Consider the following 114,913-nt stretch of genomic DNA (forward strand, 5'->3'; position numbering starts at 1 on the left):
GCAGGCCGATATCCGCATCTGCGAGCCCGGCGACAGCTTCGCCGAATGCCTGATCCACGCCGACGAAACCTATCGCTACGGCGCGCAAGCGATGGATCATGCCGTGCTGGCGCGCTTCCACATCGCTGAGGTCCGGCTGTTGCTGGAGGAGCGGCCGCGGATCGGCAAGGCGATCATGCGCAGCCTGTCACTGCATCTGATCTCGACAATGGAATGCCTGGCAAGCGACCGCATGCAGACCGCGCCGCAGCGCGTGGCGCATTATCTGCTGACCCACTGCGCCGAGAACGGTGCGGCCGCTTCGCTGCGGCTGCCCTTTCCGAAAAATCTGCTTGCCCGCAAGCTTGGCCTCGCACCGGAGGCGCTCTCGCGCGCCTTCTCGACGCTGAAGACGAAAGGTGTCACGGTGCGCGGCCGAGCGATCGCCATCAGCGACGTCAACCTGCTGCGGCAGGTCTGATCGTCACAGCATGAAGGCCGAAAAGCGTGAGCGGTTTTCGGACGACATCATGCCCTAATTCTTTGATTTTGATCCGGATGATTTTAGGCCGATCCGGCCTAAAATCATCCGGATCTAAGCATGTCGCGCAAAAGTGTGCAGCGGTTTTGCGACAACGACATGCGTAAAAACAAAGACCTAAAGCGCACGAAGCGAATCTGAAAGATCGCGACGCGCTTTAGAGACCGCCCTGCTCCCTGAGGAAGCTGACGATCGAGCTGACGCCGTCGCCGCGCTTCATGTCGGAGAAGACGAAGGGGCGCGAAGCGCGCATCCGCGTCGCATCCCGGTCCATCACTTCGAGATCGGCGCCGACATAAGGCGCCAGATCCTTCTTGTTGATGACGAGCAGGTCCGACCGGGTGATGCCAGGCCCGCCCTTGCGCGGGATTTCCTCGCCCTGGCAAACGGAGATGACATAGATGGTGATATCGGCAAGATCGGGCGAAAAGGTCGCCGCCAGATTGTCACCGCCGGACTCTATGAAGACGACGTCGAGATCGGGGATCCGCTGGTTGAGGCCGGCAATCGCCTGCAAATTGATCGTCGCATCCTCGCGAATGGCGGTATGCGGACAGCCGCCGGTTTCGACGCCGACGATGCGGTCTGAAGGCAATGCCTGCATCCGCACCAGCGCCTCGGCATCCTCTGTCGTGTAGATATCGTTGGTGACGACGGCGACGGAATAGTCGTCGCGCATCGCCTTGCAGAGCTTTTCGGTCAGCGCCGTCTTGCCCGAGCCGACCGGCCCGCCGATGCCGACACGCAAAGGTCCGTTTCTTGATTTCATGTGCCTTACTCCAATCGAACCCCGATGATAGCGAAGCCGCCCGCCCGCGCCACCGTCAAATGACGCAGCCACAGCGATAATTTCGGACAATCACGAACGGAACAGCCGCGTCGCCTGCGTCTCGTGGCGCAGGCTGGCAATATCGGCCTGCACCGTCGCCGAACCCAGATCGTCGAGCGTCGAGGCTGCCGCCCGCCGGGCAACCTCCGCGATACGGTCTTCCAGACCGGCAAGAACGGCGACGCCATCCCTTTGCCCGGCGACACCAAGGCGGATGCCTGATGAAACCGCTTGTGAGACATAGGCATGCAGGAAGGCGGCGAGCACCTTCTCGGGCCTTATCCCATGGGCGCCCGTCACCGCCCCGACTGCAATGGGATAGGCGACCCTATCAGGTAGCCGCTCGAACACCTCGTCCGGCCAGGCCCGCGCCGCTGCGACGAAAGCCTCACCGAGCAACATCGTTTCCTGATGCCGCTCGCGTGATCCGGCCAGCGCCTCGGCGAGTGCAGCGACTTCGGCAAGGCATGCGGCTTCTGCCTGTTGCCTGTGGCTTTCGGCCAGAAGCACCGCATCGTTCCAGGCCGAACCATTGCCGACCAGCGCGCCGATCCAGGCCCCAAGCGAGGTCGCATCCGTAACGAGCCCGTCGGCCACCGCCCGCTCCAGCCCGCCCGAATAGGCAAAGCTGCCGATCGGAAAGGCCGGCGAGAGCCATGCCGTCAGGCGCAGCAATGCCTGCAGCTCGCGATCCCTGGTCATCAAGACTCAGTCGTGCTTGTGGTCATGATCATGACCACGATCGTGGCGGTGCTCATGCTCATGCTCGTAGCCATGTTAGTGATCATGGTCATGGCCGTGATCATGCCCGTGGTCATGATTGTGATCATGATTGTGATCGTGATCATGCCCATGCGAATGCCCGCCTTGGGAATGATAGGCCCCGCGCGCCGGCTGGAACGGCTCGTCGATCTCGAGAACGACGGCGCCGAGGCCCTGCAGCATGGCGCGGATGACATGGTCGCGGAGGATGACGATGCGGTCTTCCTCGATCTGCGCGGCAAGATGCCGGTTGCCAAGATGCCAGGCGAGCTCGACCAGATGGGTGCGGTCGCGACCGCGGATTTCGAAGAGTTTCTCGTCGGCGGCGAGGATCTCGATCAGTTCGCCGTCGTCGCGCACCAGCAGGTCGCCATTGGCGAAAAGCACCGGATCCTTGAGATCGAGCATGACCATTTCGCCATTTTCCAGATGCAGCAGCTTACGGCGCAGATGACGCAGATCATGCGGCAGCTTGACCTGGGCGATCGGGTGGGAGGAAGGGGTTCCGGCGGGAAGATAGGAGGTGACGCGCTGCATGACATGTCCGTTTTTCTGAGAGGACGACCATGCAAAATAGCTCTTCCCGATGCAAGCACCAATGGCCTTTCGTCCGGCTTCGGCTTTTATATTCCGTAAGCCTGCATCACGTTGTCGCTCTCAGGGCTTCTGTTCTCGCCATCGACGCCGTTCTCGACGAGCCCGTGCCAGGCGTGATGAAGACCTTCCCGTTCGTGTACGACGCGATTGCGCCCGAGCGCCTTGGCGAGATAGAGCGCCCGGTCGGCGGAGGCATAGACCGCCTGCTTGTTGCGCTCGGCGACGAGATCGGCAACGCCGCCGGAAACGGTGATGCGGATATCGTGCCCCTCGGCCTTGATGGCTCCGCCGGCGATCCGGGCTCGGACACCTTCAATACGCTCCATCCGTGCCTCCAGCGGCTCGCCGGATACGATGATGCCGAACTCCTCCCCACCCAGCCGTGCGACGACGGACATATCATCGAAGGCGGATGTGAGCATGGCTGAAACGGCGATGATGACGGCATCGCCGCAACCGTGGCCGAAGCGATCATTGATCGCCTTGAAACGGTCGACGTCGAAAATCACTAAGGACGCGTTGCCATCGGCACTCTCAAGCGCCTCGGTAAAAGCACGCCGGTTGAGCAGCCCGGAAAGCGTATCCGTGCGGCTGAGCTTTTCGAATTCCGCGCGCGAGAGCGCGAGGTCGCGCATGGCAAAGCCGGCAAACAGCGACAGCATGCCGGAAACCGTACCGCCGATCAGCCAGGAAAAGATCGCGCTGAAGCCGATTGCATGGGCGAGCGTCACCGGCAGCAGCCCGAGAAGATCGAGCGACGGCATCGTCAATGCGATAATGACTCCCGAGAGAATAACGGCAAGAAAAGCCATCTTCAGGGCGAAGACGTAGACGTTCTTGCGGTATTGAAGATCGCCAAAATCGGCCTGCAGCGAAATCCAGTTTCTCATGAGAATCAACCTTCCTGCTCGGCGTTTCCAGGCATTGATAAGAGCCCAATTGCTGCGGGTGTCTTAATTGACTCGTTAAAATTCGAACGGTTTCGGACGTTTCGGTGGACAGAATTTTTCTAGCAGGGGATGCAGCTTTCCAATCCCTGAATCGAACAGTGCGGAGAGACAGTTAAACATTTGATATAAAAGGAGTTTATCAGGATTCACGATACATATGTTCCAGAATGGCTTAGCCGGGGAAAATACTGGTTTTCCCACCGATTTATACAACCAGATGGAGAGCGCTGCTCACAATTCACTTTAAGGGCGGGTTGGGCCGACGCCGCCTCAATTGTAGACAGCAACAGACAATCGCAATGCTTGTGGAAGCGGGTTCCATAAGCCGGTTCGGAGCCCGGCCGAGCGCAGGGCAGCGGCAGTCCAGGTGTTGCAGCCGAAGAGGGCGTTGAAGTATCCCCTGGCCTCGAAGAACCGATCGATCTCGCCGTATCCTGCATCCGGAATCGGCACCACCGCGCCCGCATCGCGGACGAAGCTCTGCGAGATAAAATCGCGCAGCTGCGCCAATTGATCGTCGCGGACATCGAATGCCGTCACAGTGGGCTGCGGCTCGGTGATAGGACCGGCAAGGTCCAGATGCAGCACCGCACGGTCGATCGTTAGAGCGCGCAACACCGGCAGCGGCTTCAGCTCCGCCCATGTGGGAGTTTCCAGATAGAAGGCACGACCGCCCCAGCCGATAATGAGCCACTCCGCATTCGGATGGCCGAGCGGAAAACCGGTATCGTCGAGGAAGGAAAAGGCAGCCCGCGTTTCCGCGTCGAGCGGAATGGCAATATCGGTATGGATCGGTCCTGACAGCAGCAGAATCCGATGCGCCAGCGCCGCAGATGACGCCTTGACCGGCGCAATCAGCGGCCGGGGAATGAAGGTCCCGCAGGCCGCCAAAAGCACAAGCAGAAATACGATCCGCGACAACCAGCGGATGCCTGTCCTCATCGCAGCCGTCCGCTGCATATCGGACGTGGGCCTAGAACAGGAAATAGCGCTGCGCCATCGGCAGCACCGTCGCCGGCTCGCAAGTGAGCAGCTCACCGTTCGCCCTGACCTCATAGGTCTCCGGATCGACCTCGATCTCGGGTGTCAGGTCGTTGTGGATCATCGATGCCTTGGAGATGCCGCCGCGCGTATTCTTCACCGCGACCAGTTCCTTGGCGACGCCGAGCCGGCCCTTCAGGCCGGCATCGAGCGACGCCTGGCTGACGAAGGTGACGGAGGAATTGGTGAGGCTCTTGCCGTAGGAGGCAAACATCGGCCGGTAGTGAACCGGCTGCGGCGTCGGGATCGAAGCGTTCGGATCGCCCATCGGCGCGGCCGCGATCGAGCCCCCGAGCAGCACCATATCGGGCTTCACCCCGAAGAAGGCCGGGTTCCACAGCACGAGGTCGGCACGTTTGCCGACTTCGACCGAGCCGATCTCACGGCTGAGGCCATGGGCGATCGCCGGGTTGATCGTGTATTTGGCGATATAGCGGCGGACGCGGAAATTGTCGTTGTCGCCCTTTTCCTCCTTCAGCCGGCCGCGCTGACGTTTCATCTTATCGGCCGTCTGCCAGGTGCGGATCGCCACTTCGCCGACACGGCCCATGGCTTGGCTGTCGGAGGAGATGATCGAGAAGGCGCCGATATCGTGCAGGATGTCTTCGGCAGCGATCGTTTCCTTGCGGATACGGCTTTCGGCAAAGGCGATGTCTTCGGGGATCGACGGCGACAGATGGTGGCAGACCATCAGCATGTCGAGATGCTCGGCAATCGTATTGACCGTATAGGGCCGTGTTGGATTGGTCGACGAGGGGATGACGTTCGGCTGGCCACAGATCTTGATGATGTCAGGCGCATGCCCGCCGCCGGCCCCTTCCGTGTGGAAGGCATGGATGGTGCGGCCCTTGATGGCGCCGATCGTATCCTCGACGAAGCCGCTTTCGTTCAGCGTATCGGTGTGGATCATCACCTGCACGTCGTATTCGTCGGCAACCGACAGGCAGCAGTCGATAGCGCCTGGCGTCGTGCCCCAATCCTCGTGCAGCTTCAGCGAGGTGGCGCCGGCCAGCACCATTTCGGTCAGCGCCCCCGGCAGCGAGGCATTGCCCTTGCCGGCAAAGGCAAGGTTCATCGGAAAGGCGTCGGCCGCCTCGATCATGCGCGCGAGATGCCAGGGACCGGGCGTGCAGGTGGTGGCAAGCGTGCCGTGCGCCGGTCCCGTGCCGCCGCCGAGCATGCAGGTCATGCCGCTCATCAGCGCTTCCTCGATCTGCTGCGGCGCGATGAAATGGATATGGCTGTCCATGCCGCCAGCGGTGACGATCTTGCCTTCGGCGGCGATCGCCTCCGTGCCGGGACCGACGATGATATTGACACCCGGCTGCATGTCGGGATTACCGGCCTTGCCGATCGCGACGATACGTCCGTCCTTGAGGCCGATATCGGCCTTGTAGATGCCTGAATGATCAACGATCACCGCATTGGTGATGACCGTATCCACTGCGCCATCCGCCCGCGTCACCTGGCTCTGGCCCATGCCGTCACGGATCACCTTGCCGCCGCCGAACTTCACCTCCTCGCCATAGGTGGTGAAATCCTTCTCGATCTCGATGAAGAGCTCCGTATCGGCAAGGCGCACCTTGTCGCCGGTGGTCGGTCCAAACATGCCGGCATAGGCGGCGCGCGAGATCTTGTAGGGCATCTATCAGGCTCCTTGGGAGGAAGAGACGAGTGTTTCTCCGCCGAGCCGCTTGAGGCGGCCAGCGGCAATATAGCTATCGACAAGCTGTCGTTCGGCCGCAAATGGGTGCCATTCCCAGCCGGAGTGGCCGAAGCCGGCAAGCGTCACCTCGGCCTCGGCATATGTGTTCAAAACCTCGGCAATGACGATCATACCGCTGCTCGGCACGACATAGGACGAAGGAGCAAAGGCCGAAAGCGAGGCATCGACGGCTTCGTGAACCGTCTTGCCGATGACGACGTGCCTTTTGCCGGTATCGGCGCAGAAGACACTGAATTCATCCGTATAGTCGTCGCAGAAATCGTCGAGATCAGGATGCGAGACGGCAAGCGGCGCCCGCATCGCGGCGAATTTTTCCGGGTCGCGCACGCTCCAGATTTCGCCAGCCGACACGACGCCCGGATGGGCGCGCCACTCACGCGAACCGAGCATCGCCTTTGCCGGCCTGCCGGTGTTACAGACCGCGACGGCATCGGTGCGGCTGCCGCCGGCCCCGTAGGAGCGGCAATCATTGAAGCGAATGACGATATCGGCGGCATCGATGATGCCAGCCCCGCCTTCCTCAATGTCGCCATTGCCGACGATCATGATTTTCCTGATCACCCTAGTTGCTCATCGTGTCTTCGAGCTCTTTCAGCTCTTTCGTGCGTTTGTCCGTAATGTTGGCGAGACAACCGGCGACCAGCATCGGCTCCATCGTGCCGCCACGCGCCTGAAAGCCAAAGGCGTCGCATTCGGCATCGCGATAATCGATCCAGGCGCGCTGTGCCTTAACCAGCGCCTGCTCCGCGCCCTTCATATCGCTATCCAGGTCCTTGTCGATCGCTGCTAGGACGGCGCGGGTCTTCTTGTATTGCGCATTCAAAGCTTTGTCGGCGGCCTCATGGCGCGCCGCCTCGCAGCCAGTCATGTCCGATTGCGTCTTGGGGTTGTTGCAATCGATATCCTCAGCAGAGGCAGCACCTGCCGTCAGCAGCATCGCCGCCCCGACGAGGCAGATATTCAAGCGCATGCATTCCTCCAGCCTATTGTTCTTAAAGCTTGCCCATCACCAGCTGGCGGAAGCCATAAACCTCGCGCTTGCCGGAAAGCGGGATCAGCGTCACCGAGCGCGTCTGCCCCGGTTCGAAGCGCACCGCCGTCCCCGCCGGGATATCAAGCCGCTTGCCATGCGCCGCCGCGCGATCAAAGGAAAGCCCGGCATTGGTCTCGGCGAAATGATAGTGGCTGCCGACCTGCACCGGCCGATCGCCCGTATTGGAAACCTCCAGCGTCACCGTCGGCGCGCCGGCATTCAGTTCGATGTCGCCGCTTGCGGCAATGATTTCGCCTGGAATCATTTCGTCCTCCTTAAGCCGCCTTGGGCGCGCAGCCCTCGGCTTTCAGCACACGCTTCGTCGACGCAGGATTTTTGGCAAGCATCGCCGCCGGCCGAATAGGCCTCGCGACGAGATTACCGCCGCAGTTCGGGCAGACACCCTTCAACACACCGTCCACGCAATCGGCGCAGAAGGTACATTCATAGGTGCAGATCCGTGCCTCAGTGCTATCAGGCGGCAGATCCTTGTCGCAGCATTCGCAATTGGGCCTGAGCTCCAGCATTCCTATCTCCTCAACGGATCGGCTCGTGCACGGTAACGAGCTTGGTGCCATCCGGAAACGTTGCCTCCACCTGCACGTCGTGGATCATCTCTGCAATCCCCTCCATCACCTGGTCGCGGCCGATCACATGGGCGCCGGCTTCCATCAGCTCGGCAACCGGGCGGCCGTCGCGGGCGCCTTCGACGACGAAGTCGCTGATCAGCGCGATCGCTTCGGGATAGTTCAGCTTGACGCCGCGCTCCAGCCGCCGCCGCGCCACCATCGCCGCCATGGAAATCAACAGCTTGTCTTTTTCTCTCGGAGTGAGGTTCATCGCTTGTCCATCTGCTTCATGCCTAGAACAGGATGATCCTGTTCTACATTAAAGAGTTAGAGCATGATGTCGTCCGAAAACCGCTCACACTTTTCGGCATCATGCTCTAGGTTCATAGATTCCAGACTTTCGGCACAGGCGCGCCGTTGCGCAAGGCCGAAATGACCGGGATCAGGATTTTTCTGAGCGAGAAGCCGTCGGCTGCTGCAAGGCGGACGACGAGCTTGTCGTTCCAGGCGCTTGCCCCGCCCATCGGCCCTTCGACGAGCGGCCGCACCTTGCCGAGATAGGCTTCGGCCAAAGGCCCGGCATAAAGCAGCGTCGCAAAAGCCACCTGCCCGCCGAGCACGGCCTGGCGCGCGGCAAGGGCCGCTACGCCGTCGGACAGCCGCAGTTCTTCGGCATGGATCAACCGCCCCGAGCGGCGGATGCGCCAGCGGTCGCGGAAAAGTCCCGTCTCCATCATTTCGCCCATCGCCTTGCGGCCAAGCAGCACGGCTTCGACGGCGAGAAATTCGGCATTCTCGTCGAGATCGACATCCAACCGGCGCGACAGCGAGGCGCGGTCGAAAAGGATCGTCTCCTGAGGCAGCCAGTCAACGCGGGCGCGGGCGCCGACCTCGATGCTGGTCGAAACCTCTGCCGTGCCGGCCGAAGCCTTGTAGATCTTCTCGCAGGCTTGGGTGGTGACGTCGACGCGCGTACCGGCACCGGCAACGACGCTCCAGGACATGCGGTCACCGCCTGTCAAACCGCCTGATGTATTGATGATGACGGCTTCCATGGAGGCATCGAAGGTATCGGGCAGGCGGATCTTCGCGGCCCCCTCCTGATAGAGTTCACGGATGCGCGTGCGGCCATCGAACAGCTTTGCCGCCAGATGCCCGCGCCCTTCCGCTCTTTGCAGTCTCGTGCCTGCCGCCGCAATCGTCATATCGTCCCTTTCGGTCGCGCTATCGGTTTTCATTCAAGCGCGCGGATAGCGGAAAGCAAGCAATTCCCATGCCGTCCCGAGCAGACCTTTGGCGGCAGCGGACGGTTTTCCAGACGCCGTGCTCCTTGCTGCTAAAAGCGGCATCTGCCGGTCAGACAGTCAGATGGCGGCGGGCCTCTGGCGTATCCAGCGTCTCGGCAAGCCCTTCATGCACGATTTCGCCGCGGTCCATGATGTAGACATAGTCAGCAAGCTCGCGGCAGAAATCGAGATACTGCTCGACGAGCAGGATCGCCATGCCTGTGGAGTCGCGCAGATAGCGGATCGCCCGGCCGATATCCTTGATGATTGACGGCTGGATGCCCTCGGTTGGCTCGTCGAGCACGAGAATCCTAGGCCGCGTCACCATGGCGCGCCCGATCGCCAATTGCTGCTGCTGCCCGCCGGAAAGATCGCCGCCGCGACGTGACAACATCGACTTCAGCACCGGGAAGAGACTGAAGATGTCATCGGGGATGTTGCGGTCGCGGCGGCCAAGCGGAGCAAAGCCGGTTTCGAGATTTTCCTTGACGGTCAGCAGCGGGAAGATTTCGCGCCCCTGCGGCACATAACCGATGCCCTGCTTGGCGCGGGCAAAGGGCGGCAGGCCGTTGAGCCTGGTGTCGTTGAAGGTGACGGTGCCCGCCGACAGCGGATGCTGGCCGGTAACGGCGCGCAGAAGAGAACTCTTCCCCACGCCGTTACGCCCCAGCACGCAGGTGATCTTACCCATCTCGGCCTTGATCGAGATGCCGCGCAGCGCCTGAGCGGCGCCATAATGCAGGTTTGCGTTTTCAACTGTCAGCATGATGCGACATCCTTGTTTGCCGTGCCGGCGGTGCGACCACCCTCTTCTCCTTCGCGGGGAGAAGTGCCGAGCGCAGCGAGGCGATGAGGGGGTGAGGAGCAACAGCGACGAACGCGTTGAGCGAAGGCGAGAGGTTATCAGCGGCGTGCCGTGCAGGCCCCTCATCCGACCCTTCACGCCACCTTCTCCCCGCTGGAGCGAAGAGGGAATATGTCGCTCCCCTTTCAGACCAATCCAGAAACATCGACCGCATCATCACCGCCCCAGATAGTTCTCGATCACCTTCGGATCCGAACTCACGAAGTCGATCGATCCTTCCGCCAGCACCGAGCCTTCCGCGAGGCAGGTCACCTTGACGCCGAGGTCACGGATGAAGCCCATGTCATGTTCGACGACGACAACCGACCGGGTTTTGGCGATATCCTTAAGCAGGATCGCGGTTTCAGCCGTCTCTGCATCGGTCATGCCGGCCACCGGTTCGTCGACGAGCAGGAGCTTCGGCTCCTGCGCCAGCAGCATGCCGATCTCCAGCCACTGCTTCTGCCCGTGCGAGAGATTGGCGGCGAATTCGTCGCGGCGATGCGTCAGCCGCACCGTTTCGAGGATCTCCTCGATGCGCGCCTTGTCCTCGCCCGAAAGCCGGTAGAGCAGCGTCGAGAACACACCACGACGTCGGTTCAGCGCCAGCTCCAGATTGTCCCACACCGTATGGCTTTCGAAGACTGTCGGCTTCTGAAACTTGCGGCCGATGCCGAGCTGAGCGATATCGGCTTCATCCTTCTTGGTGAGATCGATAGTACCGTTGAAGAACACCTCACCCTCATCGGGCCGGGTCTTGCCGGTGATGATATCCATCATCGTCGTCTTGCCGGCCCCGTTCGGGCCGATAATGGCGCGGAGTTCACCGGGCTCGATGACGATCGACAGCGAGTTCAGCGCCTTGAAGCCGTCGAAGGAAACCGACACGCCGTTGAGATAAAGCACGCTGGTGGGTTTGACGTCGGGGATCATGGCGCTCACTCCGCTGCCTGGATTTTCGGCTCGATACCGTCTTCCTCAGCCGCCGGTGGTGCCGCCTTGGAGACAGGCTTCCGCTTGCCGAGATATTGCGAAATCGTGCCGACGACGCCCTTCGGCAGGAACAACGTGACGGCGACGAAGAGACCGCCCAGTGCAAACAGCCAGACCTCCGGGAAGAGGCCCGTGAAGATCGTCTTGCCGCCGTTGACGAGGATCGCGCCGATGATCGGCCCGATCAGCGTCGCCCGCCCGCCGACCGCGGTCCATATGACGACTTCGATCGAATTGGCAGGTGCGAATTCGCCTGGATTGATGATGCCCACCTGCGGCACGTAGAGCGCGCCGGCAATGCCCGCCATCATCGCCGAGACGACGAAGGTGAAAAGCTTGAAATGCTCGACGCGGTAGCCGAGGAAGCGCGTGCGGCTTTCGGCATCGCGCACGCCGACCAGCACCTTGCCGAACTTCGAGCGTACGATCGCCGAGGCGATCATCAGCGATAGAGCGAGGAAAATCGCGGTTGCGGCAAAGAGGGCTGCACGCGTGCCGTCAGCCTGTACATTGAAACCGATAATGTCCTTGAAATCAGTAAGGCCGTTATTGCCGCCGAAGCCCATGTCGTTGCGGAAGAAGGCCAGCAGCAGCGCGTAGGTCATCGCCTGGGTGATGATCGAGAGATAGACGCCGTTGACGCGTGAGCGGAAGGCAAACCAGCCGAAGACGAAGGCGAGCAGGCCGGGTACGACGAGCACCATCAGCGCAGCAAACCAGAAATGGTTGAAGCCGTACCAGAACCAAGGCAGATCCTTCCAGTTCAGGAACACCATGAAGTCAGGCAGAACAGGATCTCCGTAGCTGCCGCGCGTGCCGATCTGGCGCATCAGATACATGCCCATCGCATAGCCGCCGAGCGCAAAGAAGGCACCGTGGCCGAGGGAGAGGATGCCGCAGAAGCCCCAGACGAGGTCGAGCGCCAGCGCCAGCAGCGCATAGGTCAGATACTTGCCGAACAGCGACATGATATAAGTCGGCACGTGCAGCGGATTGGTCGGCCCCGTCATCAGGTTCAGGACCGGCACGAGGATCGCGACCAGAAGCAGGAGGGCGATGGCAATGACGATCTTGCGATCGAGTGATCGGAGAAGGAAGGCCGTAATCATGCTTCCACCGCCCTTCCTTTGAGTGCGAAGAGCCCGCGGGGACGCTTCTGGATGAAGAGAATGATAAGGACGAGCACCAGGATCTTGCCGAGCACGGCGCCGGCAAAGGGCTCGAGGAACTTGTTGACGACGCCGAGCGAGAGTGCACCGACCAGCGTACCCCAGAGATTGCCGACACCGCCGAAGACGACGACCATGAAGCTGTCGATGATGTAGGATTGACCGAGGTTCGGCGAGACGTTGTCAATCTGGCTGAGCGCCACGCCGGCGATGCCGGCAATGCCCGAGCCGAGCGCGAAGGTGAAGGCATCGACCCAACCGGTGCGGATGCCCATCGACGACGCCATGCGGCGGTTCTGCGTAACGGCGCGCATCTGCAGGCCGAAGGCGGACCGCTTGAGCAGCAGGAGCAGCGCCACAAAGACCACCATCGAAAAGACGATGATCCACAGTCGGTTCCAGGTGATGGAGAGCCCGCCGAGATCGAAGACGCCGGACATCCAGGTCGGATTGCGGACCTCGCGGTTGGTCGGGCCGAAGATGCTGCGCACCGCCTGCTGCAGGATCAGCGACACGCCCCAGGTGGCGAGCAGCGTTTCCAGCGGCCGACCGTAGAGATAGCGGATGACGGCGCGCTCGATCAACAGACCGACGAAGCCGGTAAAGACGAAGGCCGCAGGCACAGCAAAGGCCAGCGAATAATCGGCAAGTTCAGGAAAGGCGGAGGTTATGTATTCCTGCACGACATAGGTCGTATAGGCACCGATCATCACCATTTCGCCATGCGCCATGTTGATGACGCCCATGACGCCAAAGGTGATGGCAAGGCCGATCGCGGCAAGCAGCAGTACCGAGCCGAGAGACAATCCGTACCAGATGTTCTGGACGATATCCCACAGCGCCAGGCTGCGATTGATGGAACTGATATCCGCCTGGATCGCCGGCTTCAGATCTTCAGGCGCGGTTTCGAGTGTGGTCGTGAGGATGGTCAGCGCATCGCGATTGCCGCGCGCTGCGATCGTATCGATCGCAGCCTTCTTGTCTTCGACGCTCGCATCGGTCTTGAGCAGCAGCACTGCGCGCGCCGCTTCCATCGTAGTCTTGATCTCAGCGTCCTTTTCGGCCGCAAGCGCCGAGTTCAGCAGGTCGAGATTGGCGGGATCGGCATCTTTCAGAAGGCCCTGCGCCGCGGCAAGCCGCGCGGAACGGTCCGGGCTCATCAGCGTCAACTGGCTGGTGGCGGCGCTGATGACGCCGCGAAGCGCATTGTTGATCTTGACCTTCGTCATCAGATCCGGATCGACATCGGCAGCGGCTTCGCCGGTGATCGGATCGGAATAGGTCGGTTCGTCATCGGTACCGCCCTGAAGGAGAACCGGGCCGCCATCGGAATTGACGTAGAGACGGCCGTCGCTCAACTGTTGTAGGATCTGGCTGACATGCTGGTCCTTGGAAGCGACCAGCGCCTTGATGGCCGCTTCTCGTTCCGGGAAGTCACCGACGCCGAGCGCGTCGATAAGCACGTGGATATCGTCCTGGGCCTGGACTTCGCTCGAGATTATCACGCCCGAAAATGTCAGGCCCGAAAATGTCAGGCAAACCGTGATGAGGAAAATCTTTATGGCGCGATACATCGGCTTTCTCGCCCTTGATAGTGTTGGCCTCGCGGCGCAATCGCTGGGACGGAGCTTCCGCCCGGGATCAAACCCGGACGGAATCCTTCAGGCAATCATCGGATCGGGGTCGTACTCAGGAGCCCTTGCCACCGCACTTGCCCGTAGCAACGTTGAAGTTGCCGCAGGACATCGGCTTGCGCCAATCGGAGATCAGGTCCTTGGAATCAGGCAGGAAGTCTGACCATTCGTCGCCGACGACGGCAGGTGTCTGCTGGACGATTTCGAACTGGCCGTCGGCCTGGATTTCACCGATCAACACCGGTTTGGTGATGTGGTGGTTCGGCATGACGGTGGCATAACCGCCGGAGAGGTTCGGAACGCTGACGCCGATGATAGTATCGAGAACCTTGTCGGTGTCGGTCGTGCCGGCAGCCTGGACGGCCTTAACCCATGCGTTGAAGCCGATATAGGCGGCTTCCATCGGGTCGTTCGTCACGCGCTTGTCGTTCTTGGTGAACGCGTGCCAGTCCTTGATGAACTTCTTGTTGGCAGGGCTTTCGACCGACTCGAAGTAGTTCCAGGCAGCGAGATGGCCGACGAGCGGCTTGGTGTCGAGACCGGCAAGCTCTTCTTCGCCGACCGAGAAGGCGACGACGGGGATGTCGGTTGCCTTGATGCCCTTGTTACCGAGTTCCTTGTAGAAGGGAACGTTGGCATCGCCGTTGATCGTCGAGACGACGGCGGTCTTCTTGCCGGCCGAACCGAATTCCTTGATCTTGGAAACTTCGGTCTGCCAGTCGGAGAAGCCGAACGGCGTGTAGTTGGTCAGGATGTCTTCTTTCGGAATACCCTTCGAAATCAGATATGCCTCGAGAATCTTGTTGGTCGTGCGCGGATAAACGTAGTCCGTACCTTCGAGAACGAAGCGCTTGACGCCTTCTTTTTCCATCAGGTAGTCGACAGCAGGAATGGCCTGCTGGTTCGGAGCAGCACCGGTGTAGAAGATGTTGCGCGAGGACTCTTCGCCTTCATACTGGACCGGGTAGAAGAGGATCGAGTTGGTCTCTTCGAAAACCGGCAGAACGGACTTGCGCGACGAGGACGTCCAGCAACCGAAGACGGCGGCAACCTTGTCCTTCTGGATCAACTCACGTGCCTTTTCGGCAAACAGCGGCCAGTCGGAAGCCGGGTCGACGACGACGGCCTCAAGCTTCTTGCCGAGAAGGCCGCCCTTCTTGTTCTGCTCGTCGATGAGCATCAGCATGGCGTCCTTGAGCGTGGTCTCGGAGATGGCCATGGTGCCGGAAAGCGAGTGCAGAATGCCGACCTTGATCGTGTCGTCGGCGGCAACAGCACCGCTGAAGGCAGCCGAGGCCGCCATGACGGCGCCGAGTGCAGCGCCAGTAATAGTAGTTCTGAGATTCATCTGGTTGAGCCCCTCTTCTTGTTCCGCAACAGGCCGGAAACGGAGATTAACTGTTGCTTAAGGGACTATCGGGCGCTGCAACGCAAAAACACATACGCAAAATGACGTAGGCGCGGGGGTCAAACAGGCAGACCAGGGAAGGAAGGGCATCCCCGTGGCCGGAGATGCCCTGTCTCGATACCGGAATTTATCCGTCGATCGTCAAAGTGACTGATGTCGGGCCGTAGGAGAGGCTCGCCTTGTGGCCGGAAACCGTGAACTTGCCGAAGGTGCCAGTCACTGCACTCGCCTTCAGGATTTCGATCTTCGTTCCGGGCGTTGGGGCATAGCCATCGGCAAGTGTCACTTCGAGGTCGCCGGCCAGCACTGCCTTGCCTTCGACAACCAGCGTGCCAGCGCCGTTTTCGCCGAGCGCCGGCTTCGTCGTGGCATTGGCGACCTGCTGATAGTCACCGCTCACGGTCAAAGGCTTGTCGGCCGCCAGAACGAGCGAGCCGCCATTGACCATCAACCCGCCACGACCGAAGGCCGACGGCGACACGGCCACCAGCGCGCCCTCTTCAAGCACGGTGCCGCCGGCATAGCTGTTGGCGCCCGACAGCCCGAGGATGCCGTTGCCGCGCTTCACCAGCCCTCCCTTGCCGGTGATGTCGTTCCGCCAGGAGTCGATCGAATTGAACCCGCCCTTTGCCGCGTCCATCGTCACGGTCACGTCCTGTTCGAACGCAGCGTAACCATCGGCGGCGGCAAACAGGTTGAGACGGCCGTAACCTTCCGCATCGTCGAGGAGCGGGTAGCCGGAGGCGATCTCGGTCGACTTCAGCACGTCGCGGCGCTGCTCGCCGTCCAGATAGGGCAGGCGTGTTTCGAGAAGTGCTTCGGCACCCTGCGGCACGCGAGCCGGCTGATCGGTCGCATGGATCGTCGGCAGGCCGTAGCTCAGGCGCTGCAGCACGTAAGCGCGATTGGCGTCATGATCGGCGAAACGATCTGTAGCCAGCGGTGCTGCATGGGCCGCGACCTCGAGCGCGCCCGCATCCGCAACGCCTGACTTGGCGACGAGCCATGACTGCGCCTGGCTGTAAGCATCCCTCTTCAGCGCCGCATTGTCGGCCTTGTTCAGATTGTAGACGACCGTGGCGGTGCCGAGCATCCGGCCGCCCATCACGTCGAGAGGAGAATGCATGCCGGCGAGGATGCGGTCTTCACCCAGCTCGCTGGCGCGCGTGATCATTTCCTGAAAGCGCTGCGGCACGAGATAGGCCATGGAAAGCGCATCCCGCCAGGCTTCCGCCGTATGCCCGCTCGGGAAACCGCCGTCCTCGACCGGCTTGCCGCTCTTGGCGGGCTCCAGCGTCGGGACGACCGACACATTCTGGCTCCAGCGGTAGGGACGGCCATATTTGAAATAACGTTTTGCCGGCTCCGTCGAGCCGTCACCGCTTGCGGCGTTGATGAAGTCGATTGCAAGGCCCATGTCGGGATTGGCATCGGTCTTGTTTTCCGCGTCCGGCTTGCTGCCGGCGCCGCGATTGTTGCCCTTGTCGTCATATTTGACCGTTGTCGCGTCGGTCGCCACCTCGGTGATCGTGGTGGTCTGCTTCGAACCGGCCTTCCAGGCATCCGTCAGCGGACCAAGGCCGTCGACGATGCTGGCATTCTTGCCGCGCCGATCGTCGAGATAGGCAGCCACCGCCTGATCGGCCGTCCGCGCCCGCGTCGCATTGACGACATAGGCAATGTTGGCGTCATGGACGGCCTGGTTGACGATGTGGCCGTCGGTCTTGCTGGCGGGAATGCCGTCCCAATCCGTCTTGGCGACAGCCGGGCAATTGTCCTTGGCCGGGGCTTCGACACCCGCATCGACGAAAGGCGTGCGCGGTGTCCAGATTTCGAGGAAGCCGGAGAGAAGGTGAACCGCAGCGTTGGTGTCGACCGTCGAGAAGCAGGCGTCACCGCGCTTGTTGGTGTTTCCGGCCTGCGCATAGGGAGCTTTCGCCGCCGTGGCCTGCTCGGCGCTGGCAAGCGATGGCACGATAGAAAGCAGGCAAACGAGGGCAGTGCTCAGGCGGCAAAGGCTTAAAGCAGACATGGTGATACCCGAAATGGTTGAACGAACGCCGGGAGAGTTAGAGTTCTTATGTGACAGATCAATTGCAAAAATATTGCCATTCTGTGAACCAGTTGGCGTCCGCCTCTTGCCTTTCCCATCCATCCCGCCAAAACTGGCTGGAAGACGATGAGCCCAACCAGATTGCCGGAAAGAGGGCATGACAGCGCGCCAACGCATCATTCCGGTGAGACGCGAATACAATCGCTGGGTCGCCAACCAGACGCTGGAAGACTATGCGCTGCGCTTCACCGCAAAGAGCGCCCGGCATTTCTCCTCGCAGCGCATCTCGCAGACGGCGATCGGCGCGATCTCCTTCCTGGCGCTGGAGGCGATCGGCGGCGCGATCACCCTCTCCTACGGCACCACCAACGCCTTTTACGCCATCATCGTCGCCTCGATCGCCATGCTGGCGATCGGCCTGCCGATCAGCCGCTACGCCATCCGCCACGGCGTCGACATCGATCTTCTGACGCGCGGCGCGGGCTTCGGCTACATCGGCTCAACCATCACCTCGCTGATCTATGCAAGCTTCACCTTCATGCTGTTTGCGATCGAGGCTTCGATCATGTCCGGGGCGCTGGAGCTCACCCTCGGCATCCCACTCTGGATCGGCTACATCATCAGCGCCGTCATGGTGATCCCGCTGGTAACGCACGGCGTGCGGCTGATCAGCAAGTTCCAGCTGATGACCCAGCCCTTCTGGATCGTGCTGAATATCCTGCCCTTCATCTTCATCGCCTTGCTGGACTGGGAAAAGTTCGATCTCTGGCGCGCCTTTGCCGGCATTCGCCATGCCTCCGGCCCGCCCGGCACCATCGCCGAATTCGATCTGGTGGAGTTCGGCGCTGCTTCTGCCGTCATCCTGGCGCTGATGTCGCAGATCGGCGAACAGGCCGATTTCCTGCGCTTCCTGCCGCCGGACCCGCAGCGCAAGTGGCGCCATCGCCTGGCCATCTTTCTCGCCGGGCCCGGCTGGGTCATCATCGGCGCGCCGAAGCTGCTTGCCGGTTCATTCCTGGTCGTGCTGACCTTCACCTCAGGCGTCCCCCTCGATCGCGCCGCCGACCCGGCGCAGATGTATCTGACAGCCTTCGGCTACATGGTCCCCTGGCACAATGCCGCGCTGCTATTGATGGCCGCTTTCGTCGTCGTCTCGCAGCTGAAGATCAACGTGATGAACGCCTATGCCGGCTCGCTCGCCTGGTCGAACTTCTTCTCGCGGCTGACCCATAGCCATCCCGGCCGTGTCATCTGGCTGGTCTTCAACGTCGCGATCGCCCTGCTTTTGATGGAACTCGGCATCTACCGGCTGCTGGAGGAAACGCTCGGCATCTTCTCGATCATCGCCATGGCCTGGCTCTGCACGATTTCCGCCGATCTCTTCATCAACAAGCCGCTGGGGTTGGCTCCTCCCGGCATCGAGTTCAAGCGCGCCCACCTCTACGACATCAACCCGGTCGGCCTCGGCGCCATGACGCTGTCGGCGACGGTGTCGCTGACTGCCCATTTCGGCGCCTTCGGCGAAATCGCCGCCTCGCTCGCCCCCTACATCACCCTCGTCATCGCCCTGATCGCCTCGCCTGTCATCGCCTGGGCGACGAAAGGCAAATTCTATCTCGCCCGCAAGCCGCGCCAGAGCTGGAAGAACCTGACGAGCATTACCTGCTCGGTCTGCGAACACCCGTTCGAGCCGGAGGACATGGCCTGGTGCCCGGCCTATGCCGCGCCGATCTGCTCGCTCTGCTGCTCGCTCGACAGCCGCTGCCACGACATGTGCAAGCCGGCTGCCCGTTTCAACGCGCAGGTCGGCACCGTCGCCAAGGCGCTGCTGCCTGAAGCCATTCTGGGGAAGCTGACGACGCGCCTTGGCCGCTACGGCATCGCCGTCGTGCTCGCATTGACCGCCATCGGCGCGATCCTGGCGATGATCGCCCATCAGGTCGCCTCCGCCTCACCCGCGACGGGTGAGGTCGTCAACCGCACCATCCTCATCGTCTTCTTCGTCTTCTCGGTGATCTCGGGCGTTGTCTGCTGGTTCTATGTGCTCGCCCATGACAGCCGCGTCGTTGCCGAGGAGGAATCCTCGCGCCAGAACACGCTGCTGCTCAAGGAAATCGCCGCCCACAAGAAGACCGACGCCGCCTTGCAGAACGCCAAGGAGACGGCCGAGGCCGCCAACCGTGCCAAGAGCCGCTATGTCGTCGGGCTCAGCCATGAATTACGCACGCCGCTGAACGCCGTGCTCGGCTACGCCCAGATCCTCGAACGCGACGAGACCATTCCGGCGCCGCGCCAATCCTCGATCAAGGTCATCCGCCGCAGCGCCGAACACCTCTCCGGGCTAATCGACGGCCTGCTCGATATTTCCAAGATCGAGGCCGGCCGCCTGCAGGTCTATTCCAACGAGATCAATATTCAGGATTTCCTCGACCAGATCGTCGATATGTTCCGCCCGCAGGCGCAGGCAAAGGGGCTCGCCTTCGTCCATGAGCGATCGCCGGCCTTGCCGCAATTCGTCCGCACCGACGAAAAGCGCCTGCGCCAGATCCTGGTCAACCTGCTCTCCAATGCCATCAAGTTCACCGACGAAGGCAGCGTCACCTTCGATGTCGGCTACCGCAGCCAGGTGGCGACCTTCACCGTCGCCGATACCGGCCGCGGCATCACGGAAAAAGACCTGCCCCGCATCTACGAACCCTTCCAGCGCGGCGAGGCCGAAAGCGTGCGGCCAATGCCGGGGCTTGGCCTCGGCCTCACCATCACCCGGCTTTTGACCAATACGCTCGGTGGCGAGATTTCGGTTTCGAGCGTGAAGGACGAAGGCTCGACCTTCCGCGTGCGGCTGATGCTGTCCGCCGTCATGCGCGCCGTGGCCGCCGCGCCGCAGGAAAAGCGCATTGTCGGTTACGACGGTCCGCGCCGCACGGTCGTGGTCGTCGACGATAACGAGGACCACCGCGAGATGATGCGCGAAATCCTGGCGCCGCTCGATTTCATCGTGCTGACGGCGGCAGGCGGCGGCGAATGCCTGACGCTGATCGAGGGCATCATACCGGACCTCTTCCTCGTCGATATCCTGATGCCCGGCATGAACGGCTGGCAGCTCGTCTCGCGTCTGCGCGAGGCCGGTCAGACGGCGCCAGTGCTGATGCTTTCGGCCAATATCGGTGATGCGGCGGTTCTCAGCGACAGCGACGACAGCCACAACGATGCGATCGGCAAGCCGGTCGACATCCGCCAGCTGCGCGACAAGCTCGCCCTGCATCTCGGCCTGACATGGATCTTTGCCGATGCCGCGCCAGCCGTTCCTGTTAAGATCGAAGCGCCGATGCTGAGCCCAGGTGCTGCCCATGTGCAGGAATTGCTGCGGCTCGGCGAGATCGGCTATATCAGAGGTATCGAAGCCAAGCTTTCCGACCTTGCCAAGGTGGAGGCAAATCAGCCATTCACAGAGGAACTTCGCACCTATGTCGCCGCCTTCGATCTCGCCGGCTTCATGACCTTCCTGCACAACTTCGACGAAAAGGTGGAATCCATTGGCTGAGCCGGCCCTCCCCCGCGACATCGTTCTGCTCGTCGACGACTCGGCCGAAGCACTCGGCTTCTTGACCGACGCACTCGAACAATCCGGCTTCTCCGTGCTGATCGCCACGTCGGGCACGGCCGCACTTGGTATCGTCGAGCGCATCACGCCCGATATCATCCTGCTCGACGCGGTAATGCCCGCCATGGACGGCTTCGAGACCTGCCGCCGGCTGAAGGCGAATGCCGCGGTGGCGCAGGTGCCCGTCATCTTCATGACCGGCCTGACCGAGACCGAGCATGTCGTGCACGCGCTGGAGTCCGGCGGCGTCGATTATCTCAGCAAGCCGATCAACATCGATGAACTGCGCGCCCGCATCCGTGTCCATCTGCGCAACGCTCGCTCGGCCCAAAGCGCTCGCATCGCGCTGGACGCGGCCGGCCGTCATCTGCTGGCAGTCAAGGGTGACGGCGCCATCCACTGGTCAACGCCACAAGCCACACGGCTGGTCAATGCCGCCATGGGCAGCGACGACGGCATGGAAATCGTCGTCCACCATATCGCCGGCTGGATGCGCGACCGCGTCGCCGCGGTACGCGACGGCATCATCTCCGTTGCCCATGCCGGCCAAGCGGCGCTGCAGCTCGCCTTCCTCGGCGCAATCGGCCCTGACGAATATCTCTTCCGCCTCACTGCCGCCAATCAGCGCAGCGACGACGCGGTGCTGCGCCAGCGCTTTTCGCTCACCCAGCGCGAATCCGAAGTGCTGCTCTGGATTGCCAAGGGCAAGGCCAACCGCGACATCGGCGAAATATTGGGACTGTCGGCGCGGACGGTGAACAAGCACCTCGAACAGATTTATGTGAAGCTCGGCGTCGAGAACCGCGCATCAGCCGCCGTGAAGGCCACGCATGTGCTGCACGAGATGTGAGATGGCGTTGGCGGCTGGTCGCTAAACCACCCGATCCGGCACATCCCTGCCCTCGAAAAACGCCGTCACGTTGTCGACCACCTTCATGCCCATGGCGGTCCGCGTCTCTTCAGTGGCGCTGCCGAGATGCGGCAGCACCATGACGTTCTCCATCCGCCGCAGCGTCTCCGGCACATCAGGTTCCGCCTCGTAGACGTCAAGCCCGGCGCCGCGGATCGTGCCCGCCTTCAGCGCTGCAATCAGCGCCGCCTCATCCACCACGTCGCCACGCGCCGTATTGATGAGAAAGGCGCCCGGCTTCATCGCCGCAAGCCGCGCCGCATTCATCAGGTGCCGGTTCTCTGCTCCACCGGGGCAATGCAGCGAGACGAAATCGGCCACCGCCAGCACCGCCTCCATCGTCGGCAACTGCCGCGCGCCGTAACGCGCCGCCTCCGCCGGATCGATCGGTGAACGGTTGAAGAACACCACATCCATGCCGAAGCCGTAATGGCAGCGTTGCGCGAAGGCCTTGCCGATTCGGCCGAAACCGATGATGCCGACCGTCTTCCCGGTCACCTTGGTGCCGACCATATGCGTCGGGCACCAGCCCTTCCATTCGCCAGCGCGTAGCTGCCGCTCGCCCTCACCGCCGCGCCGGGCAACGGAGAGCAGCAGCAACATGGCGATATCGGCCGTGCAGTCGGTCAGCACGCCCGGCGTGTTCGTGACCGCAATGCCTCTCTCCTTGGCAGCTGCAATATCGATGTGATTGTAGCCGACGCCGAAATTGCCAAGGATCTTGGTGACAACGGGCAGGCCGTCGAAGACAGCGGCGGGCAACCGATCGGAAACCGTCGGCAATACGGCATCATAAGTCGAGAGCGCCAGCCTTAGCTCGTTTTCACCGAGCGGAATATCGTCAGGATTGAACGTCACGTCGAAACGTTCGGCAAGGACGGCTTCCACCGTGGCTGGCCAGCGTCGGGTGACGAGAATGCGGGGTTTGGACATGGACGGTTCCGCTCAACGCTTCAAAACGATGCCAAGAGTTAGACCAGCCAGGCGAAAATTGAAACGTCCGCAAAAAGAAAGAAGCCCGGTCGGAACCGGGCTTCGATAATCATGTCCCATAAAGGGGAGCGAGGCTTACATGCCCTGCGGGAAGTAGCTGTACTTGCCGTCCGGACCCTTCTTCCATTCGTACATGATGTAGCCAGGAATCTTCGGGTCGCCCTTTTCGTCAAACGAAATGTCGCCGAGAACGGTCGGGAACGGACCCTTTTCCTTCATGGCCTTGGCAACGGCCTCAGGATCCAGCGAACCAGCAGCCTTGGCGGCTCCAGCGATCGTCTGCATCGCAGCGTAGGAATAGAGCGTGTAGGCTTCCGGATTGAAACCAGCGGCCTTGAACTTTTCGACGAGTTCCTTGTTCGCAGGGTTCGCCGTCGGATCGGGGCCGAAGGTGTTCAGCGTACCGGCGACAGCGTCGCCAGCGATCGAGGCCAGTTCGTTCGAAACGATACCGTCGCCCGAAACCAGCGTCGCCTTCAGGCCCTGGTCAGCCGCCTGGCGGATGATGAGACCGGCTTCGGTGTGCAGACCACCCCAATAGATGATCGAGACGCCGGCTTCCTTCATCTTGGCGATGAGGGCCGAGAAGTCCTTGTCGCCGACATTGATGCCTTCGTATATGACTTCCGTCACGCCGGCGGCGTTCATAGCCTTCTTGGTCTCGTCGGCAAGGCCCTGACCGTACGGGGTCTTGTCGTGAACGACAGCGATCTTGGCGTCCTTGAAGTGATCGGCAAGATATTTGCCGGCGATGGCACCCTGCTGGTCGTCGCGGCCGCAGGTGCGGAACGTGTTCCAGAGGCCCCGTTCCGTGAAGGTCGGGTTCGTCGCAGCCGGGGTGATTTCGAGGATGCCGTTTTCGGCATAGACTTCCGAAGCCGGGATCGAAACGCCCGAGTTGAAGTGGCCGATGACGAACTTGACGCCGTCAGCAGCGAACTTGTTGGCGACCGAAATGCCCTGCTTCGGGTCGGAGACGTCGTCGCCGAGTTCGATCTTGATCTGCTCGCCGTTGATGCCGCCAGCCGCGTTGATGTCGGCGGCTGCCTGTTCAGCACCCTTCTGGAGCTGAGCGCCGAACGCGGCGTTCGGGCCAGTCAGCGGACCAGCGACAGCGATGAGGACGTCGGCCCAAGCGTTGCCGCTGAAGGCGACCATCGCCGTCAGAGCCACTGCCGACAGAAGAGACTTCTTCATATTATTACTCCCAATTTTTGGGCGGGTTCCGGTCCAAGGCCCAGCGCACTACCCACCATTGACTGCGCCAGGAAAGCTGTTCCACTCGGAAGGCAATTCATGCCTAGTTTCAACGGACTGTCAATGTTTGTCCTTCCACGAAAACGCGGAAGTCTTTTCGTACAGCCAGTAATAGTTGTTAACCATCTGATTGGTGCGGCGGTAGCGGAAGCCGGCCGTCGAGAACACCAGCAGTGTCACGAAGTCGAGGATATAGTAGAAGGCGTTGAGCATCGGACCATTGAACAGGGCATGATGCAGGAACTGCATCGCCCAGGCGAGCAGGAATGTATAGACGATGACCAACGGATAGTCGGCCCAGCCTTCGGCAACCGCTTTGCCGGCGCGCCAGGCCGTCCAGAAGCCTAAGAGCAAGACGATGACACGGATCGCCACAAGGGGGCCGGCATCCGCTTCGAAGAAAAGTCCCTGCATGTCAAACTCTCCTTTCGACCTAGTGTCTTCCGCCTTCGAGATAGGCGGCGCGGACCTCGGGATTGGCAAGAAGCTCCTTGCCGGAGCCGCTCATCGTCACCTTGCCGTTCACCATCACGTAGGCGCGGTGAGAAAGCCTGAGGGCGGCGAACGCGTTCTGCTCGACGAGGAAAACGGTCAGCCCCTCCGCCTCGTTGAGCTTCTTGATCGCCTCGAAGATGCCCTTGACGATCAGCGGCGCAAGACCGAGCGAGGGTTCGTCGAGAAGCAGCAGCTTCGGGCGCGCCATCAGCGCGCGGCCGATCGACAGCATCTGCTGCTCACCGCCCGAAAGTGTTCCGCCCCGCTGGGCGTGACGTTCCTTGAGACGCGGGAAGAGCGTGAAGATCTTCTCGACGTCTTCGGCGAAGTGTTTCAGATTGTCGAGGCCTGCCCCCATCTGAAGATTTTCCAGAACCGTCATGCGCGGGAAGATGCGGCGGCCTTCTGGCGACTGCGCAATGCGTAGACGGGCGATTTCATGCGTCGGCATGCGGGTGATGTCGCGGCCCTCGAAGACCACCGAACCGGTGCGGGCCTGCGGGCTGCCGCAGATCGTCATCATCAATGTCGACTTGCCGGCGCCATTGGCGCCGATCAGGCTGACGATCTCGCCCTTGTTGACGTGGACATCGACGCCGGCCAGCGCACGGATATTGCCATAATAGGTTTCGACGCTGTTGACCTGAAGGAGCGGTTGACCGGTCATTACTTCATCGCCCATCAGTTTGCGCCTCCTTCGAGCTGCTCGACGGCTGCGATCACCTCTTCCACTTCTTCATCCTCGACACCGAGATAGGCCGCGATGACCCTCGGATCGTTCTTCACGTGATCCGGGGTGCCATCGGAAATCTTCTGACCATATTCGAGGACGACGACGTGGTCGGAGATTTCCATGACCACCGACATGTCGTGCTCGATCAGCAGGATCGACGTTCCTGTTTCGGCACGAATGCTCTTCAGCAGTGCGTTGAGCGTTGCCGATTCCCGTGGGTTGAGGCCGGCAGCGGGTTCATCCAGGCAGAGCAGCTCCGGACCGGTGCACATGGCGCGGGCAATTTCGAGACGCCGCTGGGCGCCGTAGGGCAAATCGCCGGCGGGGTCGTCGGCGCGGTCGATCAGATCGGCCTTCTCAAGCCAGAAACGGGCAAGCTCGATCGCCCCGGCCGCTTCCCGCTTATAGGGGCCGACACCGATAAGGCCGAGGATCGTATAACCCGATGCCTTCATCAGCTTGTTGTGCTGGGCAACCAACAGGTTTTCGAGAACGGTCAGGCCGGAGAACAGCCGGATGTTCTGGAAGGTACGCGCGACCTTGGCTTCCCTGGTGATGCGAAAGTCCGGCAGGCGCTCCAGCAGATATTGCTTGCCGCTCTTCTGGTTGAACGTGATCATGCCCATCGTCGGCTTGTAGAAGCCGGTGATGCAGTTGAAGACGGTGGTCTTGCCGGCGCCGTTCGGCCCGATCAGCGCGGTGATATCGCCGCGCTTGGCTTCGAAGGAGAAGTCGTTGATGGCCATCAGGCCGCCGAACTTCATCGACAGGTGTTCGACCTTGAGAAGAGTGTCGTCAGACATCGTGTTCGTTACGGGGCTCATCAACCATGGCCCTCCTTGATGAAGCTTCCGGATATCGCCTTGCGCTCTCTGAGGAAGGCTGTCGGCTCACGCGAGCCGACGAAGCCGCGCGGCTTGAACAACATGACGACGACCATGGCGAGGCCGAAGATCAACATGCGGTAGAGTTCCGGCGTAAAATCGGGTCCGAAGATGAGTTTTAGGAAGTCCATGCTGCGCAACAACTCAGTGCCGCCGACCATGACGATGGCAGCGATCGCGATGCCGGTCAACGAGCCCATGCCGCCGAGAACGACGATAGCGAGAATGACGGCCGATTCCAGGAAGACGAAGGATTCCGGCGAAACGAAGCCCTGGCGGGCGGCGAAGAACGAGCCGGCGAAACCGGCAAACATCGCGCCCGTCGCAAAGGCGGTGAGTTTGGTCGTCACCGTATTGATACCGAGCGAACGGCAGGCGATCTCGTCTTCGCGCAAGGCTTCCCAGGCGCGTCCGATCGGCATGCGGCGCAGCCGGATGGTGACATAGGCCGTCAGCATGCAGAGCGCCAGGATCAGGTAAAAGAGGAAGATCTTGTAATAGGCCGAGGAGATCGGCAGGTGAAAGAGCTTGGCAAAGCCGCCGGCCGTCGCATCGAAGGGAATGCCGAAGAGTGTTGCCTTCGGGATGCTCGAGATACCGAAGGTACCCTTCGTCACTTCAGTCCAGTTGATGAGGACGAGACGAATGATTTCACCGAAGGCAAGCGTCACGATGGCCAGGTAATCGCCACGCAGGCGCAGCACCGGAAAGCCGAGAATGACGCCCCAGAGTGCCGCGAAGATGCCCGAAAGCGGCAGCAGCACCCAGAAGGACAGGCCGAAATAGCTCGAAAGCAGCGCGTAGGAATAAGCGCCAACAGCATAGAAGGCGACATAGCCGAGGTCGAGCAGGCCAGCGAGGCCGACGACGATGTTCAGCCCCCAGGCGAGCATCACATAGATCAGGATCTGGATGCCGAAATTGTCGACATATGTCAGCGAGCCCTGAGGGCCTTTGATCGCCACCACCACCATGGGATAAAGCAGCAGCGCGATCAGCGCGATCTTCAGGAAATGCCGGTGGAAGAAGCTCTTCTCGGTTGAGATGTCGAGTTCGCCCTGTCTCGCCTTCGCCAGCTTGCGGCTGTCGAGATGCGGCCTCAGGAAAACCACCGTGGCGAAGCGGCCGATGGCGGCGACCGCGACGAAGATCGCAAGCAGGCCCCAGCGTTGGACAATGATCAGCTCGTTGCTGATGTTCTGGTCGGTCTTGAGGCCGACATAGAGAACGAACATGCCGAACGACAGGACAGCGGCGAAAAGAGCTTCGGTAAGGCCTTTGCGGACAAGTCCGGCATCGGGCTTGCCTGCAGAATTTTCAATGTTTGCCATGACGTTATACCTTCTCGACTTCCGGCCGCCCGAGGATGCCGGTCGGCTTGAAGATCAACACGAAAGCCAGGATCGCAAAGGTCGCGACGTCTTTGTAGGCGATGGTGAAGTATGCCGACCACAGCGACTCGATAAGGCCGATAAGGAGGCCGCCGAAGACGGCGCCGGGTAACGAACCGATACCGCCGAGAACGGCTGCCGTGAAGGCCTTCACACCAGGCGTGAAGCCGTCGTTAAACGAGGCGACGCCATAATACATCAGGTACATCGTGCCGGCGACGGCTGCGAGTGCCGCACCCATAACGAAAGTGATCGAGATCGTCTGGTCGACGTTGACGCCGAGCAGCGCTGCCATCTTGCGATCCTGCTCAGTGGCACGCTGGGCACGGCCGAGTGCGGTACGATTGACGATGTACCAGAAGATCGTGAGCAGCACTGCCGTGATCACGATGATGATGATCTGTTTCAGCGACACCGAGATGTTGCCGAACTGGTAGACCGAGCTCACCATCGGCGGAATCGGCTTGTTGCGTGGACCCTGCGTCACCTGGATGAAGTTGGACAGCGTGATCGACATGCCGATCGCGGTAATCAGCGGCGCCAGGCGGAAGGAACCGCGCAGGGGACGGTATGCGACGCGCTCAATCGTCCAGTTCCACAAACTCGTCATCAACATCGCGACGACAAGCATCGCCAGCAGCAAAACTGCCACCGGGAGACCTGCGAAGATGGATGTGAGGACGAGGAAGACGATAAGAGCGGCGAAACCACCGAGCATGAAGATGTCGCCATGGGCGAAATTGATCATGCCGATAATGCCGTAAACCATCGTATAGCCAATAGCCACAAGGCCATAGATGGATCCAAGCGTCAGCCCATTTAAGAGCTGCTGGACGAAATACTCCATATGTCATTTTCCCCTGGATGCGAGCGAAACATGCTGCATCTCTTTTTGGTTCTTCAGTTCTCCGTTTCAGAGAACCTCATAGGCCGAATGCATAGCGGTTTCGTTGGAAATGTGAAGACAAAAAGGATTTACTCCGACAGATTCTTGTCAGAACAGGCCTAAATGGCGCGTTTTGAACCAAAATCCACAGAAAAACGGCAGAGCAGGGCCTATTTTTAGCCAGAAACTGCCACTGGGTTAACCGTCCGGAGATATCGTCGTCGATTTCCTGCCTCGCTTGCTGCGTAAGCTATTCCACAGAATTGGAAGATGGAGCAAATTCAGACCCCAAGGCAGCCTCTTTGACGAATGCCATTTCAAAAGGAATGCCCCATCTTCGTCTGACAAGGCCGAAAACTTATGGTAGCATCATCAAGCTGTGTATTGAGGGATGCAGAGCATGACGGGGAACACCATATAACTTAAGTATCTGGTTCTAATAGGGATGGTTTGCGGACGAGCGACAGCGGGGTGCTCGCCGCGTGGCGAACGGCTAAAGGACAATGCTAAGGACATTTGAAAGGGCGGCGCTCGAAGCCGGCAAGGCCATCATCACGGTCCTGCGCGAAGGCTTCCCCGTCGCCATGAAGGCGGATGCAAGTCCGGTCACGGTCGCCGACGAGGAGGCCGAACGCATCATCCTCGCTCATCTCGCCAGAGATTATCCCGAAATACCCGTCGTGGCGGAAGAATCGGTCGCCGCCGGCAAGGTGCCCGACATTGCCGGCCGTGGCTTCTTTCTTGTCGACCCTCTCGACGGTACCCGCGAGTTCGTCGACGGACGGCAGGAATTCACCGTCAACATCGCCTATATCGAGAACGGTGCCCCGGTGGCGGGCATCGTCTACGCGCCAGCGCTCGGACTTGCCTTCTCGGGAGAACGCGACCACGCCGAACGGCTCGTCGTCGCGGACGATTTCACGGTTGGCGCACGCAGCACAATCACCGTGCGCGAACAGCCCGACGACAGGCTGGCGCTTGCAAGCCTTCGCCACAACAGCCCGGAGACCGGAAGCTTCCTCGCCGACCACGCGATCTTCAAATGCACCAATATCGGCTCCTCGCTGAAATTCTGCCTGCTGGCCGAAGGCAAGGCCGACGTCTATCCGCGCTTCACCCGCACGATGGAATGGGACACCGCGGCCGGCGATGCGGTGCTGCGCGCCGCCGGCGGTTCGACGGTGACGCTGGACGGAACGCCGCTGACCTACGGCAAGACGGGAATGGCGGCCGATTTCGACTTCGCCAACCCGAACTTCATCTCCTGGGGCGGCAGGAAACGCGTCCTGGAACCGGCGTGACCATCCTTAGGATCGTCGAATACCGGCAAGCGGCGCGCTTCTCTGCATCGTAACCATGAGCTCAGACCTGTCCCGACAATCCGCGACCGGCCCCAGGCATGCGCGCCCCAACTGAGCAAGCCGCCCCTCCTTAAAGCGTGTCCACGATCCCACTGCCAGCTGTGAAGTGATTCGCGTTATCGGGCCTCATTGAGCGATTCGGGCCTCGAATTCGTTACCCTGCATCTTTTCAAGACGCTGCCTGCCATCAATCCTGCCTTGATTTTGTCACATTTCGGCACTGCTTCGACAGTGATCGATATCTTCGTCAGAAAAATTTCGCCTCGTATTCCGTTAAGAAATACGCTTAAGAGACCCGGGTCACGTGTCGAAACGGCACGTTGCCAACCCCCGGTGAACCCCTGCCAAAGGCCTAGAAACTTTGACAAAATCCCAATTATTAACGAAATATCATGAGCTTGCCTCAACTTAACGCAAGTGCGAAAGATTTGTTGCGATGCGATATTTCTCTGGACACCATTACACAATTGTCGCATTTTTCCGTTTTAGTAGGGTTACCAAGACCTGAGTGCAGCCCTGGTGACAGGGTTAACCATTGATCGCCTATTGCCGCCGCGCCCCCTCGAAGACAACAGAGTACGATCCTTGAGCATCACAGAACTAAACAACAGCATTTCGACAGAATCCTTCCGGCCGAGCCGCCGCCAGCAGCCGAGCCTGAAGATCCAGACCCCTGTTATCCATAGCGATGCGCCGCAGGCGCCGTTGGTGGATCTGGTCCTGAAGCGGGCGTTCGACATTATGTCCTCGTTGAGCGCCCTCCTCGTCCTCGCCCCTTTCCTTCTGTTCGTCGCCCTGCTGATCAAACTCGACAGCCCGGGACCGGTGCTCTTCAAGCAGACCCGCTGGGGCAAGAACTGCAAGGCCATCAAGGTCTACAAGTTCCGTTCCATGCGCACCGACCTCTGCGACGTCTCCGGCATTGCCCAGACGGTGAAGAACGATCCGCGCGTTACCCGCATCGGCGCCATCCTGCGCCGCACGAATGTCGATGAGTTGCCGCAGCTGCTGAACGTGCTGCTGGGCCACATGTCGGTCGTTGGCCCGCGTTGCCATGCAATCGGCATGCGCGCCGGCGGCATGCTCTACGAAGAACTCGTACCGGAATACCATCAGCGCCATGCGATGCGTCCTGGCATGACGGGTCTTGCCCAGATGCGCGGCCTGCGCGGCCCGACCGATCGTCCGGCCAAGGCGCGTGCACGCATCGCCAGCGATCTCTACTACGTCGGGAATTTTTCGATCTTGATGGACATGCGCATCGTTTTCGGAACCGTCGTGTCGGAACTGACCCGCGGAAAAGGCTTCTAAGCTTTGTGAGAAACGGCCGGCTGCCTTGTGTATGTCGCCGAAAAGTGTGCAGCGGTTTTGGGAAACCGACGTGCTAAAACAAAGACCTAAAGCGCGATGCGACGCGCTTTAGAGCAGCCGGTACCGGAAGGCTCTGGCGACCGCCTGCATGCGGTTGACCGAATCGAGCTTGCGCATCGCGCTCTTCAGATAACCTGCCACCGTATGCGACGAGAGATCGAGAATGATCGCGATCTCGTCGCTGCTCTTGCCGGCCGCCGACCAGCGCAGGCATTCGATTTCGCGCCGGGTGAGCGTCTCCGACGGACCGTCTTCCAGGTTGCCATTGCGCGAAACCTTGTCCAGAAGCTCCATGCAGCCGTAAAGCAGCACCATCGCCTGCTCCCGCGTGGGCATAGGACAGTCGCCTGAGAAAGCGAAGATGTATTGTTTCAGGTCAGCGTCATGCAGCGCGAAGGCGAAGGTATTCTTCAGCCCGTGCATCTGAAAGAGCGTGTTGAGTCTGCGGTTTTCCTGATTGGCGGCGCTGCCCGCAAACGACCCCTCTTTGCAGAAGATCGGCACGATCGTCCGCTTCATCGCGGTCACCAGTCTGCTGCAATAGAAGAGATCGGCGGCCTCGTAAAAGCCGACAAGGCTTTGCGGCCAGTTGCTGATCAGCCGGTTTTCGATGAAAGCCGTACGGTCGCCCCGCGGGAAAACCGAGAGCAGATAAAAATCGAAGCCCGCAAGCTTCGCCATCTCCCCGAGCCGTTCCTTGCCGTCGTTAAACGAAACCCCGGCGCCACCGGCCTTGGAAGGCGAAAATGCAGCATCCTCAGCGCAGTCGTCGACTGCGCGCTCACGTCTTTTCATCTTCGTATCCTCGTATGGCCAGCTTCGGCTCGGCCTCGCTGCCGGCGGCGAGAAGCTCGCGCCGGAGCATCAGCAGAGACGGCCTTCTGCCCCGCATCCCGAGGACACGAAGCATCAAAAGCGCGAACTGGACTGATACAGCGGGAAGAACGGAGACGAAGTCTTGCGCTCATTCTCTTGTTGCAGCGCTTATAAGATCATCCCGGAAAATCAGCTAATCTTTATTCCGCATGGCTCCCATGCAGGCGCTACAAATTGACGTAGCGGCAAGCGGCTGCCCCAAATCCGCGGCTCGAGGGCATCTAAATTTGTTATCAAAGTCTTACGATGGGTTTAGGCAATTTTTAAATGTGGCAGGCTAGAGTGGGGTTCGTGGTCTTGCGTTGTGTAGAGAGTCCAATGACCGAAATGATACGTCCCCGAGTAAAATATGTCATCGGCCCCGATGGCAGCCCCCTGACGATCGCGGATCTTCCGCCGCCCAATACGCGGCGCTGGGTGATTCGCCGGAAGGCAGAGGTTGTCGCGGCTGTTCGCGGTGGCTTGTTGAGCTTGGAAGAGGCCTGCGAGCGTTATACGCTCACGGTTGAAGAATTCCTCTCCTGGCAGTCGTCGATCAACAGCCACGGTCTCGCCGGCCTGCGCACCACGCGCATTCAGCAATATCGTCACTGATCACCCGCCAGGCATCGACGACATCTATTTCGGGCCGGACGCATCTCCCATCAGGGAATGAAGAAGGCCCGAAATCATTGACGAGGCCGCGTAGCACCAGAGGCCTGGCTGCGTGAAGGCATCTGCCAGCCCCGTCGTCTTCGCCGCTGCAATGACGATCGCGACCAGCAGCACGTCCATCATCGACCACTTGGACAGATGCGGTACGACACGACGATAGAACAGGTTGCCGGCCCCACCGCCGGTGGCCGTCGCTTCTGCGGCGATCCCGATCATCTTCAGAGACGGGAGCAGGATCGAAACCAGTGCGACGATCGTCGCCAGCAGCCCGTCCCCGCCTTGCCAAAGCGAGACGATGATTTCGATGAGGGACGGCGTCTCGTCGAAGAAATACAGCGTCTCGAAATGGACCAGCGGTAACACGAGGCCGAGCGCCAGGAAGAACGGCGCCGCCACGAGAAGCACGGGGCGAATCATCGAGAGCGCCTTCATTGCCCTGAACCTCGTATCGATCCGATATTTTGCATGAACACTCCGTCTCGTATCTGTCTTGCCTCCACGGCTTGGCACGACCGCGCCGCCATGTCACGGTCCGCTACGACACTATCCGTTACGAGGAAAGACAATGGACATTCGAAACGAGGAAGGCGCCTCCGGCGGCCGGTATGCGGCCGAGGTCGAAGGGCACGAGGCGGAGATGACCTATTCGCGCACATCGCCGAAGCTCATCATCATCGATCACACGGCCGTTCCCGATGCGTTGCGCGGCAAAGGTGTGGGCCAGGCATTGGCGCTCCACGCCGTGGAAGCAGCCCGCACCGGCGGCTGGAAGATCATCCCGCTTTGCCCCTTCTTCAAGGCGCAGGCGCAACGCCATCCGGAATGGAAGGATGTCGTGAACTAGCGCATCGGCCCGAAAATCGGAATCGATTTTCGGAAAGCACGACGAGAGGATTGAAAGAGTTAGAGCGTCCTTTGCGCGTCCGAAAGGACGCACGGCGCTTTAATGCGCGTCGCTCAAAGACAGGCTGTGGCTTTGGGGCAGGCACATAAAAAAGGCATGACTCGCGTCGCGTGAATCACACTCGATGTGACCCGCTTTGGAGGTAGCTTCTTCAATCGCCTTCGGCGCGTGACAGCCTCGATTTCGGCGACAGCTGCGCCGAGGCGCTGACGCCGAGAGGCGAAAACACCAAAAGCCATGTATGACGGACAGCGCGCCCGTCATACATGGCTTCTCAGCGGCGATCCCAGGCGCCGAAACCGGCGCCCACCGTTTTTCTCTTACGCCCTTGCTCGGGCGCCGCTGTCACGCTCTTCCAACGCGGTCGCCCTTGCATATTCCGCCTGCATCTCCTCGAGCGCCATTTCCAGCGTCTCTTCCTGCGTCTTCAGTTCCTTGATCGAAACCTGCAGGTTATCGGCCCGCTGACGCGCGGCCTTGGCGAAGGTCGGATAAGCAAAGTGATTCGGGTCGGAAATACCGGACTTCTTTTCCTCGACGACAATCTGGCTCTCCAGATCCTTCGTCATCCGTTCGAATTCAGACATCATCATTTGCAATTGCTGCAACTGACGTCGTTTTTCGTTCACCTGAAATTCCTTCAGGCGAACGAGACTTTCTCGCGACTTCATACGCATTACTCCCGTGATGCGAGACCCCGGCTCTACTTGAAACCGCCCTGCGCGCCGCTTTGACACGGTTTGCTAAAAAATTTCCGGCGATATTAACAAATACCTACCGCTGGTAACCTTTCGTTTACGGGCATCGTTAATGATAGGCCCTATGATTTAAGGGTCGGTAAATGCCACGGCATGAAGTTCGAACCTTTTCATTGGCGAGTCGGATGAATCACTTAGCGCTGTTTCCTAATGTTAAAGTTGAGGAACGCCTTTTTGAGATTCCTATTGGAAAACAGAGAAATGGAAAAATTATTTAATAAATTCGATACTCCTTGCCAGAGTGAATTAGAATTTGTTAACCATTTCGTGGCAGCTTCCAAATCACGTAGCGTGTTCGGTATCGTGTAGGGGGCCAGACCACCTTTCGGCGGCGGTAAAGGGGATAATTATGCGGGTACTTCTAATCGAGGATGACAGCGCGACGGCGCAGAGCATCGAGTTGATGCTGAAATCAGAGAGTTTTAATGTTTATACCACCGATCTCGGTGAAGAAGGCGTCGATCTGGGCAAGCTGTATGATTATGACATCATCCTTCTCGATCTGAACCTGCCCGACATGTCCGGATATGAAGTGCTTCGCACTCTCCGGTTGTCCAAGGTCAAGACACCGATCCTCATCCTGTCGGGCATGGCCGGCATCGAAGACAAGGTTCGTGGCCTCGGCTTCGGCGCCGACGACTACATGACCAAACCGTTCCACAAGGACGAGCTCGTCGCCCGCATCCACGCCATCGTCCGCCGCTCCAAGGGCCATGCCCAGTCGGTCATCATGACCGGCGAGTTGATCGTCAACCTCGACGCCAAGACTGTCGAAGTCGGCGGCCAGCGCGTCCACCTGACGGGCAAGGAATATCAGATGCTGGAGCTGCTTTCGCTCCGCAAGGGCACCACCCTCACCAAGGAAATGTTCCTGAACCACCTTTACGGCGGCATGGACGAGCCGGAACTGAAGATCATCGACGTCTTCATCTGCAAGCTCCGCAAGAAGCTCGCCAACGCTGCCGGCGGCGCCAACTACATCGAGACCGTTTGGGGCCGTGGTTATGTTCTTCGCGAACCGGATGGGGCCGAATACGCCGAAACCGCCTGATTTTTTTCCGATCCCCCTTATCGGATAAACGAAGATCCCGCCTTTCCGGCGGGATTTTTCGTTTCTGCCCTGGACAAATAAGAAGCCACCCTGACGGAAGATTTCAGGCTGCATCGGCCTGATCCTCTGTGTCTCGTTCAAGAAAATAGAACGTGGCGACGGCCGAACGCACGTGCACTTTCGGCATGATGCTCGAGGGACACACCGATATGAGCGGAAGATCTGCGTCAGGCGGCGATCGCGCGGTTTCCGAAAACCGCAGTCAGGATCTTGCGATCGAACGGCTTCAGCAGGAAGTCGGTCGCACCGGCCCGTTTGCCCGCCATCAGCTTCTTCAGATCCGCCTCGACGACGCAGTAATAGATCTTGACCTCTTTGCCGCCGTCCATGGCGCGGATGGCGGCGATGAGGTCGAGGGCGCCTTCCATGCCGGAATCGACGATCAGATATTCCGGCAGCTCCGCCTGGCAGCGCTGCAGCGCCTCGCCGGCATTGGAGGCTTCGCTGACGAGAAAATCGAGTTCGGAGAGAATGCGCTTGCCAACCTTGCGGACGATGTCCGAATTATCGGTGATCATGAACCTTTGCATGGCCGCTCCTTTGCCCCCGCATTCGTCGCAGCAAGAGGCCTCTTACAACCCTGGAGAATAGGTCCATCAGGCTAACGAATCGTTACCGGACGGGCGCCGACGCGCGTCCGCGCTCCGAAATCAGGCTGCGGCGGCCACTGCCGTGAACACCAGTTCGTCTGCGCTGGCGCTGTGATCGAGCGTCATTCCGCACTCCTGTGCCAGAAGCACGGTGTAATAGGGCTGGATCGAGTGGGCGTCGATCGCCTCCTCGATAGTGCCAGTCGATATCTCGACGAATTTCGGCGGCAAGCGCATCAGTTTGCCTTTGGTCGTGAGCTTGAACCTGGCATCGAATTCGGGATTTTCGAGCGTTACCTCAAGTACGCCGCCGCGCGGAATGGCAGAATAGGCAACGAGGAAGAGGTTGAGCAGCAGCTTGACACGGTTCTTGGCGACGATGGCGCGCGGTCCGTTCCAGATCACCTCGGTCTTCTTCTCGGCGACGGCAAAATCCTTGGCAGCGCGTTCGGCCTCGCCGGTGTCGATCGAGGCGCCGACGGAGCCTGACGCACCAAAGGCGAGGCGTGCGAATTTCAGGCGGACGGACGCGTTGAGAGCGCTGGTACGGATCAGGTCCATCGCATCGGCGTCGGCGCCGCCCTCATCCAGGAGTTCCAGCCCGTTATTGATCGCGCCGACGGGCGAGATGACATCGTGGCAAACGCGGCTGCAAAGAAGCGCGGCCAGATCCGGGCCGGACAGGGTGAGATTGGGGTTCTTGGACATCATCGTCTCCTGAGGGGCGGCAATTTCATTGCGCCCGGAATATACTTCATCAAAATTGCGCGAAGTTTGCGATCGTACTCGATGCCATAATGACACCATATTTGGTAAACCGATTGTTAAGATCATCGGCGCAAAATGCACCAATCGCCGCGAGCGGTTGCCCGCTCCTAGCCAAACGACGAACGGATGACACAATGCGCCCTCGATTTCCGCACCGATTCATCGGCTTCTGCAGGTTGCTTTCGGCCCTCGTCTTCTCCTCGCTGATGGTTGCCGCACCGGCCGTTGCCCAGGACAACGGCCAGTACACGATGCAGGAAATCGTCGACGCCGGCCACTCCTTCTTCGGTTCCGCCAGCGGCGGACTTGCCAAGGTCGTCGAGAGTGCCTTCCAGAAATACGGCCTGCCGAACGGCTATATCCTCGGACAAGAAGGCGGCGGCGCCTTCATCGCTGGCCTTACCTATGGCGAAGGCCAGCTGAACACCAAGAACGCCGGCGAACATAATCTCTACTGGCAGGGACCCTCGCTCGGCCTCGATTACGGCGGCCAGGGCTCGCGCGTGATGATGCTGGTCTACGACCTGCCCTCCATCAACGGCATCTACGCCCGCTTCGGCGGCGTCAGCGGCTCGGCCTATGTGATCGCCGGCTTCGGCATGACGCTGCTCAAGAACAACGACGTGCTGGTCGTGCCGATCCGCACCGGCGTCGGTGCCCGCCTCGGCGTCAACGTCGGCTATCTCAAGATCACTCAGGCGCCGACCTGGAACCCCTTCTGAGGCCGCAAAGCCACCGGAATCTGCCGCCGTCCCAACCGGCGGCCTTGCCATGCGCGTCATGCCTGCTTAATCATCGCGGCTGACCCGTATCAACCTTCTTACCGATGGCCGCGCCGTGATCGAATATGCTCTCTTGTTCGGATTGGGCTTCCTGACCGCGGCCTTCCTCGTCTTTCTGGTCTCGCCCGCCGTTCACCGCCGCATTGTCTGGTATACCGAGAACCGGCTGAAAGCGACGATGCCGCTGAGCCCACAAGAGGTTCGCGCCCAGAAAGACATGGTGCGCGCGCTCTATGCCGCCGAAAACGCCCGCACCACCCAGGACCTTCTGCGTGAGCGCGAGAAATCCCTGTCGTTCCAGCTTCGCCACGACGCCCTCGCCGTCGACGCCGGCAGGCTTGCCGCCGAGATCGGCGATTTGCAGGCCCAGATCGGCGAGATGCATGTCGAGGCGGCCGACCAGCGCTCGCATCTACGCAAGGACGAGAACTATATCAGCCAGCTGAAGACCAACCTGCATATTGCCGAGCAGTCCGCTGCCAACAAGGAAAGCGAACTGGCGACGATCCGGACGCGCCTGAGCAAGCTTGGTGAACAGGCCGATGGGCTGAGGATCGACCTGGCCGCGCGCGAGACCGAGGCGGAGAGCCTGAAATTCCGCGTCAACGCGCTGCGCGACGAACGCGACACGCTGCGCCAGGACGTCAGCCTGCTGCAGAAGCGCGCCAAGGATGCCGAACAGAAACTGACGCAGCAGCAGCATATGGTGATCCGTCTGGAGGATAAGGCCGCGCGCGAGAGCGCTTCCGCCACCGAAAAGGAAACCCTGGTCGCGCGCCGCCAGCAGGAGATCGCCAAGTTGAAGGAGCAGTTGAAGGCCGCCAACGCCGAAATCCGCAAGGTCAACCGGGTCCTGCGCGACGCCGGCCTTGCCGGGATGGTGGCGGAGCTGCCGGCGGAAATGACGGCCGAAGACACCACCGCAGCCGAACTCGACACTGCCGTCGTCACGGCTGAGATCGGCGAAGATGTCCGCACGCGCAGTGCCGCCCTTGCCGAGCGCCTGCAAAAGGCAAAGGCCTCAACCGGGCGCGATGGCGCGATCCGCGAGGAGATCGCCTCGATCGCCGCCAATATGGTGGCGCTGACAGCACTCAACGAAGGTCCCTCCTCGCCGATCCGCACACTGCTGTTGGATGCTGGAGAAAAGAACCCGAACGATCGCGTCAGCCTTGCCGACAGGGCGGCCGCGATCATCGCCGATCCCCCGCGCTGACGCCTTAGGGCGGCGCGCCATCATTTTTGAATTGGCGCAGAACCCTGAAAATCGATTCCGATTTGAGAAGGCATGCGTTAGATCCGGCCCATCGCCGAGGCCATGGAAAACAGCGCGATCCCCGTCGCGGTCGCGGCGTTGAGGCTGTCGAGTTCCTCCGACTGTGGAATGCGCGCGCTCTGGAACCGCGCAAGCAGCGCCTCCGGCAGCCCCTCGCCCTCGGTCCCGACGACGAGCGCCATGCGCGTCGAGGCCGGAATGGCGCGGATATCGGTCTTGCCGTGAGGCGAAAGCGTCCAGATGGCAAAGCCCCGTTCGGCAAGCGCCAGGAGCACATCCAGCGCCTTACCGCCGCGACGGTGCGCAACGCTCAGCACCGAACCGACCGAGACACGCAGCGCCTTGCGGTAGAGTGGATCACAGGAGGTTTCGTCGAGCAGCACCGCATCCGCCCGGAAGGCAGCCGCATTGCGAAACATCGAGCCGGCATTGTCGTGATTGGAAATGCCACAACCGACGAGCACCAGCGCCTGCTCCGGCAGCGCGTCGAGAAGGGCCGCCTCCCCGCGATCCTCCCGCCGGCCGAGCGCGAGAACGCCGCGATGCAGATGGAAACCGACGACGCCATCGAGCACATCAGCCTCGGCGACATAGACCGGTACATCGGCCGGAAACCGCTCCAGGATGGGCAGGACGCCCTCGACGCGGTTGCGCAGCAGCAAGATCTTCTCGGCGAAAAAGCCGCGGCCTGCCGCATGCGCCTCGGCGAGCATGCGCAGCACGACGGTGCCTTCGGCAATGAAGCGCTTCTCTCGGCCCGTCAGGTCGCGCTCGCGAATATCGCGGAATTCGGCGACGCGCGGATCGTCGGCGCTGTCGATGTCGATCGGGGCGGCGACCATGCCGGCCTCAATTGCCCGCGACGGTGACGTCGGCGACGGTGCGACCGGTCCTGAGATCGTAAACCAGCGCCTTATTCTTGCCCTCGACCGTTTCGCCGAAGAACAGGATCTGCCCGGCCGAAAACGATGTGGACTGTACCTTGAAGCCGAGCGGCAGGGAAACAGTTGCCGCAAGCGGCGCATCCGAAGGCACGCCGGAGGCGGCAACAGTGGACGCCGTCTCCTTCGACTCGCTGTGCATCACCTTGTAGACAACTGCGCCGAAGACCGCCATAAGGCTCACGAACATGATGGCGCCGGAAACGATCTGCAGGCGGACCATCTTGCGCCGGACACTTTCCATCGCCGGATCAAGGGGCTTCTCTTCCTGGTCGTCTGGCTCGATTGCTGTCATCTGTGCGTCCCGTTCTAAAAAAATACGTCGGAGAAGAAGCGTCTTGAGCGACCCCTTTAAACAAGCCGCCGGCAATAGAAAAGTCCTGACCGCCGATGAAAGCGCCGAAGGCCGGCTTGACGCCTGGCTGACCGCGCAGGTCGGCGAGGAATTTTCGCGCAGCCGCATCAAGACGCTGATCAAGGACGGCCAGGTTTTTCTGCGCGGCCAACCCGTCACCGACCCGCAACGCAAGGTGCGCACCGGCGATAGTTTCGAGATCACGCTGCCCGAGCCGGAAGACCCGACGCCGCAGGGCGAGGACATCCCGCTTGATATCCTCCATGAGGACGACGACGTCATCGTCATCTCCAAGCCTTCCGGCCTCGTCGTCCATCCCGGTCCCGGCAACTGGACGGGCACGCTGGTCAACGCGCTGATCCACCATTGCAGCGATACGCTCTCCGGCATCGGCGGCGTGCGCCGCCCTGGCATCGTCCACCGTCTCGACAAGGACACGACAGGCGTTATGGTCGTCGCCAAGAACGACATTGCCCATCGCCACCTCTCGCTTCAATTTGCCGACCATGGCCGCACCATGCCGCTGGAGCGGGCCTACCAGGCAGTCGTCTGGGGCCGGCCTCGCACGCTGTCGGGCACAGTCGACGCGCCACTTGGCCGCGCCACCGGCGACCGCACGCGCCGCGCCGTCAAACGCCCCGACAGTCAGGACGCCGACGAGGCGATCACGCACTACCAGGTGATCGAGCGCTTTCATGAGAAGCCGGACGCGACCGCGTTCGCCTCGCTGGTCGAGTGCCGCCTCGAAACCGGCCGCACCCACCAGATCCGTGTCCACATGGCCCATATCGGCCATCCGCTGCTCGGCGATACGGTTTACGGCGCCGGCTTCAAGACCAAGGCCAATATTCTGCCCGAAGAGATCCGCAAGGTCGTCAACGGTTTCGGCCGCCAGGCACTGCATGCCTTCATGCTGCAATTCGAGCATCCCCGCACCGGCGAAATCATGCATTTCGAGGTGCCGCTGCCGGATGATATGGTCGAATTGGTCGAGGCGCTGCGGCGATAAAGGCGGCTCTGAATGCCCGTCTTCCAACTCACACCTGCGTGAGCGGCACCTTGAACCGCCGTTTCGCCACACTTATCTGTACATAGACTTAGTGCGGGCTCGCAGTAGAGCCGCACGTCCCGGTTCGCCTTTTTTAACGCGAGAACGCGTTTCCATCGGGAACCGGAATTCACTTTAGGAGGGTGCACTATGGCCCGAAATACCTTGCCGTCCATTACCGCCGGTGAAGCCGGTCTCAATCGTTACCTCGACGAAATCCGCAAGTTCCCGATGCTGGAGCCTCAGCAGGAATACATGCTCGCCAAGCGTTATGCCGAGCATGGTGACCGGGACGCCGCCCACAAGCTCGTCACCAGCCATCTTCGCCTCGTCGCGAAGATCGCAATGGGTTATCGCGGCTACGGCCTGCCGATCGGCGAAGTCGTCTCCGAAGGCAATGTCGGCCTGATGCAGGCCGTCAAGAAGTTCGATGCCGAGCGCGGCTTCCGCCTCGCCACCTATGCAATGTGGTGGATCAAGGCCTCGATTCAGGAATATATCCTGCGCTCGTGGTCGCTGGTGAAGATGGGCACGACCGCCAACCAGAAGCGCCTGTTCTTCAACCTGCGCCGGCTGAAGGGCCGCATCCAGGCGATCGATGACGGCGACCTGAAACCGGAGCACGTCTCGGAAATTGCCACCAAGCTGAACGTCTCGGAGGAGGAGGTCATTTCGATGAACCGCCGCCTCTCCGGCGACGCCTCGCTGAACGCGCCGATCAAGGCGGCCGAAGGTGATAGCGGCCAATGGCAGGATTGGCTGGTGGATGACCATGACAGCCAGGAAGACGTGCTGATCGAACAGGATGAGCTCGACACCCGCCGGCGCATGCTGGCGAAAGCGATGAGCGTGCTGAACGAGCGCGAACGCCGCATCTTCGAGGCTCGCCGTCTCGCCGAGGATCCAGTGACCCTGGAAGACCTTTCGACCGAATTCGACATCAGCCGCGAACGCGTGCGCCAGATCGAGGTCCGCGCCTTTGAAAAGGTGCAGGACGCGGTCCGCAAGGAAGCCCTGGAACGCGCCAAGGCCGTCCGCGTCGTCGAAGCCACGGCATAAGCCTGCCGCGCGATAAAATTGAAGAAGGCGGGCCTTGCGGCCCGCCTTTTCTTTTTCATTCACCTTTGTTCCGCAGTCTCAGCGCCACCCCAAAGATCCGGGAATGCTGGCGTTGCGGAAACCCTTACTGGCTCGTCGACACATCCCCGAGCGCGGTCCATTCCTTGATCGCGGTATTGAAGGCGTCTGTCCCCGTACCGCCCTTTTCCATCGTCAGCAGTGCGCGGCGACCGTTGCGGTAGGTGATCGGAATATCGATCCAGTTGCGGGTCGACATCAGGTCGAGATTGGCCTTGCGCGCATCAGGGTAATCGTTCAGCGCGATCATATGGAAATCGTCGGTGATCTTGGCCGGAACCGCAATCAGCGCGTCGCCGCGGTCCTGCTCCGTACGCTTCATCGAGATGCGCTGGACGCTGTCGATGCTGCCGCCTTCGAAATTCGGCGGCACCGAGAAGACGATCTCGACGAGATGGCTTGCCGGCAGCGACGGATCGGAATTGCGCTTGAAGGTGACGAGAGCCGAAAGATTGCGTTCGGGAACGGTGACGTTGCCCTGTACCGTCGCCTCCTGCCGGCCGTCCTGGCCGGCCTCGTGCTGCACGCTCCAGACGACCGATCCCTCGATCGCGGTCGGCGAACTCTGGCCGATGCGCTCCTCATAGAGGAACATCTTTTCCGACGAACCGACGGGTGGGGTCTGCTGCGGCGATGCCACCGGGCCGTTTGGCGTCCGCGTTTCGGCGGGGGCCACATCGCCCTGCGCGCTGGCAGGCGGCGTATCTGCTGCCGCGACATTCTGCTCGGCGACCGATTTTCCTTCCGCGGTCGGTGTTCCCGGCACAGTCGCCGGTCCACTGTCGACCTCGGTCCCATCGGTCAGCAGCCGTTGGGTGAATTTCGAATTGGCCGCAGCGCCGTCATTGTTCATTGACGCTACCTGCGGGTTCGGGTTCGGGTTCGGGTTCGGGTTCGGCTGCGCCGGCGTCGCTGGGGTATTCTGCGCTCCTGGTGTGGTCGGCTGGGCTGGCGTCACCGCGCCCGGCTGGGCAGGCGTCGCCGAGCCAGCCGGCGGTGTTGCCGCCTCGTTCCTGGTCGCCTGCGACGGTGCCGAGCTGACGAGCCCATCGACCATCGCCACCAGCGCCTCTCTGTTCATCCAGCCGGCATAGGCGCCGCCACCGATCAGGATGAGCGCGAAGATGAGCGTGATCACGGTACCGATGCCGAAGCGGCGACGCTTCGGCTCCATACGGAAACTCTTGCCTTGCAGCTTGGAGGCAACGATCTGATCGATATCCATCGACGGATTGGCGTCATCGTCATCAGCGGCGACCGAGCCGCGGCGGTCGTAGCCGCGCAGCGCCTTCGCCTCGCGCCAATCCTCGCTCGGCGCGGCGCTAGCAGGCGCCGGCTTGCCGTTGTGCACTTCCGCGAAGATATCGACATCGTCGAAATGAGAGGCAACCGGCGCCTTCTTATTGCTGCTGGCCTCGATCGGCGGCAGATCGTCGAAGGCGGCCGTCTCCCAGGAGAAACTTTCCTTGGCGGCCGGCATGACGGCCGCGGGGGCCGCATTTTCGAGGCTCGATATCACCTCTTCGAAGGTACGCGCCGAGGCATCCGCGGTGACCGGCGCCGCCTGCGAATATTGCCTGAGTTCCTCTTCCGCCCATTCGGTCTCCGCATCCTTGGGCGGCGGAGCCGGCGTTTCGGCAACGGGCTCGGCCCAGACCGGGTCGAAATGCGCCGCAGCATCGGCCTGCAACGGCTCCTCGCGGCTGTGCTCGACGAACTCCTGCGGACGATCGAAATCGGCGACCGGCTCCACCAGCCGGTTGGATGCATGGTCTATGCCGCGGGTGATTGGCTGCAACGGCTCGACGGGCTCGTAAGCCTCCTCGGCCTCCGGCTCCTCGCTGTCCACCGCCGCCGGCGCGGCCGCGATCTCGTCGGCTTCCAGGGGATGCTGCTCGTCGGCACGGTCTTCGTCGGCTTGCTCGCTGCGATGCGCAGCAGGCGGCTCCCCGCCGTCATGTTCGGTCGACACGTCTTCGGCAGCGACGTCGCGCGCCTCGCTAGCATGCCATTCCTCGGCCGGCGCTTCCTCCTCATGCGAGGGATGCCAGTATGTCTCGGCGGGAACGGATGTTTCCGGCGAAACCGCTGTCTCGGCGGCAACAGGGATTTCGGCGGGAACAGGTTCTTCCGCGGAAAGGGGCTCCTCGGCAGCGACCTCTTCCTCAGCTTCCTCTGGCGCCGCGGCTTCCACGTGATCGGGTTCGTCGGCGGCCTCGGCCGCCTGCGGTTCCGCATAGGCTTCGTCAACCGGCTCCTCGACAGCCGTCTCCGGCGCAGGCGCCGGTTCGCTTTCGTCGTGAAGCGTTTGCTCTTCCGCGGATTCCAGCGCGGTGACGGCGGCGACCGGCTCGTCGAGCGGCAGCGCCTCGGAGTGTTCGCCTTCCACCTCGCGGATGGCGGCCTCGAGCTTTTCGAGCTGGCGTTGCAGCATGGCTTCCGGCGGACGCGGCTTCATATTCTCGAGCTGCCGCTGCACTGCGCCGCGGGCACGTTCGTAGACTTTCACCCGCATCTCGGGGGTATTTTCAGCCAAGCCGTCAACGGCCCGCCGAATGACTGCAATAAAATCCGCCATCAGTACTTTCTCAAGAAGTCCGGTACCCTACCGAACCATCCTCCACAGTGACCCGTGAGCTTAATCCTCAAACGGATCGGTCACAAGTATCGTATCATCCCGCTCCGGGCTGGTGGACAGGAGCGCGACAGGCGCCCCGATCAGCTCTTCGACCTGGCGAACATATTTGATCGCCTGTGCCGGCAGATCCGCCCAACTGCGGGCGCCGACGGTCGATTCCTTCCAGCCTTCCAGCGTGATGTAGATCGGTTCGACCCTAGCTTGCGCTCCCTGGCTTGCCGGAAGATGATCAATCTGTTCGCCGTCGAGCATATAGCCAACGCAGATCTTCAATTCCTCGAGACCGTCGAGCACGTCGAGCTTGGTGAGCGCGATGCCCGTGATGCCATTGGTGGCAATCGATTGACGCACGAGTGCCGCGTCGAACCAGCCGCAGCGCCGCTTGCGTCCGGTCACCACACCGAACTCATGACCTTTTTCGCCAAGGAACTCACCGATCGCGTCCTTCAGCTCGGTCGGGAACGGGCCTTCGCCGACGCGCGTCGTATAGGCCTTGGTGATGCCGAGGATATAACCGAGCGAGCCGGGTCCCATGCCGGAACCAGCTGCCGCCTGGCCGGCCACCGTGTTCGAGGAGGTGACGAAGGGATAGGTGCCGTGATCGATGTCGAGCAGGCTGCCCTGCGCGCCTTCAAAAAGGATGCGGGAGCCCTTGCGACGCTCCTTGTCGAGGAAAAGCCAGACCGTATCACGGAAAGGCAGTACCCGATCTGCGATCGAGGTCAGTTCGTCCATGATCGCCTGGTGGCTGACTTCGGCGACACCCAAGCCGCGGCGAAGCGCGTTGTGATGCGTCAGAATACGGTCGACCTTGCCGGAAAGACTATCGAGATCGGCAAGATCCATGACGCGGATGGCGCGACGGCCGACCTTGTCTTCATAGGCCGGGCCGATGCCGCGGCGCGTCGTGCCGATCTTGGTGCCGCTGTTCGACGCTGCATCCTCGCGCATCGCGTCGAGCTCGCGGTGCAGCGACAGGATGAGCGTCGCATTGTCGGCGATACGCAGATTTTCGGGCGTGATCGTCACACCCTGACCGGCGAGCTTTTCGATCTCGGCGATCAGCGCATGCGGATCGACGACGACGCCGTTGCCGATCACCGCCATCTTGCCGGGGCGCACGACGCCGGACGGCAGCAGCGAGAGCTTGTAGCTGGTGCCGTCGATGACGAGCGTGTGGCCGGCATTGTGTCCGCCCTGAAAGCGCACGACAATATCTGCGCGCTCCGAAAGCCAGTCGACAATCTTGCCCTTGCCTTCGTCACCCCATTGCGAACCGACCACGACTACGTTCGTCATCCAACTCTTCCTGTTACCGGCGCGGAACCGCGCACCTGCTCAAACCCGCGCATCTATAAAGCTTTGTTTTTTGGAAAGCGACCCTGTTGTCACAGTAGATTGGGCTTTTTACGTGACAAATCAGCAGCCGACAGGCTATTTCCCCTCACAAAACGCCGCACGGCGATCGCGGAAAGACGGGAAGAACGCTCTTGCAAGCTACGGCCTATATCTGCCTCGTTATCGCCACCCTCTGCTGGGGCGGCAACTCCGTCGCCGGCAAACTCGCACTCGGGCATATCAGCCCGATGATGCTGACCTTCCTGCGCTGGTTCCTCGCCGTGGCGGTGATCGCTGTGATTTCAGTACCGCAATTGCGGAAGGACTGGCCGGTGGTCAGGAAGAACCTGCCGCTGCTCCTTTTCTACGGCGTCATCGGCTACACCCTTTTCAACGCCATGCTTTACTCGGCCGTGCAATATACGACGGCGATCAACGTCGCCATCGAGCAGGCCGGCATCCCGATGCTGATCTTCCTGCTGAATTTCATGTTCTTCCGTACCGGCATCTCGCTGGCGCAATGTCTCGGCTTCGGCATGACGCTGATCGGCGTCGCTTTGACCGCCGCGCATGGTGACCTCTCAACGCTGCTGCAACTAGGCCTCAACCGCGGCGACGGGCTGATGCTGATCGCCATTGCCGCCTATTCGGTCTACACCATCTTCCTGCGCTGGAAGCCGCCGCTCGACTGGCGCACGCTGATGGCGGTCCCGGCGCTCGGGGCCATGCTGACCTCGCTGCCGCTGCTCCTTTGGGAGGCCGGCCGCGGCGCTGCGCAGTGGCCGGACCAGGCCGGCTGGGTCATCACTCTCTACACGGCGATCTTCCCGTCGCTGGTGGCGCAGATCCTCTATATCAAGGGCGTCGTCGCAATCGGCGCCAACCGGGCCGGCCTCTTCATCAATCTCGTGCCGGTGTTCGGAACGCTGCTCTCCGTCGCCCTGATCGGGGAGAGGCTGCAGTCCTTCCATGTGATCGCGCTGGTGCTGACCTTGGGCGGCATCGCGATCGCTGAAAAGGGCCGGCCGAAAGCTTCAGCTACGACCGTGCCCGCCTCACCCATGGATTAGAGCCTAACCGAGCTCCAACGTTGTCACGCCGAAGACATGCTTCAGCGGGATGGCCGGCGCCGGCCCGCGATACATGCGCGTCGTCTCGAACACCGGTTGAAGGCCGAGGCCTTCGGCAAGCGCGACTGCCTCGTGGTTCGCCGTGGGAATGTCGATGAAGACCGCGGCCCCCTTCGCCTCCGGGATCAATTCGGCAAGCAACGCTGCGGCGCTATCGGCATCATTGGCAAAGAGCGGGCCGATCTTGTAGCCCTCGTAGCAGCGGCGGATCGTGCCGTAACCGCGGATCTTACCGCTCTTGCGCACCACCGCCGAACGGCGGCCCTTACGGCCGGTGCACCAGGAGGTGAGGAAGGCATCCCGCGGCTGCGGAAAGATCGCCGAATCATAGCGCTGCAGGCCTTCGAGACGTGAATCCAGCACCGACTGCGCGACAAGCGTCGAGACAGGCAAGGAGCTGGCGACGCCGCCGTAGCGAATGGTGGAATAGGCGGGTTCGAAGCCGGCCTTGCGGTAGTTGTCCTGCTGTGCGGCGACTCCGTCGAGACCGATCGTGCGGTCTCCCGCGCTGGCGATGCCCGCCTGCCAGATCGCCTTGCCGTAACCCTTGCCGCGGAAATCGGGATGGACGATGTAGAGGCCCAGGAAGGCGAAACTCTCGCCATATTTGACGACCGAGATCGAACCGACGGGGACTTCACCGATCGAGCCGACGAAAAATCCTGACGGATCGGCCTCAAGGAACGCAAGCGAATCGTCGAGGCCCGGGTTCCAGCCCTCCTGACGCGCCCATTCGAGCACGAGTTCCAGTTCGCCGGGCCGCATCGAACGAACGGCAAATTCCGAATTCATGCGACTTTCCTAGATTGATGTCCCGCAAGTCCATCCCGGCAATGGCAAAGCAATTGTCAGGTCCCAGTTCCCCGATTGCACCTGCGAATGATGGAGAGCCGCGCTCATGGACTTGACGACGCGTATAATCATTTTTTCGATGCAATGCAGAAAGCTACGTTTCCGGATTACCATGAAACAATGCCGTTGCAAGCTCAAGAAAATTACTTGCGCGCCAATTATCTTCCTGCCGATGCGAATAAAACGCCGCACCGAAAGATACCGCCTGCCAATTTGAAAGGCGAGGAAAGCATTTCGGCTGAAATCACTTCCGCGACGCGGCAAACGCGCTGTTGAAACCGGCGGCGACAACGGTCGCCCGCGGACGGATCACCGGCCGTTCAGCCGCCCATGGCGGTCTTCTGCTTTTCGCTCCCGCTCGTCATCGATGAGAAAAGACGGTCTGTCTCCGCCGCTGGTGCGGGATAACCGAACGCATAACCCTGCAGGCCGTCGCAGCCGAGCTGCGCCAGCACGACGGCATGCGCCTCGGTCTCGATGCCCTCGGCGATCACCTCGACATCGAGCGCCTTGGCGATTTCCACGATCGAACCCACCACGCGCCGCTGCTCGGCCGAGCTGACGACCTCGGTGACGAGCTGCCGGTCGATCTTCAACCGCTTCGGCCGCAGCTTGACGAGACCGATGAGCGAGGCATGGCCCGATCCGAAGTCGTCGATCTCGATGTCGATGCCCATCTGTTTGATATCGCCGATATGATCGAGCAATTTTTCGTCGCTATCGTCGAGGAAAATCGTCTCAACCAGCTCGAAGACGATCACGCCGGGCGGGATGTCGAGTTTCCTCAGCTTGTCGAGCAGCGCCGGATCGGCAAGCCGCGAGGCCGAGATATTGACAGCGATGCGCGGAACCGCAAGGCCGCGCAACAGCCAGAATAGCCGGTCTTCGAGAACGCTCTTGAGGATCGCCGCGTCGATCTCCGCCGCAAGTCCGTGCTCGTCGGCAATCTTCAGGAATACCCCTGGGGCCAGCACGCCCTTCTCGGGATGTTTCCAGCGCGCCAGCGCCTCAAAGCCGATGACTTCCCGCGTCCGGGCGTCGAGCTGCACCTGATAATAGGGAAGGATCTCGCCGCGCTCCAGCCCGAGCTTCAGCTCTTCGGCGAGGCGACGCTTGGAGCGCAGATCCTCTTGCAATTGCCGCGTGAAGAATTCGACGCGGTTCCGTCCGAGCTTCTTGGCCTGGTAGAGCGCCAGGTCGGATTCGGCCAGCATGTTGCGCGCCCGCCGATCACCGCTCCAGGAAACGCCGATCGAGGCGCCGGATTGCAGCATCTCCTGGCCGAAGCGGATTTTCTTCCGCAGCCGGCGCTGGACATCCTCAGTGATCAGCTTCAGCTCAGTGAGATCTGTGAAATTGACCAGTACGATGACGAATTCATCACCGCCGACGCGGGCGACCATGCCATTTGCAGGAATGGCAGTGGTGATGCGAAGGGCTGCGGCCCTGAGCACGGCGTCGCCTGCCGCATGACCGTGGCTGTCGTTGATCTGCTTGAACTGGTCGAGGTCGAGATGCAGGACCGCGAGTGTCGTGATGCTCTTGTCGGCCGGCAGCTCCGAAAGCCGCTTGTCGAGAAGGCGCCGGTTCGGCAAGCCGGTGAGATAGTCGTGATCGGCGACATGCTCGATGCGGGCATTGCTTTCCTCCAGCGCCAGCGCCCTCGCCTCGGCCACCACCTTTTGCCGCGCCAGCTCCGCGTTGAGCTTTACGTCGGCAGTCACATCCCATTCGGCGCCGATGAAGGAGGGCAGACCCTCCGCATCGACGTAGAAATGCGCGCGCGAGCGCAAATGGCGGATTTCGCCGCTCGGCAGCACGATGCGGAATTGTGAGTTATAGGCGCCGCGCGTCGCGATCGCCTGCTCGAAATCGCGTTCGGCCCGCTCACGATCATCGGGATGGATGGCATTCGACCAGAGCGAAGCCGGCACCAGCCGGCAGGTCTCGCCGGTCTCGTAGAGACGATGCATCTGCGCATCCCACAGGATCCCGTCCTGCTCGATGCTGTGCTCCCAGACACCGATCCGGGATGCATCGAGAGCAAGTTCCAGCCGACGCAGAAGATCCTGAAACTCTCGTTCGGATCGTGTGGCTTTGTTCTCTGGCAACGCGGTCCCAGCCTTAGAAGCTTGTCTAACAGCAATATGGTCTCAAGCCGGCATTAATGAAGCCTTGTCCTAGTGACCGAACTAGTGACTAGGTGAACTGTTCGTTACGACTTCCCCTTTTGGATCAAGGGGCTTGCAGTCTTTAACAACTCAAGATCAGTGATTGTGCCGCGGCGGGTTTTTCGCAATCCGACGAAATTCCGTCGCCCCCTCCAGCACCGCGCCGTCCGACAATTGCGTCACCGAGCGGCGGTAGATCTGCTGCCACGGCGTCGCATCCGCCGGCACCGGCGGGATGCCGTCGCCCTTGCGCCGTTCGATCTCGGCATCATCGACCAGCATGTCGCAGCGCCCGTGGTTGAAGTCGATGCGGATGATATCCCCGGTACGAAGCCAGGCGAGGCCGCCGCCGGCGGCACTTTCCGGCGAGGCGTTGAGGATCGAGGGACTGTCGGCCGTGCCCGATTGGCGGCCGTCGCCGATCGTCGGCAGGCTGCGGATGCCGCGCTTCAGGAGATGATCCGGCGGTTGCATATTGACGACCTCAGCCGAACCAGGCCAGCCGATCGGCCCGGCGCCCCGGATAACAAGGATGGTGTTTTCGTCGATGCCGAGTTCAGCATCGTTGATGCGCTTGTGATAGTCCTCGGAACCGTCGAAAACCACCGCTTTGCCCTTGAAGACGCCCTCGTGCCCGGGCTCCTCAAGATAGCGCCGGCGGAAATCCTCCGAGACCACACTCATCTTCATGATCGCGAAATCGAAGAGATTGCCTTTGAGAACGAGGAAGCCCGCCCGCTCCTTCAGCGGCTCAGCGAACGGCCTGATGACCTCGCGGTCGCGCGCTTCCTTGCCCTGTAGGTTCTCGGCCATCGTCCTGCCCGTCACCGTACGACAGTCGCCGTCGAGCTTTCCGGCCTGCAGCAGTTCCCACATGATCGCCGGCGTACCGCCGGCGCGATGGAAGCGCTCGCCGAGATAGGCGCCGGCCGGCTGGACATTGGCCAGCAGCGGGATATCGAAACCATGCACCTGCCAATCGTCGGGATGGAGTTCGACGCCGGCGTGCTTCGCCATCGCGGCCAGGTGCGGCTGCGCGTTGGTCGAGCCGCCGATCGCCGAATTGGTGCGGATCGCATTGAGGAAAGCCTCGCGCGTCAGGATATCCGACGGCTTCAGATCCTCGAATACGATCTCGACGGCGCGCCGCCCGGTACGGTAGGCCATCTGGCCGCGTTCGCGGTAAGCAGCCGGAATGGCGCCGCAGCCGGTCAGCGAAAGGCCGAGCGCCTCGGCCAGCGCATTCATCGTCGAAGCAGTGCCCATCGTATTGCAGTGGCCGACGGAAGGCGCAGAATCGAGCGCCGCTTGAAGAAACTCTTCCCGATCGATCTCGCCTGCCGCATATTTCCGCCGCATCCGCCAGATCACCGTGCCGGAGCCCGCCAGCTCTCCCTCGTGCCAGCCGTCAAGCATCGGCCCGCCGGAGAGCACGATCGCCGGAATATCAACCGTCGAAGCAGCCATGATCGCCGACGGCGTGGTCTTGTCGCAGCCGGTGGTCAGCACGACACCGTCGAGCGGATAACCGTAGAGGATTTCGACGAGGCCGAGATAGGCGAGATTGCGGTCCAGTGCCGCCGTCGGGCGCTTGCAGTTCTCGAAGATCGGATGCGTCGGAAACTCGATCGGAATGCCGCCGGCATCGCGAATGCCGTCGCGCACGCGCTTGGCAAGCTCGACATGCACCCTGTTGCAGGGCGTAAGATCGCTGCCGCTCTGCGCAATCCCGATGATCGGCTTGCCGGAGCGCAGCTCTTCCGGCGTGATGCCGTAATTCATGAAGCGCTCGAGATAGAGCGCTGCCATGTCGATATGATCGGGATTGTCGAACCAGTCCTGCGAACGCAGGCGCTGCTTCGGCGAATGGCTGTCCGTCACTTCTTTCCTCCCGGCCGGGCATTCTTTTCTTCGAGATGGAGGAGCAGGGCGCTGTGATCCTTTTCACCATTGCCGTTGGCGACGAATTCGCTGAATTCGGCGTGCACCGCCGCCGTCAGCGGCAGCGTCAACGACAGGGTCTTGGCCGCCTCCATGGCGGCGTTCAGATCCTTCAGCTGATTGCTGGACGAACCGCCTGGAGTAAACTGCCGTTCGACCATGCGCCTGCCGTGCAGTTCCAGGATACGGCTCTCGGCAAAGCCGCCGCGAATGGCGTCTCGAAAGGCCGCCGGCGAGCCGCCGCCCGCTTCGATCAGCATCATCGCTTCGGCGACGGCGCCGATCGTCACCGCGACGATCTGCTGGTTGGCGAGCTTGGCAAGCTGGCCTGCCCCGCTTGGGCCGACGCGGGTCACCCGCCCCATCGGGGCAAAGACATCCGCAAGCCGGTCGATCACGTCCTTGTCGCCGCCCGCCATGATCGCGAGCGTACCGGCTTCCGCCCCGACGACGCCGCCTGATACCGGCGCATCGACGTGATCGACGCCGCGTTCGGCAAGCCTCGCCGAATGGTTACGGGCGAAATGCGGGGCAATCGAACTCATGTCGATGACGGTAACGCCAGGCGTTATCGCATCGGCCGCTCCACGGTCGAACAACACGTCCTTCACCGCCTCGGCGTTGGTCAGCATGGTGATGACGACATCGGCCTCTGAAACGGCATCCGCCGGTGTTTCCGCGCGGACCGCGCCATCTCCAGCAAGCGCCTCGGCCTTGCCGGGATCGCGATTCCAGACGGTGACGGCAAAACCCGCGCCTAGCAGCCGGCGAGCCATCGGCGCTCCCATCAGGCCGGTGCCGAGAAAGGCGATCCGCCTGCCCTCATCACCTTTTCTCGAACCTGTCATTCAGTCCTCCCAACTGTTGTCCGTCTTTGATAGTCCCCTCGCCCACCGTTGCAAACCGTTTTGACGGACGTAACGCATTTTTGTGGTGTGTCCTTAGATGCGGATGATGTCGTCCCAAAAACCGCGCACAGTTTTCGGCATCATGCTCTGAAAACGATACGGGCGAGAACCGGAGTTCCCGCCCGATTTACTCGACAAAGGAAGGTTGAATTCCGTTTATTCCGCCGCGAGCCGGATGACCTCCGCCTCTTCTTCCTTGTGTTCGTCCGGCTTGTGCTGGACGAGCGGACGGTTGCCCGTCAGCCGCCGCAGCAGCACGTAGAAGACAGGCGTCATGAAGATGCCGAAGAAGGTCACGCCGATCATGCCGGAGAAGACCGCGACACCCATGGCCGCGCGCATCTCCGCGCCGGCGCCTGTAGAGACAACGAGCGGCACGACACCCATGATGAAGGCGAGCGAGGTCATGAGGATCGGGCGAAGGCGAAGGCGGCTGGCCTCGATCGCGGCCTCCCGCGGTGTTCTTCCCTCGAACTCCAGTTCGCGGGCGAATTCCACGATAAGGATCGCGTTCTTCGCTGATAGACCGACAAGCACCACGAGACCGATCTGAGTGAAGATGTTGTTGTCTCCACCGGTGAGCCAGACGCCGGTCAGCGCGGCCAGCACGCCCATCGGCACGATCATGATGATCGCAAGCGGCAGCGTCAGGCTTTCATACTGGGCGGCCAGCACCAGGAAGACCAGCAGCAGCGCCAGGGGGAAGACCACGATGCTCGAATTGCCGGCGAGAATTTGCTGATAGGTCAGATCCGTCCATTCGAAGTCGATGCCGGCAGGCAAGGTCTCGTGAAGGATCTTCTCGATTGCCGCCTGCGCCTGGCCGGACGAGAAGCCCGGTGCCGGACCGCCGTTGATGTCGGCAGCGAGGAAGCCGTTGTAGCGGTTCGCACGCTCCGGACCGGTGCTCGGCTCCACCTTCAGGAGGGCCGAAAGCGGGATCATCTCACCCGATGCCGAGCGGACCTTCAACTGGCCGATATCTTCCGGCTGGGCGCGGAATTTCGCATCGGCCTGCACGCGGACGCTGTAGGTGCGGCCGAAAGCGTTGAAGTCGTTCACATAGAGCGAACCGAGGTAGATCTGCAGCGTCTGGAAGACGTCGGTGACGGAAACCCCAAGCTGCTCGGCCTTGGCGCGGTCGAGATCGGCATAGAGCTGCGGCACGTTGATCTGGAAGCTGGAGAACAGCCCGGCGAGTTCAGGCGCCTGGTAAGCCTTTGCAAGCACTGCCTTGGTTGCCTCGTCGAGCGCCTGGTTGCCGAGGCCCGCACGATCCTCGATCTGCAGCTTGAAGCCGCCCGTCGTGCCGAGACCATTGACCGGCGGCGGCGGGAACATGGCGATGAAGGCATCCTGGATGACGCCGAACTTCTGGTTCAGCGCCATGGCGATTGCGCCGCCCGAGAGATCTGGCGTCTTGCGCTCCTCGAAGTCCTTCAGCGTCACAAAGACGATGCCGGCATTCGAGGAGTTGGTGAAGCCGTTGATCGACAGGCCCGGAAAGGCGATCGCATTGGCAACACCCGGCTGCGCCAGCGCGATGTCGGTCATGCGCTTGATGACGTCTTCCGTGCGGTCGAGGCTTGCGGCATCCGGCAACTGGGCGAAGCCGATCAGATACTGCTTGTCCTGCGACGGCACGAAGCCGCCGGGAACCGAACTGAACAGGCTGTAGGTCGCACCGACCAGTGCCAGATAGATCACCATGACAATGCTCTTGCGCGACAAGAGACCACCCACGCCCTTGCCGTAGGCATTCGAGCCTGCGCCGAAGACACGGTTGAAGCCGCGGAAGAACCAACCGAAGATGGCGTCCATGAACCGCGTCAGCCAGTCCTTCGGCTGATCATGGCCCTTCAGGAGAAGGGCTGCCAACGCCGGAGACAGGGTGAGCGAGTTGAAGGCCGAGATGACGGTCGAGATTGCGATCGTCAGCGCGAACTGGCGATAAAACTGACCCGACAGGCCGGAGATGAAAGCGAGCGGCACGAAGACCGCGACGAGGACCAGCGCGATCGCGACGATCGGACCGGAGACTTCCTTCATCGCCTTGTAGGTGGCAGCCCGTGGCGACAGGCCATGTTCGATATTACGCTCGACGTTTTCGACCACCACGATCGCGTCGTCAACGACGATACCGATCGCGAGCACCAAGCCGAACAGACTGAGCGCGTTGATCGAGAAGCCGAAGACATACATGACCGCGAAAGTGCCGATGATCGAAACAGGAACGGCGATCAGCGGGATGATCGAGGCGCGCCACGTCTGGAGGAAAAGGATGACGACGAGGACGACGAGCGCGATGGCTTCGAGCAGCGTGTCGATGACCTTCTCGATCGAGGCCCGCACGAATTTCGTCGTATCGTAGACGATCTCGTACTTGACGCCATCCGGCATGGCGAGCTGCAGCTGATCCATGGTTGCGTTCACATTGTCCGCGATCTCGATCGCGTTCGAACCGGGCGCCTGCAGGACAGCAACGGCGACGGCCGGCTTGCCGTCGAGCAGCGAACGCAGCGTGTAATCCGCAGCACCGAGCTCAATGCGGGCGACATCGCGAAGGCGGGTGATCTCGCCACTGGCGCCCGTCTTGACGATGATGTTGCCAAATTCGTCGGGCGTGCGCAGGCGGCCCTGGGCATTCACATTGAGCTGCAGATCCACACCTGGCTGGCTCGGCGACGCGCCGATGATGCCGGCGGCGGCCTGGATGTTCTGGGAGCTGATGGCGCTGCTGATGTCGCTGGCGGCGAGATTGTGCTCGGCGGCCTTCTGCGGATCGATCCAGACACGCATGGAATAGTCGCCGGCGCCGAAGACCTGTACCTGACCGACGCCTGCAATGCGGGCGAGACGATCCTTGACGTTCAAGGTCGCGTAGTTGCGAAGATAGGTGATGTCGTGATTGTCCCCGTCGGAGACGAGGTTCACCACCATGATGAAGTTGGGCGAACTCTTGACTGTCGTGATGCCGAGTGCACGGACTTCCGCCGGCAGGCGCGGTTCGGCCTGCGAAACGCGGTTCTGCACGAGCTGCTGTGCCTTGTCAGGGTCGGTGCCGAGCTTGAAGGTGACGGTGACGTTGAGCACACCGTCCGATGTCGCCTGGCTGGCCATGTAGAGCATGCCTTCGACGCCGTTGATCTGCTCTTCGAGCGGCGTTGCCACCGTTTCGGCGATGACGGACGGGTTGGCGCCGGGATAGGTGGCGCGCACGACGATCGACGGCGGCACGACCTCCGGATATTCGGAAATCGGCAGCGCGCGCAGGCCGATCAGGCCGGCAACCAGGATGAGGACCGAAAGAACGCCGGCAAAGACCGGGCGGTCGACAAAGAATCTGGAGATGTTCATATCAAAGCCCTCTCCGGGGTGAACATGGATGCAACGTCCCTCTCCGGCGGTTTGGGAGTCGCCGGCGGGTCATATCATTTCGGGTATTGGCCTTCCCCCGGAGGGGAAGGCAAAGTCTTTACTGCGCGGTTGCGACCTTCTCTTCCATCTGAGGTGCGACGACTGCACCTGGACGGATGCGCTGCAGACCGTTGACGACGATCTTTTCGCCGACGTTCAGGCCGCTTTCGACTACACGCTGGCCGTCGGCCAGCGTGCCGAGCTGGACCTGCCGATAGGCGACCTTGTTCTCACCATCGACGACGAAGACGAACTTCTTGTCCTGGTCCGTGCCGACGGCACGGTCGCTGATGACGATCTTGTTCTCGGCCTTCGGCTGACCCATGCGCACCCGCACGAACTGGCCGGGGATGAGACGTCCGCCTGGATTATCGAAGACGGCGCGCACGCCGATTGTGCCGCTGGCGGCATCGACCTCGTTGTCGATCAGCTGCAGCTTGCCCTTGATCGGCGTGCCGCTGTCGGTCAGCGTACCGACCTCGACCGGAATCTGCTCGACGGCAGGCAGGGCGCTATCCGTCTGCGGAAGCTGGGCAAGCGCGCGCGTCACCATCTCTTCGCTGGCATTGAAGCTCGCATAGATCGGATCGACGGAAACGAGCGTCGTCAGCGCCGGCGACGTCGAACCGGCCGCGACGAGGTTACCGGCGGTCACCTCGATCTTGCCGATGCGGCCGGAAACCGGAGCCCGCACTTCAGTATAATCGAGATCGAGCTGGGCCGACTGCAGGGCAGCTTGCGCCGAACGCAGCCCCGCCTGAGCCTCGGCCAGCGAACTCTGGCGCTGATCGAGATCGCTCTGGGAGATGGTGCGGTTGTCGGAAAGCCTGCGGCCGCGGTCGAGTTCGGTCTGCGCCAGGCTGACCTTGGCTTCGGCCGAAGCGACCTGGCCTTGCGCCTGCGCCACGCTCGCCTGGTAGGGGGCCGGGTCGATGGTGAAGAGCAGGTCGCCCTGCTTCACCAGCGCCCCTTCGCGGAAAGCCACCGACAGGATGGCGCCGGCAACACGGGAACGCACCTGCACACGGTCGACGGCTTCCAGACGGCCGGAGAAATTCTCCCAGGCCGTCACATCGCGCGCCGCAACGACGGCAACCGTCACCGGCACGGCGGGAGCCTGTGCAGGGGCGGAAGCGGCCGTAGCGGTCGTGCTCATCGGCAGTTCGAAAAACAATGCGGCGCCGGAAACGGACGCAACTAGGCCTATGCCGGCGCCCACAAGGGCCCAGCGCTTCTTTCTGGACGTCATCGGTACTCTCCTTGCGGCTCAAGGCCGCCGAAATATCAGGTCTTCTTCAATGCAATTGCGGTTGAACGCTTACGTCCCGAATGAAGCTTCCGAAATGGCGGCTGACGTTTTCCTGCCAGTCCGGCGCTCCGTCGGATTTCCCACCATAAATCGAGGGCCAGCCCGTCCCGGCGGGAAGGACATGCTGGCGCACACCGACACCGGCCTGTTTCAGGCGGGCACCGTAACCAATTGTTTCGTCGTGCAGAGGATCGTCCTCCGCGGTGAATATCAGCGCCGGCGCGACGCCTGAAATACGCGAACAGAGGCAAGGCGCCGCATAAGGGTGGCAACCGCCGCCGCTCAGATAGTGGCTCCAGCCCTCCGTCCAGCGCTGGCGCATGCCGATGGCATCGGCCTTGCGGATCGAGGACGTGCCCATGAAGGGATCGAGCAGCGGCGAAATCAGGACCTGGCCGTCGAGCGCGTCCGGCATCTGGTCGCGCGCCTTCAGCGCCACGCCGGCGGCAACATTGCCGCCTGCTTCTTCGCCGGCGACGAAGAGCAGCGACTTGCGGTCGCCGAGACCGGCGCGTTTGTTGGCGAGATAGGTGAAAACGGAGAAGGAGACTTCCAGCGCCTTCGGAAATACATTGCCGGACAGGCTGCTGTAATCGGCGGCGACGACGATGGCGCCGGCTTTGGCGAGACTCATCGCTACCGGCCGGTCGACGTTCTTGTCGCTGTCCAGAAACGCACCGCCATGCAGGTAAAGCACGATCGGCGGACCCTTGCCGTAATCGGCGCCCTGGTAGATGCGTGCGGAAACGGGGCCGATGGCCACCTTATCCAGCATCATATCTTTCCATTCCACCGTCATGCTTCGGTCTCTTTTGCGTCGGCGACAAGCAGACAACGCCTGCCGCTTGCATTTTGTACAAAAAAGATATTGTTATTCCAACCAAGGAATAAGAAGCTATATCGCGATAACACTGTTCCAGATCTCGAACAATGGTGCAACGCAAACTGCGGATTTGAAACCGATGGATCAGCTCTCGGCAATGCGCGTCTTCATTCGCGTCGTGGAGACGGGCAATTTCACCCGCGCCGCCGACATGCTCGCCATGCCCAAGGCGACGGTGACCAATCTCATCCAGGGTCTGGAGGCGCATCTGCGCACCAAGCTCTTGAACCGTACTACGCGCCGGGTGATGGTCACCACGGACGGCGCGCTTTATTACGAACGCGCCGCCCAGATCATTTCGGAACTGGAGGAACTCGACGGCAGCCTTTCCAATTCGCAGAGCCTGCCAAGCGGGCGGCTGCGTGTCGAGATGGCCGGCGCTTTCGCCGATTGGATCGTCGTTCCGGCACTTTGCGATTTCTATCAGCGTTATCCCGATATCCGTATCGACCTCGGTGTCGGCGACCGCACGGTTGATTATCTTGCGGAAAATGTCGATTGCGCGCTGCGGGCCGGCACGCCGGCCGACCAGTCGCTGATTGCGCGGCGCGTTTCCGAAGTCGAGATGATCACCTGTGCTTCGCCAAGCTACATCCAGAAATTCGGCATGCCCGAGCGGCCGGAGGATCTGGAGGCGGATCATTACTCCGTCAACTATTTCCGCGCTCAGAACAACCGGACGCTGCCCTTCGAATTTCGTCGGCACAACGAGGTGATCGAGACCAGTCCGCGTTACATCGCATCGGTCAACGATAGCCGTACCTATCTGACGGCTGCACTGACGGGTCTCGGCATCGCGCAGGTGCCGATCTTCATGGCGCGCGAGCCGATGGCAAGGGGCGAACTCGTCCGTGTGCTGCCGGATTGGCGTCGCGATCCGCTGCCGCTTTACGTCGTCTACCCCCCGAACCGCCATCTCAGCAACAAGGTCCGTGTCTTCGTCGACTGGCTGGTGAAGCTTCTGGTCGAGGCGAGACTGAACGACGTCTGAGCGCCAAGACAAATACGGCCCGGAAGGCAGGGGAAACCTTCGACGGGCCGCAATGTACAACTTTGAACATCAAGCCTGTCGCACCGTGGAAAGGGCGCGGCAAGCTTTGGAGGTCGGAAGAGAGCGGCAGGGAATTCCACTCTCTCGCGATAAAACAGATATACGCACTCCCCGCAGGATTGTAAGGAAAAATTCCGCAATCACGTTCACATAATTGCGATGACGGGTTGGCTCCCATGTTCCCGCGCCAGCGGCGGGCCGAATTTCAATTCCTGGCAGCCGGCTTCAGCAGGTCCTCGAGGCCGATGCGGCGGAACAATTCCGCCCGGACACGGTCGGCGACGCCGTTGACGATCTCCGCGCCGTCCTCGGATGGATCGATATGGACGCGGAACGGTCTCGTACCGAACGGCTTGCCGACGACATCGATGATGGCGACGGCTACCGCGCCGGCATCGGCGTCGGCAGGTTCGAGTGCTGCCAGGCCCTGCAGCGCCTGTTCCGGCACGCCCTTGTAGGGTCCTTCATTATATTCGGCGGCGCGGGCGGTATCATCAGGCGAGCCGGAATGGGCGAAATGGTTGGTGCCCTTGGTGAAGGCGCCGGGCACGATGATCGAGGTCTCGATGCCCCAGCGGGTAAGCTCGCCGGCATAGGAGACGGCAAGTGAATCCATTGCCGCCTTGGCGGCGAAATAGGGCGAGAGATAGGGAGGCGTGCCGCCGCGGCTGCTCGACGACGATACCCAGACCACGAGGCCCCTGCCCTGCCGGCGGAGATGCGGAAGTGCCGCACGATTGACGCGCTGGGTGGAGAGCACGTTGATGTCGAAGAGCTCGGCGAACTGTTCCGGCGTGAAGGCTTCGGCCGGGCCGAAGGACATATGGCCGGCATTGTGGATGATGACATCGAGGCGGCCCGCATCGGCGATAATCCTGGCGATACCTGATACGACCGACGCGTCGGAGGCGACATCGAGTTCGACCGAGCGCAGATCGACGTTGTTTTCTCTGGCGAATTCAGCCGCATCGGCGACGGCGGGAGCGTTGCGGCCTTCCGTGGCGCGCATGCCGGCATAGACGGTATGGCCGGCCTTGGCGAGGGCGCGGGCGGTAAGAGCGCCGAAGCCGCTGGAAGCGCCGGTGATGATAATGACTTGCTTGCTCATTGTCCTATTCCTTCTGGGTTCGATTGGGGTTGGTTGAAGTGGAAGCTTGAGGTTGGCGGCGGCCTCGGGAGCGCCGCCGGTCTTTCCTCAGATCACGCCGCCATTGGCGCGTAGCGTCTGGCCGTTGATCCAGCCGCCGTCCGGACCGGCAAGAAAGGCAACCGCAGATGCGATGTCTTCCGGTGTGCCGAGGCGTTCCAGCGGGTTCATCTTCGCCATGCGGGCGATGAGTTCGTCCGACTTGCCGTTGAGGAAGAGGTCGGTGGCCACAGGGCCAGGCGCGATGGCGTTGACGGTGATGTTGCGGCCCCGCATCTCCTTGGCCATGATCGCCGTCAGCGTTTCGACGGCAGCCTTGGTGGCAGCGTAAACGCCATAGGTTTCGAGCTTCAGGCCGACGACTGAGGTCGAGAAGTTGATGACCCGGCCACCGTCACGCAGACGCTTGGCTGCCTCGCGCAACGTATTGAAGGTGCCCTTCAGATTGACGCCGATCTGCCGATCGAAATTGGCGTCGTCGGCCTCCGCAAGCGAAGAGAGCATCATGATGCCGGCATTGTTGACAAGCACATCGACGCCGCCGAAAGAGGTTTCCGCGGCATCGAACATGCGGCGGACGGCTTCGGCGTCGCTGACATCGGCTTTCGCCGTCAGCGCCTTGCCGCCAGCCTGCTCGATCTCCTGGGCCAATTCCTCGGCCGGAGCGGCATTGCCGGAATAGTTGATGACGACGGTGAAACCGTCCTTGGCGAGGCGTCGGGCGACTGCCGCGCCAATGCCGCGGGACGCGCCGGTGACCAGTGCCACCTTGCCGTTTTCTTTGGAAGCCATTGTCCTTCTCCTTCATCCTGCGCCGCAGCGCGTTTTCGATGAGGAGAAGATGCACCTGTTCATTCTGCGGATAATCAGGCATCATCCGGCATCACTATCCGGGAATTACGAACAAACAGATGGACAGATTTGATGCCATGCGGGTGTTTTGCCGGGTCGTGGAACGCCGCAGCTTCACGCTTGCCGCCGAAGACACTGGCCTGCCGCGCTCGACCGTCACCGATGCGATAAAGCAGCTCGAAGCCCGCCTCGGCGTGCGCCTGCTCCAGCGCACGACACGCCATGTCAGCCCGACGCTCGATGGCGAAGCCTATTACCAGCGCTGCCTGTCGATCCTTGCCGATATCGAGGATGCCGAAGGCGCTTTCGCCGGCGCCAAGCCGAAGGGCCTGCTGCGCGTCGATGTGCACGGCACGCTTGCCCGGCATTTCGTGCTGCCGAGCCTGCCGTCTTTTCTAGAGACCTATCCCGAGATCGAATTCTACATGAGCGAGGGCGACCGGCTGGTCGATCTTGTGCGCGAAGGCATCGATTGCGTGCTGCGCGTCGGCACGCCGCAAGACAGCGACATGGTCGCCCGGCGCGTCGCCATGCTTGATGAGGTGACACTCGCCTCCCCTGATTATATCGCCACCTATGGCCTGCCGCAGCATCCCGACCAGCTTGACGGCCATCGCATGGTTGGCTTCCGCTCCAGCAGCACCGGCAGTCTGTTGCCGCTCGAATTCATCGTCGACGGCACGGTGCATGACATCACCATTCCGGCCACCGTCACGGTCAACGCCGCCGAAAGCTATATTTCAGCGGCAAGGATGGGCCTCGGCATGATCCAGATCCCGCGCTATCACGCCGAAAGAGACCTTGCCGCGGGCACGCTGGTCCATGTGCTCAAGGATTTTCCGCTGACCCCGACACCGGTTTCCCTGCTCTACCCCCGTAACCGCCAGCTTTCGCCGCGCGTGCGCGTCTTCATCGACTGGCTGGTGAAGGTCTTCGCTCGACAAAATTCCGAAAACGCGCTTCACTAAAATGCGCCTTGCTAATATGAGCGCCCACGGAGAACGGCCATGGCACTCAACGATATCACCGTCTACCAGACGGAAGACGGCTTCGTCGTCGAATTCGGCGGCGAAGGCGAAGACAGCATTGCCGTGACGTTGCGCAGCACGCCTGAGCTGACGTCGGAAAATGCCGTCTTGCGTGCCAAGTCCCTGCTTGCCGCAGCGATCGAACCTGCCCATGGCGACGGCGCGCGCAGCAAGGACCCCGCTTTGCTCGAGGAAGAGCTGGAGGAGGGTCTGGAAGACTCCTTCCCGGCGAGCGACCCGGTCTCGGTCACATCACCCTCGATCCCGATGCGCGATCCGAACGCCGGCCGCTGATCCCGTCGCGCAAACGCATGAAACGGTTTTGGGATGACGATAAGCGCGGTGAATGTTATCTGCGTCTGATATGACCGATGGTGGAACGATATCAGGTGCGGTCGGCGCCGGCACCCTTACGGGCGAAAGCCTCAGGAAATTTTTCGAGCGCGATGCGATCACCGTCTCTCGCGACCTGCTCGGTTGCCATCTGACCGTGGATGGCGTCGGCGGACGCATCACCGAGACCGAAGCCTATTTCCCCGATGACGAGGCCTCGCACAGCTTCCGCGGCCCGACCAAGCGCAACGGCGCCATGTATGGCAAGCCGGGCAATGTCTATATCTACCGCATCTACGGCATGTACTGGTGCCTGAATTTCGTCTGTCATCCGGGTTCGGCTGCACTCATCCGCGCCCTGGAGCCGGAAACGGGAATCCCTCAGATGATGGAGCGGCGCGGCACCGATATGCTGACGTCGCTCTGCAGCGGCCCCGGCAAGCTCTGCCAGGCGCTCGGCATCGATATCGCGATCAATGACAGGCTGCTCGATCACCCGCCCTATGCGATCGCGCCGTCCGCACCGGTGCCGACCGTCTCGGGAAAACGCATCGGCATCACGAAAAATGCCGAAGCACCATGGCGCTTCGGCATTCAGGGATCGCGTTATCTCAGCAAGCCGTTCCGCTAGAGCATGATGCCGAAAAGTGCGAGCGGTTTTCGGGCGACGTCATGCTCCAACTATTTGATTTATAACAAAATTCCAGGAAAGGTGCGACGCGGTTTTCCGTCCGCAATTGCGGCAACACCTAGAGTTCATTCCATCACTGCGCTGTGGTCGACGGCAGGTGCTGCCTTCGGCTTGCGCAGCAACAGCACCAGCGGGATGACCGCAAGCGACATCAGCATCAACAGCTTGAAATCATCCATATAGGCAATGATCGTCGATTGCAGCGTGATGATCTCGTTGAGCGAAGCGCGGCCGGCAGCCGTCACCGGGCTGAGCCCCTGCGCCGCCACCGCATTGAAAGCGTGATTGAACGGCGTCACATAGGCCGCAATCGATTCATGATTGCTCTGTGTGTTTTCGATGATCAGCGCCGAGACGATCGAAATGCCGACCGACGAGCCGATGTTTCGCGACAGGTTATAGAGGCCGGTGCCGTCGCCGCGCATATGGGCGGGCAGCGTGGCAAAGGCGATCGTCGTCAGCGGCACGAACAGGAAGCCGAGGCCGGCGCCCTGGATGAAGCCGACGGAGATGATCGTCCATTGCGAGACATCGGGCGTCCATCCGGTCATGTCGTACATCGCCCAGGCGGTGAGACCGAGACCAAGCACCAGCAGCAAGCGCGTATCGACTTTGCCGATCAGCCGTCCGACGATGAACATGCAGAGCATGGTGCCAAGCCCGCGCGGCCCCATCACGATGCCGGCGGTGATCACGGGATAGCCCATGAGCGTTTGCAGATAGGGCGTCATCAGCGCCAGGGAGGCGAGATAGGTGATGCCGATCACGAAGATGAAGATCATGCTGATCGAGAAATTCTGGTCGAGAAACAGCTTCGGGTTCACGAAGGATTTCTCCGCTGTCAGCGTATGCACGACCAGCAGATAGAAGGCGGCAGCGCAGATCAGCGCCTCGACGACGATCTCGCCCGAAGAGAACCAGTCGAGCTGCTCGCCGCGGTCGAGAAAGAGCTGCAGCGCGGCAATACCGAGGCTCATCATCCCGAAGCCGAACCAGTCCAGCTTGGCGAGCAGGTCCCTCTTGGTCTCGGTGACGAAGACGACGATGCCCATGAAGGCGAGCGCCCCGATCGGCACGTTGATATAGAACACCCAGCGCCAGCTGATATTGTCGGTCAGCCAGCCGCCGATGACAGGCCCAAGCACCGGCCCGACCATGACCGAGACGCCGAAAAGGGCCATGGCCGAGCCGCGCTCCTCGACGGTATAGATGTCCAGGAGGATGCCCTGGGAAAGTGGCACCAGCGATGCGCCGAACAGGCCCTGCATCAGGCGGAAAGCGACGATCTGGTTCAGTGATTGCGCAAGGCCGCAGAGAACGGAGGCAACCACGAAACCGACGATAGCGACGAGCAGCACGCGTTTGCGACCGAACTTGGCGGCAAGGAAGCCCGACGGCGGCGTCATGATTGCCGCCGCGACAATATAGGAGGTCAACACCCAGTTGATCTGGTCGGCGGAGGCCGACACGCTGCCCTGGATATAGGGCAGCGCCACGTTGGCGATCGTCGTGTCCAGCGCCTGCATGATGACGGCGAGAATGACGCAGGCCGTGATCGCACCGCGATTGGCAATCGGCGTCGCCGGAGAAGCGGAAGCGTTACTCATGATCCTTGCCCTGAGGCCGACCCAGAAGCTTGTTGACGAAATCAGGCAGGCCGCGGGCATGGCCGGTCTCGACATCGACCACCGTGCTCATGCCAACGCGCAGCGGCGGCTTGCCTTCGGTGTCCTCGATGCTGACGCGCATCGGAATGCGCTGGACGACCTTCACCCAGTTGCCAGTGGTGTTCTGCGCCGGCAACAGCGAGAAGCTGGAGCCGGAGGCCGGGCTGATGCTCTCGACCTTGCCCTTCCAAGTCGCGCCGGGATAGGTGTCGACATAGATATCGGCCGTCTGGCCGGGCTTGACATAGGTAAGCTCGGTTTCCTTCGGGCTGGCGGCGATCCACAGATGGTCAGTGGCAACAAGCGAGAAGGCCTGTTGCGAAGCCTGCAGGTAGGAGCCCACCTGCAGCGCGTTGACATTGGTGACGATGCCGTCGAACGGTGCCTTGACGACGCTGTGGTCGAGTTCGCGCTGGGCATTGTCGACCTGCGACTTGGCCTGCAGGTAGAGCGGGTTTTCCTCGGCCGGCTGGTCGGCATTGCCGCCGAGCTGGGCGAGTGTCGTTGCGGCTTCCGCCTTGGCGACTGCAACCTTCTGCTGCGCGGCTTCCAGATTGTGCTTGGCTTCGTCATAGGCCGACTGCGTCGCGCTGCCGTTGTTGACGAGGTTCTGCTGCCGGTCAAACTGATCCTGATAATAGGGCAGATCGGCTTGCGCCTGCGTGATCTCGGCAAGCGACTGCTGATAGCTGGCCTTGAGATTCATGATCTGATTGCGCTGCGCGCCCAACTGCGCCTTGGCGCCATCAAGCGCGATCTTGAAAGAATCCGACCGCAGGCTGAAGAGCACCTGTCCCGCCTTGACCGCCTCGTTCTCATGCACGTTGATCTGGTCGACGATACCCGAGACATCGGTGGTAAGCCCGACCATGTCGGCCTGGATATAGGCGTTGTCCGTCGACATCACCTGACCGCCATTGACGTAATAATAACCGCCGACGACGAGCGCTACCGGCAGCAGGGCAAAGAGGATCGGCCGCGTGAGACTGCGCCGGCGGCGGACCTTGTTGCCGCCAGGCGCAGCCACGGCGGCAGCCGGCGCTGAATTGGATGAAGGCGCTTCGGCTACCGTTTCCTGCTGTTTCGCTTCGTTGTCTTCGACAGGAGTCTTGGTCTTGGTCTTGGTCTTGGCATTGGCGTCGGCAACGACGCGGAGGGGGGATTGATCAGCCATCGCTCGTCTCATTCTCGTCAACCGGGCTCCGGCATGCCTGAACCAGGTTCGTCTTCATTACGGATAGGATGTGGAAAAGCAGCTCGCGCTGCTCTGGCGAAACGCCTTGCAACGCTTCCGCGCGGGTGGTGTCGCCGAGCTCGCGCATTTCGGCGAGCAACGGGTGCGCCTCGTCGCGCATATAGAGCAGCCAGATGCGCCGGTCGGTCGGGTGCTGGCGGCGCTCGATCAGCCCGCGCTCGGCGAGCTTGTCGAGAATGCGCACCAGCGTGATCGGCTCGACTTCCAGGATTTCGGCAAGGCCGCCCTGATGGATGCCTTCATTGTTCGAGAGATAGGCAAGCGTCTGCCATTGCGACCGGGTCAGCCCAAGGCACTTCGCGCGCTGCTCGAACCGCTTGCGCAGCAGCCGTGCGACGTCGTGGAGAAGGAAACCGAGGGTCGGAGTGGCGTTCATGAAAACCTGTGACCGTTATTTATAAGCATCCTTATAATATCGGTAGATATATTGAGCATGCGCGCTGCACAAGGGCATGGATGGCAAATTCAACGGCAGCGGCCAAAATGCCGCAGACCGGGTCAAGCATATCTGCGGTTCCTCCCTTTCTCTCGCGCCGACGAGATGATGTCTTTCACATGCTGGAACAGGAGCTCGACTGGGCCGAACTCGCCGCCCTGCCGCCCGGCAGAGACGAAATCGTCGAGAGCTGATGCCCCCTGTGAAGTTTTGATGGATTCCGGAATCGTTACCAATTGGCATTTGCAATTTTTCGCCGCTGCCGTTTATAGTCCAATTCCATAGGGTTACGATTTTTCTGATGTGCATTGCGTGCCGGCCTTCCTTTTCCAAGGGATTGAACGCCGGGGAATCATGGGGGCAGAGGCCCTCGTTCAAAGCAGCGAGACATGAACAGCATCACTTCATCTTGAGGTTGGCGGCAGTGAATCGGCCGTCGAGATTGGAGGACCGGTATGACTTACGCGCTTCGACAGATGGTGGTGCTTGGCTGTATTGCCGCATTCATGCCTCTCCCCGCGCTGGCCCAGAGCGCCCCACCGGCCCCGCCCGTCACCGTCGCCAAGCCGGTCGTTCGCGATGTCGTCGACAGCGACGAGTTCATCGGCCGTTTCGAGCCGGTCGACGAAGTCTCCGTTCGCTCGCGCGTCGGTGGTTACCTACAGGAAATCCATTTCCAGGACGGCGCATTGGTCAAACAGGGCGACCTGCTCTTCGTCATCGACCAGCGGCCTTTCGTAACAGCCCTCAATCAGGCAAAGGCGACACTCGAATCGGCGCAATCCGCCCTGGTCTTTGCCGATGCGCAGTATAAGCGCACGCAATCGCTTGCTTCGAGCGGCAGCCAGTCGGCACAGACGCTGGATGATCGCCGCCGCGAATTCGATTCGGCCGAGGCCAATGTGCGCGGCGCACAGGCCGCAGCCGACCGCGCCTCTCTCGACATGGAATATACCGAGATCAAGGCGCCGCTCAGCGGCCGCATCGACCGCCGGCTGATCTCAGCCGGCAACCTCGTGCAGACCGACCAAACTGTGCTGACGACGATCGTTTCGCTCGATCCGATCGATTTCTATTTCGACGTCGATGAACGCCGCCTGCTGAATTTCGCCGACACGGCGCGCAAATTGGGCAAGGAACTCCAGCAGGGCGGTGGCGGACTGGATGTATCCGTGACGATCTCGGATCCCAGTGCCAAACCATTCAAGGGAAAGCTCGATTTCGCCGAGAACCGGGTCGACAATGAGAGTGGCACCATTCGTCTGCGTGCCCGCTTCCCGAACCCCGATCTCGTCCTTCAGCCCGGCCTCTTCGGTCGCATACAGGTCGAAGCCTCCAACACCTACCAGGCCATTCTCGTCCCCGACGAGGCCATCGGTTCGGACCAGAATGAGCGCGTCGTTTATGTCGTCGCCGAAGACGGCACGGTGTCGACCAAGCCCGTGAGGCCCGGACCGCGTCTCTACGGCTACCGCGTCATACGCGAGGGCCTTGACGGCACCGAGACGATCATCGTCAACGGCCTGATGCGCGCCCGGCCGGGCGCAAAGATCACGCCTCAGATGACCGAACTGCCGCAGGAGCGGCAGGACGCTCCGCCGGAAACCGCCGGTGCGGAGAGCGGACAATGAGATTTGCTCATTTTTTCGTGGACCGGCCGATCTTTGCGGCCGTCATCTCGATCCTTTTTCTCGTCGTCGGCAGCATTGCCTACACGCAATTGCCGGTATCGCAGTATCCGGAGATAGCGCCGCCGACCATCGTCGTACGCACCTCTTATCCGGGTGCCGACCCGCAGACGATCGCCGATACCGTTTCGACGCCGCTTGAACAACAGATCAACGGCGTCGAAGACATGCTTTACATGTCTTCTTACTCCAGCGCCGACGGCGCCATGTCGCTGACGATCACCTTCAAGCTCGGCACAGATCTCGACAAGGTCCAGGTGCTCGTCCAGAACCGTGTTTCCATCGCCCTTCCCCGTCTTCCCGAAGAAGTCCAGCGACTTGGCGTGACCACCGACAAAAGCTCGCCGGATCTGATGATGGTGGTACACCTGCTGTCGCCGTCGCACCGCTATGACCAGCTTTACGTCTCGAACTACGCCCGCAACCGCATCCGCGACGTTCTCGTGCGCCTTGACGGCGTCGGCGACGTGCAGATCTTTGGCGAGCGCCAGTATTCGATGCGAATCTGGCTGGATCCGGAAAAGCTCTCCGCCTACGGGATGACCTCCGATGACGTCGTCTCCGCGTTGAGAGACCAGAACGTCCAGGTATCAGGCGGCAAGATTGGGGCTCCACCCGTCACCGGCAAGAATGCATTCGAATATACGGTGCGAACGGATGGCCGGTTCTCCGACGTGCGCGAGTTCCGATATGTCATTGTGAAATCGACGACATCGGGCCGGCTCGTGCAGTTGCAGGATGTCGCCCGGATCGAACTCGGCGCACAGGATTACGTCACCAACAGTTATCTCAACAACGATCCCGCAGTTGCTCTCGGCATCTTCGCCCGGCCGGGAACCAACGCCCTGGACACGGCCCATCAAGTCCAGACGCTCATGAAGGACATATCCCAGAATTTCCCGCCGGGTCTGGAATATCGCATCGTCTACGACACGACCGAATTCATCTCGGATTCGATCACCGAGGTCTATAGGACCATTGCCGAAGCGGCCATCCTGGTGGCAATCGTCGTTCTTGTCTTCCTGCAATCCTGGCGAACCGCGATCATTCCGATCATTGCCATCCCGGTATCGTTGATCGGCACCTTCGCCGTCCTGCTCGCCTTCGGCTTCTCGCTCAACATGCTCACCCTGTTCGGTCTCGTGCTGGCGATCGGTATCGTCGTCGATGACGCGATCGTGGTGGTGGAAAACGTCGAGCGTAATCTGGCACGCGGCATGACGCCGAAGCAGGCGTCTCATGTCACGATGGACGAAGTAGGAACCGCCGTCGTCGCCATCTCGCTGGTGCTGATCGCCGTGTTCGTGCCGACAGCCTTCATTCCAGGCATCTCTGGCCAGTTCTACCGGCAGTTCGCGGTCACGATCTCCGTCACCACTGCAATTTCCGCATTGAATTCGCTCACATTGTCGCCCGCGCTCGCAGGCATATTGCTGAAAACCCATGACCATGAAACCAAGCGCATGAATGTCGCATCCCGTCTGGGAAGAGGGCTTGCAAACGGCTTCAACCATGGATTCGATCGGCTGAGTTCCGGCTATTCATGGACCATTCGGCATCTGGTCAGCAGCTGGATTGGGTTGACAGCCGCGATGGTCACCTTCGCCTGCCTGCTCGGAGCAACCTGGTACATGGGCACGAAAGTTCCCGCGGGCTTTATCCCGACCATGGACCAGGGTTACGCCATCATCGTCATACAGCTACCGGACGGCGCATCGCTCGCACGTACCGATGCCGTCGTCAAACAGGTGGGCGATATCGCCCGCACCGTGCCCGGCGTCGGCAATGCCGTGCAATTTGCCGGCTTCAGCGGGGCGACGTTCACCAATGCCTCAAATGCCGGCGTCGTCTTCGTCCCGTTCAAATCCTTTGCCGAACGTGAAGAAGGCGGGGAGAACGCCAACAAGATCATCGGCGAGCTTTACGGAAAGCTGCAAAGCATCCAGGAAGCCTTCATCATTGCCATCCCACCGCCATCGGTGCGTGGCGTCGGCAATTCCGGCGGCTTCAAGATGCAGATCTCCGATCTCGAGAACGCCGACATGACGCGCGTGCTCGGCCTCGCCCGGCAGATGATGGGTGCGGCGGCAACGACCGAGGGACTGACCGGCGTCTTTACGACATTCTCCGATGCAAGCCCGCAATATTTCCTGGCGATCGACCGCGACAAGGCGCGTTTCCTGAATGTGCCGATCCCCAATATCTTCAACGCCCTTTCCATCAATCTCGGCGTCGCCTATGTCAACGATTTCAATGCGTTCGGCCGCGTCTACCAGGTTCGCGCCCAGGCCGATCGGCAATACCGCATGGACCGGGAAGACATCCTCGCCCTGAAGGTCCGGTCGGCGACCGGGGCGCTGGTTCCGCTTGGAACCTTGATGGACATCCAGGATGCCAGCGGCCCGGCGCTTGTCCAGCGCTACAACATGTACGTCTCGGTGCCGCTTCAGGGCAATCCGACGCCGGGCACGTCGACGGGCGATGCCATCGCCAAGATGGAAGCGCTGGCAGCGAAGATCCTGCCGCAGGGGACGACCTTCGAATGGACGGAACTCGCCTATCAGGAGACCCACACCGGCAACACCGCCATCTACATCTTTGCCCTGTCCGTCGTCTTCGTCTTCCTGGCGCTGGCGGCACAATATGAAAGCTGGGTCCTGCCCCTGGCGATCATTCTCATCGTCCCGCTTGCGGTGCTCGCGGCGCTGATCGGGGTCTCTCTGAGGGGAATGGACAACAATGTCCTGACGCAGATCGGCCTGATCGTCTTGATCGGCCTTGCGGCCAAGAATGCCATTCTGATCGTCGAGTTCGCCAGGCAGGCGGAAGACGAGGGCAAGTCGCCGGTGGAGGCGGCCATCGAGGCCAGCCATCTTCGCCTGCGCCCGATCCTGATGACGGCATTCGCCTTCATCTTCGGTGTTCTGCCGCTTGCCATTGCCACAGGCCCCGGCGCCGAAATGCGCCAGTCGCTCGGCACCGCCGTCTTCTCGGGCATGCTCGGTGTGACGATCTTCGGCCTGTTCCTGACGCCAGTCTTCTACGTCGTGCTGCGCGGCTGGCGCCGCAAGCGCCCGGCCACGGTAGAACCAGCGAAGACAGAGCCGGTCGAGGAAGGGGTCGCCTGAGACGATCCCACACAGAGGTCAGGTCGAAAACAGATGCACCTTGCCCTGCCAAAAGCGGGCGACGGTGAGCTTGCCGCTGCGAAAGGCGCGCGTATCGAGATTGAGCCGCCTCGGCCGTATGTCGGGTTCGTCGTTCGGCGTATGACCGTGAACGACGAGTTTCGGCAACGGCACCCGGCTTTCGAGAAACCGCTGGCGGATGAGGACCAGATCCTCGTCCGTCTGCTCACCGAGCCGCAGCTTCGGATTGATGCCGGCATGCACGAAAATCACGCTCGGGGTCTCCAGTAGGACAGGCATCGCCCGCATGAAATCGATATGCGTACGCGGCAGTGATTGCCGGATGAAGGCATCGAGCTTCGCGCCGGTGGGAAAGACCAGCGGCAGATGCTCCGGATCGAGGCCATAGGATTTGAGCAGCTCCGCTGACCCCATCTGCATCCAATCGTCATAGGAGATCCAGCCGTCGATATAGTCGAGCATGGCGACTTCGTGATTGCCGGCAAGGCAGATGCGGTCGAATCCATCCGGCGGCGGCTCCATGAGATGGGCGATGACCTGTGACGATTCCGGGCCGCGGTCGATATAATCGCCGAGCGTGACGATCAGCTTACGCCCGGGCAACTGCCCACCATCGCGCAGGATCGCCGCCTCGGCTTTCACAAGCAGGTCGTATCGACCGTGAATATCGCCGATCGCATAGGTTGGGATAGCGGCAATATCCAGCGTCAGACGCGGTCTCGGCTGGCGCGCCATTTTCGAAACCTCGCTGTTGCGAGCACGAGAGTCGCTCATCATATTTCTCTATTAAGGAAGCCCCACTTCACCGTAAGTAGCGTGGAGAACAGGGCAATCAAGCTGGTAAGAAAATTCAAAGCACACGGCTTTTGTAGAAAAACCGGCCTTATCATTCGAGGGGCAATCCCTCACTCCTATATCCATCGAGAAAAGAGTGACCGATGGGAACGGTATCGCAGTTTCATGAGAGCCTGAGGCCTCCCGCGCATCGCATCGAAAGCGAAGAGGAGGCGATATCCACGGCCCGCGACCTCGCCGCCGCATTCCGGCATCAGGCGAGCGAGCGCGATATCAACCGCATCCTGCCCTTTGCCGAGCTTGATGCGCTGTCGGTATCGGGGCTGACGGCAATCGCCGTACCGCCTGACCATGAGGGGCTCGACGTGTCGAACGCCCTGCTCGCCGAAATCGTTGCAATCATCGCCGAGGGCGATGCCTCGATCGGCGAGGCGCTGGAAAATCATTTTTGCGTACTGGAAACGCTCCGCACCCAGGCTGCCGAGGATTTGAAGGCATCGCTGTTTGCCCGTGCGCTGCTCGGCGACCGCTTTTCGGGCGCCACCTTCACCGACGGGGCTGAGCTTTCAGCCGAAGGCCCGGGCTACCGCCTGAGTGGGCGCACGCGGCAGGCGCCCGGTATTCTATTCGCCGACTGGATCGCCGCTGCCGCCACCGCCCCGCCCAGCCGCCCGGTGACGCTCTACCTCGCACGCGATGATGAAGGCGTGCAGGTGGTCGACGATTGGGACGGCTTCGGCCAGCGCACCAATGGCTCGGCGACGGCGATCGTCGGCACGCTTCACGTCAATGCAGATGCGATTGCCCCTGCCCCCTCGTCCGGATATTCGACCGGCATCTCGCTCGGCCTGCTGCTCAAGGCCAGCGTCAGCCTGGGCATCGCGCGCGCCGCATGGAGCGACCTGATGACCGCGATTGGCGATCCCAGCGCCACCGTCCTCCCCCGGATTGGCGAGCGCGCTATCCGCATCGAAGCGACGGCGGCAGCCTTGGAACGGGCTGGCCGCAAACTCGACATTGCCCAAGTCAATCCTGTGGAGGCCGCAAAGGCGGATGCGCATTTCTCCGCCTCGGCCGCCGCGATCCTTGCCGGGGAAACAGCGCTCGACACAGCAAACGCGCTGTTTGAACTTGCGGGAGAAATATCGGCGGGCATCGGGCTTAATCTCGACCGCCATTGGCGCAATGCCCGCATTCACGCGCTATCGCTGCCGCGGGATAAGCTGGTGCATACCGCAGGCGAATATATGTCGAAGGTCGGCGGCGCCTAATCAGCTGGCGGCGGAGATCGGGAATTGTTCCTTGGCGCCGTCGATACGGCCGCCGTCGGCGACGAACTGCTCGAGGGTCATATTGTCGAGAATAGCGGCGATCGCGTCCCGAACATCGGTCATCGAGCGCCGCACCTGACAGGTCTCGGGATCGGCACAGTCGTCGCAGGCCTCGTAAGCCGTACGGCTGGCACAGCGGATCGGCGCTAAGGGTCCGTCGAGCGTGCGGATGACATGGCCGATGCGGATTTCGGAGGCCGGCCGCGACAGGGAATAGCCGCCGCCCGGTCCCTTCTTCGAGCGCAGGATGCCGACATTGCGCAGTTCGAGCAGGATGGTATCGAGAAACTTCTTCGGGATATTGTTACGGGCGGCGATGTCATTGATGAAGGCAGTCTCGCCCGGCGCCAACCGCGCCAGGTCGACCAGCGCCTTCAGCCCGTATTTTCCCTTTTTCGTCAGCATCGTCGTCGCCTTGTAGAAATCGCAGTATTTATCCTGCCAATAGCAGGCAAATAGCGTCAAAAGCGTGAACATACAACAAAATAGCTATTATTTATAGCTTGTATCGGCAACGTCCACAGAAACGCCCGGCAGCCTCGAGAAAGACCGGCTGCCGCCCGCCCTGCCGGCAGTCTCGGTCAGATCGTCTTCAGCATGCCGCCATCGACGAAATAGGTCGAGCCGATGCAATAGCTCGCACGCTCCGAACTCAGGAAGACGAAGACGTTTGCCAGCTCCTCCGGTGTGCCGAAGCGTTTGGAGGCGGCGTGCTCGTTGGCGACGCTCTGCAGGTAGCCTTCCCAGTTCCCGCCGGTTTCGGCCGTCAATTGTTTGGCGGTCTTGATCCAGTCGGGCGTCAGGATCAGACCGGCATTGACGCAGTTGACACGGATCTTATCCTTGATGAGTTCGGTCGAGAGCGTCTTCGAAAACATCATCAGCGCCGACTTGCTGACATTGTAGATCGGCTCGTACCATAGCGGCTGAACGGCACAGATCGAGGCATTGTGCAGGATCACACCGCCGCCGCGCTCCTTCATCTGCGGGGCGATGCCGCGCGCCAGCCGCACGGCGGCCATCACATGCAAGTCCCAATAGGTCTGCCACTTCTCATCGGGTGCCTCCATCACCGTCTCGTTCGACCCGGTGCCGGCATTGTTGATGAGGATATCGGCGCCGCCTTTTTCGGCAGCCGCCGCTATGATCGCCTCGGTTCCCGCAACCGTCGCCACATCCGCGGCAACAGCGGCGGCGCTGACCCCGTACGTCCCGGCGATACGGGCGGCTTCCGCCTCGAGCCGTTCGCCGCCGCGCGCCGCCAGCACGAGGTTGGCGCCCTCAGCCGCCAGTCCTTCGGCGATCGCCAGTCCGATGCCGATCGACGCACCTGTTATGACGGCAGTCTTTCCCTTCAATCCGAGATCCATGTCTTCCTCCGCAAGCGGCCGGAGATCCCGGCCTGATGTGCTGAGTGTTCCGCCAATGAATCCCGGCGTCAAGCGCCTGAACGCCTCTTGCGGCAGGCTCCGATCTGTCGCATGCCTGCATCAACACATGGGAGGAGTTTTCATGCGACGTTATTCAGCCTGCATAGAGTGGCTGTTTGCCGAAGAAGGCGACAGCTTTCCAGATCGCATCCGCTGCGCCCATGCGGCCGGCCTGACAGCGATCGAATTCTGGCGCTGGACCGACAAGGATCTGGACGCGATCGAGGCGGCGCTGAAGGAAACCGGCCTTGCCGTCACCAGCCTCGTCGCCGAACCGATGATCGCGCTGACCGACGCTGCCAACCGGCAGGCCTGGCTGAAAGGTCTTGCCGAATCCATCACCGTCGCGAAACGTCTCGGCGCGCCGGTGTTGATCGCCCAGGCCGGCAACGATCTCCCGGGCCTGACCCGCGAGGAACAGCGGCAAGCGATGACCGAAACGCTGAAAGCCGGCGCCGATATCCTCAAAGGCAGCGGTGTGCGTCTCGGCGTCGAGCCGCTCAATATCCGCATCGACCATGTCGGCTACTTCCTCGATTCGACCCGGGAAGGCCTCGACATCATCGATGATGTCGCCCGCCCCGAGATCGGCATCGTCTACGACATCTACCATTCCGCCGTGATGGACGAGCGCACCGAAGACGTGCTTGGCGGTCGCCTCGACCGCGTCATCCATGTCCATGTCGCCGATCATCCCGGCCGCAACGAACCGGGCTCAGGCAGCATCGACCTTGCCCACCGCCTCGGCTGGATCTTCGCTAATGGCTATAACGGTGCAGTCGGTCTGGAATACCGGCCGACAAAGCGGGGTGCGGACGCCGTCAAGGCAGCGATCGCTTCGTTTGGCTAGGCTTCGGCAACGTCGAGGCTCACTACCACCTTGCAGGGGCCGGCCGAGCGACGTTCGATGATGCGCGAGGCGATCATGATGCGCCGCGCCGGCATGCCCGGCAGGCGTGGATTCTCGATGCGTTCAAGCAGCAGCCGTAGACCGACGGCGCCACACTCCTGCCCCTCCATGCGCACCGTCGTCAGCGCCGGCGAGATCTGCGTCGCCGGCGAGAAATCGCCGAAACCGACGACCGAGACGTCGTCGGGAATGCGGTATCCCTGACCAAGCAGTTCGGACACCACGGTCAACGCCAGCCCATCATGGGCACAGAAGAAGGCCGTTGGCAGGATGCCTCTTTGCTTCAGCGCCTGGTAGGCCGTTGCGAAGCCGTTCTGCTCGTCGAACTGCATAACGTGCAGGGTAACATCGGAATAACGTTCGGCGATTTCGCGGGCACCGTAATAGCGCTCCTGCCGCCCCCGAAAGCCCGGCGTGCCATAGACATAAACGATCGAGCGATGGCCGAGACCGACCAGATATTCGATCACCGCCTGCCCCGCCTCATGATCCGTACCCGTCACCTGGTCGGCCTGCTCCAGCGGATCGACCCAGCCAAAACGTACGATCGGAACGCCCGTGGCACTCGCCGCCGCCACTGCCTCGCGGTCATGGGGGCCGACGAGGATCAGTCCGTCACAGGCGCGTGCCAGTTCTTCCAGCTGCCCCTGATTATGGGTCCAGCGGAGGCGTAGCGTCATGCCCAGCCGGTGCGCCTCGCGCTGCACGCCGTTCTGAACCTGCATATAAAGCTCGCTATTGACGGCATCCAGGTCGTGAAAGACCACGGCGACCTCGCCTGCAGCACCCTGCCCGGCTGGCCTCGTATAGCCGAGGCGCTGCGCCGTCTCGCGGATCAGCGCGCGCGTTTCCTCGCTGACGCCGCTCTTACCTGCAAGCGAGCGCGACACCGCATATTTCGAGAGGCCGACCTCCCGCGCGATCGTCTGCAATGTAACCCGGCCTCTGCTTCCCACGTGGCACCCCTACATTCGATTGATGGGACGCTGGCTATATCAACCGCATACCAAAAGCAAATTTTCGCACTAACGAAAACATAACGCTTTACCTAACAATATCCAAATGTAATCTTTCCTTCATCCCAAGCCCAATAGCAAAATAATGAATAAGGGCACGGATTTTTGGAGGATAACCCCTATGATCAAGCTGAAACGACGTGCGTTTCTGGCCGGGACATCGGCCGCATTCATCTTGCCGGCGCTGCCGGTTTTCACCGCGGACTTCAAGGAAGCGGATATCCTGAAAACGAAGGTGTCGAGCGGCGCCCTGCCGGCCCTGAAGGACCGGCTTCCCGAAAATCCGCTCATCGTCAAACCCGTCGAAAGCGTCGGCAAATACGGTGGCGACTGGAACATGGCGCTGGTCGGCGGCGGCTCGCTGTCGATGCTGTTCCGCTACCAGGCCTATGAGCCACTGCTGCGCTATACGCCCGACTGGTCCGGCGTGACGCTGAATGTCGCCGAGGCCTTTGACAGCGATGCCGATTCCAAGGTCTATACGATCCGCCTGCGCAAGGGCATGAAATGGTCGGACGGCCAACCCTATACGACAGCCGACGTCAAGTTCTGGTACGATACCGTCCTCACCGACAAGCGCGTCGCCGTCACCGGCCAGGGTCATTGGAAGTCGGGCGGCAAGCCGGCTAAGCTCGATATCGTCGACGAACAGACCTTCAAGGTCACCTTTGACAAGCCGAACGGCATGTTCCCATTGCAGGTCGCCTGGGCCAATAGCGACCACACGACGCGATGCCCGAAGCATTATCTCGAGCAATTCCATATCGATTACAATCCGAAGGCGGACGAGCTAGCCAAGGAACGCGGCTTCGAGAGCTGGATCGTAGCCTTCCAGGCTGCCTCCGGCTTCCAGGATGACAATGCTTTCTTCCTCAACTCGTCGAAGAAGCCCTGCCTCCATGCCTGGATGTTTACCGTCGCACCCGGCGAAAACACTGAGCGGGCGATTGCCGAGCGGAATCCCTATTATTGGAAGGTCGATACCGAGGGCAATCAGCTCCCCTATATGGATCGCATCGTCTACCAGATGGTCGCCGATCCGCAGGTTCTGCTGCTGAAGACCATGCAGGGCGAAGTCGACCTGATGGATCAGTACATCGCAACGCCGAACAATAAGTCGGTGCTCTACGATGCGCGTGAGCAGGGCGGTTATGATTTCTATACGCTGACTTCCACCGAAGCCAATGTGATGAATTTCATCTTCAACCTGAACCACAATGACGAGACCAAGCGCAAGCTCTTCCGCAACAAGGACTTCCGTGCTGCATTGTCGACGGCACTCGACCGCCAGGCGCTCATCGATGCCGTTCTCGTCGGCCAGGGCGCACCGGCCCAGCCGTCGATCAAGAAGGAAGATCCGCTCTATAACGAGCAGCTTGCCACCCAGTTCACGGCCTACGACGTCGACAAGGCCAACGCCATGCTCGACCAGCTCTTGCCGAAGCGCGACGACCAGAATTTCCGTCTGGACGAGAAGGGTCGCCGCTTGACGATTATTTTCGAGGTCGACCAGGCCCGCGCCATCTTCCTCGATCTCTTTCAGCTTGTCATTCCGATGTTCCAGGCTGTCGGCATCGATGCGCAGATGCGCAGCATGGATCGCTCGCTCTGGGAAACCCGCGTCCGCCAGGGCCGCGATTTCGATGCGACCGCGCACCAGTTCGGCGCCAATGGCGGCATCGCCGCGATGCTCGATCCGCGCTACTACGTGCCGACCGACTCGAATGCGATGTATGCCCCGGCCTGGCAGCTCTGGTATCTCGATCCCAAGAATGCCAACGCCGAGGAACCGCCGGAAGAAACCAAGAAGCAGCTCGCCCTTTACGATAAGCTGAAGGCCACCTCGGACGCAGCAGGCCAGCGCGAGATCATGAAAGAACTGCTGCAGGGTGCTGCCGACAACTTCTACGTCTTCGGCATTTCGCAGCCACCGGATGGCTACGGCATCGTCAAGAACAACATGAAGAACATCACGAAGACCATGCCGAACTCCTTCGGCTGGCCGACGCCCGCTCCAACCATGCCGGAGCAGTTCTACAAGGCCTGAAAGGCTCAGGACACATGACGCACGTCAGGCGCCGGCCGCAATCGCCGGCGCCGAGGCTACCCCTTTGCCCAATGAACGGATGACCGCCATGCTCGACGCCAGGAACCAGAATATCGATACGCTGCGCACGCCCGAATGGTTCAAGACCGCCACGCGCTGGACCCAGCTCACCTTCGTCGAGGACGATCCGGAGAAATACGATCCGGCCTTCTGGATCGACGTGTTCAAACGCACCAAATCAAACGCGGTCTGCCTCAGCGCCGGCGGCTACATTGCCTATTATCCGAGCGAGGTGCCTTACCACTATGTCAGCAAGTATCTCGGCGACAAGGATATCTTCGGCGCGCTCGTCGATGCCGCCCGCAAGCTCGACATGCATGTCATGGCCCGAGTCGACCCGCACGCCATTCACGACGATGCCGCCAAAGCCCATCCCGAATGGGTGATGATCAATGCCGACGGCACGCCGCGCCGTCACTGGGCCTATCCCGATGTCTGGGTGACCAATGCCTATGGCGACTACAACACCGTCTTCATGCCGGAGGTGGTCAAGGAGATCGTCCGCAAATACGATATCGACGCGGTCTTCGCCAATCGCTGGCAGGGCCATGGCGTCGATTACAGCGAAGACAGCGCTCGTCGCTTCAAGGACATGTCCGGCCACGCACTGCCGGCGAAGCCCGATGCCGAAGATCCCGCCTGGCAGGCCTGGGTACAGTGGCGCCGCCGCGTGCTGACCGACATGATCGCGCAATGGGACGATGCCGTCAAAGCGATCCGTCCGCATGCGAGCTTCATTCCGAACATGGGCGGCGCTTCGCTGATGGAATTCGATCTCTCGGTCATCGCCAGGCACTGCCCCTTCCTCGTCGTCGACCATCAGGGTCGCAAGGGCCTGGAGCTCGGCTGGTCGGCTGGGCGCAACGGCAAGCGCATCCGCGCCACCTTCCCCGACCGCCCGGTCGTGCTGATCACCTCGATCGGTCCGGAGGAGGAATATCGCTGGAAGGATGCCGTCACTTCGGGTGAGGAGATGCAGCTCTGGATCAATGATGGCACCGCCCACGGCCTCTATGCCTGGTTCACCAAATTCAACGGCGTCGTGCCGGACAAACGCTGGGTCGAGCCGGTGGCCGACGCATTCAGCCTGCAAGCGGCCGTCGAGCCGGTGCTGGAAAGCATGAAGCCGACCGCTGAAATCGCCGTCATCGATCCGTCGACGACCTTGCGCCATTGGGCGCCGGAAGAGCGGCACTCCGCCGAAAAGCACGATCTCGGTCTCTACCACGCCCTCGTCGAAGCCCGCCTGCCCTTCGAGCTGCTTTCGGACCAGGTGCTGACCGAAGAGAGCCTCGATCGGTTCAAGCTCATCATCCTTGCCAACGCCTCCTGCCTTTCGGATGCGCAGAACGCAGCAATCCGCGCCTATGTCGATCGCGGCGGCAGCGTGATTGCCTCATACGAGACATCGCTGCGCGACGAGTTCGGTACGAAGCGTCCCGACTTCGGCCTGGCCGACGTGCTTGGCGCCAGATACGTCTCCGGCCCGCGCGGCATCGTCAAGAACACCTATGTCGCCCTTTCCGGCGATCACCCGATCAATCGGGGTTTCGACGGCGCCGAACGCATCATGGGCGGCACCCGCCTGATTCATGCCGAACCGTCGGCCGATGCGAAGACGCCCTTCCTCTACATCCCCGATTTTCCCGATCTGCCGATGGAAGAGGTTTATCCGCGCGAGGCCCCGGAAGGTGCTGCCGTCATCGCCCGCGAAACCGGCAAGGGTGGCCGCACGGTCTATATTCCCTGGAATATCGGCGAGATCTTCTGGGAGGTCTTTGCCGTCGATCACGCGCGGCTCATCGCCAACGCCGTCCATTGGGCACTCGGCAAGACGCCGCGCGTCACAGTCAACGGCAAGGGCGTCATCGATCTGGCGCTGCGCGAAAACAGTGAGGGCCTGGCGCTCAGCCTCTTCAACCTCACCAACCCGATGATGATGAAAGGCCCGATCCGCGACAATTACCCTTTGGCAGCGCAGACCATTTCGGTGGAGATTCCCCAAGGCAAGTCGATCGCGAAGGCGTGGCTGGTCGTTGCCGACCGCGCCGCAAGCTTCAGCTTCGGAAATGGCCGCGCGCAGGTGGAGGTGCCTGGCGTCGATCGGCTGGAGGTCCTGCATCTCACTTGGAAATGAGGTGACACGCGACGGAGGAGCGCTTTCGGCTCGGAGGGCCGAAAGCGGATGAAGATCCGGGGGAAGCGCGTCACAGCGTTCCCGACGGGAGGAGAAATATTCCGATGCTTGGTTATATCTTCAAGCGCGTGCTTTACATGATCCCGACCCTGTTCGGCATGTCGCTGATCTCGTTCCTGATCATCCAGCTACCGCCAGGTGACTATCTGACGTCGATGATCGCCACCATGAGCGACAGCGGCCAGACCGTCGATCCTGCGCAGATCGAGCGGCTGAAGGAAATCTACGGTTTCGACGACCCCTTCTACATCCAGTATCTGAAATGGATCTGGGGCATCGTCAGCCGCGGCGACTTCGGCTACTCCTTCGAATGGGGCCAGCCGGTCTCCGGGCTGATCTGGGCCCGCATGGGCTCGACGCTGGTAATCTCGCTCTTGAGCCTGCTTTTCGTCTGGATCGTCGCTTTGCCGATCGGCATCTACTCGGCCGTGCGCCGCCACTCCGTCGGCGATCATGTCTTCACCTTCCTCGGCTTCATCGGCCTAGCGGTGCCGAATTTCATCCTGGCGCTGACGCTGATGTACATCGCCTATAAATATCTCGGCCAGAGCGTCGGCGGGCTGATCTCGCCGGAATATGCCGAGGCACCCTGGAGCCTCGCCAAGGTCGGCGATTTCCTCACTCATCTCTGGATCCCGATCATCATCATTGGTGCATCCGGAACGGCAGCGATGATCCGCATCCTGCGCGCCAACCTGACCGACGAACTGCACAAGCCCTATGTCGTCACCGCCCGCGCCAAGGGCCTGCCGGAATACAAGGTCATCCTCAAATATCCGGTCAGAATCGCGCTCAATCCCTTCGTCTCGGCGATCGGCTGGGTGCTGCCGCATCTCGTCTCCGGCGTCACCATCACCGCCATCGTGCTGAACCTGCCGACCGCCGGCCCGCTGCTTTTCCGCGCGCTGATCTCGCAGGACATGTATCTCGCCGGCAGCTTCATCCTGCTTTTGAGCGCGCTCACCCTCGTCGGCATGCTGCTGTCGGATCTGCTGCTGGCGCTGCTCGATCCGCGCATCCGGTTCAATTGAGGGGAATGCGATGAGCACGCACGAAACCTTCGGAAACCACGCCGGTCCGCTTCACACTGTTGCCGATGGCCCCTCGATCAGCCCGCTGAAACAGGGCAAGACCGTCTCGACCGCCGCGATCGGCCCCTGGCGGCTGGTCGCCGGCAAACTGATCCGCCAGAAGGTGGCGATGGCGGCCGGCGCCATCATCCTCTTCCTCTATCTGGTCGGCCTCTTCGCTGAATTCCTGGCGCCCGCTTTGCCGATGACCTCTCGGCCGCAATATACCTATGCCCCGCCGCAGGGCTTCAGCTTCTTCGTCGAAAAGCCGGACGGCAGCTCGGAGTTCAATTTCCACGTGAGGGGCTACAAGGTCGAGATCGACAAGGTGGCGCTGCGCCGCACCTTCGTCGTCGACGACACCAAGGTTGTCCCGATCGGCTTCTTCGTCAAAGGCGCGGCCTACGATCTCTGGGGCCTGATCCCGATGAACCGGCACCTGATCGGCCCCCTCAACCAGAACGACCCAATGTATCTGCTTGGCGCCGATCGGCTCGGCCGCGACGTCTTCTCGCGCCTCGTCTATGGCACCCGCGTATCCATGTCGATCGGCCTCGTCGGCGTCGCCATGTCGCTGATCCTGGGCGTCGTTCTCGGCTCGATCTCCGGCTTCTATGGCGGCTGGGTGGATACGCTGATCCAGCGCGTCATCGAGGTCGTCAGCGCCATGCCGACCATCCCGCTGTGGCTCGGCCTGGCGGCGGCGATCCCGCTGACATGGTCGCCGGTCAATGTCTATTTCGTCATAACGATCATCGTCTCGCTGCTCGGCTGGACCAGCCTGGCGCGCGAGGTGCGCGGCCGGTTCCTGGCGCTGCGCAGTGAGGATTTCGTCGTTGCCGCCCGGCTTGACGGATCGAGCGAGGCGCGGCTGATCTTCCGCCATATCCTGCCGTCACTGACCAGCCACATCCTTGCGGTCGTGACACTTGCCGTACCGACCATGATCGTCGCCGAGACCTCGCTTTCCTTCCTCGGCATCGGTCTCAAGCCGCCGGTCGTCAGCTGGGGCGTGCTGCTGCAGGACGCCCAGAACATCCGCACGGTCGCCACCGCGCCGTGGCTCCTGATCTGGCCGTCGCTCGCGGTCGTGGTCGCCGTCCTGTCCTTTAATTTCTTCGGCGACGGCCTGCGCGATGCCGCCGACCCCTATGACAATTGAGGAGGAAACCATGACCGATCTTTCAGAAGACGTCGTTCTCTCCGTCGAAAACCTCTCGATCGATTTCAGGCTGCGCACCCACATCCTGCACGCCGTCGAAAATGTCAGCTTCGAGCTGAAGCGCGGTGAGACGCTCTGCCTCGTCGGCGAAAGCGGCTCCGGTAAAAGCGTCACCGCCCGTTCGCTGCTGCAGATCGTCGACAGCCCCGGCAGCATCGTTTCCGGCCGCATCCTGCTCAACAACGGCGACGGGATCACCGATATCGCCGCGCTGAAACCGTCGGATCGGGCGATGCGCGCCATCCGCGGCCGTCGCATCGGCCTGATCTTCCAGGAGCCGATGAGTTCGCTGTCGCCGGTCCACACCATCGGCTCGCAGATCATCGAGGCCGTGCGCCTGCACAGCAATCTCGACCAGCGCGCCGCCCGCAAAAGGACTGTCGAGCTACTGCGCCAGGTCGAAATTCCGAACCCGGACAAGATGGTCGACCGCTACACCTTCGAATTCTCCGGCGGCATGCGCCAGCGCGTAATGATCGCCATGGCGCTTGCCGGCAATCCCGATATTCTCATCGCCGACGAGCCGACCACGGCGCTCGACGTCACCACCCAGGCCGAAATCCTCGACCTCATCAAGCGGTTGCAGGTCGAACGCGGCATGGCCATGCTGCTCATCACTCATGACATGGGGATCGTCGCCGAAGTGGCCGATGATGTCGCCGTGATGCGCTTCGGCCGCATCGTCGAGCGCGGCCCGGTCGATGCGATCTACCATGCCGCCGAGCATCCCTATACCCGCCAACTGCTCGCCTCGACGGTCAAGCTGACCCATCATGTCGAAGGCAGGCTGCCCGCCGTGGCGCTATCGCCGGAGGCGCCGCAGCCGATCCTGTCCGTCCGCAACCTCGGCAAGATCTATGGCTGGCACGGTAAGACCAACACGCTGCGCGCCGTCGATGACGCCAGCTTCGATCTCTATCCCGGCGAAAACCTCGGCATCGTCGGCGAAAGCGGTTCCGGCAAGACGACGCTCGGCCGGCTCATCCTGCGCACCGTCGAGCCGACATCGGGCAGCATCAGCTATCGCGGCAGGGACGGTGGCGAGATCGACGTCACCAAGCTGACGAAACGCGAGCTCCGCACCTTCCACCGCGAAGTCCGTCTCGTCTTCCAGGATCCTTTCGCGTCGCTCAATCCGCGCATGACCGTCAAGGAGGTGATCGGCGATCCGCTTGTTGTCAACGGGCTGGCCAAGGGCAAGGCGCTGGAGGACCGCGTCGCCGAGCTAATGCGCCTGGTCGGCCTCGACCCAATGGGCATGGAGCGTTATCCGCATGCCTTCTCCGGCGGCCAGCGCCAGCGCATCGGCATTGCCCGCGCCCTCGCTCTCGACCCGCGCATCATCATCGCCGACGAGGCGACGTCGGCGCTCGACGTCTCGATCCGCAGCCAGATCCTTGATCTGCTGCTCGATATCCGTCAGCGGCTGAACTTGAGCTTCATCTTCATCTCGCACGACATTTCGGTGGTGCGTTATTTCTGCGATCGTGTCGCCGTCATGCATCGCGGCAAAATCGTTGAACTCGGCGAGGCCGAGCAGATCTGCACCGCTCCCGAGGAGGCCTATACCAAGAGCCTCATATCAGCCGTTCCCAATCCCGACCCCCGCTACAAGCGTATGCTGCACCGGCATCGTTTCGTTGCGCCCGCCAATATCTAAGGACGATCCCGTGCCTAAATTCTCTGCCAATCTTTCCTTTCTCTATCAGGACCTGCCCTTTCTCGACCGCTTTGCGACGGCTGCAAGGGACGGCTTCGGCGCGCTCGAATATCTCGGCCCCTATGCCGAGCCGAAGGAGAAGGTCGCCGAGGCGCTGAAGGCGAGCGGCCTGAAACAGGCGCTCTTCAACGTGCCCTCTGGCGACTGGGCCGGCGGCGAGCGTGGCATCGCCTGCCTGCCGGACCGAGTAGAGGAATTCCGTAATGGTGTGGCGCAGGCGCTCGATTATGCCAAGGCGCTCGATTGCCGGCAGGTAAACGTCATTTCCGGCCTGGTGCCGAAGGCTGCGGACCTTCAAACGCTGGAAAATGTGCTGGTCGACAATCTGAAATATGCAGCAAAGCGCTGTGCTGACGCCGGCGTCAGGCTGCTGCTTGAGCCAATCAATCTGCGCGATATCACGGGCTTCTTCCTGTCGACGACCACTCATGCCGAACGCATCCTCGACCGGGTCGGCTCCGACAATCTCTATCTCCAGTATGATTTCTACCACATGCAGATCATGCAGGGCGATCTGATCCCGACCTTCGTCAGACTGAAGGAGAAGATCGCCCATGTGCAAATCGCCGACAATCCCGGCCGGGGCGAACCCGGCACCGGCGAGATCAATTACGGCTTCATCCTCTCCGAGCTCGACCGCCTCGGCTACGATGGCTGGGTGGGCTGCGAATACAAGCCGAAATCAGGCACCAGCGAAGGCCTCGGCTGGATGAAACCCTACCTGAAGTCAGCGAGGACAGCATGAACATTGGATTTATCGGACTGGGCGTCATGGGCCGCCCGATGGCGGAACACCTGATCGATACCGGCCACACGCTGCATCTGAGCCGGGTGAAGGAAGCCTCGCAGCATCTTGTTGACAAGGGCGGCAAAGCCGCCGCCAGCGCCAGGGCGGTGGCGCAAGCCTCCGACATCGTCATCCTGATGCTGCCGGATACATCGGATGTCGAGGCGGTGCTCTTCGGCGAAGACGGCGTCGCCTCCGGCCTTTCCCAGGGCAAGCTGGTCATCGACATGAGTTCGATCTCGCCGGTGGCGACAAAGACCTTCGCCAAACGCATCGAAGCGCTTGGCTGCGATTATCTCGATGCTCCGGTCTCCGGCGGCGAGGTCGGCGCCAAGGCAGCCTCGCTGACGATCATGGTCGGCGGCAAGGAGCAGGTTTTCGAACGCGCCAGGCCGCTCTTCGAGAAGATGGGCAAGAATATCACCCATGTCGGCGGCAGCGGCGACGGCCAGACGGCGAAGGTCGCCAACCAGATCATTGTCGGGCTGACGATCGAGGCAGTTGCCGAAGCGTTGCTGTTTGCCAAGCGTGCCGGCGCCGATCCGGCGAAGGTGCGCGCAGCACTCATGGGCGGCTTTGCTTCATCGCGCATCCTCGAAGTGCATGGCGAGCGCATGGTCAAGGAGACCTTCGAGCCCGGCTTCCGCATCCGCCTGCACCGCAAGGACATGACGCTTGCCGTCGATGCCGCCCGCGCACTCGATCTGTCACTGCCGAATACAGCCGCCACGCAGCAGTTGATGAATGCCGCGATCGCCAATGGCGACGGCGAACGTGACCATTCCGCCCTCATCCGCACCCTGGAACTCCTCGCCGGAGGACCGCGCTAGATCAACGCTTTTTAGAATAGCCGGACGACATCTTCGATTGCCGACTGCCGGAGCCTTCTTTCCGGACGGCGAAGCCATGTCCGGACATCGATAGAGAAGGACAGGAAAATGCTCAACAAAGATATCCAACTGCCCTACGGCGCCGTCTATTTCCGCAAGTCGAATCCGCCCCGCGAGGATTGGGAACGCGACTACGCCACAGCTGGGCAAGACGGCCTCAACATCTTCCGCCACTGGTTCATGTGGAGCGCGATCGAAACCGCCCCCGGCGTCTACGATTGGGAGGAATATGACCGTCAGATGGACCTTGCCGCCGCAAACGGCATCAAGACGGTTATCGCCGAATTGATCCATGCCGTGCCGGACTGGGCAGTGCGCAAATATGCTCATGCGCTGCAGGTCAATGCCGACGGCACCAAACTCGGTTCCTATATGGGCGTCTCGTCTGCAACCGGCGGCTTTTCCAACAATGGCGGCGGCGCCGGCGCCCTGACGCTGAACTGCCCCGAAGTGAAGGAAGCAGCGGGCAAGTTCCTGACCGCGCTCGCCACCCGCTATAAGGATCATCCGGCGATCTATGGCTATGACGTCTGGAACGAGTGCAACTATTCCGCCGATGTCGATTACAGCCCCTATGCCAAATCAGCCTTTCGCAAATGGCTGGAGAAGAAGTACGGCAGCCTGAAGGTCCTGGCGAAAGCCTGGTACCGCTACAGCTATGCCGAATGGGACGATATCGAGCCGCCGGTGCACATGGCGCCCTATCCTGAATGCATCGACTGGCTGCAGTTCAAGCGCGACAATTTCTACGACCAGATGCAGTGGCGCATCGACACGATCCGCGCCGTCGACCAGAAGAACACCATCGTTGCCCACGGCATATCCGGTGCGATTCCGAACATGGCGGCCAACGGCTGCGACGACTGGCTCGCCGCCTCCAAGGTCGAGGTCTATGGCTTCACCTGGATCCAGGCCCGCAAGGGGTCGGAAGCCTGGAAGAACTGGTATGGCGTCGACATCAACCGTGCCGCCGCCCGCGGCAAGCCGTTCTGGCATGCCGAACGCCAGGGTGGCCCGCTCTGGCTGCAGCCGCAGGTGATCGGTCGCGACAAGGAAGACGGCCGCGTCGCCGAGCCCGAGGATATCCGACTCTGGAGTATGACCTCGCTGGCCGGCGGCGCCCGCGGCGTGATCAATCTGCGCTGGCGCCCGCTGCTCGATGGTCCACTCTTCGGCGCTTTCGGCTCCTACGGCATGGACGGCTCGCGCACGCCGCGCTCCGACATGGCAAGCACCATGGCGAAATGGGCCAACGACAAGTCACAGGCCGCTCTCTGGGAGGCAAAGCCAGTGCGCGGCGAAGTCGGCATCCTCGTCGTGCGCGAAACCCAGGAATTCGATTACCTCCTGAACAACGACCGCAAGGAGAAACCCTATCCCGAAGCCATGTGGGGGGCCTATCGGGCCTTCCTCGAAAATGGCGTGCAGCCGGACTGGGTGCATATCGACGATATCGAGGCCTATGATTTCCTCTATTTCCCCTACCCGATCATGTTCACCGCTGAACAGGCAAAACGATTGAAAGCCTGGGTCGAAAACGGCGGCACGTTGATCGCCGAAGCATGCCCCGGCTACTTCGGCGACCGTGGCCATGTCGGCACCGTGCAGCCGAACATGGGCCTCGACGAGGTCTTCGGCGCGCGCGAGGAGGATGTTGAATTCATGCCAGACATCGGCGACCGAACCCATTTCGATCTCGACGGCGCGCCGGTCGACGGCGGCGGTTTCCTGCAGTCCTATCGCCTGGCGGGCGGGACCGGACGCGGCCATTTCACCGACGGCCGTCTTGCCGTCGTCGAAAACGCCTATGGCAGGGGCCGCACGCTGCTGATCGGCACCAATCCCTCCGTTGCCTATTACCGCACGCGGGGAAAGGCGAACGGCCCATTCTTCGCCGAATTGCTGACATGGAGTGGAAAGAAGCGCCATGTGACGCTATCGAACACCACCCTTTTTGCCCGGATCCACGAGGGGGAAAAAGGCAGCTTCCTCTGGCTCGTCAATCCGACGAGAACGGCGCAGAAGGCCGAGGTAACGCTCGCCCGAGGGACGCTTGCACAAAGTCAGGCCGTCTGGCCGATCGGCCATATCGGCAATAGTGGCATCGAGGTGCCGCCGCGCGACGTGCTGATCTTGCCGCTCGATGCCTAGAACAGGACGATTTTAGGCCCGATCGGCCTAAAATCTGAATCCTGTTCTAAATTAAATAGTTAGAGCATGATGTCGTCCGAAAACCGCTTACACTTTTCGGCATCATGCTCTGAAATCAGAATCCGGATGAACTGGCGCCTTCGGCGAAGGCTTCAAGCTCGGGATCGAAATCGACGTCGACGACATTGTTGAAGACGGCGGTGGCCAGCATGATGCCGGCGAAGGCGACGAGATCGACGAGCACCTTGGTCTCGTAGCGCTGTTTCAGCTTTGCCCAGAGTTCAGCGGGAACGGCGTTGGAATCGGCGACGATCGCCTTGCCGAAGGCGTCGAGCAGCACTTCCTCTTCGGAAAGCTCCAGCGCATCGGGATTAAAGCCCTTGTTGATCAGCGCCCGGCGAAAGAAGGTGATGGCGATCTTCGATCTGGCTGCCTTGGAGATCGCATGCGAGAAGATCCAGATCGCCCGGTCGCTGACGGCAGGATCGAGTTCGGCGCGCAGTGTGAACCATTCGGCATAGATGCGATGGGCGGCCGGCGAATGCAGCAGCGTCCGCTTCATGTTGGTCATGCGCCCGCGCAACCTGACTTCCTCGTCATGCGCCGCACGAACCTCTTCCGAAGCGGTATCGTAATCGATCTGCGGGAGGTGGCTCATCGGGTCCGTCCTTTCCTTGTGCACAGAAGCTATCGAGTGCAGAAGATATGTGCGGCAGCACAGCCGCAAATCCGCTTGGCCACCGCCCAGCTCGAGCCTAGACTGATCAAATCGAAGCTGGAGGCAAGGCATGAGCGACGACCACGAGCATCATCATGTCGACTGGCGGGAACACGGCGTCAAGGTCATTCCCGGCAATTCGCTCGATCCGAACACCGCGCAGACGCCGGGCATGAACCGCGCGACCGCGATCAATAACGCGCGCGCCGGCGCCGAGAAGATCTGGGCGGGAACGGTGACGATCCATGCCAATGCCAAGACTGGCGCCCATCATCACGGCGATCTCGAAAGCATCATCTACGTGGTCAAGGGCAAGGCCCGCATGCGCTGGGGCGAGCATCTGGAATATACCGCCGAGGCCGGCCCCGGCGACTTCATCTACGTTCCGCCCTATGTGCCGCATCAGGAGATCAACGCCAGCCGTGACGAGACGCTGGAATGCGTGCTCGTCCGCTCAGGCCAGGAACCGGTCGTCGTCAATCTCGACATCGAGCCGGTCGAAAAGCCGGAAGACGTCGCGTGGATCGACCCGATCCACCGTTAGAGCAATTTCCGCAAAGTGCGCAGACCCTACGCCGCCGAATGCTTTGCAAGAATTATCGTAGGCGCCCTCAAGCGTGAACGGCGTCTGCACCTGTCGTGACCGGGTTTTCGATGATCCGGCCGGTATCGGCAGCATAGAGGTGGATCTGGTCGTAATCGATCGCGATGCCGATCGGATCGCCCGACTTCACCTTCACTGCCTCAGTCAGCGCCACGGCAAAGGGCAGCCCATCGAAATCGGCGTGCACGACGCGGCTTGCGCCGAGCTCTTCGATGAAATCGGCCGTTGCGACCAGGGCGCCGGGCGCATCAGGGGCCACCAGCCGGGCGGCTTCGGCGCGCATGCCGAGTACGACGCGTTTGCCTTTCAGCGGTGCAGCGCGTTCGCGCGGCAGCGCGACCTTGCGGCTCTGATCGTAGACGAAAACGCCCTCGTCATTGATCGTGCCCTCGAGCAGGTTCATCGCCGGCGTGCCGACGAAGCCCGCGACGAAGCGCGAGACCGGATGATGATAGACCTCTTCCGGCGTGCCGACCTGCTCAACCCTGCCGCCGTTCATCACCACCAGCCGATCGGCCAGCGTCATCGCTTCGGTCTGGTCATGCGTGACGAAGATCGAAGTGGCGCCGAGGCGGCGGTGCAAGCGGCGGATTTCGGCGCGCATGGCGATGCGCAGCTTGGCGTCGAGGTTCGACAGCGGTTCGTCGAAGAGAAACACCTTCGGTTCGCGGATCATCGCGCGGCCCATGGCGACACGCTGGCGCTGACCGCCGGAAAGAGCGGCCGGCCGACGTTCGAGGAAGGGTTCGAGGCTGAGCGCCTTGGCGACCTCGCCGATGCGCCGGCTCCGCTCCGCCTTCGAGACTCCGGCCACCTTCAATGCGTAGCCGATATTCTCGGCAACGCTCATATGCGGATAAAGCGCATAGTTCTGGAACACCATGGCACAGCCGCGCTCGCGCGGTTCCAGCTGGTTGACGACGCGGCCGTCAATGGCGATTTCACCGCCAGTGATTTCCTCGAGGCCGGCGATCATGCGCAGCAGCGTGGACTTGCCGCAGCCGGACGGGCCGAGGATGACGATGAACTCGCCGGACTGGATGTCGAGATCGACGCCGTGAACGACGGGATTCTTGCCGTAGTTTTTCTTCACGCCACGAATAGAGATCGGTGCCAAGGGAATACTCCTTCACTTCTCGGTGGAGATAAGGCCGCGTACGAACCAGCGCTGCATCAGAATGACGAGGATCAATGGCGGCGACATGATGATCAGGGTTCCGGCCATGGCGACGTTCCAGTCGGGCAGACCGAATTCGGACGGGACGAGGGTCTTGAGCTGCGTCACAGCGATGCCGAAATTCGGATCGGTGGTGATCAGCAGCGGCCAAAGATACTGGTTCCAGGCCCAGACGAACATGATGGTGAAGAGCGCGATCATGTTTGGCCGCGAAAGCGGCAGCAGAATATCCCAAAAGAACCGGACCGGGCCCGATCCGTCCATCTTCGAGGCCTCAGCAAGCTCGTCGGGAACAGTCAGGTAGAACTGCCGGTATAGGAAGGTGCCGGTTGCGGTTGCGACCAACGGCAGAACGAGACCGGGATAGGAATTCAGCAGGCCCCATTCGAGCTTGATCTGGAAGCCGGTGATCTGCGCGACGAGCCAGCTTATGCCGGTAAAGTCGAGGATCGTCTGGAAAGGTTGCAGCGCGTTGGCCGCAATCGAATAGGTCGGCACGATGCGGACTTCCAGCGGCAGCATCAGCGTGATGAAGATGATCCAGAAAATCACGTACCGGCCACGGAAGCGGAAGTAGACGATCGAGAAAGCTGCCATGGAAGACAGCATGACTTTACCGGCGCCGACCGTTGCGGCGAAGATGATGCTGTGGAACAGCTTGTTGCCGAGATCGGCGCGAACCCAGGCCGTCTCAGCGTTTTCCCAGAAATGCGAGCCCGGAGTGAGCGGCAGCGGCACGCGATTGACCGTCTCCAGATCCAGCGTCGACGCGATGATGACGATGGCGAAAGGCAAAAGCGCGATCACCATGCCGAGCGCGAGAAGCGTATAGCAGATGAAGTTGAATATCGGCGTGCGTTCGATCATGTCCGCGACCTCACTTGTAGTGCACGCGCCGCTCGATGAAGCGGAACTGGAAGATGGTGAGAAGGACGACGAGCACCATCAGGATGATGGATTGCGCTGCGGCACCCGAATAATCGAGACCTCTGAAGCCGTCGAAATAGATCTTGTAGACCATGAGCTCGGTGGCGCGCGCCGGGCCGCCCTGCGTCATGACGTCGACGATACCGAAGGAATCCTGGAAGCTCTCGGTGATGTTGATGACGAGTAGGAAGAACAGCGTCGGCGTCAGCAGGGGCAGCTGGATATCCCAGATCCGGCGCATCGGCCCCGAACCATCCATTGCGGCGGCCTCGATCAGCGAGCGCGGAATGCCTTGCAGTGCCGAGAGGAAGAAGATGAAGTTGTAGCCGATATATTTCCAGGAGAAGGCGACAATGACGGCGATCATCGCATCCTTGCCGTCGAGTGCGGGATTCCAGAGGCCGGGCCAGACGTGGTTGATAACCGACAGAAGGCCGGCTTCCGGCGCCAGGATGAAGCGGAAGGCGAGGCCAAGAGCGGGAGCGGCAATTGCGTAAGGCCAGATGAAGACGGACCGGTAGACTTTGTGGCCGCGCAGTTCACGATCTGTCAAAAGCGCCAGGATGAGCGCCAGCCCCATGGCAATGGCCGTCGAGCTGAAGCCAAAGATCATGCTGCGGGTGATCGAATCCCAATAGATTGGATCGGTGAGCAGCTGTCTGAAATTGTCGAAACCGACCCAGGCATTGCCGCCGCCCCATGGCTGCTCGAGCGTGAACGCCCAATAGAGCGCCTGCGCACTCGGCCAATAGAAGAAGACGAAGATCAGCAACAGCATCGGAAATGCGAAGAGCAGTCCGATCGTCGTTGAGGAGAAAGTGACGCGCTTTTCCATGAGTGGTCGTTTTCGTCCTGGTTTGGCTTAAAGCATGTCGCGCAAAAGTGTGCAGCGGTTTTGCGGTAACGACATGCGTCGAGATATAGATCTAAAGCGCGAGCGGCGCGCTTTAGCGGCAAGTTCGCATCCGCGGCCGACTGAAAAACTTACAAAGACGCACCCGGCGCGCGAAACGCGGGCCGGGTGCGGCTCATATCAAGCGATCAGGGGAGCTGAACGTTCTTGTAGGTCTGCTGGAAGCGACGCAGCAGCGTATTGCCGCGTTCGGCAGCGCCGTCGAGTGAAGCCTGGACATCGGCATTGTTGACGAAGATTGCCTGCAGACCATTGGCGATTTCGGTGCGGACCTGCAGCAGGCCACCGAGACGGATGCCGTGCGGAGCCGCGTCGCCAGCCGGGGAAGCGGTCAGGCTCTGAATGGCGAGTTCGCGGCCAGCATAAGGAGCCTTGTCGTAGAAGCCCTGCTTCTTCAGATATTCGAAGCCGGAGTTACGAACCGGGATGTAGCCGGTAACGGTCGACCAGGTAAGTGCTTCTTCCGGCTTTGCGATGAAGTTGAAGAAGGCAGCGGCAGCCTTGTATTCAGCGTCGGAATGACCCTTCAGAACCCAGAGCGAAGCGCCGCCGACGTAAGAGCTGTGGCGGGTTGCGTCGCCGTAGGTCGGGAGCATGGAAACGCCCCAGTTCATGCCCTGCTTGGCGGTGCGGCTAACATTGCCGTGGTCGCCGACCGAGGTCAGGATGACCTGGCAATCGCCAGCGGCAAAGGCCTCGACGAAGGTCTGGCCGACAGCCTTGTTCTTGATGACGGCAAGCTTGTTGTCGTACCAGGACTTGAGGTCCTTGACGTAGCTGACGAGAAGCGGGTTCTTGTTGAACACCAGCTCGCCGTCGAGACCTTCAAAGCCGTTCTTCTTCGTGGCGATTGCCTCGCCGTTTACGGCTTCGAACTGCTCGATATACTGCCAAACTTCGTTGTTGGAGATGTCAAAGCCGAGCGGGCAAGCATAGCCTGCATCCTTCAGAGCCTTGAGGTCCTCGCCTGCTTCCTTCCAGGTCGCCGGAGCATGGTCCTTGCCGATCTTGGCGAAGGCGTCCTTGTTCCAGTAGAGCAGAGCGGTCGAGGAGTTGAAGGGGAAGGAGTACATCTCACCCTTCGAGGTCGCGTAGTAGCCGGAGATACCGGAGAAATAATCGTTCCAGTCGACGGTGTAGCCCATGTCGGCCATCAGCTTGTTGGCCGGGTAGTAGGCGCCGGAAAGCATGATGTCGAGCGTGCCGGCGTCGGAGACCTGGGCGATGGTCGGCTGCTTGCCGGCGCGGAAGGCAGCGATGGTGTTCTGCAGGGACGCATCATAGCTGCCCTGGCTGGTGCAGACGACTTCGTAGTCGGCCTGCGACTGGTTGAAGCGATCGCACTGCTCCTGGACACGCTTTGCAATGTCACCGGAATTGCCGAACCAGAAGTCGATCTTGGTCTTATCGGCGGCGGCAGCGGGACCAGCAAGAAACGCTGTAGCGAGAAGGGCGCCAACGGCGCCGAGAAGCTTGGCTTGCATGAGAACCTCGAACGTAAAAGGGACGCGCACTTTCAGCGCACGCCCTATTAGCTGGTTCAAATTGCGTCTACCAATGAAGATTACATGACATGAAATGATCGAAACCTAGTTGTCACAAAACCTTCATACAATTGTTATTCGCCAATCTCGGGGAAATATTTATAGAAATTTCGCCGATTGCTTCAGCACGCGGTCAATAAATTACACCTATATTCGAAACAATGGATTCTTAGGGGATATTTAATATTTATTTATATTATGACGGAGTGCCGTTATTCACCTGCTCCGCTGCAACGAAACTTGCAAAACCACTGACATTTTTGCCGATGCACTGGTGTGCAACCTGAGGATTTAAGCCTCAGGATTGAAGGGAATCCTTCAGGATCGCAGCAAAACGTGGATCGAATGCACGGCTGATCGGTCCGGCGGCAGCACCAAGCGCCACCGACCAGGGATCGGCCATGCCGGGCTGCAGGCGCGGCAGCGTCCGGCCACGACGCTCGGCGATCGAGGGCAGCAACGGGCCGATTGCCACAATCAACCTGTTCACCAGCGCTTCCGGCGCGCTGCCGCAGAGGATCACCGTCTGCGGATCGAACAGCGTCTCAAGGAGATGGATGCTCCAGCGCAGATCCACTGCTGCCGCCTCGACCCAGGCGTGGATGCTTTGATCGCCTCTCAAGGCGAGATCGTTGATCCGTGCATAAAGGCCAGGATCGGCGGGATCGATCGACAGATGCTGGTAGAGCGAGGCGAGCGAGGCGCGATGTTCGAGCGGCGTCGATTTGCCGTCGGCAAACAGCAGTGCCATGCCGATCTCGCCGGCGTTGCCGTTGGTGCCGCGGTAAAGCTCGCCGTTCAGAATGAGGCCGGCGCCGATGCCATAACCGACGAAGAGGCAGACGGCATGGTCGAGGCCATGGGCGGCTCCCACCATGCGCTCGGCGGTCGCCGCCGCCGCCGCATCGTTTTGCAGGCCGACATCGAGCCCGGTGCCGGCAGTCAGCGTTTCCAACAACGGAAATTTCTGCCAGGTCTCCATCATCCACGGATCGTCGCCGCTGCCGGCAACCCCGAAGGGCCCTGGCATGGCGGCGCCGAGACCAACCAGCCGCTTTTCCGACTGCTGGACGATCCCGGCAAGTTTTGACCGCACGCCGGCGACGAGATCGAGGATGACCTTCGTCCCGTTCGACGGACCGCCTGGTGGGAGGCCGGCCTCATCACGCACGAGAACGCTGCCGACGAGATCGACGGCAACCGCCCGCGTCACATGCCGGTCGATCTGCAGGCCGATCGCAAAAGCGCCCTCTGGCACTAGGCCGTAGGGTGTCGACGGCTGGCCCCTGCCCCTCCTCACCGCCTCCTGCGAACTGACGAGACCGTCGCGCTCGAGTTCCTCGATGATATTCGACACCGTCTGTTTGGTCAGCCGCGTCGCCCGTGCCAGATCGGCGCGTGAAAGCGCACCGTTGATCCTCAGGGCATCGATCATCACGCGCCGATTATGCGCGCTGGTGCCTTCGTGATTGGTGCCGCTCTTGGCCCGGATCGGGCGGCTGTCATTCATGTGCAATTCCCTCTTGACTCCAATAGAATGTTGAAGAAGTAATAAGTCAAGACACTTGACTTAATAAGGAACCGGAGAGTTCCAGGGAACGCAGGAGCCCACAAGGCGCTCCGACGACGCTCCGAGACGACGAACCGGCACGTTTTCGCGCGTGCCTTCTCGAACACCGATGGCGGAGGACCGCCCTCGGCAATGCGTAAATGTCAAAAACTGGAGGCTGCAATGCTGAAATCCTTTAACAAGACGCTTCTGGGTGCGGCCTTGATCGGCGCATCCCTTGCGCCGCACGCTTTCGCCGAAACGACGCTGAACGCGCTTTTCATGGCGCAGGCCGCCTATAGCGAGGCCGATGTGCGCGCCATGACCGACGCCTTCGCCAAGGCGAACCCCGATATCAAGGTCAATCTCGAATTCGTTCCCTATGAAGGCCTGCACGACAAGACGGTGCTGGCGCAAGGTTCCGGCGGCGGCTACGACGTCGTCCTCTTCGACGTCATCTGGCCGGCCGAATATGCCACCAACAAGGTGCTGGTCGACGTCTCCTCTCGCGTCACCGACGAGATGAAGAAAGGCGTGCTGCCGGGCGCCTGGACCACTGTGCAATATGATAGCAAATATTACGGCATGCCGTGGATCCTCGACACCAAATACCTGTTCTACAATAAGGAAATCCTCGAAAAGGCCGGCATCAAGACCCCGCCCAAGACTTGGGACGAGCTAACCGAACAGGCAAAGACGATCAAGGACAAGGGCCTGCTCGCCACGCCGATCGCCTGGAGCTGGTCGCAGGCCGAAGCCGCGATCTGCGACTACACCACGCTCGTCAGCGCATATGGCGGCGATTTCCTGAAGGACGGCAAGCCGGCCTTCCAGACCGGCGGCGGCCTCGATGCACTGAAATACATGGTCTCCAGCTATTCGTCCGGCCTGACCAATCCGAATTCCAAGGAATTCCTGGAAGAGGACGTCCGCAAGGTCTTCGAAAACGGCGATGCCGCCTTCGCGCTGAACTGGACCTACATGTACAACATGGCCAACGATCCGAAAGACAGCAAGGTCGCAGGCAAGGTCGGCGTCGTGCCGGCGCCGGGTGTTGCCGGCAAGAGCGAGGCTTCGGCCGTCAACGGCTCGATGGGCCTCGGCATCACCTCGGCCAGCAAGCATCCTGATGAGGCCTGGAAATACATCACCTTCATGACCTCGCAGGCGACACAGAATGCCTATGCCAAGCTCAGCCTGCCGATCTGGGCGTCCTCCTATGAGGATCCGGCCGTCACCAAGGGCCAGGAAGAGCTGATCTCCGCCGCCAAGATCGGCCTTGCGGCCATGTATCCGCGTCCGACGACGCCGAAATATCAGGAGCTTTCGACCGCGCTGCAACAGGCGATCCAGGAATCACTGCTCGGCCAGTCCTCTCCCGAGGACGCGCTGAAGTCGGCGGCCGACAATAGCGGCCTCTGAGCAAAGCACGAAACCCCGGGCGGCGCCCGCCGTCGCCCGCTTCGATCTCGATAACCTATGAATGAAGAAGGGTCGCCTTGATGTCGAGCACTTGGCTGACAACCCGCGCGTGGCTTTTGATGCTACCGCTTCTCGTGGTCATGATATCAGTCATCGGCTGGCCTCTGATCGATACCGTCGGCCTCTCCTTCACCGATGCCAAGCTCGTCGGCACTGAAGGAAACTTCGTCGGCATCGACAATTACGCGAAGATGATCTCAGGCTCGAATTTCCAGCGCACGCTGATCACCACCGCATGGTTCGCGATCATCTCGGTCGCCGCCGAAATGGTGATCGGTGTTCTGGCAGCCCTGCTGCTGAACCAGCAGTTTCGCGGCCGCACCGCGCTGCGCGCCCTGATGATCCTGCCCTGGGCACTGCCGACCGTCGTCAACGCCACGCTCTGGCGGTTGATCTACAATCCGGAATACGGGGCGCTGAACGCCGCGCTGACTCAACTCGGACTGCTGGAGGCTTACCGCTCCTGGCTCGGCGAACCGGGCACGGCGCTGGCGGCCCTCATCGTCGCCGACTGCTGGAAGAATTTCCCGCTGGTGGCGCTGATTGCGCTGGCCGCACTCCAGGCCGTGCCGCGCGACATCACAGCCGCCTCGCTGGTCGACGGCGCCGGCGCTTTCGCCCGCTTCCGCTTCGTCATCCTGCCCTATCTCGCCGGCCCGCTGATGGTGGCCCTGGTGCTGCGCACGATCGAAGCCTTCAAGGTCTTCGACATCATCTGGGTCATGACCCGCGGCGGCCCGGCCAACAGCACGCGCACGCTGTCGATCCTGGTCTATCAGGAAGCCTTCTCCTTCCAGCGGGCAGGTTCGGGCGCATCGTTGGCATTGATCGTCACGCTGCTGGTGACGCTGCTTGCTGCCGGCTACGCCGCTCTGGTGCGCAAGACCGCCGGGAGTGCGGCCTGATGGAACGCCAGAGCCCGCTCTTTTCTGTCTTCATTCATCTCTGCGCGCTGCTGCTTGCCGCCGTCATCCTGGCGCCGATTCTGTGGCTGTTCATCATGAGCATCTCGCCAGCCGCCGACCTTGCCGCAAAGCCGCTGCGCTGGTGGCCGCAGACGGCGGATTTCTCTCGCTACGGCGTATTGCTCTCGACGATCGAAAACAGCTCCGGCGCCGCCTTCACCTCGTCGCTGCGCAACAGCATCGAGGTGGCGGGCATGGCGACGATCGCCGCCATCGCGCTCGCCATTCCGGCCGGCTGGGCTGTGTCGCGCACACCTTCGGTCGGCTGGTCGCTATCGATGGTGATCGCCACCTACATGTTGCCGCCGGTGGCGCTCGCCGTGCCGCTCTATATGGGCCTCTCCCATCTCGGATTGCTGAACAACGTCTTCGGCCTCGCCCTCGTCTATCTGACAATTCTCGCGCCCTTCACCACCTGGTTGATGAAATCGGGCTTCGATTCCATCCCGCGCGAGATCGAATCCGCGGCGATGATCGACGGCGCCGGCCTGTTTCAGACACTGCGGATCATCACGCTGCCGCTCGCCGCCCCCGTGATGGCAACGTCGAGCCTCTTTGCCTTCCTGCTTGCCTGGGATGAATTCTTCTATGCGCTGCTTTTCACCTCGGACCAGCGCGCCAAGACGCTGACCGTCGCCATCGCCGATCTCGCCGGCGGCCGCGTTTCCGATTACGGACTGATCGCGACGGCAGGCGTGCTCGCCGCCCTGCCCCCGGTGCTGATCGGTCTTGTCATGCAACGCGCCCTGATTTCGGGGCTCACCAGTGGCGGCGTCAAGGGATGAACATGACAGCAGAAAGACCCCGGCCGGCCGGACTTGCCGCGATCGATCGCGAAATGACCCGCCAGCATGCCGATGCGATCGCCTCCTATGAAGCGGCCCAGCCGATGGCCACGAGGGCCGCCGCTTCGCTGAAGCGGACCGGGCGGCTGTTGCTCATCGGCATGGGCGGTTCGCATGCCGTCAACCGCGCCGTCGAGCCGCTCTATCGTGCCCTCGGCATTGATACCGTCGCCTTGCCGCTGTCCGAGCAGCTCGGCCAGCCGCTGCCGATCGCCGGTAGGACGATCTTCGTCACCTCGCAATCCGGCGAAAGCGCCGAGGTCGTGCGCTGGTTCAACGAAACCGGCGGCACCGAGGAGACCTTCGGCCTGACCCTCGAAGGCAGCTCCTTCCTCGCAAGAACTGCCCCGTCGCTGGTCGGCACCGGCGGCACAGAGCTTGCCTTCGCCGCGACCCGGAGCCTGACGGTAACCTTCGCCCTGCATCTGGCAACCCTCGCCGCCCTCGGCGAAGATCCAAACGCCGCGATTGCCGCCCTCAAAGCGCCGGAAGACCATGACATCGCCGCCGCGCTCACCGCGCTCGAAAATGCCGCGACCATCGTTACGTCAGGCCGCCGGCTGCAGGGTATCGCCGAGGCGCTGGCGCTCGGATTGACGGAACTGTCGCGCCGTCCCTGCTTCTCGCTCGAAGGCGGCCAGCTCCGCCACGGGCCGATGGAAATGCTGGGGCCGGAGATCGGCGTCGTGCTGTTCCGCGGCTTCGACGAGACGGCCGGCCTGGTGACCGCAATGGCGACATCCGCCGTCGAGACCGGCGCCCCCGTCATCCTGTTCGACGCCTCGGACGAAGCGCCGGTCGCCGGCACGGTGACGATCCGCTTTGCCCCGGCAACCGGTCTTGCCTCGATCTTCGCCATGCTGCCGGTCGCCCAGCGGCTGATGATCGCCTTTGCTGACGCCCGCGTGGAGAATGCCGGAACGCCGGTCCGCTCCACCAAGATCACCCGGAGCGAATGAATGCGGCCGCTTGCAGTCATCGGCAACGTCAACATCGACCTGATCCTTGGACCGGCCGCCCCCTGGCCAAAGGCCGGGACGGAAATCATCGTCGATCATGACGAGTTACGGGTTGGCGGAGCCGCCGGCAACAGCGCGCTCGCCTGGCAAGCGCTTGGCGTCGAATTCGAGATCGCCGCCAATATCGGCAGTGACCAGTTCGGCCGCTGGCTGAGCGAAGCCTTCGGCCACCGTTCCGACAAGTGGCCGGTACGTCCTGAGAAAACGACGCTCTCCGTCGGCATCACCCATCCGGACGGCGAGCGCACCTTCTTCACGACAAAAGGCCACCTGCCGCGCTTCAGCCTGGCAGATGTCTTCGCCGTCATCGAGGGTGCTGGGCTGCAGGGCGGCTACGCCCTTCTCTGCGGCTCGTTCCTGACCGATGACCTGACAGCGGATTATGACGCCTTCTTCGACTGGGCCGACAGCCATGGCATCACCGTCGCGCTCGATACCGGCTGGCCGCTCGACGGCTGGACAGACGAGAATTGCGCAGCGACACGCGCATGGCTCTCCCGCAGCGGTATCGCGCTGCTGAACGAGGTCGAATCGACGACACTTGCCGGCATTGCCGATCCGGTCGAGGCGGCCCGTCACATCAGGTCGCATATGCCGGAGGGTGCGATCATCGTCGTCAAGCGCGGCCCGGACGGCGCTCTCGCGATCGGGCCGGACGGCCTGTTGGTTTCGGTGACGGCACCCGTTGTCGAGGTCGTCGATACGATCGGCGCCGGCGATGTCTTCAACGCCGCCTTCCTTGCGGCGCTCGCAAGCGATGAGCCGCTGATTTCTTGCCTGGAGGCGGGAACCGCGGTCGCCTCGCGCGCCATATCCACCCTTCCCCGCAACTATGGCGGCCCGTCATCTCCCGAGGAGCCTGTGCGATGAGCGCGCTCGAAATTCAGAACATCCGCAAGACCTATGGCGACGTCGAGACGCTGAAAGGCATCGACATCTCACTGGAAAGCGGCGAATTCCTGGTGCTACTCGGCTCCTCCGGCTGCGGCAAGTCCACCCTGCTGAACATCATCGCCGGCCTTGCCGAGGCGACGAGCGGCGATGTCAGGATCGGCGGCCGCTCGGTGCTCAGCGTGCATCCGAAGGACCGCGATATCGCCATGGTCTTTCAATCCTACGCGCTCTATCCCAATCTGACGGTGCACCGGAACATCGGCTTCGGCCTGGAAATGCGCAAGGTGCCGGCGCCGGAGCGCGACAGGGCCGTGCGCGACGCCGCAAAGCTCCTGCAGATCGAAAACCTCCTCGACCGCAAGCCGAGCCAACTTTCCGGCGGCCAGCGCCAGCGCGTCGCGATCGGCCGTGCGCTGGTGCGCAAGCCGGAGGTATTCCTTTTCGACGAGCCGCTCTCCAACCTTGACGCCAAACTGCGCATGGAGATGCGCACCGAGATCAAGCGGCTGCATCAGATGCTGAAGACCACGGTCGTCTATGTCACCCATGACCAGATCGAGGCGATGACGCTTGCAAGCCGCATCGCCGTCATGCGCGACGGCCGCATCGAGCAGCTGGGCACGCCGGAGGAGATCTACAACCATCCGGCAACGCTCTATGTCGCGACCTTCGTCGGCGCGCCGCCGATGAACCTGCTGAAGGCGACGGCGCGGGACGGCCGCCTGGCGCTTTCAGGCTCCGATGCGACCCTGCCTCTGCCTGCCCGTTTCCGCGAGACGGCCGGCAATGGCCGCGACCTTATCCTCGGCATTCGTCCCGAGGCGCTTCGCACAGACGGCGCCGGCCCGTCCATCGAGGCAACCCTTGAAGTCGCAGAGCTGACCGGCCCGGAACTCGTCGTCACCGCCCTTGCCGGAAATCAGCGCCTGATGGCCTGCCTGCCGCCCCGCACGCCAATCCGCGACAATGAAAAGCTCACCCTCTTTTTCGACGAGGAAGCAATGCATCTCTTCGACCCGCAAACCGGCCTCAGCTGCGGCCGCTAGAGCATGTCGCGCAAAAGTGTGCAGCGGTTTTGCGACAACGACATGCGTAAAACAAGGACCTAAAGCGCGAGGAGCGAATCTCAAAGATCGCGACGCGCTTTAGCGACGGAACGGCTATCCCCCGGCTGTTCAATTTGCCGCGTCGGTGGGCTTGCGCTGGTAGACGTGAATATAGTCGACAAGCAGGATGGAAGGATTGGGCGTTTCATCGATCGGCCAACCCGAGCCGAGTGCCAAGTTCACCAGCGGATAGAATGGCATGTGGAACTCCTTCGGCGTGTCGAAGCTCCAGATGAACTGACGGTCGAGGTAGAAGCTCGTCTTGTCAGCTTGGATATCGACGCCGTAGGTGTGATATTCGCTGTTCAGAATTCCGTCCTGGACGGTTTGCCAATGGCCACCGGTGGTATTCTGGCCACCCTGGCTCTGACGCCAGATATGAAAGCCCATGCTGAATTCGTAGGGCGCGCGCCCATAATATTCCAGGACGTCGATCTCGGCGGTGTATTTCGACCGGTCGAGCCCGATGAGCCAGAAGGCTGGCCAGACTCCCTTGCCCGGCGGCAGCTTCATCCGTGCTTCGAAATAACCGAATTGCTGCGAGAATCCTTCGCCTTTCGGGTTCACCGACGACAACAGGCCCGAGCGCCAGGTTCCATCGGCCTCCTTGCGCGCTTCGATCTTCAGAATTCCCTGATCGGTGGTAAACGGAAAGCCGGGGGCCGGATCGGTGAAACGGGCATCACCGAAATCGCCGTTCCAGGGCGTATGGGCGATCCAGCGGGAGCTTCTCTCTCCCCAGGCCGAGACGTCGAGACTGTCGAAACTCTCCTCGAACGTTAGCTGATACGCATTGATATTGAGTGGTTGCTGAGCCACGCTGGGCTGGCCGGGCAACGCCCCCAGACCGAGAACGATGAGCAAACCCAGAGCCTTAGAAGATATCCCGTAACGCATTCTGCTCCTCCGAAAACGCCAAACCAATCGTTGGACTACACTTGTCTCGATCAAAAGGTGAGAACTCCGTTTCGTCGCGGCATGAGCCTTTGGACGACGATGGTCTCGATACCGTCGGGCCTTCCGACAACCTGCCACAGCAGCAGCGCGAAGGCCCAGAAGATCGCTACTGCCGCCCCGCCGCAAAGCGCCAGGCTGACGACAAGGTTGAACCCGACAGGCATGGCGGAGAGCATCGGCTCGATCCACAGCAGCAAAGCGATCATCGGCAAGCTCGCGGCCAGAGGCCGTAAAAAGGCATACAACTGAGCGGCAAACGTCGCGCCGATCAGCTGCCGCGTAATGATGAGCGATGCGGCATAGGCGACAAGCACCGCCACGATCCGCGCGCCCAATGCTCCGGCTACCTGAAAATAGACAATGCCCACGATGGTGACCGGAACCCTGACGGCGAACTCGGCAAACATCCGGAGAGCGAGATAGCGGGTTTTGTTCAGGACCATAGCCAATGGCGGCATCATGTTCGTGGGAAGACCGAGCAGACTGACGATGCACAGCCATTGCAGAATCGGCGCCGCGGATGCCCATTTCTCGCCGACGATAATCCGCACGGCCGGCTCGGCAAGAAAAGCCAGCGCGATGAGGATGGGCGCTGCCACGAAGGTGATCGCGTTCGTCGCCTTCAGATAGGCAGCGATCAGATTACGACGGTCATCGACGATCGAGAATGCCGCCATCAGCGGGCGCAATAATGGCCCGACGAAGGTCTGGTATGGAATAGCGGCGATATTGTCGGCGACGCTGAAGGCGCCGAACGTCGACAAGCCGGTAAAGCGCGGCAAAAGCAGCCGGTCCAGTTGCCAGTTGATCGAACTCAACACCTGCGAGACGGTGTTCCAGCTGATCATGTCCTGAAAGTGCTTCCATTCGGAAAGGCTGAACCTCGGTCGCATCGGCGCAAAGACATAGGAGGTGATCGCCGCTGCGGTCGGGCCTGCAACCGCGCCGATCGCCAGTCCCCAATAGCTGCCGGTCGCGACCGCCACCCCGACACCGAATAGCAGCGTCGACCCCTTGGTGATGAGATCGAGTGCGAACTCGCGCTTGAAATCGAACCGCTGCATGAACAGCACCATGCGTGGGCTGATCACACTGCGCATGGCAGGCGCGATGGAGAGCACGGCGACTAGAGAGAAAAGCCGGGAATCGTCATAGATCAGAGCCATCGGCCAGGAGATGATCATCATCAGCGTGCTGATGGCCACGCCTCGAAGCAGGCTGAGGGTAAGGGCCGTGGCAAACATATCGTCCGAAGGCGACGGCTGACGCATCAAGGCCTGCGTCAGCGGCAGGTCCAAAATTGTCTCGACGATGACCAGAACCGAGGTCGCGATGGCAACGAGGCCGAAATCCGCTGGGCTCAAAAGCCTTGCGAGGATCAGGAGGCTGACGAAATCGAGCAGTCGCGCCAGGAATTTTCCGCTGATGGTCCAGATACTCGCCGTCGCCGTCCTCTGGGATACGCTTGACATGATCTATCTTCTATTCCTCGTCGGCGGATTGAGACGGTTTCGGTCGCAGTGGCAAGACAGGCAGCTCCGTCCTTCTCGTCAGCCCGGCCGCCTTCTGAAGACGTCGGCGGATCGGTCGCCATGGGTGGACAGTTGTTGCTCGATGAGGCCGGACAGACGGTCGCGGAACACGGCGGAAGAGAATTTCAGCGAGTGCGCGCGGATTGCATGCGGATCGATATCGTCCTCCACCTCTTCGAACGCCGCCATCGTTTCCAACAGAGCTTCCGTGGTCTGCTGCCCGAAGCGAAACCCGACCTGCGGCGAGGAAACGGTTTCTCTGGCGCCGCCGGCGTCGAAAGCCAGGACCGGCCGCCCCGATGCCATGGCTTCCACCGGAAGAATGCCGAAATCCTCCGTGCCCGGAAACAACAGGGCGCGGCATCGCGACAGGTGGTCGCGCAGAACGTTGAAGGGCTGATGGCCGAGAAACTCAACGGTCGGTCCGGCGATCGACTTCAGATAAGCCAATTGTTCTCCCTCGCCAATCACGACCAGCTTCCGCCCGGCCTCGGTGCAGGCGCGAACGGCAATATCCGGCCGCTTGTAGGTGGTCAGCTGTCCCGCATAGAGATAGAATTCGCCTTTTCCCTTCCCCACCGCAAAATCGTCGGTCGCAACGGGCGGATGGATGACGATGGAGTCCCGGTCGTAGAAGCGGCGGATACGGCTTGCGACATAATCGGAATTGGCGACGAACACATCGACCCGCGAGGACGTCGTCACGTCCCAGGCGCGCAGCATGGGCGCGGTGATCGACATCAATGCGCGACCCACCCAGGGCAGGCCATGCCGGTAGACATGGAACTGATCCCAGATGTAGCGCATCGGCGAGTGGCAGTAGCAGACATGCAGTGCGTCGGCGCGCGTGATGATGCCCTTGGCGGGTCCGGATTCGCTCGACAGCACGAGATCGTAGTCCTGCAGATCGAACTGCTCGAGCGCGAAGGGCATCAGCGGCAGCATCTTGGTATAATGCCGTTGCGCGCCGGGGATCTTCTGTAGGAAGGACGTGCGGATGTTCCGCGTCTTCAGAAAATCGCTGATGCGATCCCGGTTGCAGACGAGGGTGAAGATGTCGGCCTGCGGAAACATGCGGCACAGCTCTTCGACGACTTTCTCGCCGCCGCGCATCGAAACGAGCCAATAATGCACGATGGCGACACGAAGCTGCTTGGTGTCGCTCGCGCCTCCGGCCTCGGCGACACGTCTTTTCGCCATCACCGGCGCATCGCCGAGAAATGCCCTCGCGTCGGGAAGAGAGGTTGTTGCTTTAAGAGTCAACTCAATACTCCTTGTATCGCCACACCGTCTGTCAGCTCGGGAACCGCATTCGTCGAAATCAGGCTTTGGTATTCGGCAAGAAGCGCGTCGCGCCATTCCTCGTGTGTCGAGGCGAGATCCGGCGACAGCCGGAAAGCCCGCTCGCTCATGGCGCGGACCTCATGCCCCGGCATTTGGCTAAATCTCGTCAAAGTATCGGCAAAGGCGCTTTCGTCAGCCGTATCGCAGGCAAGCGCCATGCCGGCTCTTTGCATTTCCTCGGCGAGAAAGGCGCTGCGCGACATGATGACGGGCAGACCGCTCCTGGCCGCTTCGATAGCGACGAGGCCGAACGGCTCGGGATAGCGCGACGGCATCAACAACGCGCGCGCTTTGCGGATGGTCGGGCCGATCTCCGCATGCGACTGCCAGCCGACGGCCCTGACGTGATCTCCCGAAGCTGCGACCAGCGGCATCAGCGGCCCGTCCCCGATCACGCAGAGCTTGACGCCGGCTTTGCGCGTGGCGGCCACGGCGTCCTCTATGCCCTTCTCTTCGTCCAACCGCCCGATGAAGACGAACTCCTCATTGGCCTCCGCCTCGATGCGTTTGATGGATAGCGGAGCGACGGGATTGCGGATCGTCGTCAGTCGTTCGGGCCGATATCCGGCGCCGACGAGAAAGCCAGCCATCTTCTCGTGTAGCAGGATGATCCGGCCGAAGTCGGCCTGATCCTTCAGCAGCCGGAGGATATTGGAGCCGCGGGCAACCCGCCACAATTTGTGCGAATAACTTCTCTTGTCGCAGGCCGTCGCAATGCAGCTTCCGCCGAGCGGGCGTCGAAGGCAGATTTCCTGCGCCTGATAGTCGAAGAAGGCGCCGTTGGGGCAGGCCGTGAAGAAATCATGCGCGTGAACCACGCATCGTCTGGCGACCGGCAGCAACGCCCTGAAAATCGCGGGAGACAGGATCTGGTGCCAGCCATGGACATGGTAGACTGTATTGGCGGTGTCCTTTGCGGCAATCCAGTTCGCGACCATACGGACGGCGGCGCCATTGTGAATGCCGGTCACGAAGGCCTTCGCACGCTCGGCGCTGAGCAGGTCGCGGCTGTTCAGCCCGATCATTGAGACTCCGAGGGCGACAAGCTCCGCATTGGCGGCGTCATCCCCGCAAATATAGGTCACGGGGATGTCGAGCCCCCGAAAAAGCTTGGCCGATAGCACCGCCAGCGCCGTCGCACCGCCTCTGGCCACCGAATAGTCGTCGATGATGACCACGCGATCGATCTTTGTCGTGCCGGGGCCGGGAAAGCGGCCAACGCTTGTGGCAGATCGGAGAACCTCGGGAAGCGATGGGCGCATCACTTCACCGAAACCGCGCCGTTGGCACAGGCCTCCAACGCCTTGCGGTTGAGAATGCGGATCTTGCCCTGCCCCCCGTCAACGATCTTGCTTTCCCGCAGGCGCCGCAGGCATTGATTGACCTTCTCGCGAGACGCCGGCAGCGTTGCGGCCAGGTCATTTTGCGAGATGATCAGTTCGTCCCCGCTGTTTGCCGCATCTTTTCCGTAGACAGCGGAGAGCCGCAGCAGCGTGCTGGCCAGCCTCGATTGCAGGCTCGACGCCGCATTTGCAATGATCCGGAGTTCGAGCTCTGAAATACGCGCCAGCGCCCTGGAGAAGACCTTTTCGCGAAAGCAGGGATCGCTGGCGTACATGTCGCGCAGCAGCCGGCCTTCGAAGAAATGCAATTCGCAGTTGGAACCGGCTCGGTATTCGAGGCTCAATGTCTGCCTGCGCAGAACCTCGAGCTCGCCGATGAGGCCGGATTTCGGAATGATCTCGACGATGAATTCCCTGCCGTCGGGCAGCATCGTGCTGGCGCTGACTACCCCCGAATGTACGCGAGCGAAGGTATCGACGAGGACGCCGGCGCCGGCGATGACCTCGCCGCGCCGGAAACGCCGGACGCTCGACCGGCAGGAAAGAAATTCGTCGTCGATGACGATGCGGCTGTTGAGATGAATGCTGCCGTTAGTCGATATCGCCGCCTTGCCGATGCCGGCCCTGCGATCTGATGCGTGTGTCACCCCATCCATGCGCATAACTCCGAGTACTCGAATAACCATAGGAAATGCTGCACTGCATCATTTATATTGTCTTAATATGGGTGTCAAATAACATCCCCGAGAGACAGCGTAAAGATCAAGTCTACATTTAGTTGTGAAACAAAAATACATCAGCAATTGAAATCAAAATCTCGACGGAATCGAAGATAGATCGTATGATTGAAGACAGGTGCTTATTAAAAAGTCTTCCTGAGTTAAAAATAAGCAATAATAGAAATGGTGACATCAAAAATATAAATGAATACCTGCGGATTATCACCTCGAAGTAGGTTAGATTGGCATTTGCAATGAAAAGAGGCTACCGAGGACTAGTCGGAATTCTCGAATGCCGCTTAGTAGCATAAAGAATTTATTAAGGATTATGACCTTGGTAACAGACAACAAGAGTGCGGCGCAGCAAACATTGAATGGTTCTTAATCGGAATATTTGGAGACCACCGATGACATGGGAAGCACATAGTTTCGAGGCTTGGTCGCGTGTCGGACGGTCCGCAGAAGGCGGCGATCTCCATTCGTCCCGGCCTCGTGCGGCAGGCAGATCGTCGAAGCGCGCGATAGACCTTCTCATCGCGATCATTGCGCTGATCCTGCTTTCCCCGCTTCTGTTAATCGTCGCATTGATCGTCAAGATAAGCGACCGCGGCCCGGTCTTCTATTCCCATACGCGCATCGGCGTCGGCGGAGCACCGTTCGGATGCCTCAAGTTTCGCACGATGAAGACCGATGCGAGTGCTCAGCTTGCCGAATTGCTGCAAAACAACCCGATTGCGCGAAGCGAATGGGAAGCGACACGCAAGCTGAAGGACGATCCGAGGATCACGGCGGTCGGCGAGATTCTGCGGCGGTCGAGCATCGACGAGCTTCCCCAACTGATCAATATCGTGCGTGGCGAAATGAGCCTTGTCGGCCCCCGGCCGATCACCGCCGAGGAATTGCCGCGCTACGGCGAGCATATATGGGCCTACATGGCCGTGCGCCCGGGCCTGACCGGTCACTGGCAGACCAGCGGGCGCAACGATGTCAGTTACGAGTACCGGGTTTCCCTCGACGTTCACTATCTCGACAACTGGTCGCTCGGCCGGGACTTCGTCATCATTGCCAAGACCATTCCCGCTCTGTTTTCGCAACGTGGCTCGTACTGAGCATTCAAGGGGAGAGCTGCCGATCATGCCTGAAATCGGAAGACATGCTGCTCCCTCCGTCCCCTCCAAGCTGCCACTACCTGGTTACTCCGTGATCTCGCCATTTTGGATTAGGACGACATGACCTCCAGCACGATCTTCAGCGGCGTTTCGCCGATACCTCTGGCTGCCGCAGCCCCTGGCGGGAATTCCCCGCTGACCTTGCGGGATATGCTCTTCTTTCTCAGAATGCGCTGGCCGTGGGTTCTGGCGACAACTTTTGCCTTCCTCGCAATGGCCGGGGCCTACGTGCTGACCGCCGAGCCGACTTTCGTTGCCAGCACGCAACTTGTGATCGTCCCCCAGGTGAGCGGCTCTGAAGCGCAGAGGGCTTTCGCGGAAGACGCGTTCATAGAGGGACAGCTGGAGATTGCCAGATCCAGCGATGTCGTCGGTGGAACGGTAAGGGCACTTGGTCTCGATACCGATCCCGACTTTGTCGATCAGACGCCTTCGCTGCAGGATAGGGCAAAGAACTGGTTGATGGGGATTTCTTCTGAACCGGATACGGAATCGCAGCAAGCAGCAGGCACAGGGCCGCGTGAAGCACAACCGCACGCGGAGGACGAGCGGATCCAGGATCGGGCGATCGCCACGCTGCTGAACATGATAGGAATACGCCGGGTCGGGAGTTCGACGATCATCGAGATCTCGGCTGCTGCGTCGACCCCTCAAAGGGCCGTCGACATCGCCGATATGCTCGCTAGGCAATATATCCAGAAGAATATCGCGATGAAGGCCAGTGCTTCCCGGCAATATAGCGAATGGCTGGAAAGATTCGTAAGCGAGCAGCAGCGTGGACTGGCCGAGGCCGCCAGCGCCCTGGCCAGCTTCACCAGCAACCCGCGCGATCAGTTCAAGCTTGCGGAGCTGCAGAGTGCAACGGATGCCCGCCGCAGCCTCTATGAAAATACCTTGAACCAGCTGACGGAAGCCCGGCAGCGCATCACCTACCCGGTGTCCGATGCCACGATCGTCTCGCGGGCCACGCTGCCTCTTTCGAAGGCCAGACCGCGCAGCACGCTCATCATCGCCTTTGCGGCGGCGGTTGGTCTTGGCGTCGGCTTGGCACTCGCCATGATAAGGCACGTCGGCGATCGCCGGATCGTCCGCCCCCATCAGATCGCGGAAGCCAGTGGGCTGCCCTTTGTCACTTTGCTGGGGACATCGAGGAGGACCCACATGGGTCACCCTGCGCGTTTTCTCCCCGCCGGTACCGGCAGCAGCAGCACAGCCGCCTATCCTGTTATTCCGGGCATGGCGGAACTGAGCGCGACGGTTGTCGGCCTTCGACGCAAACGCCGGGTCGTCATTGGAATCGTCGCCGTTGATCCCGGCAGCGGAGCCTCGACCATTGCACGCGAACTTGCAGTGCTGTCATCGATATCAGGGGCTCACACGCTGCTGATCGATGCGGCTGCGCAGAAGTCGTCACTCAGCAATTCGATCGCGCCCCATAGTTCCACAGGCCTCGTCGATGTTCTCGACAATGGCGAACTGATCCAGACGGCGGCATTGCCCCTCACCCCGACACTGAAATTCCTTCCCCTCGGCAAGATCGAAGTCGTGACGCCGGCCATTCGCCTCAGTTCCCGCCGTACGCAGTTGAGCTTCGCCGACCTGAAAAAGGAGTTCGACGCCATATTCATCGACATCTCCGCATTCTCTGCTTCGCCGGATGCCAATGCGATCGCGCCGGAACTGGACGGTGTCCTCGTGGTCACCTCGCACGGACGCACCTCGATTGACGATACCATGCGCGTCATCGACACCCTGCGGAATGTCGGCGCGGAGATCCTCGGCGCAGTCATTAACCATGCACCGGAAAGAATGCACTCATGACCTCGCCTTCGGCAGAAGCAACCAGACAGGACGGCCCGATCAGGCCGGCGCCTGTTCCTTGCGGCGCTGAAGCCATGGCTGAGCGCGCGAAGCGCCCGTTGCGAATGGCCGTGGGGATTGCTTCGGCAGGCCGCCCCTCGATACTGCGGGAGACGGTCGATTATCTCACCACCCTGCCGGACCAGCCGGAGCGGCTGATCGTCTGCGTGCCCGCGATCGACGACGCCGCCGGGCTCGCCGACCGCCTTGATGTGGAAGTCATCGTCGGCAGCCGCGGCCTGACCTCTCAGCGCAACAGGATCATCCAGGCCGCCGCCGCCGATACGGATGTTCTGATCTTCCTGGATGACGACTTCATTCCCGCCGCGACCTTCCTGTCGCGGATGGCAGCTGTCTTTGCGGCAAACCCCGACGTGGCGATCGCCACCGGTGAAGTTCTGGCCGATGGCATCCTCGACGGTGGCCTCAGCATGTCAAACGCCCTGCAGGTTCTTGAAACTGCGGCCGAAGGGGCCGAGCAGGTGACGGAAATCTATAACGCCTATGGATGCAACATGGCGGTTCGCCTTTCACCCATTCTCGAGCACGCGCTGGCCTTTGATGAGCAACTGCCGCTCTACGGCTGGCTCGAGGACGTCGATTTCAGCCGGTCCATCGCCCGCTACGGCAGGTCGGTGCGGGTCGAAGGCGCCCGCGGCGTCCATCTCGGCGTCAAATCCGGGCGCCAGCCCGGTCGGAGACTCGGCTATTCGCAGGTTGCCAATCCTGTCTACCTGATCCGGAAGGGCACGATGTCGAAGGGCCGCGCCATTGCACAGATCGGCCGTAACATCCTGGCGAATACGCGGGGCCTATTGTTCAATGATCGCTTGATCGACCGCTGGGGACGTTTGAACGGCAATTTGTTGGCGCTGTCCGATCTTCTTGTCGGCCGCGCCTCTCCGTCCCGCATTCTCGAATTCGGCAATCCCTTGCCGCGCGAGATGCCTTCGCCGTCGATCGCAACGAAACGGAGATAGCAGACAATGCAGCGCACATCCTTGTCCGATCGCCTCATCTCCGCCGCCCTTGCCTTGCTGGTATTTTCCTGCGTGACCGGCTGGAGCGTCGCCCATGCGGAAAACTATACCCTCGTGCCGGAAGATCAGGTGAGACTGCGGGTCGTCGAATGGCGATCTTCGGATTCCCGCTATGCCAGCTGGGAAGCACTTGGCGGGACATATACAGTCGATGATGCCGGCAATCTGGCAATCCCGATCGCCGGCCAGGTGCAGGCGATCGGGAAGACGACGGAACAGGTTTCCGATGCGATCGCCACTGCGCTCGCCGAAAAGGCGGAACTGCCGGGAAAGCCGTTCATCGCCTTGGAAATTGCCCAGCATGCGCCGATCTTCGTAACCGGGACCGTGCAGACCCCCGGGCGTTATGCTTTTGAAGCCGATATGACGGTCATGAAGGCCGTCAGCATCGCCGGCGGCTTCCTTCGCGAGCGCGAGGAGAATACCGTCTTCGAGCGCGACCGGATCCAGGCTGCCGGCGCCTATCGAACGGCCATTCTCAACCGGCGCGATCTTCTGATGCGTCAGGCGCGGTTGCGAGCCGAGATCGCCGGCGAACAGAGTTTCGAGATCCCTGCCGAGCTTGCCGGAACGCCCGATGTAGACAAGCTGAAGGCGCAGGAATTGAACCTGATGCGGCTGCGACGTGTCGATATCGAAAGCCAGATCGATGCGGCGAGCGACCTCACCCGTCTCTACGGCCAGCAGGTCCAGTCGCTCGAGGCCAAGATCAATTCGCAAAAGCGGCAGATCGAGCTCGCGCAAAAGGAACTGGATAATGTCAACAGCCTGGTGAGCAAGGGCCTGGTCAGCAATTCCCGTCAGGTCTCGGTCGACCGCGGGGTCGCGGATGCACAAGGCACCCTGATCGATCTCGAAGTCGCCCTGACCACGGCTCGCCAGGGGCTCAGCGAAGCCGATCGTTCAAAGATCAATATCGTCAACCGGCAGAACAGTGAAAACCAGGAACTGCTGAACCAGGTCAATCTCGCGATCGGCAGGGCGGCAATCGACATCCAGGTGGCCCAGCTTCTGGGCGAGCAGGCTGGCTACAGCGCGCAGCTCGCCCAGATGAATACGGAAACGCCGGGTCTTGGCAGAGCGCAAAAGAACTACAGGATCGTGCGTCGCAACGAAGACGGGACTTATCGCAACATCGAGGCGGACGAGACGACCACCTTGCGGCCGCATGATGTCGTCGAAATCGGCATCGATACG

102 protein-coding genes and 1 pseudogene (2 of these 103 only partly in view) are annotated in these 114,913 nt (G+C 61.3%); 42 read left to right on the forward strand and 61 right to left on the reverse strand.

Annotated elements, in window-relative coordinates:
• Positions 1–460, forward strand: partial view of a Crp/Fnr family transcriptional regulator gene (locus tag ELH03_RS16475; RefSeq protein ID WP_128405503.1) — the 3' portion only. The gene continues 224 nt to the left of window position 1, outside the view; only the last 460 of its 684 coding nucleotides appear in the window; its start codon lies beyond the left edge, outside the window; it ends in the stop codon at positions 458–460.
• A gap of 217 nt (positions 461–677) precedes the next feature.
• On the opposite strand, the gene ureG is transcribed toward ELH03_RS16475, so the two are convergent.
• The 18 genes and pseudogenes from ureG to ELH03_RS16570 all read right to left on the reverse strand — a co-directional run bounded on the left by ureG (position 678) and on the right by ELH03_RS16570 (position 17,393).
• Positions 678–1,289, reverse strand: a complete 612-nt coding sequence (gene ureG / locus ELH03_RS16480) for an urease accessory protein UreG (protein ID WP_003590582.1) — start codon at positions 1,287–1,289, stop codon at positions 678–680.
• A 90-nt stretch (positions 1,290–1,379) separates the two neighbouring features.
• Positions 1,380–2,051, reverse strand: coding sequence for an urease accessory protein UreF (locus ELH03_RS16485; RefSeq protein WP_128405504.1), 672 nt, complete (start codon positions 2,049–2,051; stop codon positions 1,380–1,382).
• 6 nt (positions 2,052–2,057) lie between these two features.
• A pseudogene (ureE, locus tag ELH03_RS16490) lies at positions 2,058–2,648 on the reverse strand (urease accessory protein UreE).
• A gap of 86 nt (positions 2,649–2,734) precedes the next feature.
• Positions 2,735–3,598: a GGDEF domain-containing protein gene (locus ELH03_RS16495; protein WP_128405506.1), complete on the reverse strand. Its 864-nt coding sequence runs from the start codon at positions 3,596–3,598 to the stop codon at positions 2,735–2,737.
• Between the two features lie 330 nt (positions 3,599–3,928).
• Positions 3,929–4,600, reverse strand: coding sequence for a TIGR02117 family protein (locus ELH03_RS16500; RefSeq protein ID WP_128412577.1), 672 nt, complete (start codon positions 4,598–4,600; stop codon positions 3,929–3,931).
• 31 nt (positions 4,601–4,631) lie between these two features.
• Positions 4,632–6,344 (reverse strand): urease subunit alpha, encoded by a 1,713-nt coding sequence (gene ureC / locus ELH03_RS16505; RefSeq protein ID WP_003561946.1) that lies wholly within the window; start codon positions 6,342–6,344, stop codon positions 4,632–4,634.
• Positions 6,345–6,347: 3 nt separating this feature from the next.
• A complete protein-coding gene (locus tag ELH03_RS16510) occupies positions 6,348–6,971 on the reverse strand; it encodes a Urease operon accessory protein (RefSeq protein WP_128400622.1) in 624 nt (207 codons plus the stop codon).
• Positions 6,972–6,987: 16 nt separating this feature from the next.
• Positions 6,988–7,395 (reverse strand): lysozyme inhibitor LprI family protein, encoded by a 408-nt coding sequence (locus tag ELH03_RS16515; protein WP_128400526.1) that lies wholly within the window; start codon positions 7,393–7,395, stop codon positions 6,988–6,990.
• A 22-nt stretch (positions 7,396–7,417) separates the two neighbouring features.
• Complete coding sequence (locus ELH03_RS16520; protein WP_003542314.1) at positions 7,418–7,723, reverse strand: urease subunit beta; 306 nt, start codon at positions 7,721–7,723, stop codon at positions 7,418–7,420.
• A 10-nt stretch (positions 7,724–7,733) separates the two neighbouring features.
• A complete protein-coding gene (locus ELH03_RS16525; protein ID WP_012758687.1) occupies positions 7,734–7,985 on the reverse strand; it encodes a DUF1272 domain-containing protein in 252 nt (83 codons plus the stop codon).
• A gap of 10 nt (positions 7,986–7,995) precedes the next feature.
• Positions 7,996–8,298: an urease subunit gamma gene (locus tag ELH03_RS16530; RefSeq protein ID WP_003561955.1), complete on the reverse strand. Its 303-nt coding sequence runs from the start codon at positions 8,296–8,298 to the stop codon at positions 7,996–7,998.
• A gap of 112 nt (positions 8,299–8,410) precedes the next feature.
• The gene (locus ELH03_RS16535) at positions 8,411–9,232 is read right to left on the reverse strand and encodes an urease accessory protein UreD (RefSeq protein ID WP_128400623.1); all 822 of its coding nucleotides are present in this window, start codon (positions 9,230–9,232) and stop codon (positions 8,411–8,413) included.
• 151 nt (positions 9,233–9,383) lie between these two features.
• Positions 9,384–10,079: an urea ABC transporter ATP-binding subunit UrtE gene (gene urtE, locus ELH03_RS16540; RefSeq protein WP_003581844.1), complete on the reverse strand. Its 696-nt coding sequence runs from the start codon at positions 10,077–10,079 to the stop codon at positions 9,384–9,386.
• Positions 10,080–10,334: 255 nt separating this feature from the next.
• Positions 10,335–11,090 (reverse strand): urea ABC transporter ATP-binding protein UrtD, encoded by a 756-nt coding sequence (gene urtD, locus ELH03_RS16550; RefSeq protein ID WP_128400528.1) that lies wholly within the window; start codon positions 11,088–11,090, stop codon positions 10,335–10,337.
• A 5-nt stretch (positions 11,091–11,095) separates the two neighbouring features.
• Positions 11,096–12,259: an urea ABC transporter permease subunit UrtC gene (urtC, locus tag ELH03_RS16555; RefSeq protein ID WP_128400529.1), complete on the reverse strand. Its 1,164-nt coding sequence runs from the start codon at positions 12,257–12,259 to the stop codon at positions 11,096–11,098.
• Positions 12,256–13,893, reverse strand: a complete 1,638-nt coding sequence (urtB, locus tag ELH03_RS16560) for an urea ABC transporter permease subunit UrtB (protein ID WP_128400530.1) — start codon at positions 13,891–13,893, stop codon at positions 12,256–12,258. The genes urtC and urtB overlap by 4 nt, the downstream gene beginning before the upstream one ends.
• A 115-nt stretch (positions 13,894–14,008) precedes the next feature.
• Positions 14,009–15,301 (reverse strand): urea ABC transporter substrate-binding protein, encoded by a 1,293-nt coding sequence (gene urtA / locus ELH03_RS16565; RefSeq protein WP_128400531.1) that lies wholly within the window; start codon positions 15,299–15,301, stop codon positions 14,009–14,011.
• A gap of 187 nt (positions 15,302–15,488) precedes the next feature.
• Complete coding sequence (locus tag ELH03_RS16570; RefSeq protein ID WP_130766518.1) at positions 15,489–17,393, reverse strand: acid phosphatase; 1,905 nt, start codon at positions 17,391–17,393, stop codon at positions 15,489–15,491.
• Between the two features lie 178 nt (positions 17,394–17,571).
• On the opposite strand from ELH03_RS16570, the gene ELH03_RS16575 reads away from it, so the two are divergent.
• A complete protein-coding gene (locus ELH03_RS16575) occupies positions 17,572–20,958 on the forward strand; it encodes a hybrid sensor histidine kinase/response regulator (protein ID WP_128400533.1) in 3,387 nt (1,128 codons plus the stop codon).
• A complete protein-coding gene (locus tag ELH03_RS16580; protein WP_027683356.1) occupies positions 20,951–21,868 on the forward strand; it encodes a response regulator transcription factor in 918 nt (305 codons plus the stop codon). Before ELH03_RS16575 ends, ELH03_RS16580 begins: the two co-directional genes overlap by 8 nt.
• A gap of 21 nt (positions 21,869–21,889) precedes the next feature.
• Here the strand turns inward: ELH03_RS16580 and ELH03_RS16585 are convergent, their stop codons facing one another.
• The 7 genes from ELH03_RS16585 to ELH03_RS16615 all read right to left on the reverse strand — a co-directional run bounded on the left by ELH03_RS16585 (position 21,890) and on the right by ELH03_RS16615 (position 28,528).
• Positions 21,890–22,861, reverse strand: a complete 972-nt coding sequence (locus ELH03_RS16585; protein WP_130766519.1) for a 2-hydroxyacid dehydrogenase — start codon at positions 22,859–22,861, stop codon at positions 21,890–21,892.
• Between the two features lie 135 nt (positions 22,862–22,996).
• On the reverse strand, positions 22,997–24,118 hold the full coding sequence (locus ELH03_RS16590) for a branched-chain amino acid ABC transporter substrate-binding protein (RefSeq protein WP_003542332.1): 1,122 nt from the start codon (positions 24,116–24,118) through the stop codon (positions 22,997–22,999).
• A 120-nt stretch (positions 24,119–24,238) separates the two neighbouring features.
• Positions 24,239–24,592 (reverse strand): DUF6867 family protein, encoded by a 354-nt coding sequence (locus ELH03_RS16595; protein ID WP_003561969.1) that lies wholly within the window; start codon positions 24,590–24,592, stop codon positions 24,239–24,241.
• Positions 24,593–24,611: 19 nt separating this feature from the next.
• Positions 24,612–25,355 (reverse strand): ABC transporter ATP-binding protein, encoded by a 744-nt coding sequence (locus ELH03_RS16600; RefSeq protein WP_018243304.1) that lies wholly within the window; start codon positions 25,353–25,355, stop codon positions 24,612–24,614.
• Positions 25,355–26,230, reverse strand: a complete 876-nt coding sequence (locus ELH03_RS16605; protein WP_018446887.1) for an ABC transporter ATP-binding protein — start codon at positions 26,228–26,230, stop codon at positions 25,355–25,357. Before ELH03_RS16605 ends, ELH03_RS16600 begins: the two co-directional genes overlap by 1 nt.
• Positions 26,230–27,621 (reverse strand): high-affinity branched-chain amino acid ABC transporter permease LivM, encoded by a 1,392-nt coding sequence (gene livM, locus ELH03_RS16610; RefSeq protein WP_128400535.1) that lies wholly within the window; start codon positions 27,619–27,621, stop codon positions 26,230–26,232. Before livM ends, ELH03_RS16605 begins: the two co-directional genes overlap by 1 nt.
• A 4-nt stretch (positions 27,622–27,625) precedes the next feature.
• Positions 27,626–28,528, reverse strand: coding sequence for a branched-chain amino acid ABC transporter permease (locus tag ELH03_RS16615; protein ID WP_017965841.1), 903 nt, complete (start codon positions 28,526–28,528; stop codon positions 27,626–27,628).
• Positions 28,529–29,070: 542 nt separating this feature from the next.
• Between ELH03_RS16615 and cysQ the strand changes: the two genes are divergently transcribed.
• Positions 29,071–29,868, forward strand: a complete 798-nt coding sequence (cysQ, locus tag ELH03_RS16625; protein WP_128400536.1) for a 3'(2'),5'-bisphosphate nucleotidase CysQ — start codon at positions 29,071–29,073, stop codon at positions 29,866–29,868.
• Between the two features lie 645 nt (positions 29,869–30,513).
• Positions 30,514–31,239, forward strand: coding sequence for a sugar transferase (locus tag ELH03_RS16635; RefSeq protein WP_128400538.1), 726 nt, complete (start codon positions 30,514–30,516; stop codon positions 31,237–31,239).
• A gap of 108 nt (positions 31,240–31,347) precedes the next feature.
• Here the strand turns inward: ELH03_RS16635 and ELH03_RS16640 are convergent, their stop codons facing one another.
• Positions 31,348–32,094, reverse strand: a complete 747-nt coding sequence (locus ELH03_RS16640; protein WP_128400539.1) for a helix-turn-helix transcriptional regulator — start codon at positions 32,092–32,094, stop codon at positions 31,348–31,350.
• Between the two features lie 399 nt (positions 32,095–32,493).
• Between ELH03_RS16640 and sciP the strand changes: the two genes are divergently transcribed.
• The gene (gene sciP, locus ELH03_RS16645) at positions 32,494–32,769 is read left to right on the forward strand and encodes a CtrA inhibitor SciP (RefSeq protein WP_007533628.1); all 276 of its coding nucleotides are present in this window, start codon (positions 32,494–32,496) and stop codon (positions 32,767–32,769) included.
• Positions 32,770–32,793: 24 nt separating this feature from the next.
• On the opposite strand, the gene ELH03_RS16650 is transcribed toward sciP, so the two are convergent.
• Positions 32,794–33,339: a paraquat-inducible protein A gene (locus ELH03_RS16650; RefSeq protein WP_197727757.1), complete on the reverse strand. Its 546-nt coding sequence runs from the start codon at positions 33,337–33,339 to the stop codon at positions 32,794–32,796.
• A gap of 55 nt (positions 33,340–33,394) precedes the next feature.
• Between ELH03_RS16650 and ELH03_RS16655 the strand changes: the two genes are divergently transcribed.
• A complete protein-coding gene (locus ELH03_RS16655; protein ID WP_130659254.1) occupies positions 33,395–33,673 on the forward strand; it encodes a GNAT family N-acetyltransferase in 279 nt (92 codons plus the stop codon).
• Positions 33,674–34,053: 380 nt separating this feature from the next.
• Here ELH03_RS16655 and ELH03_RS16665 read toward each other — a convergent pair whose 3' ends face one another.
• Positions 34,054–34,404: a hypothetical protein gene (locus ELH03_RS16665; protein WP_007630691.1), complete on the reverse strand. Its 351-nt coding sequence runs from the start codon at positions 34,402–34,404 to the stop codon at positions 34,054–34,056.
• A 436-nt stretch (positions 34,405–34,840) separates the two neighbouring features.
• Between ELH03_RS16665 and ctrA the strand changes: the two genes are divergently transcribed.
• Positions 34,841–35,542, forward strand: a complete 702-nt coding sequence (gene ctrA, locus ELH03_RS16670) for a response regulator transcription factor CtrA (RefSeq protein ID WP_003542362.1) — start codon at positions 34,841–34,843, stop codon at positions 35,540–35,542.
• Positions 35,543–35,769: 227 nt separating this feature from the next.
• Here the strand turns inward: ctrA and ELH03_RS16675 are convergent, their stop codons facing one another.
• On the reverse strand, positions 35,770–36,132 hold the full coding sequence (locus ELH03_RS16675) for a response regulator (protein WP_010069020.1): 363 nt from the start codon (positions 36,130–36,132) through the stop codon (positions 35,770–35,772).
• A 120-nt stretch (positions 36,133–36,252) separates the two neighbouring features.
• Positions 36,253–36,900, reverse strand: coding sequence for a histidine phosphotransferase ChpT (chpT, locus tag ELH03_RS16680; protein WP_128400544.1), 648 nt, complete (start codon positions 36,898–36,900; stop codon positions 36,253–36,255).
• Positions 36,901–37,094: 194 nt separating this feature from the next.
• On the opposite strand from chpT, the gene ELH03_RS16685 reads away from it, so the two are divergent.
• A complete protein-coding gene (locus tag ELH03_RS16685; protein WP_128400545.1) occupies positions 37,095–37,682 on the forward strand; it encodes a DUF1134 domain-containing protein in 588 nt (195 codons plus the stop codon).
• A 115-nt stretch (positions 37,683–37,797) separates the two neighbouring features.
• Complete coding sequence (locus ELH03_RS16690; RefSeq protein ID WP_130766521.1) at positions 37,798–38,958, forward strand: coiled-coil domain-containing protein; 1,161 nt, start codon at positions 37,798–37,800, stop codon at positions 38,956–38,958.
• A 77-nt stretch (positions 38,959–39,035) separates the two neighbouring features.
• Here the strand turns inward: ELH03_RS16690 and ELH03_RS16695 are convergent, their stop codons facing one another.
• The gene (locus ELH03_RS16695) at positions 39,036–39,860 is read right to left on the reverse strand and encodes a TrmH family RNA methyltransferase (RefSeq protein ID WP_128410087.1); all 825 of its coding nucleotides are present in this window, start codon (positions 39,858–39,860) and stop codon (positions 39,036–39,038) included.
• Positions 39,861–39,867: 7 nt separating this feature from the next.
• Positions 39,868–40,254: a hypothetical protein gene (locus ELH03_RS16700; RefSeq protein ID WP_128400548.1), complete on the reverse strand. Its 387-nt coding sequence runs from the start codon at positions 40,252–40,254 to the stop codon at positions 39,868–39,870.
• Positions 40,255–40,297: 43 nt separating this feature from the next.
• Here ELH03_RS16700 and ELH03_RS16705 point away from each other — a divergent pair, with 43 nt between their 5' ends.
• On the forward strand, positions 40,298–41,323 hold the full coding sequence (locus tag ELH03_RS16705; RefSeq protein WP_130659258.1) for an RluA family pseudouridine synthase: 1,026 nt from the start codon (positions 40,298–40,300) through the stop codon (positions 41,321–41,323).
• Positions 41,324–41,512: 189 nt separating this feature from the next.
• On the forward strand, positions 41,513–42,421 hold the full coding sequence (rpoH, locus tag ELH03_RS16710) for an RNA polymerase sigma factor RpoH (RefSeq protein WP_018243318.1): 909 nt from the start codon (positions 41,513–41,515) through the stop codon (positions 42,419–42,421).
• 124 nt (positions 42,422–42,545) lie between these two features.
• On the opposite strand, the gene ELH03_RS16715 is transcribed toward rpoH, so the two are convergent.
• On the reverse strand, positions 42,546–45,077 hold the full coding sequence (locus tag ELH03_RS16715) for a hypothetical protein (protein WP_130766522.1): 2,532 nt from the start codon (positions 45,075–45,077) through the stop codon (positions 42,546–42,548).
• A gap of 60 nt (positions 45,078–45,137) precedes the next feature.
• Entirely contained in the window at positions 45,138–46,436 is a 1,299-nt protein-coding gene (locus ELH03_RS16720; RefSeq protein WP_018243320.1) for an adenylosuccinate synthase, read from the reverse strand.
• Between the two features lie 191 nt (positions 46,437–46,627).
• Here ELH03_RS16720 and ELH03_RS16725 point away from each other — a divergent pair, with 191 nt between their 5' ends.
• Positions 46,628–47,545: a DMT family transporter gene (locus ELH03_RS16725; protein ID WP_128400551.1), complete on the forward strand. Its 918-nt coding sequence runs from the start codon at positions 46,628–46,630 to the stop codon at positions 47,543–47,545.
• Between the two features lie 3 nt (positions 47,546–47,548).
• On the opposite strand, the gene ELH03_RS16730 is transcribed toward ELH03_RS16725, so the two are convergent.
• Positions 47,549–48,397, reverse strand: a complete 849-nt coding sequence (locus ELH03_RS16730) for a GNAT family N-acetyltransferase (RefSeq protein ID WP_128400552.1) — start codon at positions 48,395–48,397, stop codon at positions 47,549–47,551.
• Between the two features lie 87 nt (positions 48,398–48,484).
• Here ELH03_RS16730 and ELH03_RS37445 point away from each other — a divergent pair, with 87 nt between their 5' ends.
• On the forward strand, positions 48,485–48,733 hold the full coding sequence (locus ELH03_RS37445; RefSeq protein WP_164902026.1) for a hypothetical protein: 249 nt from the start codon (positions 48,485–48,487) through the stop codon (positions 48,731–48,733).
• Between the two features lie 44 nt (positions 48,734–48,777).
• On the opposite strand, the gene ELH03_RS16735 is transcribed toward ELH03_RS37445, so the two are convergent.
• The 6 genes from ELH03_RS16735 to ELH03_RS16760 all read right to left on the reverse strand — a co-directional run bounded on the left by ELH03_RS16735 (position 48,778) and on the right by ELH03_RS16760 (position 59,002).
• Positions 48,778–50,568, reverse strand: coding sequence for a putative bifunctional diguanylate cyclase/phosphodiesterase (locus tag ELH03_RS16735; protein WP_130766523.1), 1,791 nt, complete (start codon positions 50,566–50,568; stop codon positions 48,778–48,780).
• Positions 50,569–50,724: 156 nt separating this feature from the next.
• Positions 50,725–52,509, reverse strand: a complete 1,785-nt coding sequence (locus ELH03_RS16740) for an IlvD/Edd family dehydratase (protein WP_130766524.1) — start codon at positions 52,507–52,509, stop codon at positions 50,725–50,727.
• Positions 52,506–53,417 (reverse strand): NAD(P)-dependent oxidoreductase, encoded by a 912-nt coding sequence (locus tag ELH03_RS16745; protein WP_128400555.1) that lies wholly within the window; start codon positions 53,415–53,417, stop codon positions 52,506–52,508. The genes ELH03_RS16740 and ELH03_RS16745 overlap by 4 nt, the downstream gene beginning before the upstream one ends.
• 216 nt (positions 53,418–53,633) lie before the next feature.
• Positions 53,634–56,834 (reverse strand): efflux RND transporter permease subunit, encoded by a 3,201-nt coding sequence (locus ELH03_RS16750; protein ID WP_128410094.1) that lies wholly within the window; start codon positions 56,832–56,834, stop codon positions 53,634–53,636.
• Between the two features lie 118 nt (positions 56,835–56,952).
• Complete coding sequence (locus tag ELH03_RS16755; RefSeq protein WP_128410095.1) at positions 56,953–58,143, reverse strand: efflux RND transporter periplasmic adaptor subunit; 1,191 nt, start codon at positions 58,141–58,143, stop codon at positions 56,953–56,955.
• 46 nt (positions 58,144–58,189) lie between these two features.
• On the reverse strand, positions 58,190–59,002 hold the full coding sequence (locus tag ELH03_RS16760) for an alpha/beta hydrolase fold domain-containing protein (RefSeq protein ID WP_130766525.1): 813 nt from the start codon (positions 59,000–59,002) through the stop codon (positions 58,190–58,192).
• A 163-nt stretch (positions 59,003–59,165) separates the two neighbouring features.
• Between ELH03_RS16760 and ELH03_RS16765 the strand changes: the two genes are divergently transcribed.
• Positions 59,166–60,077, forward strand: coding sequence for a LysR family transcriptional regulator (locus ELH03_RS16765; RefSeq protein ID WP_003561999.1), 912 nt, complete (start codon positions 59,166–59,168; stop codon positions 60,075–60,077).
• Positions 60,078–60,342: 265 nt separating this feature from the next.
• Here the strand turns inward: ELH03_RS16765 and ELH03_RS16770 are convergent, their stop codons facing one another.
• Positions 60,343–61,245 carry an SDR family oxidoreductase gene (locus tag ELH03_RS16770; protein WP_128410096.1) on the reverse strand — a complete coding sequence of 301 codons (903 nt, stop codon included), beginning with the start codon at positions 61,243–61,245 and terminating at the stop codon, positions 60,343–60,345.
• A gap of 87 nt (positions 61,246–61,332) precedes the next feature.
• Positions 61,333–62,076, reverse strand: a complete 744-nt coding sequence (locus tag ELH03_RS16775; protein WP_128400558.1) for an SDR family oxidoreductase — start codon at positions 62,074–62,076, stop codon at positions 61,333–61,335.
• Positions 62,077–62,195: 119 nt separating this feature from the next.
• Between ELH03_RS16775 and ELH03_RS16780 the strand changes: the two genes are divergently transcribed.
• From ELH03_RS16780 to ELH03_RS16790, 3 genes are read left to right on the forward strand one after another with little or no spacing between them, the layout of a single operon-like run.
• Positions 62,196–63,104 carry a LysR family transcriptional regulator gene (locus ELH03_RS16780; protein WP_128410888.1) on the forward strand — a complete coding sequence of 303 codons (909 nt, stop codon included), beginning with the start codon at positions 62,196–62,198 and terminating at the stop codon, positions 63,102–63,104.
• 39 nt (positions 63,105–63,143) lie between these two features.
• Entirely contained in the window at positions 63,144–63,458 is a 315-nt protein-coding gene (locus tag ELH03_RS16785; RefSeq protein ID WP_105007185.1) for a hypothetical protein, read from the forward strand.
• 52 nt (positions 63,459–63,510) lie between these two features.
• Entirely contained in the window at positions 63,511–64,128 is a 618-nt protein-coding gene (locus ELH03_RS16790) for a DNA-3-methyladenine glycosylase (RefSeq protein ID WP_128410889.1), read from the forward strand.
• A gap of 125 nt (positions 64,129–64,253) precedes the next feature.
• On the opposite strand, the gene ELH03_RS16795 is transcribed toward ELH03_RS16790, so the two are convergent.
• The 3 genes from ELH03_RS16795 to ELH03_RS16805 are packed head-to-tail and all read right to left on the reverse strand — an operon-like array spanning position 64,254 to position 67,486.
• Positions 64,254–65,795, reverse strand: a complete 1,542-nt coding sequence (locus ELH03_RS16795) for a DHA2 family efflux MFS transporter permease subunit (RefSeq protein ID WP_128410890.1) — start codon at positions 65,793–65,795, stop codon at positions 64,254–64,256.
• The gene (locus ELH03_RS16800) at positions 65,788–67,029 is read right to left on the reverse strand and encodes an HlyD family secretion protein (RefSeq protein WP_130766526.1); all 1,242 of its coding nucleotides are present in this window, start codon (positions 67,027–67,029) and stop codon (positions 65,788–65,790) included. Before ELH03_RS16800 ends, ELH03_RS16795 begins: the two co-directional genes overlap by 8 nt.
• The gene (locus ELH03_RS16805; RefSeq protein ID WP_128410892.1) at positions 67,022–67,486 is read right to left on the reverse strand and encodes a MarR family winged helix-turn-helix transcriptional regulator; all 465 of its coding nucleotides are present in this window, start codon (positions 67,484–67,486) and stop codon (positions 67,022–67,024) included. The genes ELH03_RS16800 and ELH03_RS16805 overlap by 8 nt, the downstream gene beginning before the upstream one ends.
• An 8-nt stretch (positions 67,487–67,494) precedes the next feature.
• Between ELH03_RS16805 and ELH03_RS37450 the strand changes: the two genes are divergently transcribed.
• The 3 genes from ELH03_RS37450 (at position 67,495) to ELH03_RS16815 (ending at position 72,362) form a co-directional block, all read left to right on the forward strand.
• Entirely contained in the window at positions 67,495–67,740 is a 246-nt protein-coding gene (locus ELH03_RS37450; protein WP_164902607.1) for a hypothetical protein, read from the forward strand.
• Between the two features lie 261 nt (positions 67,741–68,001).
• Positions 68,002–69,177, forward strand: a complete 1,176-nt coding sequence (locus ELH03_RS16810) for an efflux RND transporter periplasmic adaptor subunit (RefSeq protein ID WP_128410893.1) — start codon at positions 68,002–68,004, stop codon at positions 69,175–69,177.
• Positions 69,174–72,362: an efflux RND transporter permease subunit gene (locus ELH03_RS16815; protein WP_128410894.1), complete on the forward strand. Its 3,189-nt coding sequence runs from the start codon at positions 69,174–69,176 to the stop codon at positions 72,360–72,362. Before ELH03_RS16810 ends, ELH03_RS16815 begins: the two co-directional genes overlap by 4 nt.
• 18 nt (positions 72,363–72,380) lie before the next feature.
• Here ELH03_RS16815 and ELH03_RS16820 read toward each other — a convergent pair whose 3' ends face one another.
• On the reverse strand, positions 72,381–73,157 hold the full coding sequence (locus ELH03_RS16820; RefSeq protein WP_197729771.1) for a metallophosphoesterase family protein: 777 nt from the start codon (positions 73,155–73,157) through the stop codon (positions 72,381–72,383).
• A 164-nt stretch (positions 73,158–73,321) separates the two neighbouring features.
• Here ELH03_RS16820 and ELH03_RS16825 point away from each other — a divergent pair, with 164 nt between their 5' ends.
• The gene (locus ELH03_RS16825; protein ID WP_130766527.1) at positions 73,322–74,449 is read left to right on the forward strand and encodes an acyl-CoA dehydrogenase; all 1,128 of its coding nucleotides are present in this window, start codon (positions 73,322–73,324) and stop codon (positions 74,447–74,449) included.
• Here ELH03_RS16825 and ELH03_RS16830 read toward each other — a convergent pair whose 3' ends face one another.
• Together ELH03_RS16830 and ELH03_RS16835 are read right to left on the reverse strand one after the other, a co-directional pair.
• Positions 74,450–74,914, reverse strand: a complete 465-nt coding sequence (locus ELH03_RS16830; protein ID WP_128400567.1) for an RrF2 family transcriptional regulator — start codon at positions 74,912–74,914, stop codon at positions 74,450–74,452.
• Positions 74,915–75,090: 176 nt separating this feature from the next.
• Entirely contained in the window at positions 75,091–75,879 is a 789-nt protein-coding gene (locus ELH03_RS16835; RefSeq protein ID WP_130766528.1) for an SDR family NAD(P)-dependent oxidoreductase, read from the reverse strand.
• A gap of 142 nt (positions 75,880–76,021) precedes the next feature.
• On the opposite strand from ELH03_RS16835, the gene ELH03_RS16840 reads away from it, so the two are divergent.
• Complete coding sequence (locus ELH03_RS16840; protein WP_130766529.1) at positions 76,022–76,789, forward strand: TIM barrel protein; 768 nt, start codon at positions 76,022–76,024, stop codon at positions 76,787–76,789.
• Here ELH03_RS16840 and ELH03_RS16845 read toward each other — a convergent pair.
• Positions 76,786–77,805: a LacI family DNA-binding transcriptional regulator gene (locus tag ELH03_RS16845; protein ID WP_128400570.1), complete on the reverse strand. Its 1,020-nt coding sequence runs from the start codon at positions 77,803–77,805 to the stop codon at positions 76,786–76,788. The genes ELH03_RS16840 and ELH03_RS16845 overlap by 4 nt on opposite strands.
• A gap of 181 nt (positions 77,806–77,986) precedes the next feature.
• On the opposite strand from ELH03_RS16845, the gene ELH03_RS16850 reads away from it, so the two are divergent.
• From ELH03_RS16850 to ELH03_RS16885, 8 genes are all read left to right on the forward strand, one after another.
• A complete protein-coding gene (locus tag ELH03_RS16850; RefSeq protein ID WP_130806701.1) occupies positions 77,987–79,912 on the forward strand; it encodes an ABC transporter substrate-binding protein in 1,926 nt (641 codons plus the stop codon).
• Positions 79,913–80,000: 88 nt separating this feature from the next.
• Positions 80,001–82,109 (forward strand): family 10 glycosylhydrolase, encoded by a 2,109-nt coding sequence (locus ELH03_RS16855; protein WP_130766531.1) that lies wholly within the window; start codon positions 80,001–80,003, stop codon positions 82,107–82,109.
• A gap of 104 nt (positions 82,110–82,213) precedes the next feature.
• Complete coding sequence (locus ELH03_RS16860) at positions 82,214–83,200, forward strand: ABC transporter permease (protein WP_128400573.1); 987 nt, start codon at positions 82,214–82,216, stop codon at positions 83,198–83,200.
• Positions 83,201–83,210: 10 nt separating this feature from the next.
• Positions 83,211–84,401: an ABC transporter permease gene (locus ELH03_RS16865; RefSeq protein WP_128400574.1), complete on the forward strand. Its 1,191-nt coding sequence runs from the start codon at positions 83,211–83,213 to the stop codon at positions 84,399–84,401.
• Positions 84,402–84,411: 10 nt separating this feature from the next.
• A complete protein-coding gene (locus ELH03_RS16870) occupies positions 84,412–86,121 on the forward strand; it encodes an ABC transporter ATP-binding protein (RefSeq protein WP_130766532.1) in 1,710 nt (569 codons plus the stop codon).
• A 10-nt stretch (positions 86,122–86,131) separates the two neighbouring features.
• Positions 86,132–86,926: a 2-oxo-tetronate isomerase gene (gene otnI, locus ELH03_RS16875; protein WP_128400576.1), complete on the forward strand. Its 795-nt coding sequence runs from the start codon at positions 86,132–86,134 to the stop codon at positions 86,924–86,926.
• Entirely contained in the window at positions 86,923–87,798 is an 876-nt protein-coding gene (locus tag ELH03_RS16880; RefSeq protein WP_128400577.1) for a 2-hydroxy-3-oxopropionate reductase, read from the forward strand. The genes otnI and ELH03_RS16880 overlap by 4 nt, the downstream gene beginning before the upstream one ends.
• A 108-nt stretch (positions 87,799–87,906) precedes the next feature.
• Entirely contained in the window at positions 87,907–90,009 is a 2,103-nt protein-coding gene (locus ELH03_RS16885) for a beta-galactosidase (RefSeq protein ID WP_130766533.1), read from the forward strand.
• 115 nt (positions 90,010–90,124) lie between these two features.
• Here the strand turns inward: ELH03_RS16885 and ELH03_RS16890 are convergent, their stop codons facing one another.
• Positions 90,125–90,667: a carboxymuconolactone decarboxylase family protein gene (locus tag ELH03_RS16890; RefSeq protein WP_128400579.1), complete on the reverse strand. Its 543-nt coding sequence runs from the start codon at positions 90,665–90,667 to the stop codon at positions 90,125–90,127.
• A 130-nt stretch (positions 90,668–90,797) separates the two neighbouring features.
• Between ELH03_RS16890 and ELH03_RS16895 the strand changes: the two genes are divergently transcribed.
• A complete protein-coding gene (locus ELH03_RS16895; protein WP_027683319.1) occupies positions 90,798–91,271 on the forward strand; it encodes a cupin domain-containing protein in 474 nt (157 codons plus the stop codon).
• Positions 91,272–91,338: 67 nt separating this feature from the next.
• Here ELH03_RS16895 and ELH03_RS16900 read toward each other — a convergent pair whose 3' ends face one another.
• The 5 genes from ELH03_RS16900 to ELH03_RS16925 form a co-directional block, all read right to left on the reverse strand.
• Positions 91,339–92,448, reverse strand: coding sequence for a sn-glycerol-3-phosphate import ATP-binding protein UgpC (locus ELH03_RS16900; protein ID WP_128400580.1), 1,110 nt, complete (start codon positions 92,446–92,448; stop codon positions 91,339–91,341).
• A 12-nt stretch (positions 92,449–92,460) separates the two neighbouring features.
• Positions 92,461–93,375 (reverse strand): ABC transporter permease subunit, encoded by a 915-nt coding sequence (locus ELH03_RS16905; RefSeq protein WP_128400581.1) that lies wholly within the window; start codon positions 93,373–93,375, stop codon positions 92,461–92,463.
• A gap of 10 nt (positions 93,376–93,385) precedes the next feature.
• Entirely contained in the window at positions 93,386–94,270 is an 885-nt protein-coding gene (locus ELH03_RS16910) for a carbohydrate ABC transporter permease (RefSeq protein WP_018446921.1), read from the reverse strand.
• A gap of 206 nt (positions 94,271–94,476) precedes the next feature.
• A complete protein-coding gene (locus ELH03_RS16920) occupies positions 94,477–95,832 on the reverse strand; it encodes an extracellular solute-binding protein (RefSeq protein WP_128400583.1) in 1,356 nt (451 codons plus the stop codon).
• Between the two features lie 358 nt (positions 95,833–96,190).
• Entirely contained in the window at positions 96,191–97,402 is a 1,212-nt protein-coding gene (locus ELH03_RS16925; RefSeq protein WP_128400584.1) for an ROK family transcriptional regulator, read from the reverse strand.
• A gap of 222 nt (positions 97,403–97,624) precedes the next feature.
• Here ELH03_RS16925 and ELH03_RS16930 point away from each other — a divergent pair, with 222 nt between their 5' ends.
• From ELH03_RS16930 to ELH03_RS16955, 6 genes are all read left to right on the forward strand, one after another.
• Positions 97,625–98,863, forward strand: coding sequence for an extracellular solute-binding protein (locus ELH03_RS16930; protein ID WP_018481755.1), 1,239 nt, complete (start codon positions 97,625–97,627; stop codon positions 98,861–98,863).
• Positions 98,864–98,943: 80 nt separating this feature from the next.
• On the forward strand, positions 98,944–99,828 hold the full coding sequence (locus tag ELH03_RS16935; RefSeq protein WP_128400585.1) for a carbohydrate ABC transporter permease: 885 nt from the start codon (positions 98,944–98,946) through the stop codon (positions 99,826–99,828).
• Positions 99,828–100,673: a carbohydrate ABC transporter permease gene (locus ELH03_RS16940; RefSeq protein ID WP_128400586.1), complete on the forward strand. Its 846-nt coding sequence runs from the start codon at positions 99,828–99,830 to the stop codon at positions 100,671–100,673. Before ELH03_RS16935 ends, ELH03_RS16940 begins: the two co-directional genes overlap by 1 nt.
• Positions 100,670–101,692, forward strand: coding sequence for an SIS domain-containing protein (locus tag ELH03_RS16945; protein WP_130766534.1), 1,023 nt, complete (start codon positions 100,670–100,672; stop codon positions 101,690–101,692). The genes ELH03_RS16940 and ELH03_RS16945 overlap by 4 nt, the downstream gene beginning before the upstream one ends.
• On the forward strand, positions 101,693–102,622 hold the full coding sequence (locus ELH03_RS16950; protein WP_128400588.1) for a PfkB family carbohydrate kinase: 930 nt from the start codon (positions 101,693–101,695) through the stop codon (positions 102,620–102,622).
• The gene (locus ELH03_RS16955) at positions 102,619–103,692 is read left to right on the forward strand and encodes an ABC transporter ATP-binding protein (RefSeq protein WP_128400589.1); all 1,074 of its coding nucleotides are present in this window, start codon (positions 102,619–102,621) and stop codon (positions 103,690–103,692) included. Before ELH03_RS16950 ends, ELH03_RS16955 begins: the two co-directional genes overlap by 4 nt.
• 129 nt (positions 103,693–103,821) lie before the next feature.
• Here ELH03_RS16955 and ELH03_RS16960 read toward each other — a convergent pair whose 3' ends face one another.
• The 5 genes from ELH03_RS16960 to ELH03_RS16980 all read right to left on the reverse strand — a co-directional run bounded on the left by ELH03_RS16960 (position 103,822) and on the right by ELH03_RS16980 (position 109,584).
• On the reverse strand, positions 103,822–104,649 hold the full coding sequence (locus tag ELH03_RS16960) for a glycoside hydrolase family 16 protein (protein WP_012758759.1): 828 nt from the start codon (positions 104,647–104,649) through the stop codon (positions 103,822–103,824).
• Between the two features lie 50 nt (positions 104,650–104,699).
• Positions 104,700–106,181 carry a lipopolysaccharide biosynthesis protein gene (locus tag ELH03_RS16965; protein ID WP_128400590.1) on the reverse strand — a complete coding sequence of 494 codons (1,482 nt, stop codon included), beginning with the start codon at positions 106,179–106,181 and terminating at the stop codon, positions 104,700–104,702.
• Positions 106,182–106,259: 78 nt separating this feature from the next.
• Entirely contained in the window at positions 106,260–107,504 is a 1,245-nt protein-coding gene (locus ELH03_RS16970; protein WP_128400591.1) for a glycosyltransferase family 4 protein, read from the reverse strand.
• Positions 107,501–108,850 carry a glycosyltransferase family 4 protein gene (locus ELH03_RS16975; protein WP_197727758.1) on the reverse strand — a complete coding sequence of 450 codons (1,350 nt, stop codon included), beginning with the start codon at positions 108,848–108,850 and terminating at the stop codon, positions 107,501–107,503. Before ELH03_RS16975 ends, ELH03_RS16970 begins: the two co-directional genes overlap by 4 nt.
• Positions 108,847–109,584, reverse strand: coding sequence for a Crp/Fnr family transcriptional regulator (locus ELH03_RS16980; protein WP_128400593.1), 738 nt, complete (start codon positions 109,582–109,584; stop codon positions 108,847–108,849). Before ELH03_RS16980 ends, ELH03_RS16975 begins: the two co-directional genes overlap by 4 nt.
• Before the next feature lie 470 nt (positions 109,585–110,054).
• Between ELH03_RS16980 and ELH03_RS16985 the strand changes: the two genes are divergently transcribed.
• The 4 genes from ELH03_RS16985 to ELH03_RS17000 all read left to right on the forward strand — a co-directional run.
• The gene (locus ELH03_RS16985; protein WP_128400594.1) at positions 110,055–110,756 is read left to right on the forward strand and encodes a sugar transferase; all 702 of its coding nucleotides are present in this window, start codon (positions 110,055–110,057) and stop codon (positions 110,754–110,756) included.
• Positions 110,757–110,876: 120 nt separating this feature from the next.
• Entirely contained in the window at positions 110,877–112,637 is a 1,761-nt protein-coding gene (locus ELH03_RS16990; protein ID WP_128400595.1) for a GumC family protein, read from the forward strand.
• Entirely contained in the window at positions 112,634–113,656 is a 1,023-nt protein-coding gene (locus ELH03_RS16995; protein WP_197727759.1) for a glycosyltransferase family 2 protein, read from the forward strand. Before ELH03_RS16990 ends, ELH03_RS16995 begins: the two co-directional genes overlap by 4 nt.
• A 6-nt stretch (positions 113,657–113,662) precedes the next feature.
• A protein-coding gene (locus ELH03_RS17000) for a polysaccharide biosynthesis/export family protein (RefSeq protein ID WP_105007210.1) crosses the window boundary here: on the forward strand, positions 113,663–114,913 show its 5' portion. It continues 135 nt past the right edge of the window; 1,251 of the gene's 1,386 nt are visible here — the first part of the coding sequence; its start codon is at positions 113,663–113,665; the stop codon falls past the right edge of the window.

Origin of the sequence: Rhizobium beringeri (genome assembly GCF_004306515.1) — a bacterium.
GTDB lineage: Bacteria > Pseudomonadota > Alphaproteobacteria > Rhizobiales > Rhizobiaceae > Rhizobium > Rhizobium beringeri.

Excerpts from the sequence above, each read along its gene's own strand:
- ELH03_RS16795 (WP_128410890.1), bottom strand. The coding sequence starts at position 65,795 with ATGAGTAACGCTTCCGCTTCTCCGGCGACGCCGATTGCCAATCGCGGT.
- ELH03_RS16960 (WP_012758759.1), bottom strand. The coding sequence starts at position 104,649 with ATGCGTTACGGGATATCTTCTAAGGCTCTGGGTTTGCTCATCGTTCTC.
- ELH03_RS16885 (WP_130766533.1), top strand. The coding sequence starts at position 87,907 with ATGCTCAACAAAGATATCCAACTGCCCTACGGCGCCGTCTATTTCCGC.
- cysQ (WP_128400536.1), top strand. The coding sequence starts at position 29,071 with ATGCTAAGGACATTTGAAAGGGCGGCGCTCGAAGCCGGCAAGGCCATC.
- ELH03_RS16930 (WP_018481755.1), top strand. The coding sequence starts at position 97,625 with ATGCTGAAATCCTTTAACAAGACGCTTCTGGGTGCGGCCTTGATCGGC.
- ELH03_RS16720 (WP_018243320.1), bottom strand. The coding sequence starts at position 46,436 with ATGACGAACGTAGTCGTGGTCGGTTCGCAATGGGGTGACGAAGGCAAG.
- ELH03_RS16800 (WP_130766526.1), bottom strand. The coding sequence starts at position 67,029 with ATGGCTGATCAATCCCCCCTCCGCGTCGTTGCCGACGCCAATGCCAAG.
- ELH03_RS16980 (WP_128400593.1), bottom strand. The coding sequence starts at position 109,584 with ATGGATGGGGTGACACACGCATCAGATCGCAGGGCCGGCATCGGCAAG.
- ELH03_RS16600 (WP_018243304.1), bottom strand. The coding sequence starts at position 25,355 with ATGGGCGATGAAGTAATGACCGGTCAACCGCTCCTTCAGGTCAACAGC.
- ELH03_RS37445 (WP_164902026.1), top strand. The coding sequence starts at position 48,485 with ATGATGGAGAGCCGCGCTCATGGACTTGACGACGCGTATAATCATTTT.
- ELH03_RS16905 (WP_128400581.1), bottom strand. The coding sequence starts at position 93,375 with ATGATCGAACGCACGCCGATATTCAACTTCATCTGCTATACGCTTCTC.
- ELH03_RS16850 (WP_130806701.1), top strand. The coding sequence starts at position 77,987 with ATGATCAAGCTGAAACGACGTGCGTTTCTGGCCGGGACATCGGCCGCA.
- ELH03_RS16590 (WP_003542332.1), bottom strand. The coding sequence starts at position 24,118 with ATGAAGAAGTCTCTTCTGTCGGCAGTGGCTCTGACGGCGATGGTCGCC.
- ELH03_RS16835 (WP_130766528.1), bottom strand. The coding sequence starts at position 75,879 with ATGGATCTCGGATTGAAGGGAAAGACTGCCGTCATAACAGGTGCGTCG.
- ELH03_RS16990 (WP_128400595.1), top strand. The coding sequence starts at position 110,877 with ATGACCTCCAGCACGATCTTCAGCGGCGTTTCGCCGATACCTCTGGCT.
- ELH03_RS16925 (WP_128400584.1), bottom strand. The coding sequence starts at position 97,402 with ATGAATGACAGCCGCCCGATCCGGGCCAAGAGCGGCACCAATCACGAA.
- ELH03_RS16575 (WP_128400533.1), top strand. The coding sequence starts at position 17,572 with ATGACAGCGCGCCAACGCATCATTCCGGTGAGACGCGAATACAATCGC.
- ELH03_RS16830 (WP_128400567.1), bottom strand. The coding sequence starts at position 74,914 with ATGCTGACGAAAAAGGGAAAATACGGGCTGAAGGCGCTGGTCGACCTG.
- ELH03_RS16485 (WP_128405504.1), bottom strand. The coding sequence starts at position 2,051 with ATGACCAGGGATCGCGAGCTGCAGGCATTGCTGCGCCTGACGGCATGG.
- ELH03_RS16715 (WP_130766522.1), bottom strand. The coding sequence starts at position 45,077 with ATGGCGGATTTTATTGCAGTCATTCGGCGGGCCGTTGACGGCTTGGCT.
- urtC (WP_128400529.1), bottom strand. The coding sequence starts at position 12,259 with ATGATTACGGCCTTCCTTCTCCGATCACTCGATCGCAAGATCGTCATT.
- sciP (WP_007533628.1), top strand. The coding sequence starts at position 32,494 with ATGACCGAAATGATACGTCCCCGAGTAAAATATGTCATCGGCCCCGAT.
- ELH03_RS16750 (WP_128410094.1), bottom strand. The coding sequence starts at position 56,834 with ATGAACATCTCCAGATTCTTTGTCGACCGCCCGGTCTTTGCCGGCGTT.
- ELH03_RS16525 (WP_012758687.1), bottom strand. The coding sequence starts at position 7,985 with ATGCTGGAGCTCAGGCCCAATTGCGAATGCTGCGACAAGGATCTGCCG.
- ELH03_RS16945 (WP_130766534.1), top strand. The coding sequence starts at position 100,670 with ATGAACATGACAGCAGAAAGACCCCGGCCGGCCGGACTTGCCGCGATC.
- ELH03_RS16675 (WP_010069020.1), bottom strand. The coding sequence starts at position 36,132 with ATGCAAAGGTTCATGATCACCGATAATTCGGACATCGTCCGCAAGGTT.
- ELH03_RS16810 (WP_128410893.1), top strand. The coding sequence starts at position 68,002 with ATGACTTACGCGCTTCGACAGATGGTGGTGCTTGGCTGTATTGCCGCA.
- ELH03_RS16775 (WP_128400558.1), bottom strand. The coding sequence starts at position 62,076 with ATGGCTTCCAAAGAAAACGGCAAGGTGGCACTGGTCACCGGCGCGTCC.
- ELH03_RS16495 (WP_128405506.1), bottom strand. The coding sequence starts at position 3,598 with ATGAGAAACTGGATTTCGCTGCAGGCCGATTTTGGCGATCTTCAATAC.
- ureG (WP_003590582.1), bottom strand. The coding sequence starts at position 1,289 with ATGAAATCAAGAAACGGACCTTTGCGTGTCGGCATCGGCGGGCCGGTC.
- ELH03_RS16855 (WP_130766531.1), top strand. The coding sequence starts at position 80,001 with ATGCTCGACGCCAGGAACCAGAATATCGATACGCTGCGCACGCCCGAA.
- ELH03_RS16665 (WP_007630691.1), bottom strand. The coding sequence starts at position 34,404 with ATGAAGTCGCGAGAAAGTCTCGTTCGCCTGAAGGAATTTCAGGTGAAC.
- ELH03_RS16965 (WP_128400590.1), bottom strand. The coding sequence starts at position 106,181 with ATGTCAAGCGTATCCCAGAGGACGGCGACGGCGAGTATCTGGACCATC.
- ELH03_RS16745 (WP_128400555.1), bottom strand. The coding sequence starts at position 53,417 with ATGACAGGTTCGAGAAAAGGTGATGAGGGCAGGCGGATCGCCTTTCTC.
- ELH03_RS16695 (WP_128410087.1), bottom strand. The coding sequence starts at position 39,860 with ATGGTCGCCGCCCCGATCGACATCGACAGCGCCGACGATCCGCGCGTC.
- livM (WP_128400535.1), bottom strand. The coding sequence starts at position 27,621 with ATGGCAAACATTGAAAATTCTGCAGGCAAGCCCGATGCCGGACTTGTC.
- ELH03_RS16500 (WP_128412577.1), bottom strand. The coding sequence starts at position 4,600 with ATGAGGACAGGCATCCGCTGGTTGTCGCGGATCGTATTTCTGCTTGTG.
- ELH03_RS16805 (WP_128410892.1), bottom strand. The coding sequence starts at position 67,486 with ATGAACGCCACTCCGACCCTCGGTTTCCTTCTCCACGACGTCGCACGG.
- ELH03_RS16815 (WP_128410894.1), top strand. The coding sequence starts at position 69,174 with ATGAGATTTGCTCATTTTTTCGTGGACCGGCCGATCTTTGCGGCCGTC.
- chpT (WP_128400544.1), bottom strand. The coding sequence starts at position 36,900 with ATGTCCAAGAACCCCAATCTCACCCTGTCCGGCCCGGATCTGGCCGCG.
- ELH03_RS16825 (WP_130766527.1), top strand. The coding sequence starts at position 73,322 with ATGGGAACGGTATCGCAGTTTCATGAGAGCCTGAGGCCTCCCGCGCAT.
- ELH03_RS16685 (WP_128400545.1), top strand. The coding sequence starts at position 37,095 with ATGCGCCCTCGATTTCCGCACCGATTCATCGGCTTCTGCAGGTTGCTT.
- ELH03_RS16940 (WP_128400586.1), top strand. The coding sequence starts at position 99,828 with ATGGAACGCCAGAGCCCGCTCTTTTCTGTCTTCATTCATCTCTGCGCG.
- urtD (WP_128400528.1), bottom strand. The coding sequence starts at position 11,090 with ATGATCCCCGACGTCAAACCCACCAGCGTGCTTTATCTCAACGGCGTG.
- ctrA (WP_003542362.1), top strand. The coding sequence starts at position 34,841 with ATGCGGGTACTTCTAATCGAGGATGACAGCGCGACGGCGCAGAGCATC.
- ELH03_RS16790 (WP_128410889.1), top strand. The coding sequence starts at position 63,511 with ATGTTATCTGCGTCTGATATGACCGATGGTGGAACGATATCAGGTGCG.
- ureC (WP_003561946.1), bottom strand. The coding sequence starts at position 6,344 with ATGCCCTACAAGATCTCGCGCGCCGCCTATGCCGGCATGTTTGGACCG.
- ELH03_RS16605 (WP_018446887.1), bottom strand. The coding sequence starts at position 26,230 with ATGAGCCCCGTAACGAACACGATGTCTGACGACACTCTTCTCAAGGTC.
- ELH03_RS16880 (WP_128400577.1), top strand. The coding sequence starts at position 86,923 with ATGAACATTGGATTTATCGGACTGGGCGTCATGGGCCGCCCGATGGCG.
- ELH03_RS16870 (WP_130766532.1), top strand. The coding sequence starts at position 84,412 with ATGACCGATCTTTCAGAAGACGTCGTTCTCTCCGTCGAAAACCTCTCG.
- ELH03_RS16595 (WP_003561969.1), bottom strand. The coding sequence starts at position 24,592 with ATGCAGGGACTTTTCTTCGAAGCGGATGCCGGCCCCCTTGTGGCGATC.
- rpoH (WP_018243318.1), top strand. The coding sequence starts at position 41,513 with ATGGCCCGAAATACCTTGCCGTCCATTACCGCCGGTGAAGCCGGTCTC.
- ELH03_RS16785 (WP_105007185.1), top strand. The coding sequence starts at position 63,144 with ATGGCACTCAACGATATCACCGTCTACCAGACGGAAGACGGCTTCGTC.
- ELH03_RS16780 (WP_128410888.1), top strand. The coding sequence starts at position 62,196 with ATGGACAGATTTGATGCCATGCGGGTGTTTTGCCGGGTCGTGGAACGC.
- ELH03_RS16820 (WP_197729771.1), bottom strand. The coding sequence starts at position 73,157 with ATGAGCGACTCTCGTGCTCGCAACAGCGAGGTTTCGAAAATGGCGCGC.
- ELH03_RS16770 (WP_128410096.1), bottom strand. The coding sequence starts at position 61,245 with ATGAGCAAGCAAGTCATTATCATCACCGGCGCTTCCAGCGGCTTCGGC.
- ELH03_RS16655 (WP_130659254.1), top strand. The coding sequence starts at position 33,395 with ATGGACATTCGAAACGAGGAAGGCGCCTCCGGCGGCCGGTATGCGGCC.
- ELH03_RS16995 (WP_197727759.1), top strand. The coding sequence starts at position 112,634 with ATGACCTCGCCTTCGGCAGAAGCAACCAGACAGGACGGCCCGATCAGG.
- ELH03_RS16955 (WP_128400589.1), top strand. The coding sequence starts at position 102,619 with ATGAGCGCGCTCGAAATTCAGAACATCCGCAAGACCTATGGCGACGTC.
- urtB (WP_128400530.1), bottom strand. The coding sequence starts at position 13,893 with ATGTATCGCGCCATAAAGATTTTCCTCATCACGGTTTGCCTGACATTT.
- ELH03_RS16920 (WP_128400583.1), bottom strand. The coding sequence starts at position 95,832 with ATGCAAGCCAAGCTTCTCGGCGCCGTTGGCGCCCTTCTCGCTACAGCG.
- ELH03_RS16755 (WP_128410095.1), bottom strand. The coding sequence starts at position 58,143 with ATGACGTCCAGAAAGAAGCGCTGGGCCCTTGTGGGCGCCGGCATAGGC.
- ELH03_RS16935 (WP_128400585.1), top strand. The coding sequence starts at position 98,944 with ATGTCGAGCACTTGGCTGACAACCCGCGCGTGGCTTTTGATGCTACCG.
- ELH03_RS16615 (WP_017965841.1), bottom strand. The coding sequence starts at position 28,528 with ATGGAGTATTTCGTCCAGCAGCTCTTAAATGGGCTGACGCTTGGATCC.
- ELH03_RS16535 (WP_128400623.1), bottom strand. The coding sequence starts at position 9,232 with ATGACGATTGCGGCGGCAGGCACGAGACTGCAAAGAGCGGAAGGGCGC.
- ELH03_RS16510 (WP_128400622.1), bottom strand. The coding sequence starts at position 6,971 with ATGATCGTCGGCAATGGCGACATTGAGGAAGGCGGGGCTGGCATCATC.
- ELH03_RS16895 (WP_027683319.1), top strand. The coding sequence starts at position 90,798 with ATGAGCGACGACCACGAGCATCATCATGTCGACTGGCGGGAACACGGC.
- ELH03_RS16520 (WP_003542314.1), bottom strand. The coding sequence starts at position 7,723 with ATGATTCCAGGCGAAATCATTGCCGCAAGCGGCGACATCGAACTGAAT.
- ELH03_RS16570 (WP_130766518.1), bottom strand. The coding sequence starts at position 17,393 with ATGTCTGCTTTAAGCCTTTGCCGCCTGAGCACTGCCCTCGTTTGCCTG.
- ELH03_RS16765 (WP_003561999.1), top strand. The coding sequence starts at position 59,166 with ATGGATCAGCTCTCGGCAATGCGCGTCTTCATTCGCGTCGTGGAGACG.
- ELH03_RS16515 (WP_128400526.1), bottom strand. The coding sequence starts at position 7,395 with ATGCGCTTGAATATCTGCCTCGTCGGGGCGGCGATGCTGCTGACGGCA.
- urtA (WP_128400531.1), bottom strand. The coding sequence starts at position 15,301 with ATGAATCTCAGAACTACTATTACTGGCGCTGCACTCGGCGCCGTCATG.
- ELH03_RS16860 (WP_128400573.1), top strand. The coding sequence starts at position 82,214 with ATGCTTGGTTATATCTTCAAGCGCGTGCTTTACATGATCCCGACCCTG.
- ELH03_RS16840 (WP_130766529.1), top strand. The coding sequence starts at position 76,022 with ATGCGACGTTATTCAGCCTGCATAGAGTGGCTGTTTGCCGAAGAAGGC.
- ELH03_RS16890 (WP_128400579.1), bottom strand. The coding sequence starts at position 90,667 with ATGAGCCACCTCCCGCAGATCGATTACGATACCGCTTCGGAAGAGGTT.
- ELH03_RS16640 (WP_128400539.1), bottom strand. The coding sequence starts at position 32,094 with ATGAAAAGACGTGAGCGCGCAGTCGACGACTGCGCTGAGGATGCTGCA.
- ELH03_RS16760 (WP_130766525.1), bottom strand. The coding sequence starts at position 59,002 with ATGACGGTGGAATGGAAAGATATGATGCTGGATAAGGTGGCCATCGGC.
- ELH03_RS16530 (WP_003561955.1), bottom strand. The coding sequence starts at position 8,298 with ATGAACCTCACTCCGAGAGAAAAAGACAAGCTGTTGATTTCCATGGCG.
- ELH03_RS16865 (WP_128400574.1), top strand. The coding sequence starts at position 83,211 with ATGAGCACGCACGAAACCTTCGGAAACCACGCCGGTCCGCTTCACACT.
- ELH03_RS16585 (WP_130766519.1), bottom strand. The coding sequence starts at position 22,861 with ATGTCCAAACCCCGCATTCTCGTCACCCGACGCTGGCCAGCCACGGTG.
- ELH03_RS16985 (WP_128400594.1), top strand. The coding sequence starts at position 110,055 with ATGACATGGGAAGCACATAGTTTCGAGGCTTGGTCGCGTGTCGGACGG.
- ELH03_RS16700 (WP_128400548.1), bottom strand. The coding sequence starts at position 40,254 with ATGACAGCAATCGAGCCAGACGACCAGGAAGAGAAGCCCCTTGATCCG.
- ELH03_RS16910 (WP_018446921.1), bottom strand. The coding sequence starts at position 94,270 with ATGGAAAAGCGCGTCACTTTCTCCTCAACGACGATCGGACTGCTCTTC.
- ELH03_RS16730 (WP_128400552.1), bottom strand. The coding sequence starts at position 48,397 with ATGAATTCGGAATTTGCCGTTCGTTCGATGCGGCCCGGCGAACTGGAA.
- ELH03_RS16950 (WP_128400588.1), top strand. The coding sequence starts at position 101,693 with ATGCGGCCGCTTGCAGTCATCGGCAACGTCAACATCGACCTGATCCTT.
- urtE (WP_003581844.1), bottom strand. The coding sequence starts at position 10,079 with ATGCTGACAGTTGAAAACGCAAACCTGCATTATGGCGCCGCTCAGGCG.